The organism is Agromyces sp. Marseille-P2726 (assembly GCF_902809835.1).
Classification (GTDB): Bacteria; Actinomycetota; Actinomycetes; order Actinomycetales; family Microbacteriaceae; genus Agromyces.
On record NZ_CADDWM010000015.1, the window covers coordinates 340,292 to 455,634 of the forward strand.

The 115,343-nt window shown below is 69.4% G+C and carries 104 protein-coding genes, 1 tRNA gene and 1 pseudogene (2 of these 106 running past the window's edge); 23 read left to right on the plus strand and 83 right to left on the minus strand.

Annotation, left to right across the window (positions count from 1 at the left end):
• Both sufD and sufB read right to left on the minus strand, forming a co-directional pair.
• On the minus strand, positions 1 to 399 hold the 5' end (the start) of the coding sequence (gene sufD, locus HUS56_RS14245) for a Fe-S cluster assembly protein SufD (protein WP_254431473.1). 774 nt of this gene lie to the left of the window's left edge; the window shows 399 of its 1,173 coding nt (coding positions 1-399); its start codon is at positions 397 to 399; its stop codon lies off the left edge, out of view.
• Positions 400 to 413: 14 nt separating this feature from the next.
• A complete protein-coding gene (gene sufB, locus HUS56_RS14250) occupies positions 414 to 1,832 on the minus strand; it encodes a Fe-S cluster assembly protein SufB (RefSeq protein WP_173924082.1) in 1,419 nt (472 codons plus the stop codon).
• A 247-nt stretch (positions 1,833 to 2,079) separates the two neighbouring features.
• Here sufB and HUS56_RS14255 point away from each other — a divergent pair, with 247 nt between their 5' ends.
• Positions 2,080 to 2,985: a heme A synthase gene (locus HUS56_RS14255; protein ID WP_254431474.1), complete on the plus strand. Its 906-nt coding sequence runs from the start codon at positions 2,080 to 2,082 to the stop codon at positions 2,983 to 2,985.
• Positions 2,986 to 2,997: 12 nt separating this feature from the next.
• Here the strand turns inward: HUS56_RS14255 and HUS56_RS14260 are convergent, their stop codons facing one another.
• A complete protein-coding gene (locus HUS56_RS14260) occupies positions 2,998 to 5,892 on the minus strand; it encodes a LuxR family transcriptional regulator (RefSeq protein WP_173924083.1) in 2,895 nt (964 codons plus the stop codon).
• 132 nt (positions 5,893 to 6,024) lie between these two features.
• On the opposite strand from HUS56_RS14260, the gene HUS56_RS14265 reads away from it, so the two are divergent.
• On the plus strand, positions 6,025 to 6,258 hold the full coding sequence (locus HUS56_RS14265) for a hypothetical protein (RefSeq protein ID WP_173923801.1): 234 nt from the start codon (positions 6,025 to 6,027) through the stop codon (positions 6,256 to 6,258).
• A 42-nt stretch (positions 6,259 to 6,300) separates the two neighbouring features.
• On the opposite strand, the gene HUS56_RS14270 is transcribed toward HUS56_RS14265, so the two are convergent.
• The gene (locus HUS56_RS14270) at positions 6,301 to 7,221 is read right to left on the minus strand and encodes a heme o synthase (protein WP_173924084.1); all 921 of its coding nucleotides are present in this window, start codon (positions 7,219 to 7,221) and stop codon (positions 6,301 to 6,303) included.
• Between the two features lie 316 nt (positions 7,222 to 7,537).
• Here HUS56_RS14270 and tkt point away from each other — a divergent pair, with 316 nt between their 5' ends.
• The 6 genes from tkt to pgl are packed head-to-tail and all read left to right on the plus strand — an operon-like array spanning position 7,538 to position 15,656.
• Complete coding sequence (gene tkt, locus HUS56_RS14275; RefSeq protein ID WP_173924085.1) at positions 7,538 to 9,631, plus strand: transketolase; 2,094 nt, start codon at positions 7,538 to 7,540, stop codon at positions 9,629 to 9,631.
• 25 nt (positions 9,632 to 9,656) lie between these two features.
• Positions 9,657 to 10,769, plus strand: a complete 1,113-nt coding sequence (tal, locus tag HUS56_RS14280; protein WP_173924086.1) for a transaldolase — start codon at positions 9,657 to 9,659, stop codon at positions 10,767 to 10,769.
• Positions 10,766 to 12,370 carry a glucose-6-phosphate isomerase gene (locus HUS56_RS14285; protein WP_173924087.1) on the plus strand — a complete coding sequence of 535 codons (1,605 nt, stop codon included), beginning with the start codon at positions 10,766 to 10,768 and terminating at the stop codon, positions 12,368 to 12,370. The genes tal and HUS56_RS14285 overlap by 4 nt, the downstream gene beginning before the upstream one ends.
• Before the next feature lie 18 nt (positions 12,371 to 12,388).
• Positions 12,389 to 13,930: a glucose-6-phosphate dehydrogenase gene (zwf, locus tag HUS56_RS14290; RefSeq protein WP_173924088.1), complete on the plus strand. Its 1,542-nt coding sequence runs from the start codon at positions 12,389 to 12,391 to the stop codon at positions 13,928 to 13,930.
• Positions 13,927 to 14,889 (plus strand): glucose-6-phosphate dehydrogenase assembly protein OpcA, encoded by a 963-nt coding sequence (locus HUS56_RS14295; protein ID WP_173924089.1) that lies wholly within the window; start codon positions 13,927 to 13,929, stop codon positions 14,887 to 14,889. The genes zwf and HUS56_RS14295 overlap by 4 nt, the downstream gene beginning before the upstream one ends.
• Positions 14,886 to 15,656, plus strand: coding sequence for a 6-phosphogluconolactonase (gene pgl, locus HUS56_RS14300; protein WP_173924090.1), 771 nt, complete (start codon positions 14,886 to 14,888; stop codon positions 15,654 to 15,656). The genes HUS56_RS14295 and pgl overlap by 4 nt, the downstream gene beginning before the upstream one ends.
• Positions 15,657 to 15,752: 96 nt before the next feature.
• Here pgl and HUS56_RS14305 read toward each other — a convergent pair whose 3' ends face one another.
• The 12 genes from HUS56_RS14305 to coaE all read right to left on the minus strand — a co-directional run bounded on the left by HUS56_RS14305 (position 15,753) and on the right by coaE (position 29,900).
• Positions 15,753 to 16,121, minus strand: a complete 369-nt coding sequence (locus HUS56_RS14305) for an RNA polymerase-binding protein RbpA (protein ID WP_173924091.1) — start codon at positions 16,119 to 16,121, stop codon at positions 15,753 to 15,755.
• A gap of 13 nt (positions 16,122 to 16,134) precedes the next feature.
• On the minus strand, positions 16,135 to 16,386 hold the full coding sequence (gene secG / locus HUS56_RS14310; RefSeq protein ID WP_173924092.1) for a preprotein translocase subunit SecG: 252 nt from the start codon (positions 16,384 to 16,386) through the stop codon (positions 16,135 to 16,137).
• Positions 16,387 to 16,466: 80 nt separating this feature from the next.
• Positions 16,467 to 17,255: a triose-phosphate isomerase gene (gene tpiA / locus HUS56_RS14315; protein WP_173924093.1), complete on the minus strand. Its 789-nt coding sequence runs from the start codon at positions 17,253 to 17,255 to the stop codon at positions 16,467 to 16,469.
• Positions 17,246 to 18,460, minus strand: a complete 1,215-nt coding sequence (gene pgk, locus HUS56_RS14320) for a phosphoglycerate kinase (protein ID WP_173924094.1) — start codon at positions 18,458 to 18,460, stop codon at positions 17,246 to 17,248. The genes tpiA and pgk overlap by 10 nt, the downstream gene beginning before the upstream one ends.
• An 8-nt stretch (positions 18,461 to 18,468) precedes the next feature.
• Positions 18,469 to 19,473: a type I glyceraldehyde-3-phosphate dehydrogenase gene (gene gap / locus HUS56_RS14325; RefSeq protein ID WP_173924095.1), complete on the minus strand. Its 1,005-nt coding sequence runs from the start codon at positions 19,471 to 19,473 to the stop codon at positions 18,469 to 18,471.
• A gap of 92 nt (positions 19,474 to 19,565) precedes the next feature.
• On the minus strand, positions 19,566 to 20,192 hold the full coding sequence (locus HUS56_RS14330; protein ID WP_173924096.1) for a superoxide dismutase: 627 nt from the start codon (positions 20,190 to 20,192) through the stop codon (positions 19,566 to 19,568).
• Between the two features lie 106 nt (positions 20,193 to 20,298).
• Entirely contained in the window at positions 20,299 to 21,279 is a 981-nt protein-coding gene (whiA, locus tag HUS56_RS14335) for a DNA-binding protein WhiA (RefSeq protein ID WP_173924097.1), read from the minus strand.
• A 37-nt stretch (positions 21,280 to 21,316) separates the two neighbouring features.
• Positions 21,317 to 22,192, minus strand: a complete 876-nt coding sequence (gene rapZ / locus HUS56_RS14340) for an RNase adapter RapZ (protein ID WP_173924098.1) — start codon at positions 22,190 to 22,192, stop codon at positions 21,317 to 21,319.
• 36 nt (positions 22,193 to 22,228) lie between these two features.
• Complete coding sequence (uvrC, locus tag HUS56_RS14345) at positions 22,229 to 24,220, minus strand: excinuclease ABC subunit UvrC (RefSeq protein WP_173924099.1); 1,992 nt, start codon at positions 24,218 to 24,220, stop codon at positions 22,229 to 22,231.
• A gap of 4 nt (positions 24,221 to 24,224) precedes the next feature.
• On the minus strand, positions 24,225 to 27,116 hold the full coding sequence (gene uvrA / locus HUS56_RS14350) for an excinuclease ABC subunit UvrA (protein ID WP_173924100.1): 2,892 nt from the start codon (positions 27,114 to 27,116) through the stop codon (positions 24,225 to 24,227).
• 76 nt (positions 27,117 to 27,192) lie between these two features.
• Positions 27,193 to 29,259, minus strand: coding sequence for an excinuclease ABC subunit UvrB (gene uvrB, locus HUS56_RS14355; protein WP_173924101.1), 2,067 nt, complete (start codon positions 29,257 to 29,259; stop codon positions 27,193 to 27,195).
• Positions 29,260 to 29,288: 29 nt separating this feature from the next.
• The gene (gene coaE, locus HUS56_RS14360; protein ID WP_173924102.1) at positions 29,289 to 29,900 is read right to left on the minus strand and encodes a dephospho-CoA kinase; all 612 of its coding nucleotides are present in this window, start codon (positions 29,898 to 29,900) and stop codon (positions 29,289 to 29,291) included.
• 50 nt (positions 29,901 to 29,950) lie between these two features.
• Here coaE and HUS56_RS14365 point away from each other — a divergent pair.
• Positions 29,951 to 30,565, plus strand: a pseudogene (locus tag HUS56_RS14365) (DUF4126 domain-containing protein).
• A gap of 72 nt (positions 30,566 to 30,637) precedes the next feature.
• Here the strand turns inward: HUS56_RS14365 and rpsA are convergent.
• The 6 genes from rpsA to HUS56_RS14395 form a co-directional block, all read right to left on the minus strand.
• Positions 30,638 to 32,086 carry a 30S ribosomal protein S1 gene (gene rpsA / locus HUS56_RS14370; protein ID WP_173924103.1) on the minus strand — a complete coding sequence of 483 codons (1,449 nt, stop codon included), beginning with the start codon at positions 32,084 to 32,086 and terminating at the stop codon, positions 30,638 to 30,640.
• A 157-nt stretch (positions 32,087 to 32,243) separates the two neighbouring features.
• Positions 32,244 to 34,589 carry a metallophosphoesterase gene (locus tag HUS56_RS14375; protein WP_173924104.1) on the minus strand — a complete coding sequence of 782 codons (2,346 nt, stop codon included), beginning with the start codon at positions 34,587 to 34,589 and terminating at the stop codon, positions 32,244 to 32,246.
• A 134-nt stretch (positions 34,590 to 34,723) separates the two neighbouring features.
• Complete coding sequence (locus HUS56_RS14380; RefSeq protein WP_173924105.1) at positions 34,724 to 36,409, minus strand: DUF885 domain-containing protein; 1,686 nt, start codon at positions 36,407 to 36,409, stop codon at positions 34,724 to 34,726.
• Between the two features lie 61 nt (positions 36,410 to 36,470).
• A complete protein-coding gene (locus HUS56_RS14385; RefSeq protein ID WP_173924106.1) occupies positions 36,471 to 36,701 on the minus strand; it encodes a hypothetical protein in 231 nt (76 codons plus the stop codon).
• Positions 36,698 to 37,327, minus strand: coding sequence for an RNA polymerase sigma factor (locus HUS56_RS14390; RefSeq protein WP_173924107.1), 630 nt, complete (start codon positions 37,325 to 37,327; stop codon positions 36,698 to 36,700). Before HUS56_RS14390 ends, HUS56_RS14385 begins: the two co-directional genes overlap by 4 nt.
• 29 nt (positions 37,328 to 37,356) lie before the next feature.
• Positions 37,357 to 37,608, minus strand: coding sequence for a hypothetical protein (locus tag HUS56_RS14395; protein WP_173924108.1), 252 nt, complete (start codon positions 37,606 to 37,608; stop codon positions 37,357 to 37,359).
• Between the two features lie 171 nt (positions 37,609 to 37,779).
• Here HUS56_RS14395 and HUS56_RS14400 point away from each other — a divergent pair, with 171 nt between their 5' ends.
• Positions 37,780 to 38,487: a hypothetical protein gene (locus HUS56_RS14400; RefSeq protein WP_173924109.1), complete on the plus strand. Its 708-nt coding sequence runs from the start codon at positions 37,780 to 37,782 to the stop codon at positions 38,485 to 38,487.
• Positions 38,488 to 38,532: 45 nt separating this feature from the next.
• Here the strand turns inward: HUS56_RS14400 and polA are convergent, their stop codons facing one another.
• Complete coding sequence (gene polA / locus HUS56_RS14405; RefSeq protein ID WP_173924110.1) at positions 38,533 to 41,223, minus strand: DNA polymerase I; 2,691 nt, start codon at positions 41,221 to 41,223, stop codon at positions 38,533 to 38,535.
• Between the two features lie 106 nt (positions 41,224 to 41,329).
• On the minus strand, positions 41,330 to 41,935 hold the full coding sequence (locus HUS56_RS14410) for an ANTAR domain-containing response regulator (RefSeq protein ID WP_173924111.1): 606 nt from the start codon (positions 41,933 to 41,935) through the stop codon (positions 41,330 to 41,332).
• Between the two features lie 36 nt (positions 41,936 to 41,971).
• On the opposite strand from HUS56_RS14410, the gene HUS56_RS14415 reads away from it, so the two are divergent.
• Positions 41,972 to 42,057: transfer RNA gene (locus HUS56_RS14415), tRNA-Leu, on the plus strand.
• A gap of 8 nt (positions 42,058 to 42,065) precedes the next feature.
• Here HUS56_RS14415 and pyk read toward each other — a convergent pair.
• From pyk to pyrR, 29 genes are all read right to left on the minus strand, one after another.
• Positions 42,066 to 43,481 carry a pyruvate kinase gene (gene pyk / locus HUS56_RS14420; protein ID WP_173924112.1) on the minus strand — a complete coding sequence of 472 codons (1,416 nt, stop codon included), beginning with the start codon at positions 43,479 to 43,481 and terminating at the stop codon, positions 42,066 to 42,068.
• A gap of 67 nt (positions 43,482 to 43,548) precedes the next feature.
• Positions 43,549 to 45,006 carry a glutamate synthase subunit beta gene (locus HUS56_RS14425; RefSeq protein WP_173924113.1) on the minus strand — a complete coding sequence of 486 codons (1,458 nt, stop codon included), beginning with the start codon at positions 45,004 to 45,006 and terminating at the stop codon, positions 43,549 to 43,551.
• Complete coding sequence (gltB, locus tag HUS56_RS14430; protein ID WP_173924114.1) at positions 44,999 to 49,591, minus strand: glutamate synthase large subunit; 4,593 nt, start codon at positions 49,589 to 49,591, stop codon at positions 44,999 to 45,001. The genes HUS56_RS14425 and gltB overlap by 8 nt, the downstream gene beginning before the upstream one ends.
• An 88-nt stretch (positions 49,592 to 49,679) precedes the next feature.
• Complete coding sequence (gene lgt, locus HUS56_RS14435) at positions 49,680 to 50,666, minus strand: prolipoprotein diacylglyceryl transferase (protein ID WP_371808315.1); 987 nt, start codon at positions 50,664 to 50,666, stop codon at positions 49,680 to 49,682.
• A 59-nt stretch (positions 50,667 to 50,725) separates the two neighbouring features.
• On the minus strand, positions 50,726 to 51,520 hold the full coding sequence (trpA, locus tag HUS56_RS14440; RefSeq protein WP_173924115.1) for a tryptophan synthase subunit alpha: 795 nt from the start codon (positions 51,518 to 51,520) through the stop codon (positions 50,726 to 50,728).
• Positions 51,517 to 52,728 (minus strand): tryptophan synthase subunit beta, encoded by a 1,212-nt coding sequence (gene trpB, locus HUS56_RS14445; protein ID WP_173924116.1) that lies wholly within the window; start codon positions 52,726 to 52,728, stop codon positions 51,517 to 51,519. Before trpB ends, trpA begins: the two co-directional genes overlap by 4 nt.
• 1 nt (position 52,729) lies before the next feature.
• Positions 52,730 to 53,500, minus strand: coding sequence for an indole-3-glycerol phosphate synthase TrpC (trpC, locus tag HUS56_RS14450; protein WP_173924117.1), 771 nt, complete (start codon positions 53,498 to 53,500; stop codon positions 52,730 to 52,732).
• A gap of 3 nt (positions 53,501 to 53,503) precedes the next feature.
• Complete coding sequence (locus HUS56_RS14455) at positions 53,504 to 53,734, minus strand: DUF6704 family protein (RefSeq protein ID WP_173924118.1); 231 nt, start codon at positions 53,732 to 53,734, stop codon at positions 53,504 to 53,506.
• A gap of 34 nt (positions 53,735 to 53,768) precedes the next feature.
• Positions 53,769 to 54,452, minus strand: coding sequence for a Trp biosynthesis-associated membrane protein (locus tag HUS56_RS14460; protein ID WP_173924119.1), 684 nt, complete (start codon positions 54,450 to 54,452; stop codon positions 53,769 to 53,771).
• A gap of 11 nt (positions 54,453 to 54,463) precedes the next feature.
• Entirely contained in the window at positions 54,464 to 55,984 is a 1,521-nt protein-coding gene (locus HUS56_RS14465; protein WP_173924120.1) for an anthranilate synthase component I, read from the minus strand.
• A gap of 26 nt (positions 55,985 to 56,010) precedes the next feature.
• Positions 56,011 to 56,418 (minus strand): phosphoribosyl-AMP cyclohydrolase, encoded by a 408-nt coding sequence (hisI, locus tag HUS56_RS14470; RefSeq protein ID WP_173924121.1) that lies wholly within the window; start codon positions 56,416 to 56,418, stop codon positions 56,011 to 56,013.
• Positions 56,415 to 57,176, minus strand: a complete 762-nt coding sequence (hisF, locus tag HUS56_RS14475) for an imidazole glycerol phosphate synthase subunit HisF (RefSeq protein ID WP_173924122.1) — start codon at positions 57,174 to 57,176, stop codon at positions 56,415 to 56,417. The genes hisI and hisF overlap by 4 nt, the downstream gene beginning before the upstream one ends.
• Before the next feature lie 7 nt (positions 57,177 to 57,183).
• Entirely contained in the window at positions 57,184 to 58,023 is an 840-nt protein-coding gene (gene hisG, locus HUS56_RS14480; protein WP_173924613.1) for an ATP phosphoribosyltransferase, read from the minus strand.
• Positions 58,024 to 58,075: 52 nt separating this feature from the next.
• A complete protein-coding gene (locus tag HUS56_RS14485; protein WP_173924123.1) occupies positions 58,076 to 58,339 on the minus strand; it encodes a phosphoribosyl-ATP diphosphatase in 264 nt (87 codons plus the stop codon).
• Between the two features lie 9 nt (positions 58,340 to 58,348).
• Positions 58,349 to 59,023, minus strand: coding sequence for a ribulose-phosphate 3-epimerase (gene rpe, locus HUS56_RS14490; protein WP_173924124.1), 675 nt, complete (start codon positions 59,021 to 59,023; stop codon positions 58,349 to 58,351).
• Positions 59,024 to 59,033: 10 nt separating this feature from the next.
• Positions 59,034 to 60,488, minus strand: a complete 1,455-nt coding sequence (locus HUS56_RS14495) for an RsmB/NOP family class I SAM-dependent RNA methyltransferase (protein ID WP_173924125.1) — start codon at positions 60,486 to 60,488, stop codon at positions 59,034 to 59,036.
• Positions 60,485 to 61,414, minus strand: coding sequence for a methionyl-tRNA formyltransferase (fmt, locus tag HUS56_RS14500; protein ID WP_173924126.1), 930 nt, complete (start codon positions 61,412 to 61,414; stop codon positions 60,485 to 60,487). Before fmt ends, HUS56_RS14495 begins: the two co-directional genes overlap by 4 nt.
• Positions 61,415 to 61,451: 37 nt before the next feature.
• A complete protein-coding gene (locus HUS56_RS14505) occupies positions 61,452 to 63,407 on the minus strand; it encodes a primosomal protein N' (protein WP_254431475.1) in 1,956 nt (651 codons plus the stop codon).
• A 1-nt stretch (position 63,408) separates the two neighbouring features.
• Positions 63,409 to 64,602, minus strand: coding sequence for a methionine adenosyltransferase (metK, locus tag HUS56_RS14510; RefSeq protein WP_173924128.1), 1,194 nt, complete (start codon positions 64,600 to 64,602; stop codon positions 63,409 to 63,411).
• Positions 64,599 to 65,852: a bifunctional phosphopantothenoylcysteine decarboxylase/phosphopantothenate--cysteine ligase CoaBC gene (gene coaBC, locus HUS56_RS14515; RefSeq protein WP_173924129.1), complete on the minus strand. Its 1,254-nt coding sequence runs from the start codon at positions 65,850 to 65,852 to the stop codon at positions 64,599 to 64,601. Before coaBC ends, metK begins: the two co-directional genes overlap by 4 nt.
• Positions 65,853 to 65,863: 11 nt before the next feature.
• Entirely contained in the window at positions 65,864 to 66,121 is a 258-nt protein-coding gene (rpoZ, locus tag HUS56_RS14520) for a DNA-directed RNA polymerase subunit omega (protein WP_173924130.1), read from the minus strand.
• Positions 66,122 to 66,183: 62 nt separating this feature from the next.
• Entirely contained in the window at positions 66,184 to 67,128 is a 945-nt protein-coding gene (gene gmk, locus HUS56_RS14525; protein ID WP_173924131.1) for a guanylate kinase, read from the minus strand.
• Entirely contained in the window at positions 67,121 to 67,999 is an 879-nt protein-coding gene (gene pyrF, locus HUS56_RS14530) for an orotidine-5'-phosphate decarboxylase (RefSeq protein WP_173924132.1), read from the minus strand. The genes gmk and pyrF overlap by 8 nt, the downstream gene beginning before the upstream one ends.
• The gene (gene carB / locus HUS56_RS14535; protein ID WP_173924133.1) at positions 67,996 to 71,286 is read right to left on the minus strand and encodes a carbamoyl-phosphate synthase large subunit; all 3,291 of its coding nucleotides are present in this window, start codon (positions 71,284 to 71,286) and stop codon (positions 67,996 to 67,998) included. The genes pyrF and carB overlap by 4 nt, the downstream gene beginning before the upstream one ends.
• Complete coding sequence (gene carA, locus HUS56_RS14540; protein WP_173924134.1) at positions 71,286 to 72,509, minus strand: glutamine-hydrolyzing carbamoyl-phosphate synthase small subunit; 1,224 nt, start codon at positions 72,507 to 72,509, stop codon at positions 71,286 to 71,288. Before carA ends, carB begins: the two co-directional genes overlap by 1 nt.
• Positions 72,502 to 73,062 (minus strand): hypothetical protein, encoded by a 561-nt coding sequence (locus HUS56_RS14545; protein WP_173924135.1) that lies wholly within the window; start codon positions 73,060 to 73,062, stop codon positions 72,502 to 72,504. The genes carA and HUS56_RS14545 overlap by 8 nt, the downstream gene beginning before the upstream one ends.
• Positions 73,055 to 74,398, minus strand: coding sequence for a dihydroorotase (locus HUS56_RS14550; protein ID WP_173924136.1), 1,344 nt, complete (start codon positions 74,396 to 74,398; stop codon positions 73,055 to 73,057). The genes HUS56_RS14545 and HUS56_RS14550 overlap by 8 nt, the downstream gene beginning before the upstream one ends.
• Complete coding sequence (locus HUS56_RS14555; RefSeq protein WP_173924137.1) at positions 74,395 to 75,348, minus strand: aspartate carbamoyltransferase catalytic subunit; 954 nt, start codon at positions 75,346 to 75,348, stop codon at positions 74,395 to 74,397. Before HUS56_RS14555 ends, HUS56_RS14550 begins: the two co-directional genes overlap by 4 nt.
• Positions 75,345 to 75,887, minus strand: a complete 543-nt coding sequence (gene pyrR / locus HUS56_RS14560; RefSeq protein WP_173924138.1) for a bifunctional pyr operon transcriptional regulator/uracil phosphoribosyltransferase PyrR — start codon at positions 75,885 to 75,887, stop codon at positions 75,345 to 75,347. The genes HUS56_RS14555 and pyrR overlap by 4 nt, the downstream gene beginning before the upstream one ends.
• A 148-nt stretch (positions 75,888 to 76,035) precedes the next feature.
• On the opposite strand from pyrR, the gene HUS56_RS14565 reads away from it, so the two are divergent.
• Positions 76,036 to 76,251, plus strand: a complete 216-nt coding sequence (locus HUS56_RS14565) for a DUF6855 family protein (protein ID WP_371808316.1) — start codon at positions 76,036 to 76,038, stop codon at positions 76,249 to 76,251.
• 58 nt (positions 76,252 to 76,309) lie between these two features.
• Positions 76,310 to 76,954 (plus strand): hypothetical protein, encoded by a 645-nt coding sequence (locus HUS56_RS14570; RefSeq protein WP_173924139.1) that lies wholly within the window; start codon positions 76,310 to 76,312, stop codon positions 76,952 to 76,954.
• Between the two features lie 71 nt (positions 76,955 to 77,025).
• Here the strand turns inward: HUS56_RS14570 and HUS56_RS14575 are convergent, their stop codons facing one another.
• The 14 genes from HUS56_RS14575 to HUS56_RS14640 all read right to left on the minus strand — a co-directional run bounded on the left by HUS56_RS14575 (position 77,026) and on the right by HUS56_RS14640 (position 90,201).
• The gene (locus HUS56_RS14575) at positions 77,026 to 77,559 is read right to left on the minus strand and encodes a DoxX family protein (protein ID WP_173924140.1); all 534 of its coding nucleotides are present in this window, start codon (positions 77,557 to 77,559) and stop codon (positions 77,026 to 77,028) included.
• A gap of 198 nt (positions 77,560 to 77,757) precedes the next feature.
• On the minus strand, positions 77,758 to 78,171 hold the full coding sequence (gene nusB / locus HUS56_RS14580; RefSeq protein ID WP_173924141.1) for a transcription antitermination factor NusB: 414 nt from the start codon (positions 78,169 to 78,171) through the stop codon (positions 77,758 to 77,760).
• Positions 78,171 to 78,734, minus strand: coding sequence for an elongation factor P (gene efp / locus HUS56_RS14585; protein WP_173924142.1), 564 nt, complete (start codon positions 78,732 to 78,734; stop codon positions 78,171 to 78,173). The genes nusB and efp overlap by 1 nt, the downstream gene beginning before the upstream one ends.
• A 75-nt stretch (positions 78,735 to 78,809) precedes the next feature.
• Positions 78,810 to 79,250 (minus strand): type II 3-dehydroquinate dehydratase, encoded by a 441-nt coding sequence (aroQ, locus tag HUS56_RS14590; RefSeq protein ID WP_173924143.1) that lies wholly within the window; start codon positions 79,248 to 79,250, stop codon positions 78,810 to 78,812.
• Between the two features lie 79 nt (positions 79,251 to 79,329).
• Positions 79,330 to 80,427, minus strand: coding sequence for a 3-dehydroquinate synthase (aroB, locus tag HUS56_RS14595; RefSeq protein ID WP_173924144.1), 1,098 nt, complete (start codon positions 80,425 to 80,427; stop codon positions 79,330 to 79,332).
• Positions 80,424 to 80,942, minus strand: a complete 519-nt coding sequence (locus tag HUS56_RS14600) for a shikimate kinase (RefSeq protein WP_254431476.1) — start codon at positions 80,940 to 80,942, stop codon at positions 80,424 to 80,426. The genes aroB and HUS56_RS14600 overlap by 4 nt, the downstream gene beginning before the upstream one ends.
• A complete protein-coding gene (gene aroC / locus HUS56_RS14605; RefSeq protein ID WP_173924145.1) occupies positions 80,935 to 82,152 on the minus strand; it encodes a chorismate synthase in 1,218 nt (405 codons plus the stop codon). Before aroC ends, HUS56_RS14600 begins: the two co-directional genes overlap by 8 nt.
• A 23-nt stretch (positions 82,153 to 82,175) precedes the next feature.
• Positions 82,176 to 83,006 (minus strand): shikimate dehydrogenase, encoded by an 831-nt coding sequence (locus HUS56_RS14610; RefSeq protein ID WP_173924146.1) that lies wholly within the window; start codon positions 83,004 to 83,006, stop codon positions 82,176 to 82,178.
• A complete protein-coding gene (gene mltG, locus HUS56_RS14615) occupies positions 82,996 to 84,249 on the minus strand; it encodes an endolytic transglycosylase MltG (protein WP_217424029.1) in 1,254 nt (417 codons plus the stop codon). The genes HUS56_RS14610 and mltG overlap by 11 nt, the downstream gene beginning before the upstream one ends.
• Before the next feature lie 158 nt (positions 84,250 to 84,407).
• On the minus strand, positions 84,408 to 84,884 hold the full coding sequence (ruvX, locus tag HUS56_RS14620) for a Holliday junction resolvase RuvX (RefSeq protein ID WP_173924147.1): 477 nt from the start codon (positions 84,882 to 84,884) through the stop codon (positions 84,408 to 84,410).
• A gap of 5 nt (positions 84,885 to 84,889) precedes the next feature.
• Positions 84,890 to 87,547, minus strand: a complete 2,658-nt coding sequence (gene alaS / locus HUS56_RS14625; RefSeq protein WP_173924148.1) for an alanine--tRNA ligase — start codon at positions 87,545 to 87,547, stop codon at positions 84,890 to 84,892.
• 52 nt (positions 87,548 to 87,599) lie between these two features.
• Positions 87,600 to 87,803 carry a hypothetical protein gene (locus tag HUS56_RS14630; RefSeq protein WP_173924149.1) on the minus strand — a complete coding sequence of 68 codons (204 nt, stop codon included), beginning with the start codon at positions 87,801 to 87,803 and terminating at the stop codon, positions 87,600 to 87,602.
• 140 nt (positions 87,804 to 87,943) lie between these two features.
• Entirely contained in the window at positions 87,944 to 88,567 is a 624-nt protein-coding gene (rpsD, locus tag HUS56_RS14635) for a 30S ribosomal protein S4 (protein ID WP_173924150.1), read from the minus strand.
• A gap of 218 nt (positions 88,568 to 88,785) precedes the next feature.
• Positions 88,786 to 90,201, minus strand: a complete 1,416-nt coding sequence (locus tag HUS56_RS14640) for a replication-associated recombination protein A (RefSeq protein ID WP_173924151.1) — start codon at positions 90,199 to 90,201, stop codon at positions 88,786 to 88,788.
• Between the two features lie 135 nt (positions 90,202 to 90,336).
• Here HUS56_RS14640 and HUS56_RS14645 point away from each other — a divergent pair, with 135 nt between their 5' ends.
• The 3 genes from HUS56_RS14645 (at position 90,337) to HUS56_RS14655 (ending at position 93,158) form a co-directional block, all read left to right on the plus strand.
• Positions 90,337 to 91,128, plus strand: a complete 792-nt coding sequence (locus HUS56_RS14645) for a peptidylprolyl isomerase (RefSeq protein WP_173924152.1) — start codon at positions 90,337 to 90,339, stop codon at positions 91,126 to 91,128.
• Between the two features lie 85 nt (positions 91,129 to 91,213).
• Positions 91,214 to 92,446 (plus strand): DUF349 domain-containing protein, encoded by a 1,233-nt coding sequence (locus tag HUS56_RS14650; protein WP_173924153.1) that lies wholly within the window; start codon positions 91,214 to 91,216, stop codon positions 92,444 to 92,446.
• A gap of 100 nt (positions 92,447 to 92,546) precedes the next feature.
• A complete protein-coding gene (locus HUS56_RS14655) occupies positions 92,547 to 93,158 on the plus strand; it encodes a hypothetical protein (protein ID WP_173924154.1) in 612 nt (203 codons plus the stop codon).
• Here the strand turns inward: HUS56_RS14655 and HUS56_RS14660 are convergent.
• The 13 genes from HUS56_RS14660 to pdxS form a co-directional block, all read right to left on the minus strand.
• A complete protein-coding gene (locus HUS56_RS14660; RefSeq protein ID WP_173924155.1) occupies positions 93,134 to 95,389 on the minus strand; it encodes a bifunctional (p)ppGpp synthetase/guanosine-3',5'-bis(diphosphate) 3'-pyrophosphohydrolase in 2,256 nt (751 codons plus the stop codon). The two genes, HUS56_RS14655 and HUS56_RS14660, sit on opposite strands and share 25 nt — an antisense overlap.
• A gap of 71 nt (positions 95,390 to 95,460) precedes the next feature.
• Positions 95,461 to 96,480, minus strand: coding sequence for a protein translocase subunit SecF (gene secF, locus HUS56_RS14665; protein ID WP_173924156.1), 1,020 nt, complete (start codon positions 96,478 to 96,480; stop codon positions 95,461 to 95,463).
• Positions 96,480 to 98,219, minus strand: coding sequence for a protein translocase subunit SecD (secD, locus tag HUS56_RS14670; RefSeq protein WP_217424030.1), 1,740 nt, complete (start codon positions 98,217 to 98,219; stop codon positions 96,480 to 96,482). Before secD ends, secF begins: the two co-directional genes overlap by 1 nt.
• 65 nt (positions 98,220 to 98,284) lie before the next feature.
• Complete coding sequence (yajC, locus tag HUS56_RS14675) at positions 98,285 to 98,644, minus strand: preprotein translocase subunit YajC (protein ID WP_254431477.1); 360 nt, start codon at positions 98,642 to 98,644, stop codon at positions 98,285 to 98,287.
• Positions 98,645 to 98,743: 99 nt separating this feature from the next.
• Complete coding sequence (gene ruvB, locus HUS56_RS14680; protein ID WP_173924158.1) at positions 98,744 to 99,796, minus strand: Holliday junction branch migration DNA helicase RuvB; 1,053 nt, start codon at positions 99,794 to 99,796, stop codon at positions 98,744 to 98,746.
• On the minus strand, positions 99,793 to 100,416 hold the full coding sequence (ruvA, locus tag HUS56_RS14685; protein ID WP_173924159.1) for a Holliday junction branch migration protein RuvA: 624 nt from the start codon (positions 100,414 to 100,416) through the stop codon (positions 99,793 to 99,795). The genes ruvB and ruvA overlap by 4 nt, the downstream gene beginning before the upstream one ends.
• Entirely contained in the window at positions 100,413 to 101,021 is a 609-nt protein-coding gene (gene ruvC, locus HUS56_RS14690; RefSeq protein WP_173924160.1) for a crossover junction endodeoxyribonuclease RuvC, read from the minus strand. Before ruvC ends, ruvA begins: the two co-directional genes overlap by 4 nt.
• A gap of 9 nt (positions 101,022 to 101,030) precedes the next feature.
• A complete protein-coding gene (locus HUS56_RS14695; RefSeq protein WP_173924161.1) occupies positions 101,031 to 101,789 on the minus strand; it encodes a YebC/PmpR family DNA-binding transcriptional regulator in 759 nt (252 codons plus the stop codon).
• 107 nt (positions 101,790 to 101,896) lie between these two features.
• Complete coding sequence (locus tag HUS56_RS14700) at positions 101,897 to 102,421, minus strand: DUF1697 domain-containing protein (RefSeq protein WP_173924162.1); 525 nt, start codon at positions 102,419 to 102,421, stop codon at positions 101,897 to 101,899.
• Between the two features lie 75 nt (positions 102,422 to 102,496).
• Positions 102,497 to 103,225: a hemerythrin domain-containing protein gene (locus tag HUS56_RS14705; protein ID WP_173924163.1), complete on the minus strand. Its 729-nt coding sequence runs from the start codon at positions 103,223 to 103,225 to the stop codon at positions 102,497 to 102,499.
• A 126-nt stretch (positions 103,226 to 103,351) separates the two neighbouring features.
• A complete protein-coding gene (locus HUS56_RS14710) occupies positions 103,352 to 104,089 on the minus strand; it encodes a hemerythrin domain-containing protein (RefSeq protein WP_217424031.1) in 738 nt (245 codons plus the stop codon).
• Between the two features lie 175 nt (positions 104,090 to 104,264).
• Positions 104,265 to 104,909 (minus strand): pyridoxal 5'-phosphate synthase glutaminase subunit PdxT, encoded by a 645-nt coding sequence (gene pdxT / locus HUS56_RS14715; RefSeq protein WP_173924165.1) that lies wholly within the window; start codon positions 104,907 to 104,909, stop codon positions 104,265 to 104,267.
• Positions 104,906 to 105,796: a pyridoxal 5'-phosphate synthase lyase subunit PdxS gene (pdxS, locus tag HUS56_RS14720; protein ID WP_173924166.1), complete on the minus strand. Its 891-nt coding sequence runs from the start codon at positions 105,794 to 105,796 to the stop codon at positions 104,906 to 104,908. The genes pdxT and pdxS overlap by 4 nt, the downstream gene beginning before the upstream one ends.
• Before the next feature lie 109 nt (positions 105,797 to 105,905).
• Here pdxS and HUS56_RS14725 point away from each other — a divergent pair, with 109 nt between their 5' ends.
• Both HUS56_RS14725 and pdxY read left to right on the plus strand, forming a co-directional pair.
• Entirely contained in the window at positions 105,906 to 107,258 is a 1,353-nt protein-coding gene (locus HUS56_RS14725) for an aminotransferase class I/II-fold pyridoxal phosphate-dependent enzyme (protein WP_173924167.1), read from the plus strand.
• 7 nt (positions 107,259 to 107,265) lie between these two features.
• Positions 107,266 to 108,117 (plus strand): pyridoxal kinase PdxY, encoded by an 852-nt coding sequence (gene pdxY, locus HUS56_RS14730; RefSeq protein WP_173924168.1) that lies wholly within the window; start codon positions 107,266 to 107,268, stop codon positions 108,115 to 108,117.
• 225 nt (positions 108,118 to 108,342) lie between these two features.
• Here pdxY and HUS56_RS14735 read toward each other — a convergent pair whose 3' ends face one another.
• Positions 108,343 to 108,906, minus strand: a complete 564-nt coding sequence (locus HUS56_RS14735; protein WP_173924169.1) for an HIT domain-containing protein — start codon at positions 108,904 to 108,906, stop codon at positions 108,343 to 108,345.
• The gene (gene thrS, locus HUS56_RS14740; RefSeq protein WP_217424050.1) at positions 108,903 to 110,849 is read right to left on the minus strand and encodes a threonine--tRNA ligase; all 1,947 of its coding nucleotides are present in this window, start codon (positions 110,847 to 110,849) and stop codon (positions 108,903 to 108,905) included. Before thrS ends, HUS56_RS14735 begins: the two co-directional genes overlap by 4 nt.
• 170 nt (positions 110,850 to 111,019) lie before the next feature.
• Between thrS and HUS56_RS14745 the strand changes: the two genes are divergently transcribed.
• From HUS56_RS14745 to HUS56_RS14755, 3 genes are all read left to right on the plus strand, one after another.
• Positions 111,020 to 111,610 carry a hypothetical protein gene (locus HUS56_RS14745; protein WP_173924171.1) on the plus strand — a complete coding sequence of 197 codons (591 nt, stop codon included), beginning with the start codon at positions 111,020 to 111,022 and terminating at the stop codon, positions 111,608 to 111,610.
• Between the two features lie 125 nt (positions 111,611 to 111,735).
• Entirely contained in the window at positions 111,736 to 111,921 is a 186-nt protein-coding gene (locus HUS56_RS14750) for a DUF2795 domain-containing protein (protein WP_173924172.1), read from the plus strand.
• A gap of 269 nt (positions 111,922 to 112,190) precedes the next feature.
• Positions 112,191 to 112,943 (plus strand): sigma-70 family RNA polymerase sigma factor, encoded by a 753-nt coding sequence (locus HUS56_RS14755; protein WP_173924173.1) that lies wholly within the window; start codon positions 112,191 to 112,193, stop codon positions 112,941 to 112,943.
• A gap of 11 nt (positions 112,944 to 112,954) precedes the next feature.
• Here the strand turns inward: HUS56_RS14755 and HUS56_RS14760 are convergent, their stop codons facing one another.
• Complete coding sequence (locus HUS56_RS14760; RefSeq protein WP_173924174.1) at positions 112,955 to 113,920, minus strand: glycosyltransferase family 9 protein; 966 nt, start codon at positions 113,918 to 113,920, stop codon at positions 112,955 to 112,957.
• Positions 113,921 to 114,007: 87 nt separating this feature from the next.
• Here HUS56_RS14760 and HUS56_RS14765 point away from each other — a divergent pair, with 87 nt between their 5' ends.
• The gene (locus tag HUS56_RS14765; RefSeq protein WP_173924175.1) at positions 114,008 to 114,544 is read left to right on the plus strand and encodes an HAD-IIIA family hydrolase; all 537 of its coding nucleotides are present in this window, start codon (positions 114,008 to 114,010) and stop codon (positions 114,542 to 114,544) included.
• Positions 114,541 to 115,343 carry the 5' portion of a glycosyltransferase family 9 protein gene (locus HUS56_RS14770; protein WP_173924176.1) on the plus strand. Its footprint extends 289 nt past the window's final position, so 803 of the gene's 1,092 nt are visible here — the first part of the coding sequence; it begins with the start codon at positions 114,541 to 114,543; its stop codon lies off the right edge, out of view. Before HUS56_RS14765 ends, HUS56_RS14770 begins: the two co-directional genes overlap by 4 nt.

The window sequence follows — 115,343 nt, forward strand, 5'->3', positions numbered from 1 at the left end:
GTGCCGCGTGATGACCGCGGTCTTCTCGTCTTCGCCCGAGACGCTGACCAGGAGGGCCTCGCCGAAGCTCGACCAGGCGTTCGCGGAGGCGCGCTCCTCGGGGACGCCGCCGGTGCTGCCGATGCGGACGTCGTGGCGGGCGATCCAGGATGCCTCGATGCCGGCGACCTCGTCGGCCTCCACCTCGATGCGCGAGCCGTCGAGCTCGCCCGAGGTGAGGTCGGCGAACGCGGCGACGGGCGAGTACTTCCACTCGTGCTCGCGCCCCGAGATGGGCTCGAAGTCGTCGACGTTCGTCGAGCGGAACCGCTCCGAGCGGGTCTGGACGGGCACGAATGCGCCGTCGGAGTGCGCGACGAGTCCGTGCTGGCCGGCGGTGGGCATGGCTGTGCTGGTCATCTGTGCGGTCATCCCTATCCGACCGACCCTTCCATGCCCATTTCGATGAGCTTGTTGAGTTCCATCGCGTACTCCATGGGAAGCTCGCGCGCGATGGGCTCGATGAAGCCGCGCACGATCATGGCCATCGCCTCGTCTTCGGGGATGCCGCGCGACATGAGGTAGAAGAGCTGCTCCTCGCTCACCTTCGACACCGTCGCCTCATGGCCGAGCACGACGTCGTCGATCCGGATGTCGATCGCGGGATAGGTGTCGGAGCGGGAGATCGTGTCGACGAGCAGCGCATCGCAGCGCACCGTGTTCGCCGCGTGGTGCGCGTTGGCGTCGACGCGGACCTCGCCACGGTACCCGGCGCGACCGCCGCCCCGTGCGATCGACTTGGAGATGATCGACGACTGCGTGTAGGGCGCCATGTGGATCATCTTCGCGCCGGCGTCTTGGTGCTGGCCGGGACCGGCGAACGCCACCGACAGGGTCTCGCCCTTCGCGTGCTCACCCATGAGGTAGATCGACGGGTACTTCATGGTGACCTTCGAGCCGATGTTGCCGTCGACCCACTCCATGGTGGCGCCCTCGGCCGCGGTGGCCCGCTTGGTGACCAGGTTGTAGACGTTGTTCGACCAGTTCTGGATGGTCGTGTAGCGAACCCGCGCGTTCTTCTTGACGACGATCTCGACGACGGCCGAGTGCAGCGAGTCGGACTTGTAGATGGGTGCCGTGCAGCCCTCGATGTAGTGCACGTACGAGCCCTCGTCGGCGATGATCAGGGTGCGCTCGAACTGGCCCATGTTCTCGGTGTTGATGCGGAAGTAGGCCTGGAGCGGGATCTCGACGTGCACGCCCTTGGGAACGTACACGAACGAACCGCCCGACCACACCGCGGTGTTCAGCGCTGCGAACTTGTTGTCACCGGCCGGGATGACCGTGCCGAAGTACTCCTCGAAGAACTCGGGGTGCTCACGCAGCGCGGTGTCGGTGTCCATGAAGATGACGCCCTGGCGCTCGAGCTCGTCGTTGATCTGGTGGTAGACCACCTCGGACTCGTACTGGGCGGCGACGCCGGCAACGAGTCGCTGACGCTCGGCCTCGGGGATGCCGAGGCGCTCGTAGGTGTTCTTGATGTCCTCGGGAAGGTCTTCCCAGGTCTGGGCCTGCTTCTCGGTGGAGCGGACGAAGTACTTGATGTTGTCGAAGTCGATCTCGGAGAGGTCGGCACCCCACGTCGGCATCGGCTTGCGCTCGAACAGCTGCAGCGCGCGCTGGCGGCGCTGCAGCATCCACTCGGGCTCGTCCTTCAACCGCGAGATGTCGGCGACCACCTCCGGCGAGATGCCGCGGCGGGCGGATGCGCCCGCGGCGTCGGAGTCGGCCCAGCCGAACTCGTAGACGCCGAGTCCTTCGAGTTCCGGTCGGTCGATCAGTACGTCCGTCATGCTCTCCCTCTTCTCCTCCCGTGCAACCGGATATCAGTCCGGCTCATTCCCCTCGCGAGTCGAGGTGCTCGGTGAGTGGTGATGATGTGCGGGTGGCGTCAGTGCGAACCTAAGATGGCTGGGAACCCGCATCTCGCGTTCGCGCGCGCCTCGCGGGAAACTCCAGCCCTTCGAGTCTACAGGGTTGCCGTGTCGCCGGGCCTGAACCCAGCACCTGCACAGGCCGCCCGGATCAGGATCAACGCGCGTGACCCGCACCCTTCGCATCTTCGCCTGGGCGTCGTTCATCTCGCAGGTGACGATCATCGCGACCGGCGGCGCGGTCCGCCTGACCGGTTCCGGCCTCGGCTGCCCCACCTGGCCGACCTGCACGCCCGACTCGCTCGTGCCCACCGAGGAGCTGAGCTATCACTCGCTGATCGAGTTCGGCAACCGCCTCATGACGGGCGTCGTGGGCATCGTCGCGCTCATCGTCTTCCTGCTGATCTGGCGCATCCGTCGCGAGCGGCGCGACCTCTTCGCACTGTCCTTCATCGTCGGCGCGGGCGTCGTCGCGCAGGCGATCGTGGGGGGCATCACCGTCTGGACCGGCCTGAACCCGTTCATCGTGGGATTCCACTACGTGTCGTCGCTGCTCCTCGTCTGCGTCGCGGCGGCCTTCCTGGTTCGCATGGACGCGACCCCCGGCCCACGCGAGCTCGCCGTGCCCCGCTGGTACTCGGGTCTCACGCACGCGACCACCGCCGTGCTCGCGCTCACGATCGTGTTCGGCATCCTGACCACGGGCGCTGGGCCCCACTCGGGTGATGCTGCAGCGGGCCGCAACGGCTTCCAGGCCGAGCTGCTCGAGCACGTGCACGCGTGGCCCGGCTACGCCCTGCTCGCACTCGCGCTGGTGCTCCTCGTCGCCGCGTGGCGGCTCGGCCTGCCCACGCTGCGCTGGACGACCGTGCTCCTCGGGGTCGTGCTCGTGCAGATCGCGGTCGGCCTCGTCCAGGCGCGCAACGGCCTTCCCCCGCTGCTCGTGGGCATCCACATGGTGCTCGCCGCGCTCGCGGCCGCGGCGATGACCGTCGTGGTGCTGCGGCTGAAGCGGCCGGTCGCCGCGGCGCCGTCGGCCGAGCCGGCGTCGGCCGCGGCATCCGCTCATTGACGCTCGGAGCGCTCAGGCCTCGATACCGAGGCGGTGCACGCGGCGGGCGAGTTCGACGCGGCTGCTCGTGCCGGTCTTCGCCAGCAGGTGCGACACGTGCGTGCTCACCGTCTTCTCGCTGATCACGAGCGTGCGCGCGATCTCGCCGTACGTCCGCCCGACTGCGATCAGGTCGAGGATCTCGCGTCCACGAGCGGTCAGCCCGGGCAGCGGGCTCAGGGCATCGGATGCCGCTGACGGCGGCTCCTCGATCGAGACTCTCGCACGCCTCGCGAGGTCGACGAGCTCGTCCTCCACGGGTCGGGCACCCAGGTCGCGGGCCAGTGCGAGCCCGGAGCGCAGCATCTCGGCGCCCTGCTGCCGGCCGCGCCCCCGAGCGAGCAGCGCCTCCGCGGCACGCCATCGGGAGTAGGCCTCCTCCCAGGGGAAACCCGCCTCGGAGCACGCTCCGGCAGCATCCACCCACGCGGTGGCGTTGTTCTCGCTCCCCCTCGCCCGCGCCTGCTCAGCCGCGTACATCGCTTCGAACGCGACGATCTGCCGTTCCACGTGAGCGGATTGCTCGCCGACATCTCGGATCACGTGCGGGAAACGCTGCACGAGTGCGTCGAGCACGGCGAGTGTGTCTTCGACATCGCGGCCGGTGTCGCGGGCGGACTGGACGAGGTCGGCGAGGGCGCGAGCAGCGAGCGGCATGAGCCACTCGCACATGGTCGGTGCGGAACCGCCACCCGTCGCACCGGCGAGCGCTGCCTCGTACGCACCACGCGGGTCGCCCATCGCGAGCCGAACTTCGGCGCGGACGGCGTCGAACTCGAACGAGAGGAACGCCGATCCATCGGCGAACAGCTCCTCCGCGCGAAGCAGGTGACTCTGCGCCTCGACCGAGTTGCCGCGGAGCGCAGCGAATCGTGCCGCGGTCAGTCTCGCCAGAACGTCACCGAGCGGTCCGGCGTCGGATCCGAGTGCGACACGAAGCCGCTCCTCGCACTCCTGCGTGCGCCCCATGGCGAGCAGGGCCCCCGCTTCATTCGCAGAGACCCAGGCGATGTACGCCGGAGGGCCACCCCGAGCGATGAGCTCCAGCCGATGCTCACGCATGCGGTCGGCGAACCAGTCGGATGCCCAGGTCTCGACGGCATTGCCCTCCCAGAGGAGCGCATGCACGTAGGCGAACCAGTCGCGCGACGCCAGGGCCGCCTCGACGCCCTCTTCGCCGTAGGCACGTGCGAGCGCCCCGTCGCGCTCGTACGTCGCCGCCATGGATGCGGCCGCGAGGGCGTGCGAAAGCGCTCGAGCATCATCCGCTTCGCGTGCCACATCGATCGCCTCGCGCGCATGCGCGGCAGCACCCGGCGCTTCCGCCCACAACTCGGCGTGCGCAAGCTCTGCCAACGCCAGAGCGTACTGGGAGCTCTTCGGATCGGCCGAAGCGAGTCCGATGGCTTCCCGCATCTCGTCGAGCTCGATGAACGCATCGCCCGCCATGAACCGCAGGTGCATCCGTCGCACCATGAGCTCAGCAGCGGCGAGGGGTTCCGCCGAAGGGTCGAGGCGGGCGAGCAGCGCCTCGACCGCCTCGAGTTCATCGAACGTGGCGCCGGCATCCGCCGCCACGGCGCGCCGACGACGCAGGAGCGCGTCGAGCAGCGAATCGGCATCCGCAACGCCGGGGACATCGGGAAGGAGCTCGACGGCACGACGGAGGAGCCGCAGCTGCTCGGCGCGACCCTCGGCGCCGTCGATCGAATCCGCCCCCTTGATGGCCCACTCGAACGCAGCGCTGGTATCGCCCGAACGGTAGCGGTGGTCGGCGATGGCGATGACGGATGCCACGGCGGCCGGCTCTTCGATTCGAGCCTCGAGCAGATCCGCGAATCGTCGATGCCACTCGCGGCGCTCATCGTCGGCCAGGGCCGCAGCCAGCACCTCCGCGCTCATCGGGTGGTGGAACCAGAAGGAGCCGTCGTCGAGCCGGTCCAGGGTCCCGGAGTCCACCGCCTCGGCCAGCGCGGAACGAATCGCGACGACGTCGGCCTCTCCGACCACCTCAGCCAGGTCGTCGGCCCGAGACGCCGCACCGCCGACGGCCAGCACGGTCGCGAGCCGCCGCGTCTCCTCCGACAGGCGGAACCATGACTGCAGCACCGCCGAGCTGAGGTCGACCGGGAACGTCTCGGGCGCCACACGTGCGTCGGGCGTGAGGCCCGAGACCATCAGGCGGGTGAAGTAGGGATTGCCTCGACCTCGGCGCTGCACGTCATCGATCAGCGACTGATGCGGCGCTGCTCCGATCAACACCTCGATCTGCTCGGCCGTGCCCGCGCGGTCGAAGGGTTCGAGCCGGAGTTCGAACATTCGAGGGAGACGGCGGATGTCGGCGAGCCAGCGCTGGAGCGGGTGACCGAGACCGACCTCGCCTGCCCGAAGCGTGGCGATGACGGTGAGGCGACGTCGAGCGGGGCCGGCGATCACGTACATGAGCGCGTCGAGCGCGGAGCGGTCGGCCCATTGCACGTCGTCGACGACGAGGACGACGGGCTGGACGTGGCATCGACGCGCGAGCCAGTCGTCGAATCGGACGGTGACGTCGCGATCGTCGCCCTGGAGGTCGACGATGCCCGCCTCCTCGAGGCCTTCGTCGAGGTCGCGGAGGGCGGTCCGGATCGGCAGCAGCGGAATCGACATCGACGTGAGCGGAAGGCACGCGCCGAAGATGGTCATGGCCGTGTCGTCGTTGGAGCACGCTCGGGCGACGAGGGCGGTCTTGCCGATTCCGGCATCGCCCGAGACCACGAGCGTCTGCGCCTCCCCGGCGCGAGATCGGTCGAGGAGCCCCCTGATGGTCCCGAGTTCATGCTCCCGTCCGACGAAGATCGGCACGGACGGCACGGGTGACACGGCCACGAATCAAGTCTGGCACCACAGAGCGCGCGGATATCAGGACTTTTCGCGCCGATCTCAGGGTGGAGACCCGATCCGGCGTGCGTCGCAAGCGGGGATGGTGGTGCGCATCGATGTCAGGAAGGAAGGCGCGCCATGTCCAGTGCACGCACCCTCATCGCCTCCGGGCTCATCATGGCTGCCGGGACACTCCTCGCGACCGCCGTCGCCGGCCCCGCCTCAGCGCGCCCGGAGGCACCCCCCGAGCCGATCCGGGTGTCGGTGCACTACGGGGAGTGCCCGCTCACTCGCATCGACACCCAGTACGTGCGCTGCGACGACCTCACCGGTGCCGGTGTGCCCGCCCCGTCGTGGATTCCCGAGCAGTAGCGGCATCCGCCACCCGCCCGGCGGCCGAATGCCTCACCGAGCTCAGAACGGGAGCAGCGGGTCGATGCCGATCGCGAGGAAGAGCAGCGACAGGTACGCGATCGAGCCGTGGAACACGCGCATGGGCGAAACATGCTCGTGCCTGATGGCGAGGTTGTACAGGCGGTGCGTCTCGTAGACGAACCAGACTCCCGTGACGAGCGCGACGGCGGTGTAGACGAGGCCCATTCCGGCGACCGGGATGAGCAGCAGTGAGCACGCCACGGTCGCCCACGCGTAGAGGATGACCTGCAGGCCGACCTGCGCGCGGCCCCGGACGACCGCGAGCATGGGCACGCCCGCCGCGGCGTAGTCGTCTTTGTACTTCATCGACAGCGGCCAGTAATGCGGCGGCGTCCAGAGGAAGATGATGAGGAACAGGATGAACGGCGCCCACGTCAGGCTGCCGGTCACTGCGGCCCAGCCGATGAGCACGGGCATGCAGCCCGCGATTCCGCCCCAGACGATGTTCTGCGACGTGCGGCGCTTCAGGACGAGGCTGTAGAAGACGACGTAGAGCAGGATCGCGGCCAGCGACAGCGCTGCAGCCAGCCAGTTGGTGAAGATCCACAGCCACGCGATGGATGCCGCTCCGAGGCCGTAGGCGAACACCAGCGCCTCTCGGTCGGTGAGTTCGCCGGTGACGAGCGGGCGCCCCTGGGTGCGCTTCATGACGCGGTCGATGTCGCGGTCGATGTAGCAGTTGAACGCGCCCGCCGAGCCCGCGCTCATCGCACCGCCGATCAGGGTGGCGAGGAGGAGCCACAGGTTGGGCAGCCCGTTCTGGGCGAGGATCATCGTCGGAGCAGTGACGACGAGGAGCAGTTCGATCACCCGGGGCTTGGTGAGCGCGAGGTAGGCGGCGAGCTTGCGCCGAACCGTCGTCGCGGGTCGCACCTCGTGCGAGTGTACGGATGCCTGCATCGTTCCTCTTCCGGGCGCGGGCATGAGCAGCCACTCCGAGCGCGCCCCGCATCGAGTCTAGGCCATCGCCGCGGTGCGTCCTGAAGTCGCGCGACCGGGTGATGCGGCATCCGCTGCCATTCCCGGTCACACCCCGTCATCGCATCCCCGGTCCATATACTGAGGATTGCGTGCCCGGCTCCACGGGTTCGACGGCGCAGCCCACGAGCGGGCCCGCCGAACGAATCCACCGCCTGGCGGAGACCGCGCCAGAGCGTCCTCGGCGGGTCGGGCCGACGGGTCCCGACTCCGTCACGATCGGAAGGAACAGCACCCCGTGGCAACTCTGCAGTGGGAATCCATCGACGATCGCGCGGTCGACACGGCGCGCGTCCTCGCCGCCGACGCCGTCGAGAAGGTCGGCAACGGGCATCCCGGAACGGCGATGAGCCTCGCACCCGCCGCCTACCTCCTCTTCCAGAAGGTCATGCGACGGGATCCTGCCGACCACGAGTGGTTGGGGCGCGACCGATTCATCCTTTCGGCGGGGCACAGCTCGCTGACGCAGTACATCCAGCTCTACCTCGCGGGCGACGGCCTCGAGCTCGAGGACCTCGAGGCGCTGCGCACCTGGGGCTCGAAGACCCCCGGCCACCCCGAGTACGGCCACACCGACGGCGTCGAGATCACCACCGGCCCACTCGGCCAGGGCCTCGCCTCGGCGGTCGGCTTCGCCTACGCCTCCCGGTTCGAGCGGGGTCTCTTCGATCCTGACGCCGCGCCCGGCACCAGCCCCTTCGACCACTTCATCTACGTCATCGCGAGTGACGGCGACCTGCAGGAGGGCGTCACGAGCGAGGCATCCTCGCTGGCCGGGCACCAGCAGCTCGGCAACCTCGTCGTCATCTACGACTCGAACCAGATCTCCATCGAGGACGACACCGACATCGCCTTCACGGAAGACGTCGCCGCGCGCTACGAGGCGTACGGCTGGCACGTGCAGACCGTCGACTGGAAGAAGAGCGGCGAGTACGTCGAAGACGTCGCGGAACTGCATCGGGCGATCCAGGCGGCGAAGGGCGAGGCCTCGAAGCCGTCGATCATCATCCTCAAGACCATCATCGGGTGGCCGAGCCCCGGAAAGCAGAACACCGGGAAGATCCACGGCTCGGCGCTCGGCGCGGCCGAGCCCGCGGCCACGAAGGAGGTGCTCGGCTTCGACCCCGAGCAGTCCTTCGTCGTCGCAGACGACATCCTCGAGCACACCCGAGCCGCACTCGAGCGCGGGGCGGCAGCGCGCGCCGAGTGGCAGACGTCCTTCGACGCCTGGGCTGCGGCGAATCCCGAGCGAAAGGCGCTGCTCGACCGCCTGCAGGCCGGTGAGCTGCCCGACGGCCTCGAGTCGCTGCTCCCGGTCTTCGAAGGCGGCACCGAGCTCTCGACACGCGCGGCGTCGGGCAAGGTCATCAACGCCCTCGCCGCCGAGCTGCCCGAGTTCTGGGGCGGGTCGGCCGACCTCGCGGAATCCAACCTCACCACGATCAACGATGCCGCGTCGTTCATTCCCACCGAGTGGTCGACCCACGAGTTCGCTGGGAACCCCTACGGTCGCGTGCTGCACTTCGGCATCCGCGAGCACGCGATGGCGGCCATCGTGAACGGCATCGTGCTGCACGGGAAGACGCGCGCCTTCGGCGGGACGTTCCTGATCTTCAGCGACTACATGCGCCCCGCGGTGCGGCTGTCGGCGCTGATGCACATCCCCTCGATCTTCGTTTGGACGCACGACTCCGTCGCCCTCGGCGAAGACGGCCCCACCCACCAGCCCATCGAGCAGCTCGCGTCCCTCCGCGCCATCCCCGGCTTCACCATCGTGCGACCGGCCGACGCGAACGAGGTCGCGCACGCGTGGCTCGAGATCCTCAAGCGCCGCGGCGGCCCGGTCGGCCTCGCGCTGACCCGGCAGAACGTTCCCGTGTTCGAGCGTGGTGACGGCGAGGCATCCGGCGACACCCTCGCCTCCGCAGCCGGGGTGGCGAAGGGCGCGTACATCCTCGCCGAGGCACCGAGCGGGGAGCCCGACGTGATCCTCATCGCGACCGGCTCGGAGGTGCAGCTCGCCGTGGCCGCACGGGAGACGCTCGCCGGCGAGGGCATCCAGGCCCGGGTGGTCTCGGCTCCGAGCCTGGAGTGGTTCGAGGAGCAGGATGCCGCATACCGCGAGTCCGTGCTGCCGCCGGGGGTGACCGCCCGAGTCTCGGTCGAGGCCGGCGTGTCGCTCACCTGGCGGCCCTACGTCGGCGATCGCGGCCGAAGCGTGTCGATCGAGCACTTCGGGGCATCCGCCGACTACAAGACGCTGTTCCGCGAGTTCGGCATCACGACCGATGCCGTCGTCGCCGCGGCGAAGGAATCGCTTGCGTCGGCCTGACGCCAGCACGAAGGAGAGACACACCATGGCCACCACCTCCCCCACCGCCGCACTCTCCGAGGCCGGCGTCAGCATCTGGCTCGACGACCTGTCGCGCGAGCGCCTCGTCTCGGGCGGCCTCGAGCGGCTCATCGAGGAACGCGACGTCGTGGGCGTCACGACGAATCCGACGATCTTCGCCAACGCCCTCGCGAAGGGCGAGGGGTACACGGAGCACCTCCATGCCCTCGCCGTTGCCGGCACAGACCTCGAATCGGCCGTGTTCGAGATCATCACCGATGACGTGCGCACCGCCGCCGACGTCCTCCGTCCCACGTACGACGCGACCGGCGGCGTCGACGGACGCGTCTCCATCGAGGTCGCCCCCGGCATCGCGCACGACACGGCCGGCACCGTCGCCCAGGCCAAGCAGCTCTGGGCGACCGTCGACCGCCCGAACGTCATGATCAAGATCCCGGCGACCGTCGAAGGACTCGACGCCATCACCGCGGCCACCGCCGCCGGAATCAGCGTCAACGTCACGCTCATCTTCAGCCTCGACCGCTACCGCGGCGTCATCGAGGCCTACCTCGCCGGTCTCGAGCAGGCGAAGGACGCGGGCATCGACCTCAGCACGATCCGCTCGGTGGCGTCCTTCTTCGTGTCGCGAGTCGACACCGAGATCGACAAGCGCCTGGAGGCGATCGGCACCGAGGCGGCGCTCGCGCTGAAGGGCAAGGCCGGCCTCGCGAACGCCCGATTGGCCTACGAGCTGTACGAGGCGGAGTTCGCGTCCGAGCGCGCGACAGCCCTGCTCGCAGCGGGCGCCAATCGCCAGCGTCCGCTCTGGGCGTCGACCGGCGTCAAGGACCCGGCGCTGCCCGACACGCTCTACGTGACCGAGCTGGTCGCGCCGGGCGTCGTCAACACCATGCCCGAGAAGACCCTCGAGGCGGTCTACGACCACGGCGAGATCCGGGGCGACACCGTCACCGGCTCCTACGACGAGGCCGGCCGGGTGCTCGACTCGCTCGCCGAGGTCGGCGTGGACTACGACGACGTGACGGCCGTGCTCGAGCGGGAGGGCGTCGAGAAGTTCCCCGTCTCGTGGAACGAACTCCTCGACACCGTCCGGGTGGCCCTGGAGGCGGCGCGATGAGCTTCCGCATCTCGGTGAGCGGCGCCGCCGCCGACGCGGTCCGGCGCACCGTTCCGACCCTCGTCGCCGATCTGGTCGCGAGCGGCATCACCGCGCAGGACCCCGCACTCTGGGGACCCGACGCGGAGGCCGAGGCGTCCAAGCGACTCGGCTGGACGGAGGCGGTGGCCGTCTCGCGACCGCTCGTGGCTGAGATCGAGGCACTCCGCGAGCAGCTCCAGGCCGAGGGGGTCACCCAGATCGTCCTCGCGGGCATGGGCGGATCCTCGCTGGCTCCCGAGGTCATCACCCGCACGGCGAGGGTCGACCTCACCGTGCTCGACTCGACCGAGCCCGGGCAGGTCCGTGCCGCGCTGAGCGACCGCCTCGAAGCGACCGCCCTGGTCGTCTCATCGAAGTCGGGCTCCACGGTCGAGACCGACAGCGCCCGGCGTGCGTACGAACAGGCGTTCCGCGACGCCGGCATCGATCCGGCCAGCCGGATCATCGTCGTCACCGACCCGGGTTCTCCGCTGGATCGATCGGCGCGTGAAGCGGGCTACCGCGTGTTCAACGCCGACCCGAACGTCGGCGGCCGCTACTCGGCACTCACCGCGTTCGGTCTCGTCCCATCCGGACTCGCCGGCGTGGACATCGGCGAGATCCTCGACGAGGCCGAGACGATCGAGCTCTCGCTGGCGATCGACAGCCACGAGAACCCCGGCCTCGTGCTCGGTGCCGCCATCGCGGGCACCGAGCCCCTCCGCGACAAGTTGGCGATCGTCGCCGACGGCACCCACATCGTCGGCTTCGCCGACTGGGCCGAGCAACTCATCGCCGAATCGACGGGCAAGGAGGGCACCGGAATCCTCCCCGTGGTCGTCGACCGAGACGCGCCCGAACTGTCGGCCGGGCTCGCCGACGTGCAGGTGGTCCGGCTCGTCGACGATGCGGGTGACGAGATCTTCGCGCGCGGCTCCTCGGGCGACATCCGAGTGTCGGGCACGCTCGGTGCACAGCTGCTCGTCTGGGAGTACGCGACCGCGGTTGCCGGTCGCCTCCTCGGCATCAACCCGTTCGACCAACCCGACGTCGAGTCGGCGAAGGTCGCCGCACGGGGCCTGCTCGACGCGCGCCCCGAGCCCTCGCCGGCCGCGTTCGTGGCCGACGGCATCGAGGTCCGCGGAACGCCCGACGTGATCGGGGCCGCGAGCGACCTCTCGTCGGCGATCGACGTGCTGCTCGAGGAGATCCCCCCGAACGGCTACCTCTCGGTGCAGGCGTATATCGATCGCGTCGCGCATCCCGGGCTCGCGCGTATCCGCGACGCCCTCGCCGCGCGCGCAGGGCGTCCGGTCACGTTCGGCTGGGGTCCACGATTCCTGCACTCGACGGGGCAATTCCACAAGGGAGGGCCGGCTGTCGGAGTGTTCCTCCAGATCACCGAGGTGCCGCCGGTCGACCTCGAGATCCCTGGCCTGCCGTTCACGTTCGGCCAGCTCATCGCCGCGCAGGCGTCGGGCGACGCCAGCGTCCTCGCCGAGCACGGCCGCCCGGTCCTGACGCTGACGCTGACGGATGCCGCAGCGAACCTCCCGACACTCATCGACGCCATCGGCTGACCACGGAGGAAGGATCCGATGCCTCCCGCACCGATCTCGGCGCAGCACAATCCGCTGCGCTCCCCGAAGGACTTCCGCCTCAACCGCATCGCCGGGCCGTCGAGCCTCATCATCTTCGGCGTCACCGGCGACCTGTCGCGCAAGAAGCTCATGCCCGCGGTCTACGACCTCGCCAACCGCGGCCTGCTCCCGCCGGGATTCGCACTCGTCGGCTTCGCTCGTCGCGACTGGAACGACGAGGACTTCGAGAAGGTCGTGCACGACGCGGTGAAGCAGTACGCCCGCACCGATTTCCACGAGGACGTCTGGAAGCAGCTCGCCCGCGGCATCCGCTTCGTGCAGGGTGACTTCGACGACGACGCGGCGTTCGATCGCCTGCGCACCGTGGTGTCCGACCTCGACCGGGAGCGCGGAACGATGGGCAACCACGCGTTCTACCTCTCGATCCCGCCGAAGTCGTTTCCCCTCGTCACCGAGCAGCTGAAGCGATCCGGCCTCACCGAGCAGAACGGCGACCAGTGGCGGCGAGTGGTCATCGAGAAGCCGTTCGGATCCGACCTGAAGTCCGCCCGGGAGCTGAACGATGTAGTCGCGTCGGTGTTCCCACCCGATGCCGTGTTCCGCATCGACCACTACCTCGGCAAGGAGACGGTGCAGAACATCCTCGCCCTGCGGTTCGCGAACCAGTTGTACGAACCGATCTGGAACGCCAACTACGTCGATCACGTGCAGATCACCATGGCCGAGGACATCGGCGTCGGCGGACGGGCCGGGTACTACGACGGGATCGGCGCGGCGCGCGATGTCATCCAGAACCACCTCCTGCAGCTGCTGGCGCTGACGGCCATGGAGGAGCCCATCTCCTTCGAGGCCGGAGACCTCCGGGCCGAGAAGGAGAAGATCCTGGCCGCCGTGCGCCTCCCCGACGACCTCGCGACCGGCACGGCCCGTGGGCAGTACTCGGGCGGTTGGCAGGGTGGCGAGAAGGTGGTGGGCTTCCTCGAGGAAGACGGCATGAACCCACAGTCGACCACAGAGACGTATGCGGCGATGAAGCTCTCGATCGGCACGCGCCGCTGGGCCGGTGTGCCGTTCTACCTCCGCGCCGGAAAACGCCTCGGTCGGCGGGTGACCGAGATCGCGGTGGTCTTCAAGCGGGCGCCGCAGCAGGTGTTCGCCGACAGCCAGACCTCGGAGCTCGGCCAGAACGCCCTGGTGATCCGGGTGCAGCCCGACGAGGGGGTCACCATCCGCTTCGGCTCGAAAGTGCCTGGCGCGGGGATGCAGGTTCGTGACGTGACGATGGACTTCGGGTACGGTCACGCATTCACCGAGGCCAGCCCCGAAGCGTACGAGCGACTCATCCTCGATGTCCTGCTCGGCGATCCGCCGCTGTTCCCCCGCCAGGAGGAGGTGGAACTGTCCTGGAAGATCCTCGACCCCATCGAGGAGTTCTGGGCGACGCAGGGGCGGCCTGAGCAGTACTCCCCCGGATCCTGGGGCCCGGCCTCGGCTGACGAGCTTCTCGCACGCGACGGACGAACCTGGAGGCGCCCATGATCGTCGACCTTCCCGACACCACGACGAGCCAGATCTCGAAGACGCTGGTCAAGATCCGCGAGGAGGGCGGCGTCGTCGCGCTCGGCCGAGTACTCACGCTCGTCATCGCGACAGCGCCCGACGGCGCTGAGGAAGCCATCGAGGCGGCGAACGACGCGTCCCGGGAGCATCCGATGCGGGTGATCGCCGTGTCGCGAGATCCCGAGGAATCCTCCGGCGTTCCGGCTCGGCTCGATGCGGAGATCCGCGTCGGCGGCGACGCCGGCGCGAGCGAGGTCATCGTGCTGCGTGCGCGCGGCGAGGCCGCCCGCAACGAAGAGAGCCTCGTCATGGGCCTGCTCCTGTCGGACGCACCCGTCGTCGTCTGGTGGCCCGGCCCCGCGCCCGCTGTGCCCGGCGAATCACCTCTCGGCCGCATCGCGCAGCGGAGGATCACGGATGCCTCGACCCAGCCCGACCCGCAGGCCGCCCTCCGCGCGCTCGCGACGAGCTACCGCCCGGGCGATGCGGACTTCGCGTGGACTCGACTCACCCTCTGGCGGGCCCAGCTGGCCGCCGTGCTCGATCAGCCCCCGTACACGCCGATCACGGGAGTGCGGGTCACGGGAGCGATCGACTCCCCGTCGACGACCCCGCTCGCGGCGTGGGTGCGCCTGCAGCTCGATGCCCCGAGCACGTGCGTACTGACCGGCGCCGATTCGGGATCGCACGGCGGCATCCACGGCGTGGAACTCGAACGCGACGGCGGCACGATCGAACTGGTGCGCGAAGTCCCGGGGATCGCCACCCTCCGCCAGCCCGGCCAGCCCGTACACGACGTGGCCCTGCCACGACGCAACCTGCGCGACTGCCTCGCTGACGAACTCCGGCGCCTCGACCCCGATGAGTTGTACGGTGAGGTGATCACGAGCGGCCTCGCGGTGCTCGGAGACGTCCAGGCCGAAGGAGTCCATGCATGACGAACGAACGGCGCGTCCTGGTCCATCCAGACAAGGGGTCACTGGCCGGTTCCGTCGCCGCCCGGTTCATCACGAAGACGCTCGACATCCTCGACGAACAGGCGGTCGCGCACATCGTGCTCACGGGTGGGTCGATGGGGTCCGCCGTGCTCGAGGCGGTCGCGGCTTCCCCCGCCCGCACCAGCATCGACTGGGCGCGAGTCCACTTCTGGTGGGGAGACGAGCGCTGGGTGCCCGAGAATGACGCCGACCGCAACGACCGCCAGGCCCGTGAGGCGCTCCTCGATGACCTCGACCTCGCCGAGGAGAACGTCCACCCGTTCCCCGCGGCCGACTCCGGGATGGACCTGGACGAGGCGGCGGCCGCATACGCGGCGGAGCTGTCGAAGCACGGCGTCGACGGTCTGCCGCACCCGCTCTTCGACATCACCTTCCTCGGCGTCGGCCCTGATGGGCACATCGCGTCGCTCTTCCCGCATCGTTCGGGAATCCAGGTCGCCGACCGCACGGTCATTCCGGTGCGTAACTCGCCGAAGCCGCCACCCGAGCGCCTGAGCCTCACGCGACCGGTGCTCAATTCCTCGCAACGGATCTGGCTGGTGCTGGCCGGCGCCGACAAGGCGTCGGCGCTGGGGCTCGCGCTCGCGGGCGCGAGCCGCGATGAGGTTCCGGTGGCCGGAATCAAGGGCCGCCGGCGCACGGTCTTCTTCGTCGATTCGGATGCCGCGGCCGAGGTTCCCGAGTCGCTCATCACACGCGACATCTGACCGATTCCAGCCGCTCCAACCGTCGCAGGCCGCGCGGGGGGTCAGCCGTTCGGCCCGACGCTCACCTCGACCCGCGTCATCGGCACGCGTGTGTCGTCAGTCGTCGGGACTGATCTGACCGCGACGGATGCGAAGTTGCGTCAACGCCTCTTCGAGCAGAGCGGCGGCCTCTTCGTCGGTGCGACGCTCCTTCACGTAGGCGAGGTGCGTCTTGTACGGCTCGAGCTTCGACACCGAGGGTGGATTGTCTTTGTCGCGTCCGGCCGGAAGGCCGGTCGACGGACTGTCGATGACGTCTGGGATCTCGTCTTCGGGCAGGTTCGCCGCGAAGTAGCGCACGGTCTCGTTGCCCTGAGCGTCCCAGTAGCTCACCGCGATGCGGTCGGCGTGGAAGCCGCGGTCCTGCTCGCCCATCGGGCCCGCACCGACGCGCGAGCCGCGGATGGCGCTGTTGCCTGATGCCATGAGGCCTCCCTCGTCAGATTCCGGCTTCGAACTTCGTGATGAGGCCCAGCACGACGATGCATGCGACCCACACGAGTCCCAGGATGACCGTGATCCGGTTGAGGTTTCGCTCGGCCACGCCGGACGCGCCGAGGCTCGACGTGACGCCGCCGCCGAACATGTCGGACAGACCGCCGCCGCGGCCCTTGTGCAGGAGGATGAGCAGCGTCAGCAGGAGACTCGTGAGACCGAGCAACACCTGCAGGACGACCTGGAGAATCTCCACGGTGAACCTTTCCGGGCACGACGACTGGGGGTCGTTGCCGCATACGAGTATAGCGGGACGCTCGACGGCGACCGCGAAGGCTAGGCGCCGACGTGCTTCTTGAAGCGGACGATGCTCGTGAACTCGTCGATGTCGAGGCTCGCACCACCCACGAGGGCGCCGTCGACGTTCGGCTCCCGCAGGAACGAGGCGATGTTCGTGGCCTTGACCGATCCCCCGTACAGGATGCGCGTCGCGTCGGCGACCTGATCGCCGAGCAGCTCGGCGATCACCTCGCGCAATGCCGCAGCGACCTTCTCGGCCTGCTCGGGCGTCGCCGCCTGACCGGAACCGATCGCCCACACCGGCTCGTAGGCGACCACCAGGCCCTTCGATCCGTCGACTCCTTCGAGCGCCGATCGCAGCTGCTTCACGGGCACCGCACTGGCGCCGTGCCGCTCGAGATCCTCGGCGGTCTCGCCGACGCACACCACGGGGACGATCCCGTGGCGGTGCGCAGCCTGGACCTTCGCATTGACCGTCGCATCCGTCTCGTGGTGGTAGGTGCGCCGCTCGGAGTGCCCGATGATCGTGTAGCTGCAGTCGAGCGCGGCGAGGAACGCCCCCGAGACCTCCCCGGTGTAGGCGCCCGAGTCATGCGCCGAGACGTCCTGCGCGCCGTAGGCGATGGGGAGGGAGTCGGCGGCGACGAGGGTCTGCACCGAGCGGAGGTCGGTGAACGGCGGGAAGACGGCGACCTCGGCGTCGGCGAAGTCGTGCCTCGCGTCGGCGAGCGACCAGGCGAGCTTCTGCACGAACGCGATCGCCTGCAGGTGGTCGAGATTCATCTTCCAGTTGCCTGCGATGAACGGGGTTCGCGTCACTGCCATCCGAGGACCTCCAGTCCGGGGAGCTTCTTGCCCTCGAGGAACTCGAGGCTCGCGCCTCCGCCCGTCGAGATGTGGTCGAATCGGTCGTCGCCGAACCCGAGTTGCCGCACGGCCGCGGCGGAGTCGCCACCCCCGACCACGCTCAGTCCGTCGACTTCGGTGAGCGCCTCCGCGACGGCACGTGTGCCGGCCGCGAACGGCGCGAGTTCGAACACGCCCATCGGCCCGTTCCAGAACACGGTGCGCGAGTTCCGGATGCGCTCCGCGAACGCTGCAGCAGTGTCGGGTCCGATGTCGAGCCCGAGGCCGGATGCCGCGAACGGAGTCTCCTCGATGGCATCGGCCGCGGTCACGACGTGATCGGCGTCGGCGGAGAACGAGGCGGCGACGACCACGTCGGTGGGAAGCAGGATGTCGACGCCGCGCTGCCTCGCGTCGGCCAGGTAGCCGTTCACCGTGTCGATCTGGTCGGCCTCGAGCAGGCTCGAACCGACTCTGTGTCCCTGCGCGGCCAGGAAGGTGAAGAGCATGCCGCCGCCGATCAGGAGCGCGTCGACGCGCGGCAGGAGGTGCTCGATGACGCCGAGCTTGTCGGAGACCTTCGAACCGCCGAGCACGACGGTGTAGGGGCGCTCGGGCGATTCGGTGAGCCGGTCGAGCACGTCCACCTCGGCGGCGATGAGCAGGCCGGCCGCGCTCGGCCGGAGCTGCTCGAGTTCGTACACGCTGGCCTGCTTGCGGTGGACCACGCCGAAGCCGTCGGAGACCACGGCGTCGGCGAACGCCGCGAGCTCGCCGGCGAACGCCGTGCGCTCGGCCTCGTTCTTGGAGGTCTCCCCGGGGTTGAAGCGCAGGTTCTCGAGCACGAGCACCTCGCCGTCGGCGAGTGCCTCGACCTTCGCCGCGGCATCCGTGCCCACCGTGTCGGTCGCGAATGCCACGGGACGCTCGATGAGCTCATCGAGGCGTGCCGCAACCGGAGCGAGGCTGTACTTCGGGTCGGGAGCGCCATCGGGGCGACCGAGATGAGAGATGACGATGACGCGAGCTCCCTGACCGGTGAGCGCTTCGAGCGTGGGCGCTGACGCCCGCACGCGGCCGTCGTCCGTGATGACCCCGTCCTGCAGGGGGACGTTGAGGTCGCATCGGACGACGACGCGCTTGCCGGCGAGTGGACCGAGGCTTTCGATCGTTCGCAGGGTCACGGCGGCCCTCAGAGACGTTCGGCGACGTACTCGGTGAGGTCGACCAAGCGGCTCGAGTAGCCCCACTCGTTGTCGTACCATCCCGACAGCTTCACCTGGTCGCCGATGACGCGGGTCAGGCCGGCGTCGAAGATGCAGGAGTACGGGTCGGACACGATGTCGCTCGAGACGATCTCGTCTTCGGTGTACTTCAGGATGCCCTTGAGCGGACCTTCGGCGGCCGCCTTGTAGGCAGCCTTGACCTCGTCGACCGTGACCGGCCGCGAGGCCGTGACCGTGAGATCGGTGATCGAGCCGGTGGGCACCGGAACGCGCAGCGCGAAGCCGTCGAGCTTGCCGACGAGCTCGGGCAGCACGAGGCCGATCGCCTTCGCCGCCCCGGTGGAGGTGGGCACGATGTTGATCGCCGCGGCCCGGGCGCGTCGCAGGTCCTTGTGGGGGCCGTCCTGCAGGTTCTGGTCGGCGGTGTACGCGTGCACCGTCGTCATGAGGCCCCGCTCGATGCCGAACGCATCGTTGAACACCTTGGCGAGCGGCGCAAGGCAGTTGGTGGTGCAGGATGCGTTCGAGATGATGTTGTGCTTCTCGGGATCGTACGAGTCCTCGTTCACTCCCATCACGAACGTCGCGTCCTCGTCGGTCGCAGGGGCCGAGATGAGCACCTTCTTGGCGCCGGCTTCGAGGTGCTTGCGCGCGTCGGCCGCCTTGGTGAAGAACCCGGTCGACTCGATGACGATGTCGACGCCGAGTTCACCCCAGGGGAGGTTGGCCGGGTCGCGCTCGGCGAATGCCTTGATGGCCTTGCCGTCGACGATGATGTGATCATCGTCGTACTCCACCGTGGCATCGAGGGGGCCTGCGACCGAGTCGAACTTGAGCAGGTGGGCGAGCGTCTTGTTGTCGGTGAGGTCGTTCACCGCGACGATGTCGAGGTCGGCGCCCTGGGCGAGGGCGGCGCGGAAGTAGTTGCGGCCGATGCGGCCGAAGCCGTTGATGCCGATCTTTACAGACACGGAGGTCTCCTGTTCAACGGTGCGCGAACGCGCGATGGCACGGAGTGTGATCGGACGGGGGTGTCCCCGGACAGAACCGGGGACACCATCCGCTACGACAGTAGCAGCAGGCCCGAGGTCCGCTCGCGGGCAGCGGCGAGACGCTGCTGGGCGTTCTCCCAGTTCGCGATGTTCCAGAACGCCTTCACGTAGTCGGCACGCACGTTCTTGTAGTCGAGGTAGTAGGCGTGCTCCCAGACGTCGAGCATGAGGAGCGGCACGAGACCCGCGGGGAGGTTGCCCTGCTGGTCGAAGAACTGCGCGATGATCGGCCGCTGGCCGATGGAGTCCCAGCCGAGCACCGCCCATCCTGAACCCTGCACGCCCAGCGCGGTGGCCGTGAAGTGCGCCTGGAACTTGTCGAAGGACCCGAATGCGTCATCGATCGCGGCGGCGAGCTCGCCGGTCGGCTTGTCGCCCCCGTCGGGCGACATGTTGGTCCAGAAGACCGAGTGGTTGACGTGGCCGCCGAGGTTGAACGCCAGGTCCTTCTCGAGCTTGTTGACATTGGCGAGATTGTCGGAGTCGCGCGCCTCGGCGAGTTGTGCGAGCGCCGTGTTCGCGCCGGTCACGTAGGCCTGGTGGTGCTTCGAGTGGTGCAGCTCCATGATCGTGCCGCTGATCGACGGTTCGAGTGCCGAGTAGTCGTACGGGAGATCGGGAAGGGTGTAGTCAGCCATTGCTTCTCCTTGTCAGATGCCGGGGTGCCGAGCGTCTGCCCGGCGCGGCCGCGGCATTTCCTAGCCTATGCCTGGGGGCAGCGGGCTCGTGCAGGCCTTGACGCCATCAGACGTCGTCGAGGTCGGCGGGCAGGTTCGCCTCGGTTCCGGGCACGCCGAGCTCCACGGCCTTCTTGTCGGCCATCGCGAGCAGTCGACGGATGCGGCCGGCGACGGCGTCTTTCGTCATCGGAGGCTCGGCGTGATGACCGAGCTCGTCGAGACTCGCCTCACGGTGCGCGAGCCGCAGCTCCCCCGCATACCGGAGGTGGTCGGGGATGTCGTCGCCGAGCAGTTCCATCGCGCGTTCGACGCGGGCGCAGGCGGCGACGGCGGCCTGTGCCGATCGGCGGAGGTTGGCGTCGTCGAAGTTCACGAGTCTGTTCGCCGTCGCGCGGACCTCGCGACGCTGACGAAGTTCCTCCCAGTTGCGCACCGTGGCGGTCGCGCCCATCAGCGACAGCATCGCGCTGATGGCCTCGCCGTCGCGGATCACCACGCGGTGCACTCCGCGCACCTCCCTCGCCTTCGCCGAGATGCCGAGCCTGCCCGCGGCGCCGACGAGGGCCATCGCCGTCTCGTTGCCGGGACAGGTGACCTCGAGCGCGGCCGAGCGTCCGGGATCGGTCAGGCTTCCGCGAGCGAGGAACGCCCCGCGCCACACCGCGGCGACATCGTCGCGAGAGCCGGTCGTGAGCTTGTTGGGAAGGCCGCGCACCGGCCGGCGCCGCGCATCGAGCAATCCGGTCTGGCGTGCCAGGGTCTCTCCCCCATCGAGCACCCGCACGAGGTACTGGTTCGAACGTCGGATACCCGACGGGGAGATCACCGAGACATCCGGTCGCACACCGTAGAGCTCCGCGAGGTCGCGGGTCAACCGGCGAGCGATGGTCGGCGAATCGAGCTCGGCCTCGATGGCGATCCGTCCGGAGATGATATGCAGGCCGCCGGCGAATCGGAGCACCGCCGCGAGCTCTGCCGCGCGGACGCTGGTCCTCGAGACCTCGACGCGCGCGAGCTCCTCCTTCACGTCCGCCGTCAACGCCACGTCATAGTCCTCTCCATCGTTGCTCCTCCACGACCGGTCACTCGCGGCCCATATCGCGGTCCTTCACGTTCACGACGACCCCGGGAAGGCGCTCCAGGCGCTCGGCGAGCTCGCGCACGATCGCCACCGAGCGATGCTTGCCCCCGGTGCATCCGATCGCGATGGTCGCGTGTCGCTTGTTCTCACGCTGGTATCCGGCCAGCACCGGTTCCAGGGCCGTCGCATAGGCATCGATGAACTCGTGGGCTCCGGGCTGCTGCAGCACGAAGTCGCTCACGGAGGGATCTTCGCCCGTCAGGTGGCGGAGCTCGGGGACCCAGAACGGGTTCGGCAGGAACCGGCAATCGGCCACGAGGTCGGCGTCGGCCGGGAGCCCGTACTTGAATCCGAAGCTCAGCATCGTGATGCGGAGGCCGGCGTGCCCCTCCTCCGCGAACGTCTCGGTGATGAGCGTCGCCAGTTGGTGGATGTTGAGGTCGGAGGTGTCGATCACGATGTCGCTGGCCTCGCGAAGCTCGGCGAGTCGTGCGCGCTCGGCGCCGATGCCGTCGAGGAGGGTGCCGTTGCCCTGCAGCGGATGTGGGCGGCGTACCGATTCGAAGCGGCGCACGAGGACCGCGTCGGTCGCGTCGAGGAAGACGACGCGCACGTTGAGCCCGGTACGGAGGGCCTGGATGATGTCGCGAAGCTCTGAGAAGAAGTCGCCACCGCGCACGTCGACCACGGCGGCGATCCGCGGAAGCGACGCTCCGGCTCGCTCGACGAGTTCGACGAGCGGGCGGAGCATCTGTGGGGGCAGGTTGTCGACGACGTACCAGCCGAGGTCTTCGAGGGCGTTGGCGACCGTGGTGCGCCCGGCCCCGGACATCCCGGTGACGATGAGCATCTCCTGCTGTTCAGCTTCGGCCGCCATCGTCTCGCACCCCCTTCCGCACGTCGACTTCCCAGCCTACCGGGGCGCCGACACGCCGTCGGCGTGGAGGTGGGTGTGCACCGTGGCCGCGAGGGTGGGGCCGATGCCCTTCACTTCGGCGATATCGGACAGGCTGGCGGCTCGCAGCCGCCTCACCGAGCCGAAGTGCCTCAGCAGCTCTTTCACCCGCGCCGGCCCGAGTCCGGGGACCTCGGACAGCACGGTGCCGATGTCGCGCTTTCGGCGCTGCCGCTGGTGGGTGATCGCGAACCGATGCGCCTCATCGCGGATGCGCTGGAAGAGGAACAGTGCGTCGCTGTTGCGGGGAAGGATGACCGGGAAGTCGGCGTCGGGGGTCCAGATCTCCTCGAGCCGCTTCGCGATGCCGCACAGGTAGATGCCCTGCACGCCGGATTCTTCGAGGGCGCGCGCCGCCGCGGCGACCTGCGGCCGGCCGCCGTCGACGACGAGCAGATTGGGGCGATACGCGAACTTGCGCCGCCGCTCGGGGGTCACCGCGGCATCGGGCACCTCGCTGCTACCGCCGACCGGCACCTCGCTGTCACCGCCGACCGGCGCCTCGTCATCACCGCCGGTTCGCAGGTCGCCGGATGTCGCGTCGACCTCGGGACGGGCAAGGTACGCCAGCCGGCGGGTCAGCACCTGGCGGATGGAGTCGGTGTCGTCGGTCGAGCTCGGGATGGTGAAGCGCCGGTATTCGTCTTTGCGCGCCAGTCCGTCTTCGAAGACCACCATGGAGGCGACGATGTTCGTGCCGCTGAGATGGGAGACGTCGAAGCACTCGATCCGCAAGGGCGCCTCCGCCATGCCGAGCGCCTCCTGGATGTCTTCCAGCGCCTGGGACCGCGTGGTGAAGTCGGCGCTGCGACGGGTCTTGTAGAGCATGAGCGCTTGCTTGGCGTTCTGTGTCGCGGTGGCGAGCAGTTGCGCCTTGGCCCCGCGCTGCGCGACGCGGACGCGGACGTTGCGGCCCGCGAGACCGCCGAGCCACGTCTCGAGTGCTTCGGCATCGTCGGGCAGCTCGGGCACGACCACCTCGCGGGCCGACGTCAGGTCGTCGCCGTAGGCGTTCTCGACCACGAAGCCGATCAGCTCGCCGAGCGGCACGTCGAGCTCCTTGTCGACCGTCCAGGATCGTTCGCCTCGGATTCGGCCGCCGCGAACCATGAACAGGTGCACCGCAGCGGCGAGCTCGTCATGCTCGATGCCGAACACGTCGAGGTCGACGCGATCGCCGAGCACCACGGCGCTCTTCTCGAAGAACGCGGTGGCAGCCTGCAACTGGTCGCGCTTGCGGGCGGCCGTCTCATAGTCCTGCACCTCGGCGGCACCGCGCATCTCCCGTTCGAGGTCGCGCATGATCCGCGGGTCCTGGTTCTGCATGAACGCGACGAACCGATCGACGTTCGCCCGGTGCCCCTCGATCGTGACCTTGCCCGAGCACGGTCCGAAGCAGCGGCCGATCTGGCCGGCGAAGCACGGCTTTCCTGTGGCCATCGCACGCCGGTAGTCGCTGTCTTTGCAGGTGCGGATCGGGAAGAGCTTGATCAGGATCTCGAGCATGTCGGTCACGGCCCACATCTTGGGATACGGCCCGAAGTAGCGGGCGCCGGGGATGCCCCGCTTGCGGGACACCATCGCTCGCGGCGCCTCGTCGGCGAGCGTCACGACGAGGTACGGATACGACTTGTCATCCTTGAAGCGCACGTTGAACGGCGGCTTCAGCTCATTGATCCAGGTGATCTCGAGGTTGAGCGCCTCGACGTCGCTCGCGACGACGGTCCACTCGACGGATGCCGCGCTGAGCACCATTCGGCGGGTGCGCTCGTGCAGGCTGGAAAGCGGCGCGAAGTAGTTCGACAGCCGCGCCCTGAGGTTCTTCGCCTTGCCGACGTAGAGCACGCGCCCATCGGCGTCGAGGAACCGGTAGACGCCGGGGGCGGTGGGGATCTCGCCGGCCTTCGGGCGGTACGGGACGCCCTCGTTCTTCGACAGCGCGGTGCTCATCTGGTCAGCTGGCGACCTCGGCGCGCACCGAGGTCGCCTCGAGGAACTCCCGGAGGAAATACCCGGTGTGGCTGCCCGAGACACGCGCGACCTGCTCGGGCGTGCCGGCCGCGACCACCTGGCCGCCTCCGGACCCGCCCTCGGGGCCGAGGTCGATGACCCAGTCGGCCGACTTGATGACGTCGAGGTTGTGCTCGATGACGATGACGGTGTTGCCCTTCTCGACGAGCTTGTCGAGCACCTTCAGCAGCTTTCGGACGTCTTCGTAGTGCAGGCCCGTGGTCGGCTCGTCGAGCACGTAGACGCTGCGGCCGCTGGAGCGGCGCTGCAGCTCGGTTGCGAGCTTCACGCGCTGGGCCTCGCCTCCTGAGAGGGTCGTCGCGCTCTGGCCGAGCTGCACGTAGCCGAGTCCGACATCGACCAGCGTCTTCAGGTACCGATGGATCGCGGAGATCGGCTCGAAGAACTCGGCGGCCTCGCTGATCGGCATCTCGAGCACCTCGGCGATGTTCTTGCCCTTGTAGTGCACCTGCAGCGTCTCGTGGTTGTATCGCTTGCCGCCGCACACCTCGCAGGCCACATACACGTCGGGAAGGAAGTTCATCTCGATCTTGATGGTGCCGTCACCGGAGCATGCCTCGCATCGACCGCCCTTGACGTTGAAGCTGAATCGTCCGGGAAGGTAGCCGCGCGCCTTCGCCTCGGTCGTCTCGGAGAAGAGGGTGCGGATGCGGTCGAAGACCCCCGTGTACGTGGCGGGGTTCGATCGCGGGGTGCGACCGATCGGAGCCTGGTCGACGTGCACGACCTTGTCGAGCTCGTCGGTGCCGGTGACCCGACGATGCCGGCCGGCCACCTTGCGGGCGCCGTTCAGGCGATTCGCCAGCACGCGATAGAGGATGTCGTTCACGAGCGACGACTTGCCCGATCCGCTCACACCGGTCACGGCGGTGAAGGTGCCGAGCGGAAAGTCGACATCGATGGCCCGGAGGTTGTTCGCCTCGGCTCCCTGGACGGAGATCACCCGTCGAGGATCGACGGGCCGTCGCCGCGACGGCATCGTGATCTCTTTGCGACCCGACAGGTAGTCACCCGTCAGCGAACGGGTGTTCTTCAGCAGATCTGCGTACACGCCCGAGTGGACGACCGTGCCGCCGTTCACACCCGCGCCCGGCCCGATATCGACGATCCAGTCCGCCGTGCGGATGGTATCCTCGTCGTGCTCCACCACGATCAGCGTGTTGCCGAGGTCGCGAAGGGCGAGGAGCGTGTCGATGAGCCGACGATTGTCGCGCTGGTGAAGACCGATGCTCGGCTCGTCGAGCACGTAGAGCACCCCGGTCAGGCCCGACCCGATCTGCGTGGCCAGCCGGATGCGCTGCGCCTCACCGCCGGAGAGGGTCGCCGCGGCGCGCGACAGGTCGAGGTAGCTGAGGCCCACTCGGATGAGGAAGTCGAGCCTGACCTTGATCTCTCGGAGGACCTGGGCCGCGATGGCCTGCTCGCGGTCGGTGAGCTCGAGCCGGTCCATGAAGGCCCGGGCCTCGGTGAGGCTGAGCAGCCCGACGTCGGCGATGCTGTGGTCGTGGATGAGCACCGAGAGCACCTCGGGCTTCAGCCGCTTGCCGTCGCACACCGGGCAGGGTACCTCGCGCAGGTATTCCGCCCAGCGGGCGCGCTGCACGTCGGTCTCGGCCTGGACGTACTGCCGCTCGATGTAGGGCACGACACCCTCGAAGCCCGAGGTGTAGCTCATCTCACGGCCGTAACGGTTGCGCCAGCGAACCTTGACCTCGAAGTTGTCGCCGCGAAGCACCGCGTTGCGGGCGACGGCATCGAGTTCGTGCCAGGGGGTGTCGAGCGAGAAGCCGAGATCACGGGCAAGGCCGTCGAGCAGCTTCTCGTAGTAGTTGTACAGGCTCTTGCCCTGCGACGTCCACGGCAGGATGACGCCCTCGGAGATGCTCAGCGACGGATCGCCCAGCAGCAGCGACTCGTCGACCGACATGCGCGTGCCGAGGCCGGAGCACTCGGGGCACGCACCGAACGGCGCATTGAACGAGAAGGTGCGCGGCTCGATCTCGGAGAGCTGGATGGGGTGCTGGTTGGGGCACGACAGTTTCTCGGAGAACGTCGCCCACGCGTCGGGCCCGGCCTCGTCGACGAAGTTCACCTGCACGAGACCATCGGTGAGTCGGAGCGCCGTCTCGAGCGAGTCGGTGAGCCGGCCGAGCAGGTCGGGACCGGCGACGAGCCGGTCGATGACGACCGAGATGTCGTGCTTGACCTGCTTCTTCAGGACCGGCGGCTCATCGAGCCGGATGACCTCGCCGTCGACGACCGCACGCGAGTACCCGCCGGCAGCGAGCTCGCGGAACAGGTCGACGAACTCGCCCTTCTTCTTGGAGACGACCGGGCTGAGCACCTGGTACCGGGTGCCCTCGGGCAGCTCCATGAGCTGGTCGGCGATCTGCTGCACGGTCTGACGCTGGATGCGCTCGCCGCACACCGGGCAGTGCGGAACGCCGATGCGCGCCCAGAGCAGCCGCATGTAGTCGTAGATCTCGGTGATCGTGCCGACCGTCGATCGAGGGTTGCGGTTGGTCGACTTCTGGTCGATCGAGACGGCCGGGCTCAGGCCCTCGATGAAGTCGACATCGGGTCGATCGACCTGGCCGAGGAACTGCCGTGCGTAGGCGGACAGGGATTCGACGTAGCGCCGCTGGCCTTCGGCGAAGATCGTGTCGAATGCCAGTGAGGACTTTCCGGAGCCGGAAAGGCCGGTGAACACGACGAGCGCGTCGCGCGGGATCTCGACATCGACGTTGTGCAGATTGTGCACGCGAGCGCCGCGGACGCTCAGGCGCGGGTGGGTATCGAGACGTGAAACTGGCACCCTACGAGTCTAGGGACCGCCACCGACACCGCGGCTGGGATCAGACGCGCTCACAGCGAACATACGTTCGAAGCGCTCAGGTGAGATGCCCCGCCCGCTCCATCTGCCGAAGCTCGCGCTTCAGGTCGGCGACCTCGTCGCGCAGTCGCGCCGCCAACTCGAACTTGAGTTCACCCGCCGCCTCGAGCATCTGCTCGTTCAGGTCGCGAATGAGTTCCTCGAGGTCGTTCGCACCGGCGGCCGCGATTCCCTCACGCCGAAGGTTCGGGACGGGGGCCTTCTTCGGCCCGTCACGACCGGCGAGCAGAGCGGCGGTGTCGGCCTCCTCCCGTGCGAGCACCTCGGTGATGTCGGCGATGCGCTTGCGCAGCGGCTGCGGATCGATGCCGTTGGCCTGGTTGTATTCGATCTGCTTCGCCCGCCGACGCGTGGTCTCTTCGATCGCCGCCTGCATCGATTCGGTGAGCACGTCGGCGTACATGTGCACTTCGCCCGAGACGTTTCGCGCTGCGCGCCCGATCGTCTGGATGAGCGAGGTCGACGAGCGCAGGAACCCCTCTTTGTCGGCGTCGAGGATCGCGACGAGCGAGACCTCGGGAAGGTCGAGGCCCTCGCGCAGCAGGTTGATGCCGACGAGCACGTCGTAGACGCCCGACCGGAGTTCGGTGAGCAGTTCGACCCGTCGCAGGGTGTCGACGTCGGAGTGGAGATATCGGACGCGCACTCCGGCTTCGGTGAGGAAGTCGGTGAGCTCCTCGGCCATTCGCTTCGTGAGCGTGGTGACGAGGACCCGCTCGTCACGCTCGGTGCGTCGGTGGATCTCATCGAGCAGGTCGTCGATCTGGCCCTTCGAGGGCTTCACGACGATCTGCGGATCGACGAGGCCCGTCGGTCGGATGATCTGCTCGACGACGCCGTCGGCGATCGACATCTCGTAGCGGCCCGGAGTCGCGGAGAGGTAGACGGTCTGGCCGACCCGGTCCTTGAACTCGTCCCACTTGAGCGGTCGGTTGTCGAGCGCGCTCGGCAACCGGAACCCGTGCTCGACCAGGGTGCGCTTGCGCGACGAGTCTCCTTCGTACATCGCGCCGATCTGCGGAACGGTGACGTGCGACTCGTCGATGACCACCAGGTAGTCGTCGGGGAAGTAGTCGAGGAGGCAGTGCGGGGGCTCTCCTTCGGCTCGCCCGTCGATGTGCCGGGAGTAGTTCTCGATGCCCGAGCAGAAGCCGATCTGCTCCATCATCTCGAGGTCGAATGTGGTGCGCATGCGGAGCCGCTGCGCCTCGAGCAGCTTGCCCTCTCGCTCGAGCTCGGCGAGGCGCTCGTCGAGCTCGTCGCGAATGGTGCCGATCGCGCGCTGCATCACGTCGGTGCTGGCGACGTAGTGGGAGCCGGGGAACACCGGGATCGCGTCGAGTTTCGCGACGACCTGACCGGTGAGCGGGTGCAGGCTGTAGAGCGCCTCGATCTCGTCGCCGAACATCTCGATGCGGATCGCGAGCTCTTCGTACACGGGAATGATCTCGATCGTGTCGCCGCGGACACGGAACGTTCCCCGGGAGAACGCGAGGTCGTTGCGCTGGTACTGCATCGACACGAACTTGCGGATGAGCCAGTCGCGGTCGACGCGCTGGCCCACCTGCAGGGGCATCATCGCCCCGAGGTACTCTTCGGGGGTGCCCAATCCGTAGATGCACGAGACCGTGGAGACCACGACGACGTCGCGCCGACTGAGCAACGAGTTGGTGGTCGAGTGACGCAGCCGTTCGACCTCGGCGTTGATCGACGAGTCCTTCTCGATGAAGGTGTCGGTCTGCGGCACATAGGCCTCGGGCTGGTAGTAGTCGTAGTACGAGACGAAGTACTCCACCGCGTTGTTGGGCATCAGTTCGCGGAACTCGTTGGCGAGCTGCGCGGCGAGCGTCTTGTTGTGCGCGAGCACGAGGGTCGGCCGCTGGACCTGCTCGATGAGCCAGGCCGTGGTGGCCGACTTTCCGGTACCGGTGGCACCGAGGAGCACGACGTCGGTCTCGCCCGCGTTGACGCGAGCGGCGAGCTCGGCGATCGCCTGGGGCTGATCACCGCTCGGTTCGTACTCGCTCACGACCTCGAACGGTCGCACGGAACGCGTCGCTTGCATGACTTCCAGTCTAGAAGCGACCACCGACACTACTTCCGGGCTCGCTCCCGGACGATTCGGTGCCAGAGCGCATCGGTCTGGCTCATCGTGTGGGCCATCGATCCGTCGGTGTCGATGACGACGTCGGCGACCGCACGCCGCTCCGCGTCGTCGACCTGGGCGTCGACGCGTGCCTCGGCGTGGCCGGGATCGAACCCTCGCTCCTCCACGAGTCGCTTCACCTGCGTGCGGCGAGGTGCACTCGTCACCACGATGAGGTCGAAGGGGTGATCCACGGATGCCTCGACGAGCAGCGGCACGTCGTAGACCACCACCGCATCGCGGTCTTCCCGCTGCGCCTTCTCGAAGAGCTTGGCGGAGAACTCCCGCACCGCGGGATGCACGATCGCGTTGAGCTTCTCGCGCGCGTCGGCATCGTTGAACACCAGCTCGCCGAGCTTCGGACGGTCGAGCGTGCCGTCGCGTCGGACGACACCCGGGCCGAACTCCTCGACGATCGCCGTGTACGCCGGCTTCCCTGGTTCCACCACCCGTCGAGCGAGCTCGTCGGCATCGATGTGCACCGCTCCATGTTCGACGAGGCGACGGGCGACGGTCGATTTGCCGGAGGCGATGCCACCGGTGAGGCCGATCAGATACACGCCGTCCACTCTATCCGTGCGACACTCGAGCGGACGGCCATGGAGGTGCGATGCTCGAACTGCTGACCGGCACCGGGCTCGCGCTCGCGGCGGGATTGAACGCGTGGATTCCGCTCCTGGTCGTCGGCGCACTCGACCGGTTCACCGGACTCATCGAGCTCCCATCCTCGTGGGCGTGACTCGCGAACGAGTGGGTCCTGCTCATCCTCCTCGTGCTCCTCGTGCTGGAGTTCATCGCCGACAAGATTCCCGGCGTCGACACGGTGAACGATCTCGTCCAGACGGTGGTACGGCCGACGTCGGGCGGACTGGTGTTCACGTCGGGCGTGGGCGCGACGACCGCTGCGGTGACGGACCCCGAGACGTTCTTCACCTCGCACCAGTGGGTGCCGGTGACGATCGGCGTGGGCCTCGCTCTCGTCGTTCACCTCTTGAAGGCGGCAGCCCGACCGATCCTCAACGCTGCGACCGGCGGGGTCGGTGCACCGGTCGCCAGCGCGGCAGAGGATGCCGGCAGCTTCGCCCTGGCTTTCGCCGCAATCCTCGCTCCGGTGCTCGTGCTCGTCGGGATCGCGGCCCTCGCCGTCCTCATCGTGGTATTAGTGCGTCGGCGTCAGGCGAGACGTGCGCGGCCCACGCATCCACCGGACTCGGCCCGAGGCTGACCCCGATCCCCGGTGCCGCACCGACGAAAGGCCGGCCCCGAGAGGCCGGCCTTTCGTGTGGTGGTGTCGCGATCAGTTGCTCGAGAGCTTCTCGCGCAGTGCCGCGAGCGACGCATCGTCGGCGAGCGTGCCGGTACCGGCCGACTCGCTCGAGAACGAGGACGCGCCCGACCCGAACGAGTCGTCGGCGGCCGCAGCCGCATTCGCCTGGGCGACCTGCTTCTTGTGCGCCTCCCAACGAGCCTGGGCGGCAGCATAGTCCTGCTCCCACTTCTCGCGCTGGGCCTCGAAGCCCTCGCGCCACTCGTTCGTCTCGGGGTCGAAGCCCTCGGGGTACTTGTAGTTGCCCTGCTCGTCGTACTCGGTGAGCATGCCGTAGAGCGCCGGGTCGAACTCGGTCCCCTCGGGGTCGACGCCCTCGTTCGCCTGCTTGAGCGACAGCGAGATGCGGCGACGCTCGAGGTCGATGTCGATGACCTTGACGAAGACCTCTTCGCCCACCGACACGACCTGCTCTGCGAGCTCGACGTGCTTGCCCGAGAGCTCGGAGATGTGCACGAGGCCCTCGATGCCGTCGGCGACGCGCACGAACGCGCCGAACGGAACGAGCTTCGTGACCTTGCCCGGCGCGACCTGGCCGATCGCGTGCGTGCGGGCGAAGACCTGCCATGGGTCCTCCTGCGTCGCCTTCAGCGACAGGGAGACGCGCTCGCGGTCGAGCTCGACGGAGAGCACCTCGACGGTGACCTCCTGGCCGACCTCGACGACCTCGCTGGCGTGCTCGATGTGCTTCCACGAGAGCTCGGAGACGTGGACGAGACCGTCGACGCCACCGAGGTCGACGAACGCACCGAAGTTGACGATCGACGAGATGACGCCCTTGCGGATCTGGCCCGGGTGGAGGTTGGCGAGGAACGTCGAACGCGACTCGGACTGCGTCTGCTCGAGCAGGGCGCGACGCGAGAGCACGACGTTGTTGCGGTTCTTGTCGAGCTCGAGGATCTTCGCCTCGATCTCCTGGCCGAGGTACGGCGTGAGGTCGCGAACGCGGCGGAGTTCGATGAGCGATGCGGGGAGGAAGCCACGAAGGCCGATGTCGACGATCAGGCCGCCCTTGACGACCTCGATGACCGTACCGGTCACGACGCCGTCGGCCTCCTTGATCTTCTCGACGTCACCCCAGGCGCGCTCGTACTGGGCGCGCTTCTTCGACAGGATGAGCCGGCCTTCCTTGTCCTCCTTCTGGAGAACGAGGGCCTCGACGGTGTCACCGACGCCGACGACCTCGCTGGGGTCGACATCGTGCTTGATGGAGAGCTCGCGGGAGGGGATCACACCCTCGGTCTTGTAACCGACGTCGAGGAGGACCTCGTCGCGGTCGATCTTCACCACGGTGCCCTCGATCAGGTCGCCGTCGTTGAAGAACTTCAGGGTCTTCTCGACCGCGGCGAGGAAATCGTCAGCAGATCCGATGTCGTTGATCGCGACCTGCTTGGGCGCCTTGGTCGTTGCGGTTGTCATGTAGTGGATGCTCCGTAAAGGACAGAATCGAGCCCGTCGCGAGGTAGAGCGAGTGTTGTTCCGCGACGGGCATGCGGACAGGGATGTCACACGCGTGACGCTCCATCCTATCCGCAGCCAGGTGCCTGCCGCAATCCGAGCAACGCTGGTGCCGGCGTCATCCGGGCGGCGCCAGCGCATCGATCCGCGCGTCGAAGGTCATGTCCCGCGTCGCACGATAGTTCAGGTGAACCGATGCCGCGACGGTGTTGGCGCCGTCGCGCAGTGCTGAACTCGGGATCGCCACGGTGACCTGCGGCGCGACCGCGGTCCGCGGCGCGGCCGTGGCGTACGATCCGGCGCTCAAGGTACCGCTGGGCATGTTCCGGCGCGCGATCTCGACGCCGTTGACGTAGACGACGATGCCGTCGTCCGCTCGCGTCGTGAGCGTGATGCCCGACAGTGCGTCGGCGTCACCCACCGTGAACGTGTGCCGGAACTGTGCACTCAGCGGGCGGTTCGAAGTGGGCGGGGGCACGTCGACGACCGTGATGATGCCGGTCGCGCCGAAGCCGAAGAGGGCTCTGCCGGTGTTCCAGCCGGGATCGTCGAACGTCGGTGTGGTCCACCCCGTCGGCCACGGGCCGCTGCGGTACTGCCAGCGCCACTGGCTTCCGTTCTCGAGCAGGACGACGGGCACCGGCTCGGAGGGGGTCGGATCGGTCGTCACCTCGACCGTCGCCTCCGTGGATGCGAGTCCGGTCGAACCGACCGCCGTGAGGCCGTACGTGTACGTCGTCGCCGGCGAGACGTCGTCGTCGGTCGTCGCCGTCGTCGCGCCGGGCAGCGTCGCCACGGTGTCCCCGTCGCGCGTGAGGATCCAGCTCTCCACCGGAGTCGCGTCACCCGGTTGCCAGGCGAGAGCGACTTCGTCGTGCGTGCTGTCCGCGGTCAGCGTCGGCGTTGCCGGAGCGGCGGGCTCCGTCTCGCCGACGCGCGTTCCGACGAGCACCAGCTCGAACGAGGCATCCGTCGTGGCCCGGTAGTTCAGGTGGGTGGACGCGGCGATGGTATTGACTCCGTCGTGGAGGAGCCCGGGGGGCACGCTGAACTCCGTCGGAGTCGCGGTGGCAGCCGAGGTCCTGGGTGCCGCGGTGGCGTAGGTGCCGGGCCCGACGGTGCCCGCCGGCATGTTGGACCGGCCGACCTCGACGCCGTTGACATGCACCACCACGCCGTCGTCCGCGCGCGTTACCACCTTGGCGTCGACGAGTTCGGCTGCATCCCCCACGTCGATGCGATGTCGGAACAGCATGCTCAGGGGGCGGTTGGAGGTGGGAGCCGGCTTGTCGATGACCGTGACGATGCCGGTCGAACCTCGTCCGAGCGGTGCGGTTCCCTCGGACCACGACGTGTCGTCGAAGGTCTCGCCGTTCCAGCCGACGGGCCAGGCGCCGCTCTCGTAACGCCAACTCCACGATGAACCCCCGGGAAGGAGCACCACCGGTTCGCCGCCGGGGGGCGAGTGCATGTCATAGGAGAGGGTGAAGCGGCTGCTCGCGTCGTTCTCCATCTGCTGGAGGAACGGCGAATACGTGTAGGCCTCGATGGTGTCGGTCGACGGATGGAACGTGTAGTAGCGCACCCCCCCGTCCCCGCCGTTGGCGCGGTCCTGGTAGTCGCTGAGGATCTGGTGCACCGGCTGCCCACAGGCGTTCGGGTCGGTGCGTCGCGCCTCGCCCAGGTCGCCGTCATGCCAGTGGCCGTTCACCACCATGAAGATGTTGCAGTTGCGGTAGACGAGTTCGTTCCAGACGTCGTTGGCCGACTTGGGAACGGTGTCCGTGCGGATCACGGTGTTCGAGCGGTTCCCCGAGGTCGTGATGAATCCGTGCGTCGCGAGGATGACGCGGCGATCGGGATGCGCGTCGATCACGCGCTGGGCCCACGCCAGGGAGTACGCGGGTGACTCGAATTCGAGGTTCAGGATCAGCAGCTCGAGCCCGCCGACGTCGAGCAGGGCGTAGTTGTCCTTGTTCTTGCGGTCGATGCCGTCCGGGCCGAACTGGTTCTGTCCCAGGTAACCGCCGTAGCGCACGGTGGCCGAGTTCCAGGAGGCGCCGGAGTACCGGCTGGGCGGGAAGTACGTGTCGTAGGTGCTCGACGCCCCGGTCGTGATGTCGAGGTCGTGATTTCCGGGGAGCACCGAGCTCGGGATGCCTGCCGCGTCGAGGATCGCCATCGATGTGCTTGCGCGGTTCCAGTGGTTGACGTTCGGCCAGGACTCGACGAGATCGCCAACGTGGATCGCGAATCGAAGGTCGAGGTCATCGGCCTGGTCGACGAGCCACTGGGCCTGCTGGTCGAAGATCGCCGGATTGCCACCGGTCATCGTGTATCCCTGCGTGTCAGGGATGACGGCGACGGTGAAGTCCTCCTCCGCGGCCGCCACAGGGTCGACCGGAAGCAGCATGAGCGCGGCGATCGAGGCGGTCAGGGCGATCGACGCCGACGCCATTCGCATCGCTCGAGTGTCGGTTCTCACTCGGATCATCGGAACTGCCAGGGCGAGCCGCGGGCCGGCTCGACACCGCTAGGTCTACGCCCGATCGATCCTCGCCGCCACTCCCCGAACGGGGGCGGTTGCGGCGCGCGGTGTCAACCGAGGAGCGCGTTGCGGAGCGTGTCGAGCCCGACCCCGCCGAGGTCGAGGGCGCGACGATGGAACTCGCGGATGCTGAACGCGTCGCCCTCCCGTCGCGCGGTCTCGTCGCGGAGCTGCTCCCAGATGCGCTGACCGACCTTGTACGACGGCGCCTGGCCGGGCCATCCGAGGTAGCGATTCACTTCGAACCGCACGAAGCCCTCGTTCATGTTCACGTTCTGCCCGAGGAACTCCAATGCATACTCGCCGGTCCAGCGACCCCCGCCGTCGGGTCGTTGCTTGCCGAGGTGAACGCCGATGTCGAGCACGACACGTGCAGCGCGCATGCGCTGGCCGTCGAGCATGCCCAGCCGGTCTGCGGGATCGTCGAGGTAGCCGAGGCCTTGCATGAGGCGCTCGGCATACAGGGCCCAGCCCTCCGCGTGCCCCGAGGTGCCGGCGAGTTGCCGGCGCCAGGTGTTCAGCTTCGCCCGGTTCACAACGGCCTGGCCGATCTGGAGGTGATGCCCCGGCACGCCCTCGTGATACACGGTCGTGAGCTCGCGCCAGGTGTCGAACTCGGTGACACCGGGAGGCACCGACCACCACATGCGACCGGGACGAGTGAAGTCGTCGCTCGGGCCCGTGTAGTAGATACCGCCCTCCTGGGTGGGCGCGATGAGGCACTCGAGTGTGCGGATCTCATCGGGGATGTCGAACTGGGTGCCCGCGAGTTCGGCGACGGCACGATCGCTGGTCTCCTGCATCCATCGCTGCAGCGCATCGGTGCCGTGCAGCTTGCGCGCGGGATCCTCGTCGAGGAAGGCGATCGCCTCGGCGACGACGTCGCCTGCACCCGTGGCAGGTGCCCCACGGAGGATCTCGCGAGCGATGGACTCCTGTTCGGCGACCATGCGCTCGAGCTCTTCGATACCCCACTCGTACGTCTCGTCGAGGTCGATGACGGCGCCGAGGAAGCGGCGGGACTGGAGCGCATAGAGGTCGCGACCCACCGCGTCGGCCTCCCCCGCAGCCGGGAGCAACTCGTTCTCGAGGAAGGCGGCGAGCCGAGCGTACGCGGCGCCGGCGTGCGAGGCTCGACGGGCGAGGTCGCTTCGCAGGGCGTCGGGTACGTCAGCGGGGGCTCCGTTCACGAACTCGGTGAAGAAACCGTCGTCGCGCTCGAGCTTGTGCGCCTGTGCTGCGACTTCACGTACCTGTCGTTTCGCGGGCACGATGTCGCGTTCGATTCCGAGTCGCAGCGTCTCGATGTACCCGTCGATGGCGGCGGGCACCGCGGCGAGGCGTGTCGAGATGGTGGCCCAGTCGTCGACGTCAGCGGTGGCCATCAGGTCGAAGATCTCACGGATCTCTTGCGCGGGACTGGCGATCACGTTGAGGTCGCGAAGCGGCAGGCCCGCCTCGTCCGCTTCGAGCGCGAGCGCCAACTCGCTGCGCAGATCGGCGACGGTCACGCCGTCGATCTCGTCGACGGGGGTCGCGGCGTCGAGCCGGGCGATCGTGTCGCGCATGGCCTCGGCCCTGCGTTCGAGCCCCTCGGGCGAGTAATCACCCAGCTTGGCATCGGCCTCGGCGCGGCCGATGTAGGTGCCGACGGTCGGATCGAGCTCGACGAGGGTGTCGACCCAATCCTCCGCGATGCGGTCGACGTCGGTCGGGTTGCGCGCACTCGAAGACATACGTGCGAGCCTAGGCCAGGCCGACGACCGGGCGCGAGGCGTGACGAGTCGCTCGCCCCGGTCAGCGGATCACCGCTCCGACCAGCGCGGCCAGCGATCGCGCCTCTTCGTCGCAGGCCGGGCAGGTCATCAGGTGGACTCGGAACGCGTCGGGCAGCGGGAGGTTCGAACGCGTCAGCCCATCGATGATGACGTCGAGCTGCTCGAAGCAGTCGTCGCAGGAGAGCCACGGCTCGGTGTTCGCCGTCAGCCGGTCGATCGCCTCGGGAGTCAGTCGTACTCGCTCGTTCATGGATTCACCTCCGTGCTGGTCTCCGCGGGCAGGTAGCCGTGGGCCCGCAAGTGCGCCCGCAGCCGCTTCCGAGCGTCGTGCAGCGTCTTGTACAGCGCGCCGCGGTTCGTTCCGAGCCGTTCGGCGAGCACATCGATGGGTACCTCGTCGACGAGCACGGCGACCGCGACACGCCGTTGGTGGGGGGTCAGCGCCTCGGCCATACCGACCCGCACGGCGTTCGCCAGGTCTCGTCCCTCGGCGAAGGCCTCAGGGGCCGACGTCCTCGTCTCGCTCGGCTCGGGCACGTCATCGAGACGGATCTCGCGGTTGCTCCACGCGGCGCGCCGCACCTCGACACCCGCGTGGAGGATCGCGAACTTGTAGGCCCAGGTCGTGAAACGGCTCCGGCCCTCGAAGGTTCCGAGCCGCGAGAGGACCGACACCGTCGCCTCGTCCGCGGCCGACTGCACGATCTCCTCCCGTCGAGCGGCCCCGAGCGCGCCGGCTTCGGGCATGCGCCCGACCTGGTGGCGCGCCGCGCGGAGCATCAACGCGTGAAGTCGAGCGATGGCGTCATCGCGTACTCGGCCGGCCACCGAGAGGCGGGCGACCCAGTCGTCGGCGGCCGATTCAGCGTCAACCATGAGCTGGGGCGAAGCCGTGCTCCGAACCGTCAACCCGTCCATGTCGCGACCCATGGTGTGACCGACCCCTCCGCGCGACCGCGCCCGGCGTGGGAAGGATGCTGCTCCTTCTCGACGATCATCGCATGGATGTCGACGGTGGCGTCCGTCGCCAGTCGCTGAGCCGAGAGCTCGTCATAGCCGGCCGCCACGAGCTGGTCACGGCGCCATTTCAGCGACCGACCCTTCGGCTGCATACGCGCGGGCGACGGGATGCCGCGCGTCGCGTCAGAACTGTTCATATCTCGTGAGTGTCGCCGACGGGCCCGGGTCTTACCGGGATCCGCGAACTTCTCGTCCGTCGGTAAGACTCCGATCCCGGTGGTCCACTCACGACAGAAACCGGTTCCGGATCGGCCAGGGCGGCGAGAGCTCGGGCGATCGGAACGAATGAGATCCGAGAGGGGTCCATCATGTCCATTCGACGCACGCCGAGGTCTCGAACATCCGTGGTGTCGCTCATCGTGGCGGTGACCGTTGCGCTGTCGGGCGGCGGCCTCCTGACGGCATACGCCGCCGAGGGCGGTTCCGGGCCCGTCACCAGCACTTCGATGCACAACGGGCATGCGGATCCGGCCGTCGACGTGTCGGCCCAGACCGCCCTGCACCGGGCCATGCGGACACTGTGGATCCAGCACATGGAGTGGACCTACGCGACCGTGGTCGCGTTCGCCGACGAATCGCCCGCACTGCAGCCGACCATCGAGCGCCTGCTCCGCAACCAGGTCGACATCGGCGACGCCGTCGCCCCGTTCTATGGCGAGCGGGCGGCAGCGCAGCTCACGGAACTGCTCACGACGCACATCGAGCAGGCGGTGCCCGTGTTGACGGCGGCGAAGGCCGGCGACGACGACGCGCTGCGGAAGGCCGTGAAGGCCTGGTATCGGAATGCCGACGACATCGCCGACTTCCTTGCGAAGGCGAACCCGGCGTGGCCGAAGCGCGATATGCGAGACATGATGGAAGCGCACATCACCACGACGATCGGCTATGCGGGCGATGTCCTCTCCCATGACCACGCCGGTGCCATCGCCAAGTACGACGAGGCCGAGGCGCACATGGTCGAGATGGCCGACATGCTCAGCCAGGGCCTGATCGCGCAGTTCCCTGACCGGTTCTGACGCCTGACGAAGGACGCCCCGACGACGGGACGCGCCGCCACGAAGTCAGTGCGCGGCGTCGTCCCAGTCGGCCCCACGACCGACCTGCACGTCGAGCGGCACCAGCAGGTCGGCGGCGTGGGACATCCTGTCTTTGACGATCGCCTCGAGCGCTTCGGACTCGCCCGGTGCGATCTCGAAGACGAGCTCGTCGTGCACCTGCAGGAGCATGCGGCTCTCGAGCCCGCGAGCCGTGATATCGGCTTCGACACGTGACATGGCGATCTTGATGATGTCGGCCGCCGAGCCCTGGATCGGCGAGTTGAGCGCGGCTCGCTCGGCGTTCTCCCGGCGAATGCGGTTGGGGCTCGCCAGGTCGGGGAACGGGCGACGACGACCGAAGATGGTCTCGGTGTACCCGTCGATCTTGGCCTGCTCGACGACACCCCTCAGGTAGTCGCGCACGGCGCCGAAACGCTCGAAGTACTCCCGCATGAGCTGCGTCGCCTCGGCGCGATCGATGCGGAGTTGCTTCGAGAGGCCGAACGCGCTGAGTCCGTACGCCAGGCCGTACGACATCGCCTTCACCTTGGTGCGCATGAGCGGCGTGACGTCGGCCGGATCGACGGAGAAGACCCTGGCGCCGACGAAGCGATGCAGGTCTTCGCCGGCGTTGAACGCCTCGATGAGTCCTGGATCTCGGGAGAGATGCGCCATGATCCGCATCTCGATCTGCGAGTAGTCGGCGGTCAGCAGCTCGGCGAACTCGGGTCCGTGTCGGAATGCCTTGCGGATGCGTCGCCCCTCCGCCGTGCGGATGGGGATGTTCTGCAGGTTGGGATCGTTCGACGACATGCGCCCGGTGGCCGCGCCGATCTGCCAATAGGTGGTGCGGATGCGCCCGTCGGCGGCGATCGCCTTGTCGAGGGATTCGACGATCTGGCGCAGCTTCGTGGCATCCCGGTGCTCGAGCAGGTACCCCAGGAACGGATGCGGGTTCGACTCCTGCAGGTCGGCCAGTGCGCTCGCGTCGGTCGTGTACCCGGTCTTCGTCGCCCGCGTCTTCGGCATGCCGAGTTGGTCGAAGAGGACCTCCTGCAACTGCTTGGGAGAACCGAGGTTGACCTCGCGCCCGATCTCGGCGAAGGCCGACTGAGCGAGACTCGCCGCGCGTTCGCCGAGGTCGCTGGAAAGCTGGGCGAGCTCGGCGTGGTCGACCGTCACGCCGCGGCGCTCCATCGCCGCGAGCACCGGCACGAGCGGCATCTCGATTTCGGCGAGCAGGCGACGGGATTGCTCGGAGAGCGCACGCAGCACCACGGGCGCGAGGCGTACCGAGTACCATGCGTACTCGGGTGCGCCGGCCTCGCGGCCCTCTTCGGGCAGGAGCTGCGTCGGGTCGGGCTGCGGCACCGTTTCGCCCAGGTAATACGTGACGAGGTCGGCGAGGGACTTCTCTTCGAGGCCCGGACGCAGGAGCCAGCCGGCGATCAGCGTGTCGACCACGAGGCCGTCGAATGCGAGACCCGAACGCGCGAGCGCCTTCAGCTGCGGCTTCGCATCGGTCATGACCTTCGGGGAGTCGCTCGCCAGCCACGCTTCGAACGGTGCGTAGTCGGCGCGCCCCGGTTGCCACGGCAGCCGGATGGATTCGTCGGATGTCGCCACCCCGGCACCGACGACGAGGCCGTCGACCACATCGATGCTGAGCCCGAGCCCGGCCGGCTCGGCCCGCACCGCACGCTCCAGCCAACCTGCCAGCTCCTCGTCGAGCAGGAGGCGCGACTCGGGAGCCGTCGGCGCCTCGACCGCTTCGGCAGCCTGCACGGGCGCCGCGGGTGCTGCTCGGCCGTTGCCGTTCGCCTCGCCAGCGGCGAGCTTCGTGACGCGCTCCATCAGCGTGCGGAACTCGAGGCGTTCGAAGATCGGGCGAACGCCCTCGACGTCGATGGGCTTGGCCTCCAGTTCGTGGAGCTCGATATCGAGCTCCACGTCGCTCACGAGCTGGTTCAGGCGGCGATTGCGGATCGCGTTCTCTTTCTCGTCGCGGAGGTTCTGGCCCACCACGCCCTTGATCTCGTCGGCGTGCGCGAGGATGCCGTCGAGGTCGCCGTACATGCCGAGCCACTTCACCGCGGTCTTCTCGCCGACCTTGGTGATGCCGCTGAGGTTGTCGCTCGTCTCGCCCACGAGGGCGGCGACGTCGGGGTACTGCTCGGGCCGGATGCCGTAGCGTTCCATGACTGCGGCGGTGTCGTAGCGCTTCAGCTGCGAGACGCCCTGCGTGTTCGGGTAGAGCAGGGTGACGTCGTCGTTGACGAGCTGGATCGTGTCGCGGTCGCCCGAGACGAGCAGCACGCGGTAGCCCTCGGCCCGGCCCCGCACCGCGAGGGTCGCGAGGATGTCGTCGGCCTCGTAGTCCTCCTTCTCGAGGATTCGGACGCCCATCGCCTTCAGCGCGTCTTGCAGCAGGGGAACCTGCCCCTTGAACTCGGGCGGAGTCTCGCTGCGCGTGCCCTTGTACTCGGAGTACTCGCGGTTGCGGAAGGAGAACCGCGACACGTCGAACGCCACGGCGAGGTGCGTCGGCTTCTCGTTCTGGAGGAGCAGCAGCAGCATCGACAGGAACCCGTGGATGGCGTTCGTGTGCTGCCCGTCGCGTGTCGAGAAGCTGTCGACGGGAAGGGCGTAGAACGCACGGAAGGCCAGGGAATGGCCGTCGATCACGAGGAGGGTGGGCTTGTCTTCGTCCGGCACCCGACAAGCCTACAAGCGCCCCATGACATCGACCGGTCGCCGCTGAAGACGACGGATGCCGCGACGAGTCGGTCGTCGCGGCATCCGATCGGACGCGTGGCGGTCCCTACTTCTTCGGCGCCAACTGCTCGATGATCGCCTGCGAGACGTCTTTCATCGTGAGACGGCGGTCCATCGACGCCTTCTGGATCCAGCGGAACGCCTCGGGCTCGGTGAGGCCCATCTTCTCGTTCAGCAGTCCCTTGGCGCGGTCGACGAGCTTTCGCGTCTCGAACCGCTCGACGAGGTCGCCGACCTCGGCCTCGAGCGTGATGATCTGGGCGTGCCGGGCCAGCGCGATCTCGATCGAGGGGAGCAGGTCGTTCGGGGTGAACGGCTTCACGACATAGGCGAGCGCGCCCGCCTCGCTCGCACGCTCCACGAGCTCCTTCTGGCTGAACGCGGTCAGCAGCACCACCGGTGCGATGTGGCCCTTCGAAAGGCGCTCGGCCGCGGAGATCCCGTCGAGCTGGGGCATCTTGACGTCCATGATGACGAGGTCGGGGCGGAGTTCGGTGGCGAGCGCCACCGCAGTCTCGCCGTCGCCTGCCTCTCCGACGACCTCGAAGCCGTTGTCACGGAGGATCTCGACGATGTCGAGGCGGATGAGCGACTCATCCTCGGCGACGACCACTCGGCGCGGCGCAGGCTGGGTCTCTTCGCTGTCTGTCACGCAGGAAAGCCTACGGTATTCTGGGCGAGGCCTCTGGCCGGTGTGGCGGAATGGCAGACGCGGAGCACTCAAAATGCTTTGCCCGAAAGGGCGTGTGGGTTCGACCCCCACCACCGGCACCAGGCATCCGTCACAGCACGTCGCCGACCACGTGCACCCGCACGTCGTTCGTGGTACCCGGGATGCCCGGAGGCGATCCCGAGATGATGACGACCTTCTCGCCGATCGCGGCCTTGCCCGTCTTGGCGAGCACCTCGTCGACCTGCCCGACCATCTGGTCGGTGTGGGTCACGCGGTCGACGACGAACGACTCGACGCCCCAGTTCAGCGCCATACGACGCCGGATGGCGGGGTCGGGCGTGAACGCGAGAATCGGGATGACCGATCGGATGCGGGTCATCCGCCGGACCGACTCGCCGGTCTCGGTGAACACGCAGAGGTACTTCGCCTCGACGAAGTCGGCCACCTCGACGGCGGCCAGCGTGATGGCGCCGGCCTGCGTGCGGGGCTTCGTACCGAGCGGCGGGATGCGGTCGAGGCCGTGCTGCTCGGTCGACTCGACGATACGCGCCATCGTCTTGACGGTGATCACGGGATATTCGCCGACACTCGTCTCGCCCGACAGCATGACCGCGTCGGCACCGTCGAGAATCGCGTTGGCGACGTCCGAGGTCTCTGCGCGGGTGGGCACCGGGCTGTGGATCATCGACTCGAGCATCTGCGTCGCCACGATGACGGGCTTCGCGAGGCGGCGAGCGAGCTCGATCGCGCGCTTCTGCACGATCGGCACCGCTTCGAGCGGCAGCTCGACGCCGAGGTCGCCACGGGCGACCATGATGGCGTCGAACGCCTCGACGATCTCCTCGAGCGCGTCGACGGCCTGCGGCTTCTCGATCTTCGCGACCACGGGCACCCGGCGCCCGATCTCGTCCATGATCTCGTGCACGCGGTCGATGTCGGCGGCGCTGCGTACGAACGAGAGCGCGATCAGGTCGGCGCCGAGCTCGAGGGCCCACCGCAGGTCGGCCTCGTCCTTCTCCGACAGGGCGGGCACGCTGACGGCGACGCCCGGAAGGTTGATCCCCTTGTTGTTCGAGACGGGCCCCGCCACGACCACGCGGGTCGTGACGACGGTACCGTCGGTCTCGACGACCGCGACGCGGACCTTGCCGTCGTCGATGAGGAGTTCGTCCCCAGGGCGCACATCCTTCGGCAGGCCCTTGTACGTGGTGCTCACGAGGTCCTTCGTGCCGACGACCTCCTCTGTGGTGATCTTGAGGACGTCGCCCTTCTCGAGTTCATGCGGCCCGTCGGCGAACTTGCCCAGACGGATCTTCGGCCCCTGCAGGTCGACGAGCACTGCGACGGCGCGGCCCGAGTCGTTCGCCGCCTTGCGGACGTTCTGGTAGACGCCCTCGTGCACGTCGTACGTGCCGTGGCTGAGATTCATCCTCGCCACATCGATGCCCGCGTCGACGATCGCGCGGATCTGCTCATAGCTCGAGGTCGCCGGACCGAGGGTCGCGACGATCTTGGCCCGTCTCATGTCGTGTGCTCCCGGTGTTCTGCCGACTGCGCGGCGTAGTGGGTGGTCGGCGCGGCCTGCGCGCGGGTCAGATTGCGAAGGCGCGTGCCGTCGCGGGGATCGGACTCGGCAATTGCGTATCGCCTTCAAGGTACCGGTCGACGGCGGATGCCGCAGCGCGGCCCTCGGCGATCGCCCACACGATGAGCGACTGCCCCCGCCCGGCATCGCCGGCGACGAACACGCCGGGTTGTGCGGTGGCGTAGTCCTCGTCGCGGGCGATGTTGCCGCGCTCGGTGACCTGGAGCTGCAACTGCTCGTCGAGCTCCCGCGTCTCGGGGCCGGTGAATCCGAGGGCCAGCAGCACGAGGTCGGCGGGGATCTCCCGCTCCGTCCCGGCCTTGGGCACGCGACGCCCGTCGAGGTACTCGGTCTCGGCGACCCGGATGGCGCGCACCTCGCCCGCTTCGTCGGCGAGGAACTCGACCGTCGACGCGAGGTACTGGCGGTTCCCGCCCTCCTCGTGCGCACTCTGGACCTCGAAGATGGTCGGATGCATCGGCCAGGGCTGTTCGGCGGGTCGGGTCGCGCTCGGTTCCCTGCCGATGGCGAGATTCGTGACCGAGAGCGCACCCTGCCGGTGCGCGGTTCCGATGCAGTCCGCACCCGTGTCGCCGCCGCCGAGGACGACGACGTGCTTGCCCTCGGCGGTGATCTGGTCGAACACCTGATCGCCTGCGAGGGGGCGGTTCGATTGGGTGAGGTACTCCATCGCGAAATGCACGCCGGGCAGGTCTCGGCCGGGGATGGGCAGGTCGCGGGGCCCCAGGGCGCCCGTCGCGATCACGACGGCGTCGTATCGCTCGCGAAGCTGCTCCCAGGTCAGGTCGACGCCGATGTTGACCCCCGCGCGGAAGCGGGTTCCCTCGGCGGTCATCTGCGCGAGACGCTGGTCGAGGTGCTTCTTCTCCATCTTGAAGTCGGGGATGCCGTAGCGCAGGAGCCCGCCGATGCGGTCGTCGCGCTCGAACACGGCCACCGTGTGACCCGCGCGTGTGAGCTGTTGGGCCGCCGCCAGGCCCGCGGGACCCGATCCCACCACGGCGACCGTCTTGCCGGTCAGGCGCCCGGGCGGGTGGGGCTGCACCCAGCCGTTGCCGAACGCCTGGTCGATGATCGACACCTCCACCTGCTTGATGGTCACCGCGGGCTGGTTGATGCCGAGCACGCACGCCGATTCGCACGGCGCCGGGCAGAGGCGACCGGTGAACTCGGGGAAGTTGTTCGTCGCGTGCAGCCGTTCGATGGCCGCCCGCCCCTCACCTCGGTACATGAGGTCGTTCCACTCGGGAATCAGGTTGCCGAGCGGGCATCCCTGGTGGCAGAACGGGATGCCGCAGTCCATGCAGCGGCCGGCCTGTCGCCGAAGCTGCGCGGAGTCTCCGGGCTCGTAGACCTCTTTCCAGTCCATGATGCGAACCGGAACGGGACGCCGCTTGGGCAGCTCGCGCTCGGTCACCTTGAGAAAGCCCTTGGGGTCAGCCACCCGTCACCTCCAGAATCCTGTTCCAGACCACGTCGCCGTCGGGATCGAGCCCCTCGTCGACCGCAGACTGGCGCGTGCGAAGCACCGCGGCGTAATCGCGGGGCAGCACCTTCGTGAAGCGTTCGAACGCGGCGTCGCCCTCGGCCAGGAGTCGCGCGGCGACTGCGGAGTCGGTCGAGGCGAGGTGCTGTTCGAGCAGGTCGCGCACGATCTCTCGATCCGCGCTGCCGAGCGGCAGCAGCTCGAGCTCGCCGCCGGTCAGCGACTCGCGGTTCACTCGGTCCTGGTGCAGTTCGAGGATGTAGGCGGTTCCACCCGACATGCCGGCACCGAGATTGCGGCCCGTTTCGCCGAGGATGAGGGCCAGCCCACCGGTCATGTACTCGAGCGCGTGGTCGCCGACGCCCTCGACCACCGCCGTGGCACCGGAGTTCCGCACGAGGAATCGCTCGCCGACGATGCCGCGGATGAACATGCTGCCGCGGGTCGCGCCGTACCCGATGACGTTCCCGGCGATCACGTTGTCTTCGGCGGCGAAGGCACTGTCGCGTGGCGGCCGAAGGACGATCTGGCCGCCCGAAAGCCCCTTGCCGACGTAGTCGTTGGAGTCTCCCTCGAGTCGCAGGGTGATGCCGCTCGGCAGGAATGCACCGAGGGACTGTCCGGCGGAACCCGACAGGGTGACGTCGATCGTGCCGGGTGGGAGGCCGTGCTCGCCGCGGCGAACCGTGACCTCGTGGCCGAGCATGGTACCGACCGCGCGTTCGGTGTTCCTGATCGGCATTTCGATCTCGATCGAACCGCCCTCGTCGAGCACGATGCGGCTGCGGCGGATGAGCTCGTTGTCGAAGTGCTGGTCGAGCTCGTGGTCCTGGGGACGGAGATTGCGTCGCGGCTCCGCCTCGGAGAAGTCGGGACCGACCAGCACCGGGGTGAGGTCGAGGCCCGAGGTCTTCCAGTGCTCGATCGCCCGGTCGACGTCGAGCAGGTCGCGGCGTCCGACGATCTCGTCGATCGAGCGGTAGCCGAGCGCCGCCAGGTACTCGCGCACCTCCTGGGCGATGAACTCGAAGAAGTTCACGACGAACTCGGGCTTCCCGGTGAATCGGCGGCGCAGCTCGGGGTTCTGGGTCGCCACGCCGACCGGACAGGTGTCGAGATGGCACACCCGCATCATCACGCACCCCTGGACGACGAGCGGAGCGGTCGCGAAGCCGAACTCCTCCGCGCCGAGCAGAGCGCCGATCACGACATCACGGCCGGTCTTGAGTTGGCCGTCGACCTGCACCACCACGCGGTCGCGCATGCCGTTGAGCATGAGCGTCTGCTGCGTCTCGGCCAGGCCGAGCTCCCAGGGCGTGCCCGCGTGCTTCAGCGAGTTCAGCGGGCTGGCGCCGGTGCCGCCGTCGTGCCCGGACACGAGGATCACGTCGGCGAGGGCCTTCGCCGTGCCCGCCGCGACCGCACCGATCCCCGACTGGCTCACGAGCTTCACGTGCACGCGGGCCTTGGGGTTCGCCCGCTTCAGGTCGAAGATGAGCTGCTTGAGGTCTTCGATGGAGTAGATGTCGTGGTGCGGGGGCGGCGAGATGAGGCCGACCCCGGCGGTCGCATGACGCGTGCGGGCCACCCACGGGTACACCTTCGTCGGCGGGAGCTGGCCGCCCTCGCCGGGCTTCGCGCCCTGGGCGAGCTTGATCTGGATGTCGTCGGCATGCGTGAGGTACATGCTGGTCACGCCGAAACGACCCGACGCGACCTGCTTGATCGCACTGCGTCGCTCGGGGTCGAGCAGGCGTTCGAGGTCTTCGCCGCCCTCCCCCGTGTTGGACTTCGCGCCGAGCCGGTTCATCGCGATCGCGAGCGACTCGTGGGCCTCCTTCGAGATCGAGCCGTAGCTCATCGCTCCGGTGGAGAACCGCTTCACGATCGACTCCACCGGCTCGACCTCGTCGATCGGCACCGGTGCTCGCACCCCGGTGCGCAGCGCGAACATGCCGCGAAGGGTCATGAGCTCTTCAGCCTGCGAGTCGACGAGGGAGGTGTACTCGCGGAAGATGTCGTAGCGACGGTTCCGAGTGGAGTGCTGCAGCCGGAACACCGTCTCGGGATTGAACAGGTGCGGCGATCCGTCGCGGCGCCACTGGTATTCACCACCCGTCGCCAGACGCTCATGCGCCCGGACGGCCGCGTCCTCGGGGTAGGCGGAGGTGTGACGGTGCAGGTTCTCGGCGGCGATGACCTCCAGTCCGACACCCCCGAGCTTCGAGGTCGTTCCGGTGAAGTACTCGTCGATGAAGTCCTGCGACAGGCCGATCGCCTCGAACGCCTGGGCTCCGCCGTACGACGAGATGGTCGAGATGCCCATCTTGGACATGATCTTCAGCACGCCCTTGCCCAACGCCCTGATGACGTTCCGCACGGCCTCCTCGGGCGTCACGCCGGCGATGACGCCCGAACGAACGAGGTCTTCGCACGATTCCATGGCGAGGTACGGGTTCACCGCCGACGCGCCGTATCCGACCAGGAGGGCGACATGGTGCACCTCGCGCACATCCCCGGCTTCCACCACGAGGCCCACCTTCATGCGGTTCTCGGAACGGATGAGGTGGTGGTGCACCGTCGAGACCAGGAGGAGGGACGGGATCGGCGCGAGATCCTTGTTGGAATCGCGGTCGCTCAGCACGATGAACTCGGCACCCGACGCGATCGCCTCGTCGACCTCGCCGCAGATCGCCGCGAGACGGTCGCGCAGCGCGTTCGGTCCCTCGTCGAAGCGGTAGAGGCCGCGGATGGTCACCGTCGTGCGGCTGCCAGGCGCCGGGTCGATGTGCACGATCTTAGCGAGCTCGTCGTTGTCGATCACGGGGAACGCCAATGAGACCTGCCCGGCGTGTTCGGGTCCTGCACTGAGGAGGTTGCGCTCGGGACCGATCGACGTGCCGAGGGAGGTGACGACGGCCTCGCGGATGGAGTCGAGCGGCGGATTCGTGACCTGCGCGAACTGCTGCGTGAAGTAGTCGAAGAGCAGGCGCGGACGCTTCGACAGCACCGCGATCGGCGTGTCGGACCCCATCGCGCCGAGCGGCTCCTGACCGGTCTTCGCCATCGGCGCGAGGAGGATGCGGACCTCCTCCTCGGTGTAGCCGAAGGTTCGCTGGCGCCGGGTCACCGACGCCGGCGGGTGCACGATGTGCTCGCGCTCGGGCAGGTCCGAGAGGCGGATCCGCCCGCTCTCGAGCCACTCCCCCCATGGCTCGGATGCCGCGAGCTCGGCCTTGATCTCGTCATCCTCGATGAGGCGGCCCGCATCCGTATCGACGAGGAACATGCGTCCGGGCTGAAGCCGGCCTTTGCGCACGATGCGGCGCTGATCGATGTCGAGCACGCCGATCTCGCTCGCCAGCACCACGAGACCGTCATCCGTCACGACGTACCGTCCGGGCCGCAGGCCGTTGCGGTCGAGCGTCGCCCCGACCAGGGCACCGTCGGTGAACACGATGGCGGCAGGGCCGTCCCACGGTTCCATGAGCATCGAGTGGTACTCGTAGAACGCCCGACGCGTCGGGTCGATGTCGGTCTGGTTCTCCCAGGCCTCGGGGACCATCATCATGATCGCGTGCGGGAGGCTGCGCCCCGAGAGCGTGAGGAGCTCGACGACCTCGTCGAACGATGCCGAGTCGCTCGCGCCCGGGGTCACGATGGGCAGGAGCGGTTCCAGGTCGCCGAGCAGTTCGGACTCGAGTTGCGACTGCCGGGCGCGCATCCAGTTCCGGTTGCCCTGGATCGTGTTGATCTCGCCGTTGTGCGCGATCATGCGGAACGGTTGGGCGAGCGGCCACGACGGGAACGTGTTCGTCGAGTACCGGGAATGCACCAGGGCCAGCTTCGAGGCGAAGCGCTCGTCGGAGAGGTCGGGGTAGAACGGCTCCAGTTGCAGCGTGGTCACCATGCCCTTGTACACGATCGTGCGACTCGACAGGGAGGCGAAGTAGAGCTCCAGCTCCCGCTCGGCACGCTTGCGCAGTCGGAAGGCGAGTCGATCGAGTGCGATCCCCGTGAGCCGGTCGCCGTCGGAGTTCGTCGCGGCCGACTGCACGTACAGCTGCTGCACGACGGGCATCGCGGCGCGAGCGAGCGTGCCGAGCTCTTCAGGACGAACGGGAACCTCGCGCCAACCGAGCACCTCGAGGCCCTCGGATGCCGCGAGCTGAGCCACTCGGCGCTTCACGCTGCTGCGCACGGTCGGGTCGACGGGCAGGAAGGCGTTGCCCGCTGCGTACGAGCCCGCCGACGGGAGATCGAAGGGGACCACCGCGCGGAGGAAGCCGTCGGGCACCTGGGTGATGATGCCCGCGCCATCGCCCGTGCCGGCATCGGACCCGACGGCGCCGCGGTGCTCGAGGTGGCGCAGCGCGTCGAGCGCGGCCGTGATGATGTCGTGCCCGGCGGTGCCACGCAGTGTCGCAACCATGGCAAGGCCGCACGCGTCTCGCTCGGCGGCGGGGTCGTACATTCCTTGGGCAGGGGGAACGAGACCGAACCGCGAGAAGGGAGGGGTGAGGGACACGTGGACCGTCCTCATCAAGTCTGAAACAGCGGGGGACGTCGTCGGCCCATCGGAGGGAGGCCACGACGCGCGGTGCGGCGTCGTGTCGGAGAACGTCTGGATCCTACGGGGCGGGAGACCGGCTCGAGCTTGTGGCTGCCGTCTCGTCCGTGGTGTTCTCGCCCTCGACGCCATTGTCGAGCGAGTCGGAGTCGGACTCGGGCTCCGATTCTACCTCAGCGTCGGGCCCGGCCCATTCACGGCCCGCAACGTACGGACTCGGCTCGTCGCCGGTGTGCCGGCGGCGCTGCACGAGGTAGATCACGATGCCGAGGATCACCGCCGCCCAGGACGCCCAGACGTTGACCCGGATGCCGAGGAACAGTTCACTCGGGTCGACGCGGATCGCCTCGAAGAACGACCGGCCCAGGCCGTACCAGATCAGGTAGACGGCGAACGCATTGCCCCAGCGGAGGTTGATCCGGCGCTCGAGCAGGATGATGAGCGCGGCACCGGCGAGGTTCCAGACGATCTCGTAGAGGAATGTGGGGTGGAACAGCGTGCCCTCGGCGAGTCCGGCGGGGAAGGCGGGGTTGTCGGCCGAAATCTCGAGACCCCAGGGCAGGTCGGTGGGGGGGCCGAACAACTCGTGGTTGAACCAGTTGCCGAGTCGGCCCGCCGCCTGTGCGACGAGCAGGCCGGGCGCAAGGGCGTCGGCGAACGACCAGAACCGGATCCCGGTGATGCGGCATCCGATGAGCACGCCGATGGCACCGCCGATGAGCGAGCCGTAGATGGCGTTGCCGCCCTCCCAGATGGCGAAGACCCGCCACAACTCCTGGCCCGCGAAGTAGTCGTTGGGGTGGGTGAGCACATGGTAGATGCGCGCACCGATGATGCCCAGCGGCACCGCCCACAGCGAGATGTCGAGCACGACGCCCGGCTCGGCGCCGCGCTTCGTGAGGCGTCGAGACGTGATGATGACGGCGAGGAGGATGCCGAGGAGGATGCACAGCGCGTACGTGTGGATGTTCAGCTGCCAGCCGAACAGGTTGAGCTCCCAGACCTGCCACTCGGGATCGGGGCTCGGGATGCTGAACGGTGCGATCACTCGGACTGCTGCCTTTCGTCGGGAATCCGTCGGCCGCGATGGGCCTCAGTCAGCGTACTTCACTCGACGCGCGTACCGCGTGCGAGATCGGCGGCGAGGGTGCTCGCGGCCTCGACCCCGCCATCGGCGAGCGCCTTGACCAGCGCCGAACCCACGATCGCCCCGTCGGCGTACTCGAGGACCTCGGCCACCTGCGCACCCGTGGAGATGCCGAGGCCGACGCAGCTCGCAGGCGCACCGGCGTGGGACAGCCGGGTGACGAGCGTGCGTGCGGCCTGGTCGACGTCGCTGCGGGCCCCGGTGATGCCCATCGTGGAGACGGCGTAGACGAAGCCGCGGCTCGCCTCGACGGCCTGGCGGATGCGGGCGTCGGTCGAGGTGGGTGCGGCGAGGAAGACGCGGTCGAGGCCGGTGCGGTCGGATGCCGCGACCCACTCGGCCGCCTCGTCGGGGATGAGGTCGGGCGTGATGAGTCCCGCTCCCCCGGCGGCCGCGAGGTCGTCGGCGAAACGGTCGACGCCGTACTGCACGACGGGATTCCAGTAGGTCATGATCAGGACCGGGGCATCCGTGCGCTCGGTGATGCGGCGAACCGCGTCGAAGCCGTCGGCGACCCGGAACCCGTTCGCGAGCGCCTGCTGCGTTGCGGCCTGGATGACGGGGCCGTCCATGACGGGGTCGGAGTACGGCAGCCCCAGCTCGAGCACGTCGACGCCGTTCTCGACGAGGGCGACGGCCGCCTCGACGCTCTCGTCGAGCGTCGGGAAGCCGACGGGCAGGTAGGCGATGAGCGCGCCGCGCGCCTCGTCGTTGCGGCGCCGGATGACGGGACCGACCGTGCGAACCGGATTCACTTCGTCTCTCCGGTCGCGTCGTACAGGTCGAAGTACGTGGCCGCCGTGTCCATGTCTTTGTCTCCACGACCCGACAGGCTCACGAGGATGGTGGCATCGCGACCCACTTCGCGCCCGAGCTCGAGGGTGCCGGCCAGCGCGTGCGCCGACTCGATCGCGGGAATGATGCCCTCGGTGCGGGTGAGCAGGCGCAGCGCCTCCATGGCGGCGGCGTCGGTCACGGGACGGTACTCGGCGCGGCCGATGGCCGCGAGCCAGGAGTGCTCGGGCCCGACACCGGGATAGTCGAGTCCGGCCGAGATCGAGTGCGACTCGATGGTCTGGCCGTCGTCGTCTTGCAGCAGGTAGCTGCGGGCGCCATGCAGCACGCCCGGACGCCCCTTGGAGATCGTGGCGGCGTGGCGTTCGGTCTCGACGCCCTCGCCCCCCGCCTCGTAGCCGATGAGCCGGACGTCGGTGTCGTCGAGGAACGCGTGGAAGATGCCGATGGCGTTGGAGCCGCCGCCCACGCACGCCGTGACCGCGGTGGGAAGCGATCCCGTGAGATCGAGCACCTGCTGCCGTGCCTCCTCGCCGATGATCTTCTGGAAGTCGCGCACCATCTCGGGGAACGGGTGCGGCCCGGCGACGGTGCCGAAGATGTAGTTGGTCGTGGCGACGTTCGTGACCCAGTCGCGCATGGCCTCGTTGATCGCGTCCTTCAGCGTGCGCGACCCCGCCTTCACGGCCACGACCTCGGCGCCCAGGAGCCGCATGCGCGCGACGTTCAGCGCCTGGCGCTCGGTGTCGACCTCGCCCATGTAGATCGTGCACTCGAGTCCGAACAGGGCCGCGGCCGTGGCGGTCGCGACGCCGTGCTGGCCGGCGCCGGTCTCGGCGATGACTCGCCGCTTGCCGATGCGCCTCGTGAGCAGCGCCTGCCCGAGCACGTTGTTGATCTTGTGCGAACCGGTGTGGTTGAGGTCTTCGCGCTTGAGGATGATGCGAGCACCACCCGCGTGCTCGGCGAAGCGCGGCACCTCGGTGATGATCGACGGGCGACCGGTGTAACTGCGGCCGAGCTCGAGCAGCTCGTCGCCGAACGCGGGGTCGAGCTTCGCGAGGTCGTACGCCTCGCCGAGCTCGTCGAGGGCGGCGATCAGGGATTCGGGAACGAACCGGCCGCCGAAGTCGCCGAAGTAGGGGCCGGTCTGCGTTCGAAGGGCCATGTCACACCGCCAGGAAGGCTCGAAGGTTGTCGATCGGGTCGCCGGTCACGAGCGCCTCTCCGACGAGGACGACGTCGGCGCCGGCCGCACGGTAGCGCGCGACGTCGTCTGCGGAGAGCACCGCCGACTCCGCGACGCGGATCGCGCCGTCGGGGAAGCGATCGGCCAGACGGCCGAAGAGGTCTCGGTCGAGGTCGAACGTGGAGAGGTCGCGAGCATTCACGCCGATCAGGCGTGCGCCGAGCGCGGCGGCGCGTTCGAGCTCTTCGGCCGAGTGGGTCTCGACGAGCGCCGTCATGCCGAGGTCGGTCGTGAGCTCGTACAGGTCGCGAAGCGTGGGGTCGTCGAGCGCGGCGACGATCAGGAGCACGAGATCGGCGCCCGCGGCCCGCGCCTCCAGCACCTGGTACGGGGTGGCGATGAAGTCCTTGCGAAGCACCGGCAGAGCCACCGCAGCGCGGACCTCTTCGAGGTCGGCGAGCGAGCCGCCGAACTTGCGCTCCTCGGTCAGCACGCTGATGGCGCTGGCACCGCCGAGCTCGTACCTGCGTGCGAGGGCGGCCGGGTCGTCGATCGTCGCCAGACGACCGCGTGACGGACTCGACCGCTTGATCTCGGCGATGATCTTCACATGCGACGCGGGTGCGAGCACCTCGAGGGCGTCGAGCGCGGGTGACCGCTCGATCGCCGCTCGCTCGACGTCTTCAAGCGGCCGTCGCTCACGGCGTGCGAGTGAATCGGCGACGGCGTTCGCCGTCAGTTCGGAGAGCACGCGTCAGTGCGCCTTTTCGGCGACCTTCGAGCCTCCGACGCCGTACCCGGCGCGGGCCAGCACCCAGCCGACGATCAGCCCGAGCACGAGGAGTCCGGCCGATGCCCACACGAGCCATGGCACGTCGAGGAAGAACGCGACCGTGCCGATCACGATCGCGATGAGCATGATGGTGACGGCGGTCCATGCCGCGGGCGAGTGTCCGTGACCCGGATCGACGTGCTCAGTGCTCATGATGCTCCTTCGTTGCGGGGGTTCGGGTGAGAGTCTACCGGTTCGGGCTCGACGTTCCCTCGCCGGGCGCGGGGTCGTCACCACCTGCTCCGGCCGTCTCGTCGGCCTGCTCGGTGGGGTCGTCGCCACGGCTCAGGTCGTCCCAGTCGTCGATGGCGCGATCGGATGCCGCACGGTCGGCGCCTGCGGCATCGGCGGCGTCGTCGGCATCGGCGAGTCGCGCGCCGCGGTATCGCCGAGCGGACGCCGGCCACCGCATCCCGGTGACGAGCACGGCGACGCCGGCGAGGACGACGAGCGCGCCGCCCACGAGGGCCGCCCCGGGCCACGCGGTGGCGTCGGCGGCGGCGACCAGCTCCGCGGTCGGGACGGAGCCCGACACGCCCGTGGCCTCCGTCACCGCCGGGGAGACCGCACCGACCGGGTTGCCGAGCGACATGGATGCCGCCAGGAGGATGCACCCGCCGAGCACCACCTCGAGGATGCCGAGCATCAGCCGGATCCCGGGACCCGCGATTGCGAGGGCAGCGACGAGGGCGAACCCCGCGAGGGCGAGCGCGGCGAGCGCCGGGGAGGCGATGCTGCCGGGCACGGCGATCGTCTCGCCGGCGCCATGGGCTGCGGCATCCGTCAGCTCGAGGTCGAACCAGGTCTGGCTCCAGGACAGCAGCACGAGCGCCGACCCGACGACCGAGACGAGGATGACGGGAAGCTTCATGCGGGCCCGGTTCATCGAACTCGCTTCAGGGCGTTGGCGACGGCGACGGCGCGCAGCGGGGCGGCCGCCTTGTTCTGCGACTCCTGGAACTCGGACTCGGGGACCGAGTCGGCGACCAGTCCTCCGCCCGCCTGCACTCGCGCGATGCCACCCGAGATCGTGGCGGTGCGGATCGCGATCGCGAGATCGGCGTCGCCGCCGAATCCGAAGTAGCCCACGACGCCTCCGTAGAGGCCGCGCTGCGCGGGCTCGAGCTCGTCGATGATCTCGAGGGCCCGAGGCTTGGGCGCCCCCGAGAGGGTACCGGCCGGGAAGGTCGCGCGGAACACGTCGACCGCGTCGGCACCGGGCGCGAGGTCGCCCTCGACCGAGGAGACGAGATGCATGATGTGGCTGAACCGCTCGACGCGCATGAACTCCGTGACCTCGACCGAGCCCGCCACGCAGACCTTCGCGAGGTCGTTGCGGGCGAGGTCGACGAGCATGAGGTGTTCCGCCTGCTCCTTGGGGTCGGCGATGAGCTCGGCCTCGAGGTCGGCGTCGGCCTCGGGAGTAGCGCCACGCGGCTTCGAGCCCGCGATCGGGTGCGTGAACACCCGTCCGCCCTGCACCTTGACGAGGGCCTCGGGCGACGACCCGACGATCCAGTACGGCTCGCCTGCCGCGTCGTCGAGATGCAGGAGGTACATGTACGGGCTCGGGTTGAGGCTGCGCAGGACCCGGTACACGTCGATCGGGTCCGCCGTGGCCTCGTGCTCGAACCGCTGCGAGATGACCACCTGGAACACGTCGCCGTCGTGGATGTACTGCTTCGAGCGGTCGACCGCTGCGAGGAAGTCCGCTTTCTCGGTGCGGTGCCGGGGCGCGGATGCCGCTTGCAGGTCGATCTCGGCCAGCCAGGCCTCCGACGGCTCGGCGAGCGCTCGCTGCATGCGATCGAGGCGGCGCTGCGCATCGCTCCAGAGGGCCTCGGCGTGCTCGCTGCCGTCATTGAGCACCGAGGCGATGAGCTGGACCGTCCCGGTGCGGTGATCGATGACGACGAGTTCGGCGACGAAGGAGAACGCCTGTGCGGGCATCTCGAAGTCCGCCGGCGGACGGTTCGGAAGTCGCTCGATCTGCCGGATCGCCTCCCAGCCGATGAAGCCGACCAGGCCGCCGGTGAGCGGCGGGGCTCCGGGCACGTCCTCGGTGCGCCACCGCTCGAACAGGGCCTTCAACGTCGCGAGGGGCTCGAGGTCACCGGTGTCGCCGAGCGCTCGTTCGGCGGACAGCCCGTAGTCCTGCCACTCCACCCGGCCGTCGCGCTCGGTGAGCACGCCGAACGAGGACGCCCCCACGAACGAGTACCGCGACCAGATGCCGCCCTGCTCCGCCGACTCCAGCAGGAACGTGCCCGGGCGCCCCTCGGCGAGCTTGCGGTAGATGCCCACCGGGGTCTCTCCGTCGGCGAAGAGCTCGCGCGTCACGGGGACGACCCTGCGCCCGGCGAGCAGCGCGGTGAACTCGTCGAAGGTGGTGGTCGCGGGCACTCGGGCCTCCTCGTGCGTCGGGGTCGTCAGCGGTCGGATGCCGCGGTCGGGGCGACCTGCAGCTGGTCGCCGTCGAAACAGGTGCGCGTGCCGGTGTGGCAGGCCGCTCCGACCTGCTCGACCGTCACCAGCAGGGTGTCGCCGTCGCAGTCGAGCGCCGCGCCTCGAACGTGCTGGACGTGGCCCGACGTGTCGCCCTTGCGCCAGTACTCACGGCGTGACCTCGACCAGAACGTCACGCGCCCCTCACTCAGCGTGCGACGCATCGCCTCACGGTCCATCCAGCCCAGCATGAGCACCTCGCCCGTGCCGTCCTGCTGGATGATCGCCGGCAGCAGACCGTCGGCGTTGAACACGGCACGGTCGAGCGGGGAGCCATCGGGCGTCCACGCCTCCTCGTCGCGCTCCAGCTCCTCATCGCCGGGTTCGCTCATCGCACGATCCTTCCATCGGCCGCCAGGGCCGCCTTGACCTCGGCGATCGTCAGCTCGCCGTTGTGGAACACGGATGCCGCGAGCACCGCGTCGGCGCCCGCCGCGATCGCCGGGGCGAAGTGGCCGACCGCTCCGGCGCCACCCGACGCGATCACGGGCACCCCCGACAGCTCGTGCATGAGCGCCGTCAGCTCGAGGTCGAAGCCCTGCTTCGTGCCGTCGGCATCGATCGAGTTCACGAGCAGTTCGCCGGCTCCGAGCTCGATGGCGCGCCCGGCCCAGTCGAGCGCATCGAGATCGGTCTCGCTGCGGCCGCCATGGGTCGTCACGACGAATCCCGACTCCGTGCGGTCGGATCGCTTCACGTCGAGCGAGAGCACGAGCACCTGCGCGCCGAACCGGTCGGCGATCTCGGCGATCAGCGGGGGGCGCGCGATCGCAGCGCTGTTCACGCCGATCTTGTCGGCGCCATGGCCGAGCAGTCGTGCCACGTCGTCGGCGGAGCGCACGCCGCCGCCGACGGTGAGGGGGATGAAGACCTGCTCCGCCACCCGCTGCACCATGTCGTACGTGGTCGAACGGTCATCGACGGTCGCGGTGACGTCGAGGAACGTGAGCTCATCGGCGCCCTGCTCGGAATAGCGCGCCGCCAGCTCCACCGGGTCGCCGGCGTCGCGCAGGTTCTTGAAGTTGACGCCCTTGACGACGCGGCCCGCGGCCACGTCGAGGCAGGGGATCACTCGGGCGGCGAGGGACATGCGCGCCTCACAACCGCGCCGCGTGGATGGCGCTGACGAGGATGGCCCGGGCCCCGAGCGAGTACAGCTCGTCCATGACCTGGTTCATGTCGACCCGCGGGATCATGACCCGCACCGCCACCCACTCGGGGTCGTGCAGCGGCGAGACCGTCGGCGACTCGAAGCCGGGCGCGACCTCGGTGGCCCGCTCGAGGTGCGCGACCGGCATGTCGTAGTCGAGCAGTACGTACTGGCGAGCGACGAGGACCCCCTGGAGCCGGCGCAGGAGTGTCGCCGCCCCGGGTCGTTCGATGCCGGATCCGATGAGCACCGCCTCGGATTCGAGGATGACCGGACCGAAGATCTCGAGGCCGGCCTTGCGGAGCGTCGATCCGGTCGACACGACGTCGGCCACGGCGTCGGCGACCCCGAGCCGCACGGCGGATTCGACGGCGCCGTCGAGCTTCACGAGATCGGCGGTCACGCCGTGCGCGGTCAGGAATCCCTCGACGAGTCCGGGGTAGCTGGTGGCCACGCGCACGCCTTCGAGGTCGGCGAGCTCGGTGAAGGTGCCGTTCGGGGCGGCGAACCGGAAGGTCGACTCGCCGAATCCGAGCGGCGCGATCTCGGTGGCATCCGACCCGGAATCGAGCAGGAGGTCTCGACCGGTGATGCCGACGTCGAGCGCACCCGAGCCGACGTAGGTGGCGATGTCGCGCGGACGGAGGTAGAAGAACTCGACCCCGTTGCGGGGGTCGGCGACGATGAGCTCCCGCGGGTCGCGGCGACCGGTGTACCCGGCCTCGTAGAGCATCTGCCCTGCGATCTCGGCGAGCGAGCCCTTGTTGGGCACGGCGATTCGGAGCATTCCCTGGCTTTCGTGTCGAACGATCTGATCGGTCATGGAGGTCATGGCGCGATCAGAGATGTCGGTACACGTCGGCGAGCGTCAGGCCCTTCGCGAGCATGAGCACCTGCAGGTGGTAGAGGAGCTGCGAGATCTCCTCGGCCGTGGCCTGGTCGCCCTGGTGTTCGGCGGCCATCCAGACCTCGGCGGCCTCCTCGACGATCTTCTTGCCGATGGCGTGCACTCCGGCGTCGAGCTCGCGCACGGTACCGGAACCCTCGGGGCGGGGGCGGGCTTTCTCGCTGAGCTCGACGAAGAGGTCGTCGAAGGTCTTCACCCGTCTAGGTTATCGGTGCGAATGCGGGTGCGCGGCCACGGCGTCTCGCAGGGCCGCGATGCGCCCGGCGGGGGCGCCGGCGCCGTTGAACACCGCCGAGCCCGCGACGAACGTGTTCGCTCCGGCCTCGGCCGCGATGCCGATGGTGTCCTCCGTGATGCCGCCGTCGACCTGCAGCCAGACGTCGAGCCCCGCGTCCTGCACGGCGTCGGCGACGCGCGCGAGCTTCGGCATCGTCTCGGGAATGAAGGCCTGTCCGCCGAATCCCGGCTCGACGGTCATCACGAGCACCTGGTCGAACTCGGGCAGGAGGTCGAGGTAGGGCGTGGCATCCGTGCCGGGCTTCAGGGCGATGCCCGCCCGAGCACCGAGGTCGCGCAGCCGGCGGGCGAGCGACACGGGTTCGCCGGCGGCCTCGGCATGGAACGTCACCGAGAACGCGCCGGCCTCGGCGTACGCGGGCGCCCAGCGGTCGGGGTCGTCGATCATGAGGTGCACGTCGAGCGGGATCGGCGAGACCTCCTGCAGGCGCTGCACCATCTGGAGGCCGAACGTGAGGTTCGGCACGAAGTGGTTGTCCATGACGTCGACGTGCACCAGATCGGCCGTCGCGATGCGACCGAGCTCGCGCTCGAGGTTCGCGAAGTCGGCGGAGAGGATGCTCGGGTTGATCCGCGTCGTCATGCGAGTCAGCCTATCGATCGGCGTGCGTGGGCCCCGTCGGGTCTGCGTCGACCTTGCGGACGAGCGCGATGAACATGGCGTCGGTGCCGTGCCGGTGGGGCCAGAGCTGCACGGGCTCTGCGTCGCCGGCGAGGTCGAGCGGATGCCGCGACAGCCCCTGGACCGCGGCCCGGGTGTCGACGGGCTCGATGACGCCGTCCCACCGATGCATGGCAGCGGTGAGCGAGCCGTACGTCTCAGCGGTGTGCGGCGAGCAGGTGACGTAGGCGAGGATGCCGCCGGGCGCCAGGGCCCGCGCGGCGGCGTCGAACAACTCGCCCTGCAGGCGCGTCAACTCTGCGACATCCGAGGGTGCCTTGCGCCAGCGTGCCTCGGGACGGCGGCGCAGCGCGCCGAGTCCCGTGCACGGCGCATCGAGGAGGATCCGATCGAAGCCGTCGGGCGCGCCGAGCGCTGCGGCATCGAGCTCGCGGCCGTCGCCGACGTGCACCTCCACGTCGAGCGGCACCGCGGCGATCGCGTCCCGCACGAGTCGGGCGCGCTGGGGCACGAGCTCGTTCGCGACGAGGTGCGCACCGCCGACGAGCGCCTCGGCCGCGAGCACGGCCGTCTTGCCGCCGGGGCCGGCGCAGAGGTCGAGCCACCGCTCCCCCGGCCGCACGGGTGCAACACGGGTGAGGGCGAGCGCGGCGAGCTGGGAGCCTTCGTCCTGCACGCGGATTGCGCCCCCCGACGCTTCGGCGGCCGCGATCGGGTCGTCGGCGACGCCGCCGATCGGCGAGAAGCGGTCGGGTCCGAATCCGTCGATCGCGTCGGTGTCGATGCCGAGGCCTGGCAGCACGGCGAGGTTCACTCGCGGCGACGCGTTGTCAGCGGCGAGCGCATCGTCGAGCTCGTTCCCACGCGACTCGTGCTCGAGGGCGGTGCGGAGGGCGCGCACGATCCAGGCCGGGTGGCTCGTGAGTCGGGCGAGCCGTTCGTCGCCCTGGGCCCCTTCGGCGACCAGTTCGCGCCATCGCTCGGGCGACGTGCGCGAGATCGTGCGCAGCACCGCGTTGGCGAACCCGGCGGCCCTGGGTGCCACGCGCCGCGAGAGCGCGACCTGTTCGTACACCGCGGCATGCGTCGGCACCCGGGTTGCGAGGAGCTGGTGCACGCCGAGGCGGAGGACGTCGAGCACGGCGGGGTCGATGTCGGCGGCGGGCCGGTCGGCGGCGAGCTCGATGACCCGGTCGTAGAAGCCCTGCATCCGAAGCGTGCCGTAGGTCAGCTCGGTCGCGAAGGCGGCATCCGCCCGGTCGAGCCGGGACCGACGGATGCGCGTGGGCAGGAGCAGGTTCGCGTAGGCCTCGTCGTTGCGCACCGCCTCGAGCACGTCGAACGCGACGAGCCGTGCGGGCGAGACCCGGTCGTCACGACGCGAGCCGCCGCGCCGACCGCACTGCCCCCTCGGTCGCCGGCTCATCGCGCGACCGCCCCCGCGCGACCCGACCCGCGCCACCAGTCCGCGGCCGACATCGCGGTGCGGCCCGCGGGCTGCACGCGACGCAGTTCCAGTGCGCCGGTGCCGGTGCCGACGAGCAGGCGACGACCGACGAGTTCGAGTGCGCCCGGCGCGAGCCCGGCGGCATCCGTCGCCGCATCGTCGAGGTCGAGCACCTTCACGCGCTGGTCGTCGATGGTGGTCCAGGCGCCGGGCTCGGGCGTGACCCCGCGGAAGCGGGCGCGCACGACCTCGGCGGGAGCGGCCCAATCGAGGCGCGCGTCGTCGATGCCCAGCTTCGGGGCGAAGGTCGGCTCCCCCGACTGCGGTGTCGGCGTCGCCGAGCCGTCGGCGATGCCGTCGACGACCTGGGCCAGCAGGTCGGCACCGTCGTGCGCGAGCGCGTCGAGCAGCGTGCCCGCGGTGTCGTGGTCGCCGACGGCACGTGAACGCATGGCGAAGACATCGCCCGCGTCGAGTTCGGGCACCAGCCGGAACACGGATGCCCCGGTCTCGGCGTCGCCCGCGATGAGCGCGTGCTGCACGGGCGCCGCGCCGCGCCAGGCGGGCAGCAGCGAGAAGTGCAGGTTGATCCAGCCGTGTCGCGGAGCCGACAGCAGCGGCTCGCGCACGAGTCCGCCGTACGCCACGATGACACCGAGTTCGGGCTCGAGGTCGACGATGCGTTGCGTCGCCACCTCATCGAGACGGGCCGCTTCGATGACGGTGAGACCCAGCCGCTCGGCGGCGGCGGCCACCGGCGAGGGCGTCAGCACACGCTTGCGGCCGAGCGGTGCCGCGGGACGTGTGACCACGGCGACGACCTCGTGCCCGCTCGCGGCGAGTCGTTCGAGCGAGGGGACGGCGGCGGACGGCGTGCCGGCGAACGCGAGGCGGAGCTTCTGCACACTCCATTGTGGCCGAACGCGCGAGTGAAGGCTCCGCTCAGGGCACCTCGGGGTCGTCGAAGCGCACCCGCAGGACGGGAGGGCGCCGCACCGGGCGGCCCGCGACAGGGCGCCGTCGAGCCGTCGCCACGCGGATCATCTCGGCGCGGAACTCCCGGGCGACGGCCGCGCCGACCGCGTAGTCGAACCGCGCGATGGCACGTTCCATCCCGTCGTCGACGGGAACCGGACCGAGGACGTCGATGCCCTCGACGGTGCGCGCCGCCTCGAGCGCCGACGCGACGGCCGACGCGGGCCCGGTGACGCTCGCGACCCGCACGGCGGGAGGGAACCGGAGTGCCCGCCGCGCGGCGAGTTCGGCGCCGGCCCACTCGGCCTGCCGCCACGTCGCGAACGCCGTCGCCACGGCTCCGGCGACACCGACGAGGAACACGGGCGCGCCCGGCGCGGCGAGCGCGGCGGCGTTCGACCACCACCGCAGGCAATCCTCGGCGACGCGGAGCGACTCGCGCAGCAGCATCCGTTCGCCGTCGAGGAGCAGCACCGCGCGATACCCGCCGTCGGCGAGCGGCTCGGCACCGCGAGTGGCGACGACGAGCGCCGGCGCAGCGGGGACCCGCAGCACGGGACGCTCGCCGTCGGAGAGGATCACCCGCGTGCCGGGGAACGCGCGGCCGAGCTCGTCAGCGGTCCGACTCGCTCCCACGGTGACGACGCGCAGCTTCGTGCCCTCGCAGACCGGGCAACGCCACGGATTCGCGCTCGTGCCGCAGAGCACGCATCGCGCCTCGCCGCCCGATCGTGGGACGGCGAGCACACCCCCGCACGCCGCGCACCGCGCCGGTTCGCGACAGCGGTCGCACGCCAGCAGCGGCGCGTTGCCGGGCCGAGCGACCTGCACGAGCACCGGCCCTGTGCGCGCGGCCTCCTGCGCCTCGCGCCACGCGGTCGACGGAATGCGCGCCGACCCGGGGTCTGGCGACGCCTGCTGTTCCGTCAGGATCACCCGGGGCCGAACCTGCCGTGCCGTCGGCAGCGGAGCGACCCACCCGATCTCGACGAGCCGCTCGACCTCGACGCTGCGGGTGTGCGCGAGGAACAGCAGCGCGGCGCCCGCCTGCTCCTGCCGGATGAGCGCCGCATCGCGCGGGTGCACGCCCGGGGCGAGCGGCTCGACGAGCAGCGGATCGCCGTCGTCCCACAGCGCGATGAGCCCGAGGCGCGCGGCGGGGGCGTACACGGTCGAGCGGTTGCCGATGATGATCCTCGCGTCATCGCCCGTCGCCTCGAGGAACGCCCGATACCGCTCGCCCCCCGACTGCCGTGCGTCGGTGCGTACGATTCGCCGGGGGTCGACGGATGCCGCGAGCGCGGCGTACACCTGCTCCTGGTCCCGGTAATCGGGCACGACGACGAGCGCCGATCGGTCGGCGGCAAGCGTGTGCGCCGCAGCGAGGGCGAGGGTGGCCGCCCATGCGCCGACCCACTCGCCCGACGGGAGCCGTACGGGACGGGGATCGGCAGCGAGCGACATCCGCTCGCCACGTGCGATCCCGGTCTCCAGGCGGCCCGGCTCGGCACTCGGGATGGGTGGAAGGTCGGCCGGGAGCGGACCCGGGTCGGCCGCTGCAGCGCGCCAGGAGCGCTCCACCCGCACGTACCGGCTCGGAATCGCGAGGCGCAGGATGTCGCTGGCGTTGCCGGCGGCCCGGTCGGCGGCGGCTCGCGCGAGCGCCCACACCTCGGGAGTGAGCACCGGCACGTCGGAGACGACGTCGTCGAGCTCGCTCAGCGCGCCCCGGTAGTCGCTTCGGTCGACGACCTCGATGAGCCAGCCGTTCGCGATGCGGCCGCCCGTGCGCAGCGGCACCCGCACGCGCACACCGGCGATCGCCGACGCGCGCAGCCGCTCGGGAATCGCGTAGTCGAAGAGCTGGTCGAGCTGGGGCAGGGGTGAGTCGACGAGCACCCTGGCGACGGCGCCGCCCGGCACGTCAGAGCCCGGCGGCGCTGCGGAGGTCGTCGACGCGGTCGGTGCGCTCCCAGGTGAAGTCGGGCAGCTCGCGACCGAAGTGACCGTAGCTCGCGGTCTTCGCATAGATCGGGCGCAGCAGGTCGAGGTCGCGGATGATCGCGGCCGGTCGCAGGTCGAACACCTCGCGGATGGCCCCGATGATGCGCTCATCGGGCACGTGGGACGTGCCGAACGACTCCACGTAGAGGCCGACCGGCGCAGCCTTGCCGATCGCGTAGGCGACCTGCAGCTCGAGCCGGTCGGCGAGGCCGGCGGCGACCGCGTTCTTCGCGACCCAGCGCATCGCGTACGCCGCCGAACGGTCGACCTTCGACGGGTCTTTGCCGCTGAATGCGCCACCGCCATGCCGGCTGGCCCCGCCGTAGGTGTCGATGATGATCTTGCGCCCGGTGAGGCCTGCGTCACCCTGCGGGCCGCCGATCTCGAATCGCCCGGTCGGGTTGATGAGCACCGCGAGGTCGGGCCGCGAGAGCTCGACGGTCTCGAGCACGGGGTGGATCACGAGCTCCTCGACCTCGGCACGCAGCTGCTCGGTCGAGATGGCGGGCGAGTGCTGCGTCGACAGCACCACGGTCTCGATGGTGCGGGGCACCTGCCCCTCGTAGCCGATCGTGACCTGCGTCTTGCCGTCGGGCCGGAGGTAGTCGAGCTCACCCTGCTTGCGCACCTCGGACAGCCGCTCGGCGAGCCGGTGCGCCAGCCAGATCGGCACGGGCATGAGCTCGGGCGTCTCACGCGTGGCGTAGCCGAACATGATGCCCTGGTCGCCCGCCCCCTGCATGTCGAGCGCGTCTTCGCTGGCGCGCTCACGTGCTTCGTAGGCGTGGTCGACGCCCTGGGCGATGTCGGGCGACTGCCCGCCGATCGACACGGACACGCCGCACGACCGGCCGTCGAACCACACGTCGGACGAGTTGTAGCCGATCGACGTCACCCGATCGCGCACGATCGCCGGGATCTCGACGTACCCCTTCGTCGTCACCTCGCCTGCCACGTGCACGAGGCCGGTCGTGACCAGCGTCTCGACCGCGACCCTGCTGTTCGGGTCGACGGTCAGCAGGGCATCGAGAATCGAGTCCGACACCTGGTCGCAGATCTTGTCGGGATGACCTTCGGTGACGGACTCGGACGTGAAGAGGCGAAGTGCGCTCATGTGGACTCGACTTCCTTCGGGTGGTCGGCGGCGGCCGCCGCGCTGGTCGTCTCCGAGACAACCACGTCGAGGATGCCGTGCGCCACCGACATCTTCGTTCCGTGGACACGTGTGACGATCTCGCCGCTGCGGCCGATGACGACCACCGCATTCTCGTCGCTCGCGAACCCCTCGGTCCATCCGACGCGGTTGATGGCGAGCAGGTCGGCGCCCTTCGCCTCGCGCTTCGCGCGGCCCAGCTCGAGCAGTCGTTGCTCGTCGGCTTCGGTCTCGGCCGCGAATCCCACCAGGAGGGTGCCGTCGTGCGGAGCATGGCCGAGGCCGGCGAGGATGTCGGGGTTTCGCACGAGCTCGAGCGTGAGCCCGTCGTCGCCGCCGTCCTTCTTGATCTTCGTCTCGCTCACGTCGGCCGGACGATAGTCGGCGACCGCGGCGGCCATGACGACGACGTCGGCGCCCTTCGCGGCATCCGTCACCGCCTGCTGCAGCTCGAGCACACTCGAGACGTGCCGGATGTCGCACCCGTCGGGCTCGGGAACCTCGAGGTTGGCGGCGATGAGCGTGACCTCGGCGCCGCGGGCCCGGGCCGCTTCGGCGATCGCGACCCCCTGCTTGCCGCTGGACCGATTGCCCAGGAACCGGACCGGATCGAGCGGCTCGCGCGTTCCCCCAGCCGTCACGACGACCCGACGACCCGCCAGGTCGCGTCGGGCGGATGCCGCGGCGACCCCGAGTGCGGCTGCGACGATGGTCTCGGGCTCCTCCATGCGACCGGGGCCGCTGTCGGCGCCCGTCAGCTGCCCGACCCCTGGACCGACGACGGTCACGCCGCGGGCCTGGAGTGTCGCGATGTTGGCCTGGGTCGCGGGATGCCGCCACATCTCGGTGTGCATCGCCGGCGCGATGACCACGGGCGCCTCGCTCGCGAGCACGGTGTTGCCGAGCAGGTCGTCGGCGATGCCGGTGGCGAGCTTCGCGATCGTGCTGGCCGTCGCCGGTGCGATGACGATGAGGTCAGCGGCCTGGCCGATGGCGACGTGCCGGACCTCGGCGACGCCCTCGTACAGGTCGGTGTGCACCGGGTTGCGCGAGATCGCCTCGAGCGTCGGCCGGCCGACGAAGCGGAGCGCCGCCTCGGTCGGGACGACGTGCACGTCGTGCCCGGCGAGCACGAGCGCTCGAACGACCCCGACGGCCTTGTACGCCGCGATGCCGCCGGTGATGCCGACGACGACGTTGAGCGGCGACATCCGTACGGTGCTCAGTCGCCGACGGGGCGGAGGCGGAGCTTGTCCTCGTTGATCTCGTGAAGCGCCACCGAGAGCGGCTTGTCGTCGATCGAGGAGTCGACCAGCGGTCCGACGTTGTCGAACAGGCTGCCCTCATGCAGGTCCGCGTAGTAGTCGTTGATCTGGCGCGCGCGCTTCGACGCGAAGATCACGAGCTGGTACTTCGAGTCGACCTTCGCGAGCAGGTCGTCGATGGGCGGATCGATGATGCCGGACAGCTTCTCAGCCATGGAGGAACTCCTTCAGGTGGAACGGGCGCACGTGTTGCGCTGAAACTCGCGGCCCGGGCAGCTCAACGCCGCCCTCGGCGGGGCCTCATCAAGTCTACGACCTTTTGCGCGGCGTCAGCGACGTCGTGGTTCACCACCTGGTGGTCGAACTCCTCGACGGCCGACAGCTCGACCCTGGCCGTCTCGAGCCGGCGCTGCTGCTCGGCCGGGCTCTCAGTACCGCGCCCGACGAGCCGGCGCACGAGTTCGTCCCACGTGGGCGGCAGCAGGAAGACGAGCGTCGCCTCGGGCATCGCTCGGCGCACCGAGCGGGCCCCCTGGATGTCGATCTCGAGGAGCACGCTGTTGCCCGCGGCGATCGCGTCCTCGACCGGGCGGCGGGGCGTGCCGTACCGGTAGGCGTTGTGCACCGTCGCCCACTCGAGGAGTTCGCCGGCCTCGACCATGCGATCGAACTCGGCGTCGTCGACGAAGTAGTAATGCTCGCCCTCGACCTCGCCGGGCCGGGGCGGACGCGTCGTCGCCGAGACGGAGAGGCGCACGTCGGGGTGGTGGCGGCGGATGTGCGACGCGACCGTGCCCTTGCCGACCGCCGTGGGTCCGGCGAGGACCACGAGCCGATCACCGGTTCCACCATGCGAGGCGATCCAGTCGGCGACGAACTCCCTCAGGCGACGACGCTGCAGCCGGCCGAGGCCGCCGAGTCGCTTGGACGGCGAGATGCCGAGCTCCTGCATGATGCGCGCGGTCTTCGTCGCACCGATCGCGGGGATCGAGGTCAGGAACTCCGTGACCCGGATCCGACCCTCGACGCCCTCGGGCTCCTCGTACGCGGTGCGGAGCACGTCGAGGGGGCTTCGCGCGCCGGTCGCGATGGCCGACTTGACGGCCGCACGGGCGCGGCGAGCTGCGACAGCGGCACGGGATGCCGCGACGCGGTCGACCTCGGGCGGCGACGAGGGGCGCGCGGCGTCGGTTCGGTGCTGGGGCTTCGTGGCGTCAGACAACGGCGGCTCCGTACTGATCGACGCGACGCGCGATGGCGTCGGCGAGGCCCTCGGGCCCCGCTCCCAGGAGCGACCGCGACTCGTTGGCGATCACTCCGCCGGAGAGCGATCCGAACCGCAGGCGGAGGTCGCCCGGCTCGGCGCCCTGGTGTCCGAATCCTGGGGCGAGCACGGGCAGGCCCGGACGAGGCGGCTCGGCGTCGATGTCGATGCCGGCGAGCGCGAGGTCGGTGGTCGCCCCGAACACGGTTCCGATCGAGCCGAACGCTCGGCTCGCGGCATCCGCTCGGCCCTGGTTCCACCCGATGACGCCCTGGGTGATGGCCTGGGCCACGGTCGAGCCCGCGCGACTGGACTGCTGCAGCACAGCGCGCTGGATGGCGGCGGCCTCAGGGTTGGAGGTGGCCGCGAGCACGAACAGGCCCTTGCCCGCCTCGTCGGCGGCGACCATGACCTGCTCGATCGAACCGAGCCCCTGGTAGGCGCTGATCGTCATGGCGTCGGATTCGAGCGGTGAACCACGTCGAAGCCACGCCTCGCCATAGGCCTCGACCGTCGTGCCGATGTCGCCCCGCTTCACATCGGCGATCACCAGGAGGCCCGCATCGCGCGCCTCGCGGATGACCCGCTCGAGCGCGGAATAACCGGCCGCCCCGTGGCGCTCGAAGAACGCCACCTGCGGCTTCACGATCCCCAGCCGGTCGACGGCGATGTCGACGACGCGTAGGCCGAACTCCCGAAGGCCCGCCGCCGTGTCGGGTTGCCCCCACGCGTCGAGGATGGAGCCGTGCGGGTCGATGCCGAGGCAGAGGTGACCGTACGCCGCGAAGACGGTGTCGAGACGCTCGCCGAACGTCAGCTCGCCGTTCACGCCGGCACCTCCGCCCGTCGTTCGGCGTACTCCTGCAGGCTGGTCACGTCGTAGCCGCCGGCGACCGCATCGAGTGAGGCGACGGCGGCGGACAACTCGGCGATGGTCGTGAACAGGGGGATGTCGGCCGCGACCGCTGCCGCCCGGATCTCGTACCCGTCGGCACGGGCCGACCGCCCGCTGGGGGTGTTCACGACGACGCCGACCTCGCCGCGGTGGATGAGCTCGACGACGGATGCCGCGTCGGGCGACGTCTTCTCGCTGAACTTCAGCACGTGACGCGCCTCGATGCCGTTGCGCCGGAGCACCTCCGCGGTGCCCTCCGTCGCGATGATGTCGTACCCCAGCTGCTGCAGACGGAGAACCGGATACGTGATGGCCCGCTTGTCGCGGTCGGACACGGAGACGAACACCGTGCCCGACGCCGGGATCCCGCCGTAGGCGGCGAGCTGGCTCTTGGCGAACGCCGTCGGGAAGTCGCGGTCGATGCCCATGACCTCGCCGGTCGAACGCATCTCGGGGCCCAGCACGGAGTCGACCATACCGCCCTCGGGAGTGCGGAAGCGATGGAACGGGAGCACGGCCTCCTTGACGGCGACGGGCGCGTCGAGCGGCACGCGCGATCCGTCGGACTCGGGCAGCATGCCCTCGTCGACGAGCTCGCGGATCGACGCGCCCACCATGATGCGGGACGCGGCCTTCGCGAGCGGGATGCCGAGCGCCTTCGACACGAACGGCACCGTGCGGCTGGCCCGCGGGTTCGCCTCGAGCACGTAGAGCACGCCGGCCCCGATCGCGAACTGCACGTTCAGCAGGCCCTTGACGCCGATGCCCTCGGCGATGGCGCGGGTCGCCTCGCGCACCCGGTCGACCTCGGCGCGACCGAGCGTCACGGGCGGCAGCGTGCAGCTCGAGTCGCCGGAGTGGATGCCCGCCTCCTCGATGTGCTCCATGACGCCGCCGATGTAGAGCTCCGTTCCGTCGTACAGCGCGTCGACGTCGATCTCGATCGCGTCGTCGAGGAACCGGTCGACGAGCAGCGGATGGCTCGGGCCGACGATGCCCTGGCCCTCGATGCGCGAGAAGTAGTCGGCGAGCGAGGCCGAGTCGTAGACGATCTCCATGCCGCGACCGCCGAGCACGAAGCTGGGACGCACGAGCACGGGATAGCCGATGCCCTCGGCCACGTGCACGGCGCCGGCCAGGTCGATCGCGGTGCCGTTGCGAGGTGCCAGGAGCCCGGCGCGGTCGAGGATGCCCGAGAACAGGCCGCGTTCCTCGGCCAGGTCGATCGCCTCGGGGCTGGTGCCGAGGATCGGCACGCCGGCGGCCTCGAGCCCCTTCGCGAGGCCGAGCGCGGTCTGTCCGCCCAGCTGCACGATGACGCCCACGAGCTCGCCCGACTGCGACTCGGCATGGATCACCTCGAGCACGTCCTCGAGGGTGAGCGGCTCGAAGTACAGCCGGTCGCTCGTGTCGTAGTCGGTCGACACCGTCTCGGGGTTGCAGTTGATCATGATCGTCTCGAAACCGGCCGCCGAGAGGGCGAACGACGCGTGCACGCACGAGTAGTCGAACTCGACGCCCTGGCCGATGCGGTTCGGGCCCGACCCGAGGATCACGACCTTCCTGCGGTGCGACGGCTCGACCTCGGTCTCGAGGTCGTAGCTCGAGTAATGGTACGGCGTGAGCGCGGGGAACTCGCCGGCACAGGTGTCGACGGTCTTGTAGACCGGGCGGATGTCGAGGATGTGCCGGACCTCGCGGGCGTCGGCCTCGCCGAACCCGCGGAGCTGCCCGATCTGCGCGTCGGAGAATCCGTGGTCCTTCGCGAGCAGCAGGGTGTCGTGGTCGAGCGCCTCGGCGTTCGCGACCGCCTCGGCGACCTCGTTGACGAGCACGATCTGGTCGAGGAACCAGGGGTCGATCCCAGTGGCCTCGAACAGCTGCTCGACGCTGGCGCCCTTGCGAAGGGCCTGTTGCACGAGCACGATGCGACCGTCGGTCGGGATGCGGCTGGCCTCGACGAGGTCGTCGGCGGTGCGCTCGTCGTCGCCCCAGTGGAAGCTCGAGCCTCGCTTCTCGAGCGAGCGGAGCGCCTTCTGCAGGGCGGTCGTGAAGTTGCGGCCGATCGCCATGGCCTCACCGACCGATTTCATCGTCGTCGTGAGCGTCGGGTCGGCGACCGGGAACTTCTCGAACGCGAAGCGCGGCACCTTCACGACCACGTAGTCGAGGGTCGGCTCGAAGCTCGCCGGCGTCACCCTCGTGATGTCGTTGGGGATCTCGTCGAGGCGATAGCCGATTGCGAGCTTCGCCGCGATCTTGGCGATCGGGAAGCCCGTCGCCTTCGACGCCAGCGCCGACGAGCGCGACACGCGCGGATTCATCTCGATGACGATCACGCGACCGTCGGCCGGGTCGACCGCGAACTGGATGTTGCAGCCACCGGTGTCGACCCCGACGGCGCGGATGATGTCGATGCCGATGTCGCGGAGCCGCTGGTACTCGCGGTCGGTGAGCGTGAGCGCGGGCGCGACCGTGATCGAGTCGCCGGTGTGCACGCCGACGGGGTCGACGTTCTCGATGGAGCACACGACGACCGTGTTGCCGGCCGTGTCGCGCATGAGCTCCAGCTCGTACTCCTTCCAGCCCAGGATGGACTCTTCGAGGAGCACCTCGGTCGTCGGCGAGTCGTGGAGGCCCTGCGTCACGATTCGGACGAGCTCCGGCTCGGTGTACGCGAAGCCCGAGCCCAGCCCGCCCATGGTGAACGACGGGCGCACCACGAGGGGGTAGCCGAGGTCGAGCGCGAACTCCTTCGCCTCGTCGACCGTCTTCGCCACATGGGAGCGCGCGACATCCGCCCCCGCGGCGAGCACCAGGTCCTTGAAGAGCTGGCGGTCCTCGCCCTTGCGGATGGCGTCGACCTTCGCGCCGATGAGCTCGACGCCGTGCTTCTCGAGGATCCCCGCGTCGTGCAGGGCGATCGCGGCGTTGAGGGCGGTCTGGCCGCCCAGCGTCGGTAGGACCGCGTCGGGCTGCTCCTTGATGATGATCGACTCGATGATCTCGGGGGTGATCGGCTCGACGTAGGTCGCATCGGCGAAGTCGGGGTCGGTCATGATGGTCGCGGGGTTCGGGTTCACCAGGATGACCCGGACGCCTTCGGCGCGCAGCACCCGGCACGCCTGGGTGCCCGAGTAGTCGAACTCGGCCGCCTGGCCGATGACGATCGGACCCGATCCGATGACGAGCACGCTCGTGATGTCGTCGCGCTTGGGCATCAGTCGTTCTTCTCCTTGGTGGCGGCGTCGTCGGTCGTCGCTGGGTCTGGATGCGCGGCTTCGCCGCTCCTCGATCCGCCTCGGTGCCGGCGCACCATCTCAGCGAACCGGTCGAACAGGTAGTTGGCGTCGTGCGGTCCTGCGGCCGACTCGGGGTGGTACTGCACCGAGAACGCGGGGATGTCGAGGCAGTTCAATCCCTCGACGACGTTGTCGTTGAGGTCGTAGTGACTGACCTCGACGCGCCCGAATCCCTCGGTGGACTCGCTCACCCGGTCGATCGGCGCGTCGACCGCGAAGCCGTGGTTGTGCGCGGTGATCTCGACACGGCCCGTGGCCTGGTCGAGCACCGGCTGATTGATGCCTCGATGTCCGAACGGCAGCTTGTACGTGCCGAATCCCAGCGCGCGTCCGAGCAGCTGGTTGCCGAAGCAGATGCCGAAGTACGGCAGTCCCTCACGCAGCGTGGCGCGCAGCAGGTCGACATGGTGATCGGATGCCTCGGGGTCGCCCGGCCCGTTCGAGAAGAAGAGCGCATCGGGCGCGAGCTCGAGCACCTCCTCGGCGGTGATCGACTGCGGCACGACGTGCACGTCGAAGCCGCGCTCGGCGAGGTACTTCAGCGTCGACGTCTTCACGCCGAGATCGAGCACGGCGACGGAGCCCACCCGCTCACCCTCGGCGGGCAGCGTGTAGCGCTCGGTCGTCGACACGGCGCCCGAGAGGTTGCGCCCGGCCATCTGCTCACCGCCGAGTACCAGCTCGAGCTGCTCGCCGTGGGTGAGGTTCCAGGCGTCGCCCGAGAAGATTCCGGCTCGCATGGCGCCGGCCGAGCGGATATGCCGGGTGACCGCACGGGTGTCGATGCCGCTGATGCCGACGATGCCCTCGGCCTCGAGGTCGTCGTCGAGCGGACGCTGCGAGCGGAAGTTCGAGACGACCCTGGACGGGTCGCGCACCACGAAGCCCGCGACCCAGATCTTCGACGACTCCATGTCCTCGTCGTTCATGCCCGTGTTGCCGATGTGCGGCGCGGTCATCATGACGATCTGGCCGGCGTACGAGGGATCGGTGAGGGTCTCCTGGTATCCCGTCATGCCCGTCGCGAAGACGAGCTCGCCGAGGGTGGCGCCGGTCGCGCCGTAGGCGCGCCCGTCGTAGCGGCGGCCGTCCTCCAGGACGAGCACCGCCGGCGCGTGCGTGATGGTGGGGGTCTCAGTCATCCGAGGCCTCGCTCTCGTGCTTCTGCCGCGGCGCGACGGGCGCGGCGGCGATGTCTTCGACGGCCGCGATGATGCGCGCCGAGTCGCCCGGATACCGGGCCCTGAGGTAGCTGTCCACCCGGGGCCCGGCGGCAGCGGCGTCGGGGTCGTCGGTGTTCGCGATCCAGGTGATGGCCACGAGACCCTCGGGCTCCACGGCGCGATCGAGGGCGAAGCTCGCCACGCCCGCCCCCTCGATGCGGTCGGCGGGAAGGAGGGTCGGGGTCTCCCCCGCGATGCGGAGGACGACGCCCTCGGGCAGGCCCTCGATGCGAGCCGACCCCCGGAACGCCGGCCCGTGCACGGCGAGCCGTTCGAGCGGCTCCGAGGCGGGCGTGGTCGCGACGTACAGCGCCTCGGCCGCAAGCCTCGGCTCCCCGTGCGACGCGGGCACGGCGTACGCCGACATCGCCTCGTCGCGCCGAGTGCGACGCCGCCATGAACGCACCATGAGCCACGCCGCCACGGCGATGATCACGGCTGCGACGACGGCGCCGATCCAGAGCCTATCCACGAGCCGCCTCCAGCCGCCGGGCAGCGAGGCGCGCAACCTCGTCGGCCGGTCGCACCGTGCCGTCGAGGACGGTGGCGTATCCGCCGTGGAAGGTCGCGACGACTCGACCCGGCAGCGTGCGTCCGAGGTACGGCGAGTTGCTGCTGCGGCCGGCCAGTCGGTCGACGTCGAACACGGATGCCGCGGACGGGTCGTAGAGCGTGAGCTCGGCGACCGCGCCGACGGCGACACCCTCGCTGCGGCCGGGCAGCCGGCCGATGCGTGCGGGCTCGCTCGAGAGCACTCGCGCGACATCCGCCCAGTCGAGCAGGCCGGTCTCGACGACCGCCGCGTGCACGACGGGGAGGGCGGACTCGAGTCCGACCATGCCGTTGGCCGCGGCATCCCACTCGCTCTCCTTCGCCTCGACCGGGTGCGGAGCGTGGTCGGTCGCCACGATGTCGATGGTGCCGTCGGCGAGTCCGGCGCGGAGCGCCTCGGTGTCTTCGGCGCGGCGGAGCGGCGGATTCACCTTGTAGCGCGGGTCGTAGCTCGTCACGAGCTCCTCCGTGAGGAGGAGGTGGTGCGGAGTGACCTCGGCGGTCACGTCGATTCCTCGGGCCTTCGCCCAGCGGATGACCTCGACGGAACCCGCGGTCGACACGTGGCACACGTGCAGGCGGCTGCCGACGTGCTCGGCGAGGAGGACGTCGCGGGCGATGATCGACTCCTCCGCGACCGCGGGCCATCCGGTGAGTCCGAGCTCGCCCGATAGGGCGCCCTCGTTCATCTGCGCGCCCTCGGTGAGGCGCGGCTCCTGCGCGTGCTGCGCGATCACGCCGTCGAACGCCTTGACGTACTCGAGGGCACGGCGCATGAGGAGCGGGTCGGCGACGCAGAACCCGTCGTCGGAGAAGACGCGCACGTTCGCGCGCGACCGGGCCATCGCGCCGAGCTCGGCGAGCTGCTCGCCCTTGAGCCCCACCGTGACGGCCCCGATCGGCTGCACCGAGGCGTAGCCCGCGGTTCGACCGAGGGTCGCCTCCTGCTCGACGACCCCGGCCGTGTCGGCGACCGGGAAGGTGTTCGCCATCGCGAAGACGGCGGTGAAGCCTCCGGCGGCGGCGGCCTGCGTTCCGGTGAGCACGGTTTCGCTCTGCTCGAAGCCCGGCTCGCGCAGGTGCGTGTGCAGGTCGACGAGACCGGGAAGGGCGATCAACCCGTCGGCGTCGATGACCGTTGCGCCCGCGGCATCCGTGATGCGTCCGATCTCGGCGATGGCGTCGCCCTCGAGCAGGATGTCGGCGTGCTCGCCCGTGGGCAGCGTGGCACCGGTGATGAGGAAGCGCTCGGTCAAGACAGCCCGCCTCGATCCCCGGACAGCAGCAGGTAGAGGGCGGCCATTCTCACTGATACTCCGTTCGCGACCTGCTCGCGCACCGTGGACTGCGCCGAATCGGCTGCTCGGGCGGCGATCTCGAGCCCTCGGTTCATCGGGCCCGGGTGCATGACCATCGTACTTGGGGGCAACCGGTGGAACCGCGCGTCGTCGAGACCCCACGTGCGGGAGTACTCGCGGGTGTTCGGGAAGAAGGCGGCGTGCATGCGCTCGGCCTGGATGCGGAGCATCATCACGACGTCGGGCGCGTTGGCGAGCGCGGCGTCGAGATCGTACGTGGCACGCGCGGGCCAGGCACTGAGCTCGACCGGCACCAGGGTGGGCGGGGCCACGAGTTCGACCTCGGCGCCGAGGGTCGACAGCAGCCACACGTTCGAGCGTGCGACACGGGAGTGCAGCACGTCGCCGACGATGACCACCCGGATGCCGTCGAGGTCGCGACCGCGCGAATCGGCACCGTGGAGCCGCCGTCTGATGGTGAAGGCGTCGAGGAGCGCCTGCGTGGGGTGCTCGTGCGTGCCGTCGCCGGCGTTCACGACCCCGGCATCGATCCACCCGCTCGTCGCCAGAGTCTGCGGCGCGCCTGATGCCTGGTGGCGGATCACGACCCCGTCGGCGCCCATCGCCTGCAGGGTCTGCGCGGTGTCCTTCAGGCTCTCGCCCTTCGACACGCTGGACCCCTTCGCGCTGAAGGTGATGACGTCGGCGGAGAGGCGCTTGGCCGCGGCCTCGAACGAGATGCGGGTGCGAGTGGAGTCTTCGAAGAAGAGGTTCACGACGGTCTTGCCACGGAGGGTCGGGAGCTTCTTGACCTCCCGCTCCTGCACGGCGGCCATGTCCTCCGCGATGTCGAGGAGCGCGATGGCCGCATCGCGGGGAAGACCACGGGTGCCGAGGAGATGCTTCACGCGTCGCCTCCCTCGATCGTCACCGCATCCTCGCCATCGATCTCACTGAGGAGCACGTTGACGCGTTCCCGGGCCGAGCTCGGCAGGTTCTTGCCCACGAAGTCGGCGCGGATCGGGAACTCCCGGTGGCCACGGTCGACGAGCACGGCCAGGCGCACGGCCTTGGCACGACCGAGGTCGGCGAGGGCGTCGAAGGCGGCGCGGATGGTGCGGCCCGAGTAGAGCACGTCGTCGACCAGGACGACCGTCCTGCCGTCGATGCCGCCGGGCGGCAGCTGCGTCGGCGAGGGAGTGCGCGTGCGCGTGCGGCCGAGGTCGTCGCGGTACATCGTCACGTCGAGCGCCCCGGCGAGGTCGGCCAGGGCATCGGGCTCGATGCGGGCGATGGTCTCGGCGATGCGCCGGGCGAGGAACACGCCCCGGGTCGGGATGCCGAGGATGACGAGATCGGAGGCCCCTCTGTTGGACTCGAGGATCTCGTGCGAGATGCGAGTCAGCGCTCGCGAGATGTCAGCCTGGCTGAGGACGGCGCGTGCCAAGGACCGACTCCCTTCTCCGCCTCACCGGACGGCCTTAAAGGTTGTCTTCTCCGCACGAGTCTACCGGGAACCCTTGGCACGGATTTCGCGGGCTGAGAGTACCATCTGCCCATGCGGTCGCATCCCGAGTGGCCCGAGGAGGTCTCCGATGTCCGGCGCAGGCACCGCGGATGAGCAGGAGCCCGCCGCCGACGGCACGGTGGAAGCGTGGGGTCGTTCCGAATCCAATCCCGTCGGCGGCTGGTACGGCCTACGGAAGGGCTACCGAGGAAGGTTCGGGATGTACCTCCCGCCGCTGCTCGAGGAACTCGGGCTCGCGGAGCTCACGCACGACGCCCGCAACAACCGAGTGCGCGCCGTCTGACCTCGTGTCCCACGAGTGAGGGGTGCCGCTCGATTGCGCGCGGCGATACCGTGCGAAGATGCGCAACCATCCGTCTCGGTCCGTGAGCGTGGCGGCGGCGTTCGCAGCGTCACTGTGGGCGTTCCTGCTCCTGCCGCCTCAGCAGGCGGCGTGGTCGGGTGCTGACGTCCCGCCCTGGCTCGGTGCTCTCGACCGGATGCCGCTCTACGACGGCATCCGGCTGTGGCTGCAGGCGATCGGACAGCAGGACTTCTACCTGGCGTTCGGTGCTGCGTCATCCGTCTCGTTCGTCTTGGTGTGGTTCGCCACCGGCCCGATCCTCGCGGAGTTCGGCCGGCTCGGGCGGGTGCTCGGCGCGCTCGTGCTCCTCACGGCGCCGATCACCGCGCTGAGCTACCTGAACCACTCGCCGGATGCCCCGCTGCACGGCCTGTGGGGCGCGGAGGCGTTCATGCTGATCTTCATCGGAGTCCTGGCGCTCGTCGTCGCGCTCTTCGCCGGACGAGGCACGGTGCCGATCTGGGAGCGGGTGCTGCTCGGCCTGACCCTGCCCATCCTCGTCGCTTCCACGTTCCTGTTCACCTACTGGCCGCACGGGACGCTGGTCGGGTTCGGGCTCCAGGCCGCGGCCCTCGCCGCCTGGGGCAAGCGCGCCCCTGCGGCCGAACCGAGCCCGGCGGCCGCCACCCTGCGGGCGGCCTGAGGGCCGGCGAGCAGACGGGAGGGGCGGGGCGCCGATCGCCCCGCCCCTCCGTCCGAGTCCGGACACGATGGTCATCGCACCGATCGCGGTCCGCGCAGCACGCGCGACGCGACCACCAGGGCGGCGGCGACGAGCACCACGTTCTTCAGTACGTACTGGCCGAGCAGCGTCGGGCCGGATGCGGCGAAGAGCTCGCCAGGGAAGAACACGAGCGGCGAGAAGATGCCGACGAAGGCGACCGCGAGCACGACGAGACCGAACCGGGCGAAGACGCCCGAGATGAGTGCGAGGCCGGCGACCGTCTCGATCACGGCGGTGAGGATGAGTGCGAGCTGACCGCCGACGAGGCCGAAGGTGAGCACGCCCCATGTCGCTTCGACGAGCGATTCGACCGGGCTCACCCCGGGGAAGAACTTCAGGACGCCGAACGCGACGAACACCGCACCCAGAGCGACGCGAAGCGCCGGGATGCTCCATCGCTGGAGCAGTTCCTTCAGGCCGGCCTCGAGCGATGCGAGGCGATCGAGGACATCGATCCGGGCGACGGGAACGGGACGTGGGCCGACGGGCTGGAGACCGGGAGTCGGGGCGGAGATGCTGGACATGGCGATGGTGCTCCTTCCAGAGCGATCGGTGAGTGATGGTGGTCGATGTGCCGCAATGCAGCACCTCACCAAGTGAACCGGCCACGCCCCCGCCGCAGATCCGGGCCTGCGCCGGATTCCGCCGAGGGAATCCACGCGGCTCGGGCCGGGGTTAACACTGGGAATGTCGCGGCATGCCCAGCCGCGGCAGGCCGGGTGTCAGGCCTTCGCGTGCGAGATGGCCGCGAGCAGGCCGTTCACGAACCCCGCCGAGTCGTCGGTCGAGAGCACCGTCGCCGCCTCGACGGCCTCGGAGATCGCAACGGGGTCGGGCACGCCGTCGTTGTACACGATCTCCCACACGCCGATGCGCAGCAGGGCGCGATCGATCGCGGGCATGCGCTCCAGGGTCCATCCTCGCGAGTGGGTCGTGATGAGCTCGTCGATCTCGTCGCGATGGTCGACGATGCCGTCGATGATCTCGCGGGCGTAGAGCCACGACGCCTGTCGCTCGGGCTCCGAGACGGCTCGCTCGGCCTCGACGGCGAGCACCTGCTCGACCGGCACCTGGCGCATGTCGGCCGAATAGAGCATGTCGAGGGCGCGCTTGCGCGCCTTCGTGCGGGCGCTCACTAGTCGTTCACGCGGCCGAGGTACTCGCCGGTGCGGGTGTCGACCTTGACCTTGGTGCCCGTCTCGAGGAACAGCGGAACCTGGATCTCGTAGCCGGTCTCGACCGTGGCCGGCTTGGTTCCACCGGTCGAGCGGTCGCCCTGGAGGCCCGGCTCGGTGTAGGTGATCTCGAGCACGACCGACGCGGGCAGGTCGATGTAGAGCGGGTTGCCGTTGTTCAGCGCGATGGTGACGGGCTGGTTCTCGAGCATGAAGTTCTTCGCGTCGCCGACGATGGAGGCGGGCACGGTGAGCTGGTCGTAATCGGTGGCGTCCATGAAGACGAAGCCGTCGCCGTCGCTGTAGAGGTAGGTGAAGTCGCGGCGGTCGACGTTCTCGATGTCGACCTTGGCCCCCGCGTTGTAGGTCTTGTCGACGGTCTTGCCGGTGACGACGTTCTTCAGCTTGGTGCGCACGAACGCCCCGCCCTTTCCGGGCTTGACGTGCTGGAACTCGACGACGCTCCAGAGCTGGCCGTCGATGTTGAGGACGACGCCGTTCTTGATGTCAGCGGTGCTTGCCATGCGGAGTGTTTCCGATCGATCGAGGGAAGTCTGAGGGCGCGCGTGATCGCGTGCGACTGATCGAGTGTAGTCGACTCATCCCTGCGATCGCAGAACCCAGTCGACCGCCAGTCTGTAGGAATCGGAACCGAACCCCGCGATCACTCCGGTGGCGACGCCCGAGATCACGCTCGTGTGGCGGAATGCCTCCCGCGAATGCGGGTTCGAGAGGTGCACCTCGACGAGCGGGACTCCCGCCTGCTGCAGCTGTGCAGCGGCATCCCGCAATGCATAGCTGTAATGCGTGAACGCGGCAGGGTTGAGCACCACGGGCAGTCGCCGATCGACCGCCTCGTGGATCCAGCCGATGAGCTCGGCCTCATCGTCGGTCTGGCGCACGTCGATCTCGACCCCTTCGGGTGCGGATGCCGCGAGGTCGGCCTCGATGTCGGCGAGTGTCTCGCTGCCGTACACCTCGGGCTCGCGGGTGCCGAGCCGGCCGAGGTTCGGCCCGTTCAACACGAGGATCGTCGTCATGCTCGAAGCCTAGCCAGCCCGCTGGTCGAGGAGCGCGCGAAGCACGCGTCCCGAGACCGACCGGCCGGCCGCCCCGCACTCACGAGCCGATCTCCTGGTACGCGGCGAAGAGCAGGGACTGGTCGGGTGCGTGCATCACGGTGGGCTTCGCGAGGTCGTCAAGCACGATGAAGCGCAATTGCCCCGCCCGCGCCTTCTTGTCGCGCTGCATGGTTGCGAGGAGGGTGTTCCAGCGACCCACCGGGTAGGTCGTCGGCAGCCCCAACAGGTCGAGCACGCGCTTGTGCCGGTCGGCGACCTCGTCGGAGAGCCGCCCGGACAGCCGACCGAGCTCGGCGGCGAACGCCATGCCGACGGAGACCGCCGCGCCGTGCCGCCACTGGTAGCGCTCGGCGTGCTCGACCGCGTGGCCGAGCGTGTGTCCGTAGTTCAGGATCTCGCGGAGCCCCTGTTCGGTGAAGTCCTCGGAGACGACGTCGGCCTTCATCCGGATCGCGAGTTCGACCACTCGGCGGAACGCGGGCGTCGACGGGTCGGTCGCGATCTCGGGGTCGGCCTCGATGATGTCGAGGATCTCGGGGTAACGGATGAACCCGGCCTTCACGATCTCGGCGAAGCCCGCGAGGATCTCGTTGCGAGGCAGCGTGTCGAGGAGGCCGAGGTCGCAGAGCACCGCGGCCGGCGCGTGGAAGACTCCGACGAGGTTCTTGCCCTCGTTCGTGTTGATGCCGGTCTTGCCGCCGATCGCGGCATCGACCATGCCGAGCACCGTCGTCGGCACCTGCACGACCCGAACCCCACGGAGCCATGCCGCCGCCACGACCCCGGCGGGGTCGGTGACCGCGCCCCCGCCGAGGCCGACGATCGCGTCGCTGCGAGTGAAGTCGGCCTGCCCGAGGATCTGCCAGCAGAACGCCGCCACCTCGACGCGCTTGCCGGCCTCGGCGTCTGGAACCTCGGCGAGCAGCACGTCGAATCGGCCCTGCAGCTCCTCGCGTATCGCTGCTGCACGTGCGCCGAGCGTCGGGGGGTGCACGATGAGCCCCTTGCGCGGCGCCTGGCCGAGGGCGTCGCCGAGTTCGGCGCCCACGCCGCGACCGACGATGACGTCGTATCCCGCCTCGCCGCCCACGCGGATGCTCGAGCGGGCGTCGTCGGCTGGCCGGCCGTCGGTCATCGTGTTCCTCCGAACCGCTCGGTGATGTCCTCGACGATTCGCGCGACCGAGCGGCGCGACGTGTCGATGTCGTAGTCGGCGAGCGCCTCGTAGACGGGCGCTCGCTCCGCGAGGATCGCCGTCCAGGCGGCCATCCCGCCCGTCGCGAGCAGTGGCCGGGTGCCGCCCCTGAGCCGCGGTGCCACGGCTTCAGGCGAGACGCGCAACCACACCACGGGCAGGTCGGCGAGGTCGTCTCGCGTGTCGGGATGCAGCACGGCTCCGCCCCCGAGCGAGATCACCGCCTCTTCGCGCAGGGCGTCGGCCACCACGCCCCGCTCGAGTGTGCGGAACCCTGCTTCGCCTTCGCGCTCGAAGATCGCGTCGATCGGCCCGTGTCGTTCGACGATGCGCCCATCGGTGTCGATGAACGGCGCGCCGACGGATGCCGCGATCCGCTGCCCCACCCGCGATTTGCCCGAGCCCATCGCGCCGATGAGCACGAAGGGCAGCGGCAGGCGTGCCCGTTCAGACATGATCGGTGGCGCGACCCCCGGCGACCTCCGTACGCAGGGACTCGGGGATGGACGCGAGGTACGACTCGAGATTGCGGCGCGTCTCGGCCACCGCGTCACCGCCGAACTTCTCGAGCACCGCATTCGCGAGGGTGAGCGCGACCATCGCCTCGGCGACGACGCCGGCCGCGGGCACCGCGCAGACATCCGACCGCTGATGATGGGCGGGCGCCGCCTCGCCGGTCGCGACGTCGATCGTCGGCAGCGCGTGCGGCACGGTCGCAATGGGCTTCATGCCGGCCCGGACGCGGAGCACCGTGCCGGTCGACATGCCGCCCTCGGTGCCGCCCGCGCGGTCGCTCGCGCGGACGATGCGGCCGTCGGTGAGGTGCAGCTCGTCGTGGGCGGCCGACCCGCGCCGCGTGCTGGTGACGAAGCCGTCGCCCACCTCGACGCCCTTGATCGCCTGGATGCCCATGAGGGCGGCCGCCAGCTGCGCGTCGAGGCGGCGGTCCCAGTGCACGTACGAGCCGAGTCCGGGCGGAACCCCGTATGCGAGCACTTCCACGACCCCACCGAGGGTGTCGCCGTCTTTATGGGCGGCGTCGACCTCGGCCACCATGCGTGTCGATGTGTCGGGGTCGGCGCAGCGGAGCGGGTCTGCGTCGAGCCGGTCGACCTCGTCGGGCAGCGGCAGGGGACGATTCTCGGGCACGCGCACCGGACCGATCGCAATGGTGTGCGAGACGAGTCGGATACCGAGCTCGGCGAGGAAGGCGCGCGCGACCGCGCCGAGTGCCACCCGCGCCGCGGTCTCGCGAGCGCTGGCTCGTTCGAGCACCGGCCGCGCCTCGTCGAAGCCGTACTTCTGCATGCCGACGAGGTCGGCGTGCCCGGGCCGGGGACGCGTGAGCGGTGCGCCGCGCCCACGGCCCAGGCTCGCGGGATCGACGGGCTCGGGGCTCATGACCTCCTGCCACTTCGGCCACTCGGTGTTGCCGATCCGCAGCGCGATGGGGCTGCCGAGAGTCTCGCCATGTCGCACGCCGCCGGAGATCACCAGCTCGTCCTGTTCGAACTTCATCCGTGCGCCGCGCCCGTAGCCGAGCTTGCGGCGGGCGAGATCGGCGCGAATGGCGTCGAGCGAGACGGGGATACCGGCGGGAAGACCCTCGAGGATCGCGACGAGCTCAGGGCCGTGCGACTCTCCGGCAGTGAGCCAACGGAGCATTCCCCCATCCTTCCACAGGCGTGTCAGAGGGCTTCGCGCATGGCGGCGAGCACCGCCCGCTCGTTCGGCAGGGGTGCCTGGGGGTCGCCCGCCACGAAGATGCGCACCTGCAGCAATGCCTGGTGCAGCAGCATCCCGAGCCCGTCGACGACCGCGCCGCCGGCCTCGAGCCACTGCGCCGCGAGTGCGGTCGGCCACGGATCGTAGGCGACGTCGAACAGGAGCGCGCGCCGCATGAGATCGACGGATGCCGCGGTGCCGAGCTCCGCGCGACCCGGGACGGTGCTGGCGACGAGCTCGACGTCGTCGACGGACGCGAAGTCGCGCAGCGGCGCCACATCGACCTGCAGGCCCAGGCGGCCTCCGAGTTCGACGAGGGCGCCGGACGCCTCGGGTCGCCGCAGCAGCACGCGGACCTCGCGCGCTCCGAGCTCGGCCATCGCCGCGAGTGCGGATGCCGCGGTCGCTCCCCCGCCGATGAGCGCCCCGCGTCGCATACGGTCGAATCCGGCAACGCCGAGCGCGCGCACGATGCCGCCGACGTCGGTGTTGAAACCGCGGCGACGGCCGGCGTCGAAGAGCACGGTGTTCGCCGCGCCGGTGAGGTCCACGAGTTCCTCGACCTCGTCGAGGAGCGGGATGACCTCCTGCTTCAAGGGCATGGTGAGCGAGAGCCCGAGCCAGGATTCGTCGCGCGAGTCGATGAAGGCCGCGAGCCCCGACCCATCGACCTCTTCCGACGAGTACTGCCAGTCGAGTCCGAGCGCGCGGTATGCGGCGCGGTGCAGGGCAGGGCTCTTCGAGTGGGCGATCGGCGAGCCCAGCACCGCGAGGCGGCGGGGGTCACTGGCCATAGTCGGGGTGGTCCTCGAGCCATTGGTAGAACCGCTCAGCGGCCGCCTCGTGCTCTTCGAGCGTCGCACTGAACACCGTCTCGCCGGTCTCGGGATCGACCGTCACGAAGTACAGCCAGGGCCCGTCGGCGGGGTTGAGTGCTGCCGCGATCGCGTCCGCGCCCGGGTTGCCGATCGGACCCGGCGGCAGGCCCGGATGCACGTACGTGTTGTACAGGTTGCCGGCATCGGCGCGTTCCGCGTCGGTCGTGGTCACGACCGAGTTGTCGCCGGTGCCGTAGTGCACGGTCGAGTCGAACTGCAGCAGCATTCCCTGCTCGAGCCGGTTCTGGATCACTCGGGAGACCTTCGTGAAGTCCTGCGGCAGGCCCTCGCGTTCGATCAGCGAGGCGATGGTGGCCACGCGATACCGGTCCTCGGGCGGCACCCCCGCGGCGTCGAAGGCCGCCAGGCTCTCGCCGACCATGGTCTGCACGACCTCCTCGGCCGTGACGCCGGGATCGAACGTGTACGTCGCGGGGAACAGGAAGCCCTCGAGGCTGGTCGCCTCGGCGGGAAGGCCGAGGGCCTGCGGATCCGCCGCTGCCGCCTGCAACTCCTCGAGCGGGATCTGCAGCACGGCGGATGCCTCGGCGAGGGCCTCGCCGGCCCACGTGCCCTCGGTGATGAGCAGCGTGTTCTCGAGCTTGTTCGCGGGGTCGAGCAGCGCGTCGAGTGCAGCCTGGGCGCTCATCTGCTCGGCGAGCGTGTACGCACCCGGGTGGAACTCGGGTTCGGGAGCCTGGGCGAGCAGCAGGTCGTAGAAGGCGTCGTACGACGCCGTGACCCCCTCATCGACGAGGTTCTCGGCGATGTCCGAACCGGTGTCGCCCGTGTGGATCACGAAGATGACCTCGCCGGTGCCCGCGCCGGAGTAGTCGGCGGCCGGTGTGAACCGCTCGATGAGCGAATTGACGGGACCCTGCAGGAAGAAGAACGCACCCGCCGCGAGCGCGGCGACCACGACGAGGCCGATGAGGCACCCCAAGGCGCCCCGACCCCGTCGGCGTTCGGGCGCATCGTGGTCGTGGTCGTACGCCGCCGCGGCACGTCGGTCGGCCCGCGACGGCCTCGGGGTCTTGAAGACGTCCGGCTCGGGCTCCACCTCGACCTCGGGCTCCACCTCGACCTCGGGCTCCACCTCGACCTCGGGCTCGGCCACCGCCAACCGACGCTCCAGCTCACGGGCCTCGCGCCGGGTCATGGGCTGTTGCGATCCATCCCCTGCCGCGCCCCTCGCCCGGTTCAGGGGAACGTCGTCGCCCATTCGGGGTCGCGACGGGACGTCGCCGGCCAGCAGCGCGTTCCAGTCCTCGGACGAGCGATCTGAGGACGATCCGCCCGGATCAGGTGGAAGGTGGGTCACTGGGGGGAAGACCCTTCGTCGGTGGTGAGCAGGTGCCCGGGTTCGACGCCCGAGGCCCGCTCGGTGTCGATGGCGTGTTGCAGAATGATAACGGCTGCGACTTGGTCGACGATGGGACGCTGACTGCGACTCGACCTGCCCGAGGCTCGAAGCGCCTGCTGGGCGCTCACGGTCGACAGCCGCTCGTCGACGAGGCGCACGCGCGCGCCCGTGGCGGCGAGGCGTTCGGCGAAGTCGACGGCGTCGTCGGTCGACGCCGTCGAACCGCCCGAGAGCGAGAGCGGGTTGCCGACGACGAGTTCGATCGCGCCGAATTCCTCGGCGAGATCGAGCACACGACGCACGTCGTCGTCACCGTCGGCGTGGCGGGGCACGGTCTCGACGGGGACGGCGAGCACGGCCCCGGCGTCGCACCGGGCGACGCCGATGCGCGCTCGTCCGACGTCGATGCCGAGCCGAACTCCCGGTCGCATGATCGCTACCGGCCGAGTTCGCGTCGCACGGCGTCGAGTGCGGCGGGGATCGCCGTCACGTCGTTGCCGCCACCCTGCGCGAGGTCGGGCTTTCCGCCGCCGCCGCCGCCCAGCACCTGCGCCATCGTCTTCGCGAGTGCTCCAGCGTTCGCGCCCGCCTCGCGAGCGGCAGGCGAGGTCGCCACGATCGCGATGGGCTTGCCGCCCACCTCGGCCGTGAGGGCGACGACGGATGCCGCATCGGCGAGCCTTCCGCGCACGGCCAGTGCGAGCGAACGCGCCTCGTCGGCCGAGCCGAGCGTGCCGAGCGACTCCGCGACGAGCAGCACATCGCCCGTGCGCACGGCCTTCTCGGCGAGCGACGGGGCGCGGTCTGCGAGTGCCTTGGCTTCGTACGCCTGGATCTTCTTCTCGGCCGCCTTGAGGCTCGCGACCAGGTCGCCGACCCGGTCGACGAGCTGCTCGGGGCGAGTCTTGAGCGTCGAGGTCAGCTCGGACACGAGGGCGCGCTCGGCCGCGAACCGCCGGAACGCCTCGAGGCCGACGAGCGATTCGACGCGGCGGTTGGACGCGCCGACGGATGACTCCCCCACGATGTTGATCATGCCGATCTCCGCACTCGTCGAGACGTGCGTTCCGGCACAGAGTTCGCGCGACCAGGGCCCGCCGATGTCGACGACCCTCACCACGTCGCCGTACTTCTCGCCGAACAGGGCCATCGCACCGAGGGCCTTCGCCTCGTCGAGCGGCATCTCGCGGGCGACGACCTGCAGGTTGTCGCGGATGGCGCTGTTCGAGATCTCCTCGATCTCGCTGCGGGTCTCGGGTGAGAGGGCCGAGTTCCATCCGTAGTCGAGGCGGAGGTAGCCCGCCTTGTTGAACGAGCCCGACTGCTGGGCGTTGGGCCCGAGCACCTGTCGAAGCGCCGCGTGCACGATGTGCGTGCCCGAGTGCGCCTGCGTCGCCCCACGGCGGTATTCCTCGTCGACGAGCGTCGTCGCGGCCTCGCCGACGCCGATCTCGCCCGACACCACCTTCGCGGTGTGGCTGACGAGGCCCTTCACGGGCTTCTGCACGTCGAGCACCTCGAGCTCGAATCCGTCGCCGACGATCTTGCCCTGGTCGGGCGCCTGACCGCCCGACTCCGCATAGAGCGACGTCTCGGCGAGGATGACCTCGGTCGTCTGCCCGGTGGTCGCCACCGGGACGGATCGCCCGTCGACGAGCAGCCCGAGCACGGTCGACTGCGTCGCGAGGTCGGTGTATCCCGTGAAGATCGTCTCGCCCATCGCACGGAAGTCGCTGTAGACCGAGAGATCGGCGAGCACCTTCTTCTTCGACTTGGCGTCGGCCTTCGCGCGCGTGCGCTGGGCGGTCATGAGCTCGTCGAACGCCCCTCGATCGACGGCCAGCCCCGCCTCCTCCGCCATCTCGAGGGTGAGCTCGATCGGGAACCCGTAGGTGTCGTGCAGGAGGAACGCCGTGTCGCCCGCGAGCTCGGACCTACCCGCCTCCTTCGTCGCTGCGACGGCGACGTCGAGGATCGACGTGCCGGCGGAGAGCGTGCGCAGGAACGTCTCCTCCTCACCGATCGCGAGTTGCTCGATGTGCGGGTAGTCGTGCGCGACCTCGGGATACGCGGCCTTCATGGCGTCACGGGATGCCGCGAACAGCTCCCGGAACGTCGGCCCATCGACCCCCAGCAGTCGCATCGCCCGGATGGTCCGGCGCAGCAGGCGCCGCAGGATGTAGCCGCGGCCCTCGTTGGACGGGCTGACCCCGTCGCTCATGAGCATGAGCGACGAGCGGACGTGGTCGGCGATGACGCGCATCCGCACGTCGTCTTCGTGGTCTGCACCGTAGCGGCGCCCCGACAGCTGCGCCGCGCGGTCGAGCACCGGTCGCACCTGGTCGATCTCGTACATGTTGTCGACGCCCTGCTTGATGAAGGCGACGCGTTCGAGGCCCATGCCGGTGTCGATGTTCTTCCTCGGCAGCTCCTTCACGACGCGGAAGTCGGTCTTCGACCTCACGTCGTCGATGAGGTACTGCATGAACACCAGGTTCCAGATCTCGACGTACCGGTCGTCGTCGGTCGCCGGACCTCCGTCGGCACCGTACTCGGGCCCGCGGTCGAAGAAGATCTCGGAGCACGGGCCCGCCGGTCCGGGCTGGCCGGTGTGCCAGTAGTTGGTGTCCTTGCCGAGACCCTGGATGCGGTCGTCGGGGAAGCCGGTGACGCGCGACCAGATCTCGCGAGCCTCGTCGTCGTCCTCGTAGACGGTGACCCACAGGTCGTTCGGGTCGAAGCCGTATCCGCCCTCGGCCTCAGGCGTGGTGAGCAGTTCCCACGCGAGCGAGATCGCGCCCTCCTTGAAGTAGTCGCCGAACGAGAAGTTGCCGCACATCTGGAAGAACGTTCCGTGTCGGGGGGTCTTGCCGACCTCTTCGATGTCGTTCGTGCGGATGCACTTCTGCACGCTCGTCGCTCGCGGATAGGGCGCGGGGACGAGACCCGTCAGATACGGGACGAACGGGACCATGCCGGCCACCGTGAAGAGCAGCGTCGGATCGTCGGACACGAGCGAGGCTGAAGGCACCACCGTGTGACCGCGCGCGGCGAAGAAGTCCAGCCAGCGCTGGCGGATGTCTGCTGTCTGCATGATTCCGTTCTGTATTCGGCTGCCCGGTCGAGTCGGGCGGGTCTTGAAGGCGTCAGCGCTGGACGCCGGCGGCACCGACGTCGGCGCGGAGTTCGGCCTCGCGCTCGTGGTAGCCCTCGGCGACGGCCTTGCCGAACGCCCTCGCCTTCGCGTCGATCGAGGAGAAGAACTCCCTGCCCTGGTTGGTCTGATTGAGCTGGTGAGCGACGGCGAAGCCGGCTGCGATGCCCACGACGAACCACAGAATGCTCTTCACGAATCTGCTCCCTCTGACCGATCCCGCCGCGCGAGGACCGCCCGGCCGACGACATTCTTCAGTCTAGTGACGGCTGATGCCGCTGCAGACGGAACGGGGGCCGCGGAACCCCCGCGACCCCCGTTCGAGAACCGGCCGCGTCAGCGGGCGGCGTAGTACTCGACGACGAGCTGTACATCACAGGTGACGGGGACCTCGGCGCGCTTCGGACGGCGCACGAGCGTGGCCTGCAGCTTGTCGAGCTCGACCTCGAGGTACGCCGGCGTCTTGGGAAGCACGTCGACGTGGCCACCGGCGGCGGCGACCTGGAACGGCTCGGTGCCCTCGGAGCGCTGCTTGACGCCGATGAGCTGGCCCGGCTTCACCCGGAACGAGGGGCGGTCGACGATCTTGCCGTCGACGAGGATGTGGCGGTGCACCACGAACTGGCGAGCCTGCGTGATGGTGCGGGCGAAGCCCGCGCGGAGCACGAGGGCGTCGAGGCGCATCTCGAGCAGCTCGACGAGGTTCTCACCCGTCAGGCCCTCGGTACGCCGCGCCTCGTTGAACGCGATGCGAAGCTGCTTCTCACGGATGCCGTACTGGGCGCGCAGGCGCTGCTTCTCGCGAAGGCGCACCGCGTAGTCGGAGTCGGCCTTGCGCTTGGTGCGGCCGTGCTCGCCGGGTGCGTACGGACGCTTCTCCATGTACCGGGCCGCCTTCGGGGTGAGGGCGACGCCGAGCGCACGGGAGAGTCGGGTCTTGCTACGTGACTGGTTCGACACGAATGTCCTTTCGGAAGAATCTCAAGTGTGAATTCACGGCGCGCTCGCGCGCCGGAAGTCTGTGTCAGAGGGATTCACCAAGGGCGGACCGGCTACAGATCGCACCCATTCGCCGATGATCCCTTCGCAGCCGCGCTCGAGGATCTGGCTTCAGGCCGAGGGATATGCTATCACGCCGGTCTCTGGGGCCGCAGCGCGGCGCTCGCGTCCGACCGCCGTCAACGGCCGCCGCGCACGATGCGACGCAGCTTGGCCAGACGCGCCGACACCTCGCGCTCGTTGCCGTGCTCGGTGGGCTCGTAGTACACGGCACCGCGAAGCTCGTCGGGCAGGTACTCCTGGGCGACGACGCCGATCGGGTCGTCGTGCGGGTACGCGTATCCCTTGCCGTGCCCCAATCGCTTCGCGCCGGGATAGTGCGCGTCGCGCAGGTGCTTCGGCACGCGCCCGGCCCGGCCCTCGCGCACGTCGGCGATGGCGCGATCGATGCCGAGGTAGGCCGCGTTCGACTTCGGCGCCGTTGCGAGGTGCACGACCGCCTGCGCCAGGGGGATGCGGCCCTCGGGCATGCCGATGTACTGCACGGCGTCGGCGGCGGCGACGGCGACGCCGAGTGCTGCGGGATCGGCCATGCCGATGTCTTCGGAGGCGAGCACGATGATGCGGCGGGCGATGAATCTCGGATCTTCGCCCGCCTCGATCATGCGCGCCAGGGAGGGGAGGGCGGCGTCGACGTCGCTGCCGCGCCCGGGTTTGATGAAGGCGCTGATGACGTCGTAGTGCTCGTCGCCGTTGCGGTCGTACCGGAGGAGCGCACGGTCGACCGCGCGTGCCACGATCTCGGGTGTGATGACGGGCGTCGGGCGCTCCGCGGCATCCGAGTCACCGGCATCATCGGCTCGCTCGTCGGCCTGGTGTGCTACTTCGCGCTCGTCGTCGCTCTGCTCGTCGGGCGCCTGGCCGGCAGCGACGGATGCCGCCTCGAGTGCGGTCAGTGCGCGCCGGGCGTCGCCCGACGCGAGCCGGATGATCGCGGCCCGGGCCTCGGGCTCGAGCCTGACCGCATCGGCGAGTCCACGCGGATCGGACACCGCGCGGTCGACGAGGAGGCCGAGATCGTCGTCGGTCAGCAGTTCGAGGGCCAACAGGAGCGAACGCGAGAGCAACGGCGAGATCACCGAGAACGACGGATTCTCTGTCGTCGCCGCGACCAGGATGACCCAGCCGTTCTCGACGCCGGGAAGGAGGGCGTCTTGCTGCGCCTTCGTGAATCGATGGATCTCGTCGAGGAAGAGCACGGTGGACACGCCGTAGAGGTCGCGACTCGCGCGGGCCTCCTCCATCACCTGACGCACGTCGCGCACGCCGGCCGTGACCGCCGAGAGCTCGACGAACTTGCGGCCCGAGGATCGGGCGATGGCCTGGGCGAGGGTCGTCTTGCCCGTGCCGGGCGGGCCCCAGAGGATGACGGATACCGACCCCGATTCGCCGGTGCGGTCGCTCGCAAGCGCAACCAGCGGCGAGCCGGGTGTGAGGAGGTGTCGCTGGCCGGCGACCTCGTCGAGGCTGGTCGGGCGCATGCGCACAGCCAGCGGCGTCGCGCCGGAGCGCAGCCCCGGGCTGGAGTCCACCATGCGATCCAGCGTAGCCGCGGCATCCGACACGACCGCCCGGTGCCGGAAGTGGCCGTGACCGCCATCGCCGCGATTGGTGCCGAAGCCGCGGCCTTGCGTAGAGTCGGCTCGCAGGAATCCCGAGAAGGAGCACGCGTGGCCACGAACGACCGTCAGGCGCGAGAGGAGCGCGCACGCCTGCGCACCTATCAGGCACGCCAGGAGGTGCACCTTCGCAAGCGGCGTCGTCGCATCCGCGACAACGTGATCGCCGGCATCGCGCTCGTGGTGATCCTCACGCTCGCGACCGCCGCACAGCTGGTGTACTTCAATGGCGGGCCCGGTTCTCCCGAGGCGGCGCCCGAGGCGACGGCCACGCCCACACCGGGTCCGACGCCGCCGCCGGGCGAGAACGAGGGCGACGTGCCTCCGGCCGACCTCGCCGAGGGCCGAACCTGGACCGGCACGATGACGCTGAACGAGATCCCCGTCGCCTTCGAACTCGACGGTGCCGCGGCGCCGCAGGCGGTGGCCAGCGAGATCAGCCTCATCCAATCGGGCTTCTACACCGGCACGACGTGCCATCGGCTGACCCGGGACAGCATCTGGGTGCTGCAGTGCGGCGACCCCGCCGGCGACGGCACCGGCGGCCCGGGATACAGCTATGGACCCGTCGAGAACGCACCCGCCGACAACGTGTACCCCGCCGGCACCATCGCGATGGCCCGCCAGCAGCAGGACGCGTACAGCCAGGGCAGCCAGTTCTTCATCGTCTACGAGGACACCACTCTTCCGACCGACGAGGCCGGCGGGTACACCGTCATCGGCCGGGTCACGAGTGGCCTCGACGAGCTCAAGGCCGGAATCACCGATGCGGGTACGGCTGACGGCAGCACCGACGGGGCGCCCGCGGTGCCCGTGACCATCACGGCGGTCACGATCCAGTGACGATCTGCGCCGCGAGGGCGGTGCAATAGGCTTGATCCGTTCCACCCGCCCATGGGCGGTTTCGAGACCACGACGAGGGTGAGCCGTGACCGATTCAGAGCAGCAACCGTGGGGCCGCGTCGACGAGACGGGCACCGTCTTCGTGCGCACCGCCGACGGTGAGCGGGAGGTCGGCCAGTACCCCGATGCGACGCCCGAAGAGGCGCTCGCCTACTTCGAGCGCAAGTACGCCGACCTCGCCGGCCAGGTGAGCCTGCTCGAGCAGCGGGTGCGCCGCGGTGCGCCGGCGGCGGATGTCGCGAAGGCGGTCGCCACACTTCGGGACTCCGTCGCGAACGCGCACGCGGTCGGCGACCTCGACGCCCTCGCGCGACGACTCGAGGCGCTGTCGGGCACCACGAAGGAGCTCACGGAACAGCAGCAGGCGGAGGCCAGGGCCGCGTTGGCGGAGGCCATCGCCGAGCGCACTCGAATCGTGGAACAGGCAGAGGCCCTCGCTGCTCAAGACCCTGCGAAGACGCAGTGGAAGCAGGCGACGGCCGAGCTCGACGCGCTCTTCGCGAGCTGGCAGCAGCACCAGCAGAACGGTCCCCGGCTGCCCAAGAACGAGGCGAACGAGCTGTGGAAGCGGTTCCGCACCGCTCGATCCACCATCGAGCAGCACCGCAAGGCGTTCTTCGCCGAGCTCGACGCGACGCATCGCGACGTCCGTGCCCGCAAGCAGGCGCTCATCGAGCGCGCCGAGGCACTCGCCCCACGGGGCGCCGAGGCCGTCGGCGAGTACCGCAACCTGCTCGACGAGTGGAAGCAGGCCGGGCGCGCCGGCAAGAAGCTCGACGACGCGCTGTGGGCGAAGTTCAAGGCCGCCGGAGATGTGCTGTTCCAGGCGAAGGCCGAGGCCGATGCCAAAGAGGACGAGGCGTACCGCGCCAACCTCACCGAGAAGCTGGCGCTTCTCGAGCAAGCGGAGAAGCTCACCTCCGAGACCGATCCCAAGCAGGCACGCGCCGCCCTGAACCGCATCCAGCGCAGCTGGGACGACATCGGCAAGGTTCCGCGCGACCAGGTCCGAGCCGTCGAAGAGCGTCTCCGCAAGGTCGAGACGCACGTCCGCTCACTCGAAGACGAGCACTGGCAGCGCGAAGACCCGGAGAAGAAGGCGCGCTCCGAGGGCATGGTCGGCCAGCTGCAGGACGCCATCGCGAAGCTCGAGGCCGAGCTCGCGGCCGCCGAGGCCGGAGGCGACGCGCGGGCCGCGGCATCCGCCCGCGAGGCGCTCGATGCCCGCCGCGCGTGGCTCAAGGCCGTCGACGGCTGAGCAGCACCGACCCGTCCCACGCAGCGGGTGGATCCCCGGGCTTATCCACAGGCCCGGCCGAAGGCGGTCGAGGCGGTGACGGATGCCGCAGCATTGCGTCATGGCCCGCCTCCGATCCGTGCTCGACACCGACGACCTTCCCATCGCAGAGCTCTGTGCCGCGCGCCTCGACGGCGAGGTCGTGGCGATCGACCATGGATGGGTCCCCGTCGACGAACCCGACCACGCGGCGTCGAGGGCCGCGCTCGTCGCGCTCCAGGTGCCGCGGTCGCTCATCATCGAGCGGCTGTCGGCGGCATGGGTGCACGGGGCGATCGCATCGCCCCCCGTCGTCGCGCAGTTCTGCGTCCCGTACAGCGCTCGCATCGCCGTGCTGAATCACCGCCGGGTCAGCGTGCGCGAGGTGCGCATCGACGCCCGCGACATCGTCGAGGTCGGCGACCAGCCGTGCACCACCATCGACCGCACCGCGTTCGACGTGCTGCGGGATCACACGCTCGACGACCGGGTCGCCTGTGACGTGGTGGCTGCCCTGCATCACGTGCGGCCCGAGATCATCAACCTGGTTGAGCACCGGCTCGACGGTGCGGTGCGCATGCCGCACCGTTCGCTCGCCGTTTCACGCCTGCGCCGTACCGAGGCCGCACTGCGATCAGCCGGTCGGGCGGGGGCATCGCGGCTCGGCGATCATCCGCCGTCGCTCACGCGGTAGACGTCGTAGACGGCGTCGATCCGCCGAACCGCGTTCAGCACCCGGTCGAGGTGCGTCGTGTCGCCCATCTCGAACACGAACCGACTGATCGCCAGGCGGTCGGCTGACGTCGAGACGTTCGCCGACAGGATGTTCACGTGGTGCTCCGAGAGCACACGCGTGACGTCGGAGAGCAGGCCGGCGCGGTCGAGCGCCTCGATCTGGATCTGCACCAGGAACACGCTCTTCGAGCTCGGCGCCCATTCCACGTCGATCATCCGCTCGGGCTCGCGCATCAACGACTGCACGTTGTGGCAGGTCGCCTGGTGTACCGAGACCCCGGCGCCGCGGGTGATGAACCCGACGATCTCGTCGCCGGGCACGGGCGTGCAGCACCGTGCCAGCTTCACAAGGATGTCGGGCGCTCCGCGCACGAGCACCCCCGAGTCGGAATTGCGCGGGAGCGGCCGCGAACGCACCGGGATGGGCAGGTCGGGCTCGTCGCCCTCGTCGACGTCGCGGACGAGCGCGACCACCTTCTCGAGCACCGACTGGGTGGAGACGTGCCCTTCGCCGACCGCCGCGTACAGCGCCGACACGTCGTCGTAGCGCAGCTGAGCGGCGACCTCTGCGAAGGACTCCTGGCTCATGAGCTTCTGCAGCGGCAGGTTCTGCTTGCGCATGGCACGCGCGATGGAATCGCGACCCTGCTCGATCGCCTCGTCTCGTCGCTCCTTGGTGAACCACTGGCGGATCTTGTTGCGGGCCCGGGGGCTCTTCACGAACGTGAGCCAGTCCTGGCTCGGTCCGGAGTCGGGGTTCTTGGAGGTGAACACCTCGACGACGTCACCGCTCGTGAGTTCGCTCTCGAGGGGGACCAGGCGGCCGTTCACCTTCGCGCCCATGGTGCGATGGCCGACCTCCGTGTGCACCGCGTACGCGAAGTCGATCGGCGTCGCCCCGGCGGGCAGGCCGATGACCCGCCCCTTCGGTGTGAAGACGTAGACCTCCTTGGCGCCGATCTCGAACCGCAGCGAGTCCAGGAATTCGCCCGGATCGGCCGTCTCGGCCTGCCAGTCGGAGATGTGCGCGAGCCACGCCATGTCGGTCTCGCTCGCGGTCGATCGATCGGTGGAACGGCCGGTCGCCATCCGCTCCTTGTACTTCCAGTGCGCGGCGACACCGTACTCGGCCCGCTGGTGCATGTCGTGGGTGCGGATCTGGATCTCGACGGCGCGACCCTTCGGCCCGAGCACCGTCGTGTGCAGCGACTGGTACAGGTTGAACTTCGGGGTCGCGATGTAGTCCTTGAAGCGACCCGGCAACGGAGTCCACCGCGCGTGGATGGCGCCGAGCACGGCATAGCAGTCGCGAACCGAGTTGACGAGGACGCGGATGCCGACGAGGTCGTAGATCTCGTCGAAGTCGCGCCCGCGCACGATCATCTTCTGGTAGATCGAGTAGTACTGCTTGGGGCGGCCGACCACCTTGCCGCGGATCTTGGCGTTCTTCAGGTCTTCGCTCACGAGGTCGATGACCGTCTGCACGAACTCCTCGCGCTGCGGGGTGCGTTGCTTCACGAGACTCTCGATCTCGGCGTAGAGCTTCGGGTACAGCACCGCGAAGGAGAGATCCTCGAGCTCCCACTTGATGGCCTGGATGCCGAGGCGATGTGCCAGCGGCGCGTAGATCTCGAGCGTCTCGGTCGCCTTGCGAGACGCCGATTCGGCCGGCACGAAGCCCCACGTGCGCGCGTTGTGGAGCCGGTCGGCGAGCTTGATGATGAGCACTCGGATGTCTTTCGACATCGCGACGATCATCTTGCGCACGGTCTCGGCCTGCGTGGAGTCGCCGTACTTCACCTTGTCGAGCTTGGTGACACCGTCGACGAGCATCGCGATCTCGTCGCCGAAGTCGGCGCGCACCTGATCCAGCGTGTACGCGGTGTCTTCGACGGTGTCGTGCAGGAGTGCCGCGGCGACCGTCTTCGACCCGATACCGAGGTCGGCGAGGATCTGCGCAACGGCGACCGGGTGGGTGATGTACGGCTCACCGCTCTTGCGCTTCTGGCCCTCGTGCGCGCGTTCGGCGACCGTGTAGGCCCGCTCGATGAGGCTCAGGTCGGCCTTGGGGTGGTGCATCCGCACCGTGCGCATGAGCGTGTCGACCGCGCCCGACGGCTGCGCCTTCGAGAAGATCCGGGGTACGAGGCGGCGCAGCGAAGCGGTCGAGTTGATTCCCGCCTCGGTCATACGCGCACCTCCAGAACTCAATTATCGCTGCTCTGGACGGGGCACCGTGCCGCATTCGCCACGGGCGATCGTCACGCCGTGGGAACCGCCTCGACGGAGGCCGATCCGGTACCGGCACGCTCGCGCTCCTTCAGCACCTTCTGGTCGTGCTTGCGGATCGCCGGCTCCCCCTCGCGGAGCTGCGAGTACAACGGCGCCGCGAGGAACACGGTCGACCAGGTGCCGACGATGATGCCGATCAGCAGGGCGAGCGAGATGTCTCGCAGCGTGTCGGCCCCGAGCACGCCCGCGCCGATGAAGAGGATCGCGGCGACCGGGAGCGCGGCCACCACGCTCGTGTTGATCGAGCGCACGAGCGTCTGGTTCACGGCGAGGTTCACCGATTCCGCGAAAGTGCGTCGCGATTCATGACTCTCCTCGGCGGTGTTCTCCCGGATCTTGTCGAACACCACCACGGTGTCGTAGAGCGAGTACGCGAGGATGGTGAGGATTCCGATGGTCGCTGCGGGGCTGACCTCGAAGCCGACGGCCGCGTACACGCCGACCGTGACGATGAGGTCCGCGATGAGGGCGAGGATGGCCGCCAACGACATCTTCCATGTCCGGAAGTAGAGCGCCATGATGATGCCCGCCAGCAGGAGGAACGCGACGAGCCCCACGAGCGCCTGGCGCGTGACATCCGCACCCCAGCTCGGTCCGATGAATGACGAGGTGACCTCGCTCTCGGGCACGTCGTACGCCTCGGCGAGCGCGGAGGTGACGGCGCGCGAGTCCGCCTGCTCGAGCTGGTCGGTCTGCACACGCACACCGTCACCGCCGATGATGGTGACGTGAGCGGTGGCGTCGGGGACGACGGAGCTGACGGCATCGATGGCCGGCTGCGGCTCGGCGTTCTCGACGCCGAGGATCTGGAACTGCGAACCGCCCCGGAACTCGATGCTGAAGTTGATTCCACGGAAGACCGGGATGAGCACCGACAGCAGGAGCAGCACCGCGATGGCCGCGTACCACTTCCTGCGGCCACCGACGAAGTTGAACGAGCGCTTGCCCGTATAGAGGTCGTTGCCGAATGTCGTGAGCCGGTTGGCCATCAGGACTCCTTGCCTTCGCTCGTCCGGCCGCCGACGCCCGCAGTGGCCTTGCGCTCCGCGATGGTCTGACGCTTCTGCGCCTCCTTCGAGCTGGAGGCGACCTTGCTGGCCGGCACCGCGACGGGCTTGCGGAACTCAGCACGCCCACGGTAGACGGCACCGAGCGCATTGGGATCGAGACCCGACCACGGGTTGCCGCTCGAGAAGAACCTGGTCTGCGCGAGCAGCTGGAGCATGGGGTGCGTGAACAGGATCACGATGACCACGTCGATGATCGTGGTGAGTCCGAGGGTGTAGGCGAAGCCCTTCACGCTGCCCACGGCGAGGATGAACAGCACGATCGCCGCGAGCAGGTTGGTGGCCTTCGACGCGAGCACCGTGCGGAACGCCCGCTTCCATCCGGCCTCGACCGCGCCGACGAGGGGGCGGCCGTCGCGGAGCTCGTCACGGACGCGTTCGAAGTAGATGATGAACGAGTCGGCGGTGAATCCGATCGCGACGATGAGGCCCGCGATGCCGGCCAACGACAGGCGGTAGCCCTCGCGCCACGAGAGGATCGTGATGACGAGGTAGGTGATCACTCCCGCGATCACCAGCGAGGCGATCGTGACGGACGCCAGCGCGCGGTACTGGAAGATCGTGTAGCCCACGACGAGCAGCAGGCCGATGAGGCCGGCGATGAGGCCCGACTGCAACTGCGACGTGCCGAGGGTCGCGGAGATCGTGTCGGAGGACTGCACCGTGAAGCTGATCGGGAGCGCTCCGAACTTCAACTGGTCGGCCAGCGTCTTCGAGGACTCCTGCGTGAAGCTGCCGGTGATCTGCGGGCGTCCGTCGGTGATCGCCCCGTTCATCTGGGGTGCGGTGAGCACCGCACCGTCGAGGACGAACGCGAACTGGTCGCGAGGCGACGCTCCCTGGCCCTGCAGGCCGTACAGGCGCGTGCTCACCTTGGCGAAGTCTTCGGTGCCCTTGTCGTCGAACTGGATGTTCACCGCCCACTGACCGGTGTTCGCCCCGGTCTGGGTCGTCACCATTCCGTTGGTCGCGTCGACGATGTTGGCTCCGCTCGCCTCGACCGGGCCGAGCAGGTACTTCGCCATGCGGTCGATGTCGCAGGTGACGAGGGGCTCGTCGGCAGGCGCCACGTTCGTCTCGGCCTCGTCGAGCGCCGAGCAGTCGAAATTGTCGAACTCGTTCTGCAGCGCCGGCGTGACCCAGGCCAGGTCGCTGCCGTCGGTCGGCTCGGCCGTCGGCTCGGTCTCGAGCTCCTCGGCGGGCGCGGTCGGCTCGGGGCTCGCGCTGGGGTCGATCGCCTGGTTCGTCGCGGCACTGGCGAGGAGCACCGCGCGCAGCTCGAGCTTCGCGGATGATTCGATGCGGTCACGCGTCTGGTCGTCGAGCTCGCCGGGGATGCGGACGACGACGTTCGACCCCTCGGTGTTGATCTCGGACTCGGCGACGCCCGAGGCGTCGACACGCTGACGGATGATCGAGACCGCCTGATCGAGCTGCTCCTGCGAGACGGACTCGCCCGTCTCGACCTTCGGGGCGAGGATGATCTGCGTGCCGCCCTCGAGGTCGAGGGCCAGTTTCGGCGTCCAGGAGCCGCCGCCCCAGATCACTCCTGCGGCGTTGATGGCGAAGAGCGCCGCGATGATGACGCCGAGCCAGGTGAGTGATCGCCATGCCTTGCGCACTGGAGTCGGTCGGGACGACCGCTTGGATGGTGCAGCCACGTGTTCTGCTTTCTCTGCTGGAGCCCGCGCGACGTCGCGCGGGCCGAGCCTCGACGGTCGTGGGCTCAGTCGTCCGACTTCTTGGTGTCGGGCGTCTCGTCGGTGGGTGCGTCGTCGACGCGCTCGCCGAACTCGGGCTCGACGCCGGTGTCGGCCGACCCGACCTCGGTCACCGCCGGGACGGCGCTCGGCTCGACGACGCGGGCCACGGTCTGGCGGTGCACCGTCAGCACCGTGCCGGGAGACGTCTCGAGGAGGACCTGGTTCTCGTCGTCGTCGATCGAGAGGATGGTTCCGAAGACACCGAAGTTGGTCATGACCTTGGCGCCCGGCTGGACCTTCGCCTGCAGTTCACGAGCCTCTGCCTGCCGCTTGCGGGAGTTGCGGAACATGAAGAAGATCAGCACCGCCAGGACGGCGAGCATGATGATAGTGAACGGATCGAACGTCATGAGGGGGGTGAACCTTCCGGTGTGCGGGGAACCGCACGAAATCGACGGCGGCGAGGACGAAGCCTCATTGGATTATAGGTCATCGATCGGAAGGGTCGCTGCGCCCCGTGGAGCACCCTCGGACAACCCGAAATGCCGCCACGCTGAGGGGGTCGCCACGCGCCCGCGGGGGGTGCGCGTGAGCAGTCCGATGCGCACAAGGAAGGGCTCCACGACCGCCTCGATCGTCTCGGCCTCCTCACCGACCGACACGGCCAGGGTGTTGAGCCCGACGGGTCCGCCGCCGAAACGGGTGAGGATCGTCTGCATGACGGCACGGTCGAGTCGGTCGAGGCCGAGCGCGTCGACGTCGTAGAGGTCGAGCGCGGCCTTGACGGCATCGACGCTCGCTCCTCCGCCGTGGACGAGCGCGTAGTCGCGGACGCGCCGGAGCAGTCGATTCGCGATGCGCGGCGTGCCACGGCAGCGCCCCGCGATCTCGGCGATGGCCGGGCGGTCGATCTCGAGGCCCAGCATCGACGCGGCGCGGGCCAGGACCTGCTCGAGCTCGGCCTCGTCGTAGAACTCGAGATGGGCGGTGAACCCGAACCGATCACGCAGCGGATTCGGCAGCAGGCCTGCGCGGGTCGTCGCACCGACGAGGGTGAAGGGGGCCAGGTCGAGCGGCACTGACGTGGCGCCCGCACCCTTGCCCACCATGATGTCGATTCTGAAGTCCTCCATGGCGAGGTACAGCATCTCTTCGGCCGACCGCGCCATGCGATGGATCTCGTCGATGAAGAGCACCTCCCCCGGAACCAGCGAGCTGAGGACCGCGGCGAGGTCGCCGGCGTGCTGGATGGCGGGGCCGCTCGACATGCGAAGGGGGCGACCGCCCTCGTGCGCGACGATCATCGCGAGGGTCGTCTTGCCGAGCCCGGGCGGGCCCGCAAGCAGGATGTGGTCGGGCGTGCGCTGCTGCAGCGTCGCGGCCGTCAACAGGAGTTGCAGCTGCCCCCGTACACGGGTCTGCCCCACGAACTCGGCGAGAGTGCGAGGTCGGAGTGCGCCCTCGAATGCCAGCTCGGCCTCGGACGCGAGCGCCGGATCGGTGAGGTCGAGGTTCGGGTCGTCGACGCCGCTCACCGTACCCTCCCGGCCTGTTGCGCCGGCCCGAGTCGGGAGAGCGTGAGCCTGAGCACCGTGGGCACGGATGCCGCCTCGCTCTCAGTCGCGCCGGCCATGGTCTCTTCGAGGGCCTCAGCGGCCACACGCTCGGTCCAGCCCAGTCCGGTGAGGGCGGCCAGGACGCTCTCGGCGACGCCGCCCGTCGCCACCGCGGCGCCGGTCGCGGGAGGGGTCGACGCCGCGACGAGCTTGCCCGCGAGCGATACGGTGATGAGCTTCGCCGTCTTCGGGCCGATGCCGCTCACCTTGCGGAACACCGCGTCGTCGTCGGCCTGGACGGCCGCCGCGACCTGCTCTGGCGACAGTGCCGAGAGCACGCCGAGAGCGGACTTGGGCCCGACCCCGGTGACACCGATCAGCAGTTCGAACACGTCGAGTTCGGAGCGGGTGGCGAATCCGAAGAGGGTCAATGCGTCTTCGCGGACGATGAGGCTGGTGTGCACCGAGAGCTCGTCGCCCTCGCGGCTCGCCAGCGCGAGCGCCGGCGTGGTGTTCACCTGGAAGCCGACGCCGCCGACCTCGATGACGACCGAGCTGCCGGCCGCTGCGAGCACGCGGCCACGGAGAGAGGAGATCACTCCTTCACCCTACGGGCGGCCCCCGACGCGGCAGCGGAGCGCTCCGCGGCGAGCCATGCACGCTGAGCCGGCGTGAGCGCCGACCCGTCTGCCGACTGGTCGTCTGCGCCGAGCCGTGCCGCACCGGGCGCGCCTCCGCTGCGCCACGCGTGGCAGATGGCGAGAGCGAGCGCGTCCGCGGCATCCGCCGGCTTGGGCACCGCCTCGAGGCCGAGGATCCGGGCCACCATCGCCCCGACCTGCGCTTTGTCGGCTCGCCCGTACCCGGTGATCGCGGCCTTCACCTCGCTCGGGGTGTGCAGAGCCACGGGCAGCACGCGGCGCGCCGCGATCAGCATGGCGACCCCCGAGATCTGGGCCGTGCCCATGATGGTCGACACGTCGCTTCGCGCGAACACGCGCTCGAGGGCGACCGCGTGCGGCCGATGCTCGTCGATGATCGCCTCGAGACCTTCGGCGATCCGCACGAGCCGAGCAGGGGTGTCGAGGGCGGCCGACGACCGCAGCACCACGACGTCGACCAGCCGCGCGGAGCGGTCGGGCTCGACGTCGACCACGCCGACGCCGCACCGCGTCAGACCCGGGTCGATGCCGAGCACGCGCACGGCGATCGGCTACTCCTCGGCTTCGAGCTCGGCCTGCGCCTCGGGGCTCAAGTCGAAGTTGCTGTAGATGTTCTGCACGTCGTCGCTGTCTTCGAGCGCGTCGATGAGCTTGAACACCCGTCGGGCGGTCTCGGCGTCGATCTCGACCTTGAGGTTCGGCACGAACGCCGCATCTGCCGAGTCGTAGTCGATGCCCGCCTCCTGCAGTGCCGTGCGCGCCGCGACCATGTCGGATGCCTCGGTGATGACCTCCAAGGTGTCGCCCTCGTTGGTGACCTCCTCAGCGCCGGCATCGAGCACCGCGGCGAGCACATCGTCTTCGCTCGTGCCCTCGGCGGGAACGACGATGACGCCCTTTCGGGCGAAGTTGTACGCGACACTGCCGGGGTCGGCCATGGTGCCACCGTTGCGGGTCATGAGCGTGCGCACCTCGGCGGCGGCGCGGTTCTTGTTGTCGGTGAGGCACTCGATGAGGAGGGCCACCCCGCTCGGCCCGTATCCCTCGTACATGATCGTCGTGTAGTCGACCGATTCACCCGTGAGACCTGCCCCGCGCTTGATCGCGCGATCGATGTTGTCGTTCGGGACGGAGGTCTTCTTCGCCTTCTGCACGGCGTCGACGAGCGTGGGGTTGCCCGAGAGATCGGCGCCGCCGATCTTCGCGGCGACCTCGATGTTCTTGATCAGCTTGGCGAACGACTTGGCCCGGCGAGCGTCGATGACCGCCTTCTTGTGCTTGGTCGTGGCCCACTTGGAATGCCCTGACATGCGTCTCCTGGATAGCGTCTCGGCGGGTCGGCCCGCCGACAGACCATTCTAAGGCAGCGGCCTTCGGGCCATGGGATCGACGAGCGGATGCCTCGAAGCGGCGCTCCTCACAGGAGCTTCTGCAGCGTGCGGAGGTTTCGATTCGTGGTCACGGGCTTGTACTTCGCCTTCGCGAGGAGCTTCGCGAAGGGGGTGTCGACCGTGGTGCCCTTGACCGGGTTCCAGTACACGACCCCGTTGCCGCGCTGGATCGGATCGACCTCGACGTCGGTCTCCCCGGCGGACTCCAGCAGCTCATCGAGCGCGGCCGGCTCGGACGCGAACACGACCCATGGCTGGCGCGACGCGTCGGCGGCATCGAAGGGGAAGGCGTCGATGACCCGCTCGAGCTCGTCGCGCGTGACGAGCACGATCCACGCCTCGTAGCCGAAGCGCTCGCCCAGCGATCGCTCGATGTCGCGCTTCAGCCCGGCGGCATCCGTTCGGTCGCTGTCGAAGACGACGTTGCCGCTCGCGAGCACGGTGCGCACGTCATCGAACCCGAGGGATTCGAAGAGGTCTCGAAGGTCGGCCGACCTGATCGTGATGCCGCCGACGTTCACGCCGCGCAGCAGGGCGATGTACCTGGTCACGACCCCGACGTTACTCGTGAGGCGGATCGGCGCACCCCGCTCGTTCCCGGTGCCGCCATCGACCGCCACCGCACCTCAGGCCGTGGCGGCGACGGCAATGGGTGTCGCCTGCGGGCGGAGCCGTCGGATGGCGCGCTCGTACTGGCGTCGCCCGGCGAGCCGGTACGCCACGCGGATCGGCGCGGGCAGCTCCTTCTCGAACCAAGCATCCCGCTCGGACTGCGGGATGCTCTCCATCATGAGCCCCAGGAGGACGAAGATCGGCAGCGGCGGCTTGTGACGCTTGGCGTGCTTGTGGATGTCGTCCCACTCCGCGTCGGAGAGGATCGCATCGAGCACGGGGAACGCGTCGCGCTCCTCATCGGCGAGGTGCTCGACGAGCAGGCGGTCGACTTCGTCGAGCTCGGCCGCGAGACGTTCGGCGGTCGCGGCATCCGCTTCGCCCGCCCAACTGGTGGCGGGCTCATCCGCGAGGTCGAGCCGGTCGGACACCGCTCCGTGCTGGCGCCGCATCAGTGCGACATGGAGCCCGCAGGCGGGCGCGCGCTCGGTCATGCGGTCCCAGAAGTAGTCGTCCTCGGTGCGGTGGTGCACGTGGAGCAGGGCGATGATGCCGTGCAGGTGCTTCGCGACGTGCCCCGCGCGAGCGACGTCGCCGGGAGCCACGTCGCGCACGAGTGCGGGGGCCTCGGCGAACAGTCGCCGGAAGAGCCGGTGGATGACGACGACCTCGTCGCTGCGGCAGGTCGTGGCGGGTGCGGTGGCGGGTTCAGGCGCACCGGTGCTGGGAAGTCGAGTGGTCATGGCAGGCAAGCCAAGCGGATGCCGCACGCTGCCGGACCCGGGACCTCCCTCCGATCGCCCCCGGGAAGCCCCTGACCGCTGGATCCCCCACCGAATCCACCACGGGATGGCGCGGAAGTCACCCGATCACGGGATGGGTGGAACCGGGCGTCCGTCGTACAGTTCGTCCATCGCCCGCTCGTATCGTCGCTTTAGGAGGAGGGCGTAGAGCAACCGGATCGGGGCCGGCAGATTGTGCTTGATCCATTCCGGGCGCTCGTCGAGCGGCACGGTCGCGAGCATGAGGCCGAGCTGGATGGCCATCACGTCCCTCGGCATGTCCCCCTTCGACTGCTGGATGCCGGTGCGCGCATGCTCACCCATCTCGTCCCACTCGGACTGGGTCAGTACCGCACCGGCAACCGGTACGATCTCCTCCTCTTCGCGTCCGAGGTGCACGATGAGCGTGTCCCGGATGCGTTCGACGCCCGTGGCGAGCAGGTCGCGGCTCGCCGCATCCGCATTCGCCCGCCAGGGTTCGACGAGTGGCTCGACCTTCGCGAGCTCCGCGGCCACCTCGGCGTGCTGGGCCTTCATGAGCTCGACGTGCGGAACGCATCCCGGCGATCGATCGACCAGTCGGTCCCAGAGCACCAGGTCCTCGGTCTCGTGATGGAGGTGGAGACCGTAGAAGTCCATCGATGCGTAATCGGCGACGATGGCTGCGCGACTGACGTCGCCGTCGTCGACGCTTCGGATGAGCCCTGGGAGCTCACGATAGAGCCACCTGAAGATCCGGTGCACCTGGATGAGGTCGCTCGTATCGCAGCCGAGCGCCTCCCCATCCGGTCGAGGTTCCGATGAACTCGGCAGCTTCGTGACCACGCTGCACCTCGCTCCTGCACCGCCAAGGCCCATCCGCTGCGACTGGTGCGGCGCGCCCCCACGCAGCAGTACAGCCGGAGCCTAGACGTCGGCGACCGTGGCCGCACCCGTTCACGTACCCCGTAAACGGGTGGCAAGATCTCGTACGGAACCCGACGTCGACAGGTGCGCGGTGCTACTCGACGGCGGCGACGACCCGTGCGCGCACCTTACCGAGGAAGTACTCGTGGAAGCGCACGTCGCCCTGGATCTCGGGGTGGAAGCTCGTGCCGAGGAGGTTGCCCTGCTCGACCGCCACGACGCGCCCGTCGGCCAGGGAGGCGAGCGGCGTCGCATTCTCTCCCACCGACTCGACCACCGGCCCGCGGATGAACACCGCGTGCACCGGCTGGTCGCCGAGCGCGGGAACCTGGAGATCGGTCTCGAACGACTGGTTCTGCGACCCGAAGGCGTTGCGGCGTACGACGACATCGAGCCCGCCGAGGTTCTGCTGTCCCTCGATCGTGTCGAGCAGCGTGTCGGCGATCATGATGAGGCCGGCGCACGTGCCGTACACCGGCATTCCCGCGGCGATGCGCTGCTTGAGGGGCTCGGCGACGCCGAACGCCCGGGACAGCTTGTCCATCACGGTGGACTCGCCGCCGGGGATCACGATGCCTTCGATCCCGTCGAGATCTTCGGCACGCCGCACGAGCACGACCTCGGCTCCGAGCTCGCGGAGCACGCGCGCGTGCTCGCGGAAGTCGCCCTGCAGGGCGAGCACGCCGACCCTGGGGCCCGGGGCGCCGGGCGCCGCGAGGGAATCGTCGCGAAGGGTCACCAGCCGCGCTCGGCGAGGCGGTGGGGCGCCGCCAGATCGCCGACGTTGATGCCGACCATCGCCTCACCGAGACCCCGCGAGACCTCGGCGATGACCGACGGGTCGTCGTAGAAGGTGGTCGCCTTCACGATCGCGGCGGCGCGCTGCTCGGGGTTGCCCGACTTGAAGATGCCGGAGCCCACGAACACGCCGTCGGCGCCGAGTTGCATCATCATCGCGGCATCCGCCGGCGTGGCGACGCCACCCGCGGTGAAGAGCACCACGGGCAGCTTCCCGGACTCGGCGACCTCGAGCACGAGCTCGTACGGTGCCTGCAGCTCCTTCGCGGCGACGTAGAGCTCGTCGCGCGTCATCGACCTGAGCTGGTTGATCTCGCTCGTGATCTTGCGGATGTGCTTCGTGGCCTCGGAGACGTCGCCGGTGCCGGCCTCGCCCTTCGAGCGGATCATGGCTGCGCCTTCGTTGATGCGACGGAGCGCCTCACCGAGATTGGTGGCACCGCACACGAAGGGCGTATCGAACGCCCACTTGTCGATGTGATTCACGTAGTCGGCCGGCGAGAGCACCTCGGACTCGTCGATGTAGTCGACGTCGAGCGCCTGCAGCACCTGCGCCTCGACGAAGTGCCCGATGCGGGCCTTCGCCATGACCGGGATCGACACCTCGGCGATGATCGCGTCGATGAGATCGGGATCGCTCATGCGGGCGACGCCGCCCTGTGCGCGGATGTCGGCGGGCACACGTTCGAGGGCCATGACCGCGACCGCTCCGGCGTCTTCGGCGATGCGCGCCTGTTCGGCGGTGACGACATCCATGATGACACCGCCCTTCAGCATCTCGGCGAGGCCGCGCTTCACGCGGCTCGAGCCGGTCTCGGCAGTGCTCATCTGGGGTTCCCTTCGGTGGAGGACGCGCATGACGCAGACTCTCGGCCAATGCGATCGCTTGGCCTAGGCCAAACGGTAGCATGGACCGCGACCGACCACGGAGCAGCAAATGGATCATGAATCGACCCTCGAGATCTCCGGCCGAGCGGCCGCGGAGATCGCCGACAGCGTGCGCGCGCTCATCGAGCGCGGCGCGCTGCTGCCGGGCCAGCCGCTGCCCCCGGTTCGTACGCTGGCCGACACGCTCGGGGTGAACCGCAACACCGCCGTGGCGGCGTACCGGCAACTCACCCAGGCCGGCGTCGTGGTCACCCGCGGGCGGGGCGGCACCCACGTTGCCGACCGCTCCCCCGTGCCGCAGGAGGGATTCGCCGCCGACAACGTGCTTCGGGATGTCGCGACCGGCAACCCCGACCCCGAGCTCATCCCCGACCCGTCTCGGGCGCTCGCCCGGGTGACGGGAAAGCCCGTGCTCTACGGCGAGACCGTCATCGATCCCGGGCTCGAGGCCTGGGCTCAGGCCTGGATGCGATCCGACCTCGCGCCAGAGGACCTGCGCCTGACGATCACCAGCGGGGCGGCCGACGCCGTCGAACGTCTGCTCGCCCAGGCGCTGGTCCGTGATGACCCGGTGGCCCTCGAGGACCCGTGCTTCCTCACGAGCATCCACACGGTGCGCGTCGGCGGGTACCGCGCCGTTCCGGTCGCGGTCGACGACGAGGGCATGACCGTCGAGGGACTGCGGGCCGCGCTCGACCAGGGCGTACGTGCGATCGTGTGCACGCCGCGGGCACAGAATCCGACGGGCGTGAGCCTGACCGAGGGCCGCGCGGAAGAGCTGCGCGCCGTGCTCAGGGCCCATCCGTACGTCCTCGTGATCGAGGACGACCACTTCTCGATGCTGTCCCGCCAGCCGTTCCATTCGCTCATCGGACCCGACCACCGGCGCTGGGCCCTCGTGCGCTCGGTCTCGAAGTTCCTCGGACCCGACATGTGCCTCGCCGTCACGGCGTCCGACCCCGACACCGCCGAGCGTCTCGCCATGCGGCTCTCCCCGGGGACCACCTGGGTGAGCCACCTCCTGCAGCGCCTGACGCTCGCCCTCGTGACGGATCCCGAGGTCGTCGCCGGGATCGAGGCCGCGGGTGCGCACTACGCCGAGCGGAACCGCGCGTTCGCTGCTCGATTGACCTCGGTCGGCGTGCCTGCCTCGGCCGGCGACGGGCTCAACCTCTGGATCGCCCTCCCGGTACCCGCTCGCGACGTGTCCGAGCAGCTGATGCGACGCGGATGGCTCGCGCGGGCCGGCGACGCGTTCGTGCTCGCGGACGCGCCCGCGGCTCGTCGACTTCGACTCACGGTCCACGACCTCGACGACGACGACGCCGGGCTGCTCGCAGCCGACATCGCGGCCGCCGTCCGCGCGGCGGGTGGACGTCTCGTCCCCGCCGGGATGGCATGATCGACCGGTGAAGATCCTCTCCATCCAGTCCGCCGTCGCGTATGGACACGTCGGCAACTCGGCCGCCGTGTTCCCACTCCAGCGCATCGGCGTCGAGGTCATGCCGGTCTACACCGTCAACTTCTCCAATCACACGGGGTACGGCGCGTGGCGAGGCCCGATGATCAGTCCCGATGACGTGCGCGACGTCATCTCGGGCATCGAGGACCGCGGTGCGTTCCCGCAGATCGACGTGGTGCTCTCGGGCTACCAGGGCGGCGAGGGCATCGCCGACGTCATCCTCGACGCCGTCGCCCGCGTCAAGGCTGCGAACCCGTCCGCGATCTACGCCTGCGATCCGGTGATGGGCAATGCGAAGTCGGGATGCTTCGTGGCGCCCGCCATCCCGGTGCTGCTGCGCGACCGAGTCGTGCCGGCGGCCGACATCATCACGCCGAATCAGTTCGAGCTCGGCTTCCTGACCGGCACCGAGCCGACCACGCTGGAGTCGACCCTGGCGTCGGTCGACCTCGTGCGCGTCACCGGGCCGCGCACGGTGCTCGTGACGAGCGTCGAACGCCCCGACCGTGTTGAGGGCACGATCGAGATGCTCGCCGTCGACGATGCGGGCGCCTGGATCGTGCAGACCCCGCTGCTGCCGCTCAAGGCGAACGGCTCGGGTGATGTGACCGCTGCCCTGTTCACGGCGCACTACCGGGACACCGGGGATGCCGCGGACGCCCTTGCACGCACGACCTCGAGCATCTTCGACCTCCTCTCGATGACCCACGACGCGAGCGCCCGCGAGCTGCAGCTCATCGAGGCGCAGGACTTCTACGCGCACCCGCGCATGCAGTTCAACGTGCGTCAGGTGCGCTGAGCGCCGCGGGGACCGGCGCCGCATACAGACGCAACCCGCTCTCGGAGGCGGCGGCGTGGACGCCGCCGGACGCACGGAGCACCCGTGCCGACTGCGGTGCGCCGGGCGGGGACCGGCGCCGCCTGCAGACGCAACCCGCTCTCGGAGGCGGCGGCGTGAACGCCGCCGGACGCACGGAGCACCCGTGCCGACTGCGGTGCGCCGGGCGGGGACCGGCGCACAAGCTCACGCAGGCCAGGCGTCGGCGATCTCCTGGCGCACCTCGCCGAGGAGGCGAGGAAGTGCCTTGGTGCCCGCGATGATCGGGAAGAAGTTCGAGTCGAGCGCCCACCTCGGCACGATGTGCTGGTGCAGGTGCTCGGCGATGCCGGCTCCCGCGATCCGCCCCTGGTTCATGCCGATGTTGAACCCGTCGCATCGCGAGACCTGCTTCACGACCCGCATCGCCAACTGCGTCAGCTCGCCGATCTCCGCGACCTCATCGGGGCTCGCCTCATCGTAGGTGGCGATGTGGCGGTACGGGCAGACGAGCAGGTGCCCACTGTTGTACGGGTACAGGTTGAGCAGCACGTACGCGTGCTCACCGCGCGCGACGATGAGCGACTGCTCGTCGCTCAGCTCGGGCGCGCGGCAGAACGGGCAGGCGTGCTCGTCGGGCTGCTGGCCGTGCTGGATGTAGACCAGCCGGTGCGGGGTCCACAGTCGCTGGAACGCGTCGGGCACGCCCGCGAGGTCGGCCGCGGCATCCGTCGGCACTCCCTCGAACTCGTCGGGCTGGTAGGCCGTCATGCGAACAGGTCGTCTCTCGTGATCACCTGGCGTCGGTCGTCGATCGCCGCACGGATGCGTGCGATGGCGGCGTCGATCGGCACGCCGTTCTCCTGGCTGCCGTCGCGGAAGCGGAAGCTCACCGTCTGGCCCGCCCGGTCGTTCTCCCCGGCGATGAGCTGGAACGGCACCTTCTGAGTGGTGTGGGTGCGGATCTTCTTCTGCATGCGGTCGTCGCTGGTATCGAGCTCAGCGCGCACGCCCTCTTGGCGGAGTCGGTCGATGATGCCGCCGAGGTACTCGGCGTACTCGTCAGCTACGGGGATGCCGACGGCCTGCACGGGCGCGAGCCAGACGGGGAACGCACCCGCGTAGTGCTCGAGCAGGATGGCGAAGAAGCGCTCGATCGAACCGAACAGCGCCCGGTGGATCATGATGGGACGCTTCCGTTCTCCGTCGCGGTCGGTGAACTCCAGCTCGAAGCGCTCGGGGAGGTTCGGGTCGACCTGCACCGTCGACAACTGCCAGGTACGGCCGATCGCGTCGCGCGTCTTGAGGTCGATCTTCGGTCCGTAGAACGCGGCCTCGCCGGGCATCTCGGTGAGCTTCAGGCCACTCGCGCGGGCGACATTGCGGAGTGCGTCGGTCGAGTGATCCCAGAACTCGTCCGACCCGATCCACTTGTCGCCCTGGTCGTCGCGCATCGAGAGTTCGAGCTCGAAATCGTCGAGGCCGAAGTCGCGCAGCATCGAGATGACGAAGTGCAGGACCTTGGTCGCCTCCTCCTCGAGTTGGTCGGGGGTGACGAACAGGTGCGAGTCATCCTGCGTGAATCCCCGCACGCGCGTCAGGCCGTGGAGGGCACCCGAGAGCTCGTTCCGGTACACGGTGCCGTTCTCGGCGAGCCGCATCGGAAGGTCGCGGTAGCTGCGCGCCCGCTCCTTGTAGATCAGGATGTGCATCGGGCAGTTCATGGGCTTCAGGTAGTAGTCCTGGCCCGGCTTCGTGATGTTGCCCTCGGCATCGCGCTCCTCGTCCATGACGATCGGGGGGAACATCCCCTCCTTGTACGTGACGAGGTGGTTCGACTGCAGGAAGAGGTCTTCCTTCGAGATGTGCGGGGTGTAGACGTACGTGTAGCCGTCGGCGATGTGACGGCGTCGAGCGTGCTGTTCCATCTCCATGCGCACGACGCCACCGCGTGGGTGCCACACCGAGAGTCCGGAGCCGATCTCGTCGGGGAAGCTGAACAGGTCGAGCTCGCGGCCGAGCTTGCGATGATCACGCTTCGCGGCCTCCTCGAGCCGGTGCTGGTACGCCCGCAACTCGTCTTTCGTCGGCCAGGCGGTTCCGTAGATGCGCTGGAGTTGCGCATTCTTCTCGGATCCGCGCCAGTATGCGGCTGCGAGGCGCGTGAGCGCCCAGCCGTTGCCGATCATCCGCGTGTTCGGCAGGTGCGGCCCGCGGCAGAGGTCCTTCCAGGCCGTCTCGCCGCTCTTGGGGTCGACGTTGTCGTAGATGGTGAGTTCGCCCGCGCCCACCTCGACCGACTCATGGTCGTCGCCACTGCCCTCGCCGTGGCCTGCCGCACCCTTCAGCCCGATGAGCTCGAGCTTGTACGGTTCGTCGGCGAGCTCGGCGCGCGCCTCGTCGTCGGTCACCACACGGCGGACGAACCGCTGACCCTGCCGGATGATACGGGCCATCTCCTTGTCGATCGCCTTGAGGTCGTCGGGAGTGAAGGGCTCGGCCACGTCGAAGTCGTAATAGAAACCGTCGGACACGGGTGGCCCGATGCCGAGCTTCGCATCGGGGTTGATGCGCTGCACTGCCTGCGCGAGCACATGGGCGGTCGAGTGGCGCAGGATGTTCAACCCGTCGGGCGAGTCGATCGTGACGGGCTCGACGACGTCATCGTCGGCCACCGTCGTGGCCAGGTCCCTGAGCTCGCCGTTGACGCGCATCGCGACAACGGATCGGTCGGTGAAGAGCTCGAAACCGTCGGTCACTGTGATCCACTTCCTGAGAGTCGAAACGAACCCTTCAACTGTAGTGGCGCGCCGTCGTACTCCCGTTCGGGACTTCCGTGCGCGTCGTGCTGACGCGGCGTCGTGCGGGTTCTAGAGTTTGGCTCATGTTCAGTGCTGACACCAACGACGGCGACCGCATCGACGCGGCCGAGTCCGTCACGTTCGCCGATTTCGAGAGCGATCTCACCGCAGAGGACTGGATGACCAAGCGCCGGGCCGGCGAACTGGGTCCGGGTCCGATCTTCTGGGCGCCCATCGAGGTGCTCTCGCCGATCAAGACCGTGGGCAAGGGCCGCACGAATCTCACGGTCATCGCGCCGACGATCCTGCAGACGGACGCGACGGAACCATATGCGGGCTTCGACCTCCGAGAGTCACCGAACCGCAACCCGGTCGTCGCGGTGCACTTCAATCCCGGTGCCTACGGTGCGACGGGGCTGGGCACCTACGTCTTCACGTTCGCCGTCGAGGCCTACACGCGGTGCGGCTTCACGCCGAGCGGGTACGCCGGCAGCGGCACCGTCGATGCGCCGGGGTCGATCAGGTTCAGCGGGCGCCGGCTGATCACGATCATCCTGCGGAACGTGCAGCCGGGGCAGGACACCTGGACCTCCATCGAGCAGACTTCCGGTGAGAACTGGGCGTGGTTCAGCACGCGGATCAGTCATCCGCCGCTCGTCTTCGACCCGATCTAGGCGGGGGCGCACTCGGCGTAGCACCTCGTCATCGGTGTCGCAATCGGGTGGCGCGTCCAGGACGCCGGTGCTTGCCTCGTGAGGCGGATGGCGCACGGCCACCGTTTCCACGAGAGGAGCAGAGCATGGCGAATCTCCCGATCGAGATACAGAAGTACCTGGGCGGCATCGACTACCCGGCATCCCGCGATGAGATCGTTCGGACCGCCGAAGGATCGGGCGCCGATCGCGAGGTGCTCGACGCGCTGCGCGGGCTCCCGGACCGCCAGTACGACGGCCCGACGGCGGTGAGCGAGGCCGTCTCGGGGTGAGACGGATCGTTCCCACGACCGAGGTTCGCCGGGCGGGTATCCCGCCCGGCGAACGTCGCTGTCGGGCGGGCCGCGGCCGGGCGACTACTCCTACTTCTCCTACTTCGCAAGCACCTTACGACTCTCGGTGATCTCTGTTCTCCTTCGAGTACCAGAAGGTCTCGACTGGAGGGGAGGGTGCGATGCAGGCGACACGGGCCCGGAACGATGAACGGCGTCATGCCGAATGGCGAGTCCAGCAACGGTGGACCCAGGCCAGACTCGCAGAGTTGGCCGGTCTGAGCGGGCGGTCGCGGCGCACCCTCGAGGAAGCCATCGTGCTGCGCCACTTGGACGTGGTCGACGGTGTGGTGCGCCGCCTGGCGTCGGGGTACCGCGAGCAGGAGGACCTCCGGCAGGTCGGTCGCATCGGCCTGGTGCAGGCGGTGCGACGCTTCGATCTCGCTCGCGGAGACAGCTTCATCGCCTTCGCGATGCCGACGATCGCCGGTGAGATCAAGAGATACCTGCGCGATTGCGGATGGTTCGTCCGGCCGCCCCGCCCCGTCCAGGAACTGGCCGCCGAGGCGCAGTCCGCCGGCGAGGAGCTCGTGCAGCGGCTGGGTCGCCAACCGAGCACGAGGGAGATCGCAGAGCAGCTCAACCGGCCGCGAGCGCTGGTCGCCGAGGCGGTCGTGGCTCACGAGAACCTCAGGCCGGTGTCGCTGGATGTCGCCGGCGATGACGACGAGGCGTGGGTCTCGTCATTCGGCCGTCAGGATCCTCGGCTCGAGCGCGCGGACCTCCGATTGTCGCTCCGGCAGGCGCTGGCTCGCCTGCGGCCGCGCGAACGACGCATCGTGTTCCTCCGCTTCGTCGAGGAACGCACCCAACGCGAGATCGCCGCCGACATCGGTGTCACCCAGATGCAGGTCTCCCGGCTGCTCGCCGGCATCCTCGAGCGGCTGCGCCGGGAGCTCGAGGAGCCCGCGGCGGGCGCCCAGCCCGATCCGATGCACCCCACGCGGAGCATCGCGGCCTGATCGTGCGTGCCTCACAGGTGGTCGCCGACTCGGGACGAGGTCTCCAGGACCCGCTCGGCAGCCGCCAGCACCTCGGGAGGCCGGACGGCGAGCAATGCCGGATCGGGCTCGTCGGCGAAGATGTCTCCCCGACGACGCGCCTCATCGGTGAGCACGATGTGCGGGCCGGCCGGCGGGCCCCACTCCTCGGGCGGCGCAGGTCCGAACAGCACGACCGACGGCCGATGATAGGCCGACGCGAGATGCGCAGCGCCCGTGTCGCCCGACACGACGAGCGCGGCATCCGCGATGACGGCCGCCAGCCCGTGCAGGTCGAGGCGGCCGGCGAGCACCGACGTGTCGGGAAGGGCGGCATGGGACGCCACCGCCTCGGCGCGGTCGCGTTCCTCGGGGCCCGCAGTAACGACCACGTCGAGGCCACGGCGCCGCAGGCCGCTCGCGACCGTCCCGAACCGGGCGACGGGCCACCGGCGTGCCCCGTAGAACGCGCCGACGTGCACCACGGCCGCGCCCGGCGCGACGGAGCGCACCTCGGGCTTCGCGATGGCGAGGTCCGCGGCATCCGCGGGGATGCCCCACGCGCTGACGAGCCGCGCCCAGCGCTCGCGTTCGTTGATCCCGTCGACCCACTCGGGTCCCTCGGGCGCGTCGGGCGCGTGGGCGAGGAGGCGCCCGGGCGCGAGTTCGGTCAGCAGGCGGCCGCTCTCGGGGCCTCGGCCGTGCAGGTTCACGGCGACGTCGACGTCGCGCCCATCGAGGTCGAGCGAGGCATCAAGACCCTGTGCCGGCAGGAGTTCGTCGACGGCGTCGACAAGCTCGACGATCGGCGCGAGCCACCCGGTCGTCGCGAGCACGATCCGGTGCCGCGGGAAGCCCCTGCGCAGGGCACGCAACGCTGGCACGGCCACGAGCAGGTCGCCGAGCTTGAGCGCGCGAAGTGCGACCAGGATCGGCCGCGGGTCATCCCTGGCGGACATCCCGCCAGCATCGCAGGTCGCGTCGCACGTGCGGAAGCCCGGCCCTCGCGACGTTTGGGTGCCCGAGAAGTGGGTATCGAAACGAGTATGGCGACTCGCGTACCACGCGCCGTGCTGTTCGATCGCGACGGCACGCTGATCCGTGACGTGCCGTACAACGGCGACCCCGAGTACGTCGTGCCGATGCCCACCGTGGCCGATGCGCTCGGGGCACTTCGCCGCCGAGGCGTGCTCGTCGGGGTGGTGTCGAATCAGTCGGGGATCGCTCGCGGGCTGCTCACCCGGCGTGAGGTGGACGCCGTCAACGCGCGGGTCGACGGGTTGCGGGGTCCGTTCGATGTCTGGCGCATCTGCCCCCAGGGCGAGGACGACGGCTGCGCCTGCCGCAAGCCGGCGCCGGGAATGGTGGTCTCCGCGTGCCGGGCACTGGGTGTCGCCCCGTCGGAGACCGCGCTGATCGGCGACATCGCGGCGGACATGGGTGCCGCATCCGCGGCGGGCGTGCACGGCATCCTCGTGCCGAACACGACGACCCGGCGCGACGAGGTGCGAGGCGCGGCCGAGGTCGCCGCCACCGTGGGCGAGGCGGTCCGACGCCTGCTCGGGGAGGGCGGGAGCACATGACGCGGGAACGACGCCGTCGGGTGCTCGTGGCCCGGCTCGACAGCATGGGGGACGTGCTCCTCTGCGGGCCCGCCGTTCGCGCCGTGGCCGCGTGCGCCGAGGTCCACCTCCTGTGCGGGCCGCGAGGTGCGGCCGCCGGGCGGATGCTGCCGGGGGTGGCGGCGAAGCACGTGTGGGACGCGCCGTGGATCGCAGCGGAGCCGGCGCCGCCGGCCTCGCACGCCCACATCGCTGCCCTCGAGACGATCGTCGAGGAAGCGCGCCCGGACGCGGCCGTCATCCTCACGTCCTTCCACCAGAGCCCGCTGCCGTTGGCCCTCCTGCTCCGCATGAACGGGGTCGCGCACGTGACCGGCGCGTCGGTGGACTACGCGGGCTCCCTGCTCGACGTGCGCCTCCGACCCGGCGAGGACTTTCCCGAGGAGCAGTCCGAGGTGGCCCGAGCGCTCACGATCGCCCGAGCCGGCGGGTTCGAACTTCCTCCCGGAGACGACGGCCGGCTGGCGGTCGTCACCGCCCCGGGCCGTCCGCCCGGCCTCCCGAAGGATTACGTGGTCATCCACCCGGGCGCTGCCGTGGAGTCCCGCGCCTGGCCGGCCGAGCGGCACCGCGAACTCGTCGCACTCCTGCGCGCCGCCGCGATCGAGGTCGTCGTGACCGGCGGTCCCGACGAGCGGGAGCTCGTGTCTCGGGTCGCCGGCGGAGGGGCCACCGATCTCGGAGGACGCACACCGCTCCCCGACCTCGCGCGCGTGCTCCGCGCTGCCGACGTCGTCGTCGCCGGCAACACCGGCGCAGC

Excerpts from the sequence above, each read along its gene's own strand:
- HUS56_RS14385 (WP_173924106.1), bottom strand. The coding sequence starts at position 36,701 with ATGAACGAGCGAGTACGACTGACTCCCGAGGCGATCGACCGGCTGACG.
- aroB (WP_173924144.1), bottom strand. The coding sequence starts at position 80,427 with ATGACCGACGGCCGGCCAGCCGACGACGCCCGCTCGAGCATCCGCGTG.
- tpiA (WP_173924093.1), bottom strand. The coding sequence starts at position 17,255 with ATGGCAGTGACGCGAACCCCGTTCATCGCAGGCAACTGGAAGATGAAT.
- zwf (WP_173924088.1), top strand. The coding sequence starts at position 12,389 with ATGCCTCCCGCACCGATCTCGGCGCAGCACAATCCGCTGCGCTCCCCG.
- HUS56_RS14760 (WP_173924174.1), bottom strand. The coding sequence starts at position 113,920 with ATGTCCGCCAGGGATGACCCGCGGCCGATCCTGGTCGCACTTCGCGCG.
- HUS56_RS14380 (WP_173924105.1), bottom strand. The coding sequence starts at position 36,409 with ATGTCTTCGAGTGCGCGCAACCCGACCGACGTCGACCGCATCGCGGAG.
- HUS56_RS14400 (WP_173924109.1), top strand. The coding sequence starts at position 37,780 with ATGTCCATTCGACGCACGCCGAGGTCTCGAACATCCGTGGTGTCGCTC.
- pdxS (WP_173924166.1), bottom strand. The coding sequence starts at position 105,796 with ATGAGCACTGCCGAGACCGGCTCGAGCCGCGTGAAGCGCGGCCTCGCC.
- alaS (WP_173924148.1), bottom strand. The coding sequence starts at position 87,547 with ATGCAGACAGCAGACATCCGCCAGCGCTGGCTGGACTTCTTCGCCGCG.
- HUS56_RS14725 (WP_173924167.1), top strand. The coding sequence starts at position 105,906 with ATGGATCATGAATCGACCCTCGAGATCTCCGGCCGAGCGGCCGCGGAG.
- HUS56_RS14640 (WP_173924151.1), bottom strand. The coding sequence starts at position 90,201 with ATGGTGGACTCCAGCCCGGGGCTGCGCTCCGGCGCGACGCCGCTGGCT.
- HUS56_RS14295 (WP_173924089.1), top strand. The coding sequence starts at position 13,927 with ATGATCGTCGACCTTCCCGACACCACGACGAGCCAGATCTCGAAGACG.
- HUS56_RS14570 (WP_173924139.1), top strand. The coding sequence starts at position 76,310 with ATGCGCAACCATCCGTCTCGGTCCGTGAGCGTGGCGGCGGCGTTCGCA.
- coaBC (WP_173924129.1), bottom strand. The coding sequence starts at position 65,852 with ATGTCGCCGCTCAACGTCGTCGTCGGCATCACCGGCGGCATCGCGGCG.
- HUS56_RS14705 (WP_173924163.1), bottom strand. The coding sequence starts at position 103,225 with ATGACCACTCGACTTCCCAGCACCGGTGCGCCTGAACCCGCCACCGCA.
- tal (WP_173924086.1), top strand. The coding sequence starts at position 9,657 with ATGGCCACCACCTCCCCCACCGCCGCACTCTCCGAGGCCGGCGTCAGC.
- aroQ (WP_173924143.1), bottom strand. The coding sequence starts at position 79,250 with ATGACGACGATCCTCGTGTTGAACGGGCCGAACCTCGGCCGGCTCGGC.
- mltG (WP_217424029.1), bottom strand. The coding sequence starts at position 84,249 with ATGACCCGGCGCGAGGCCCGTGAGCTGGAGCGTCGGTTGGCGGTGGCC.
- HUS56_RS14745 (WP_173924171.1), top strand. The coding sequence starts at position 111,020 with ATGTTCAGTGCTGACACCAACGACGGCGACCGCATCGACGCGGCCGAG.
- HUS56_RS14285 (WP_173924087.1), top strand. The coding sequence starts at position 10,766 with ATGAGCTTCCGCATCTCGGTGAGCGGCGCCGCCGCCGACGCGGTCCGG.
- rpoZ (WP_173924130.1), bottom strand. The coding sequence starts at position 66,121 with ATGGCTGAGAAGCTGTCCGGCATCATCGATCCGCCCATCGACGACCTG.
- thrS (WP_217424050.1), bottom strand. The coding sequence starts at position 110,849 with ATGCGCGTCAACGGCGAGCTCAGGGACCTGGCCACGACGGTGGCCGAC.
- HUS56_RS14660 (WP_173924155.1), bottom strand. The coding sequence starts at position 95,389 with ATGACCGAGGCGGGAATCAACTCGACCGCTTCGCTGCGCCGCCTCGTA.
- HUS56_RS14655 (WP_173924154.1), top strand. The coding sequence starts at position 92,547 with ATGGCCCGCCTCCGATCCGTGCTCGACACCGACGACCTTCCCATCGCA.
- HUS56_RS14575 (WP_173924140.1), bottom strand. The coding sequence starts at position 77,559 with ATGTCCAGCATCTCCGCCCCGACTCCCGGTCTCCAGCCCGTCGGCCCA.
- HUS56_RS14455 (WP_173924118.1), bottom strand. The coding sequence starts at position 53,734 with ATGAGCACTGAGCACGTCGATCCGGGTCACGGACACTCGCCCGCGGCA.
- HUS56_RS14610 (WP_173924146.1), bottom strand. The coding sequence starts at position 83,006 with ATGGCCAGTGACCCCCGCCGCCTCGCGGTGCTGGGCTCGCCGATCGCC.
- uvrC (WP_173924099.1), bottom strand. The coding sequence starts at position 24,220 with ATGAGCACCGCGCTGTCGAAGAACGAGGGCGTCCCGTACCGCCCGAAG.
- hisI (WP_173924121.1), bottom strand. The coding sequence starts at position 56,418 with ATGAGCGAACCCGGCGATGAGGAGCTGGAGCGCGACGAGGAGGCGTGG.
- carB (WP_173924133.1), bottom strand. The coding sequence starts at position 71,286 with ATGCCCAAGCGCGACGACATCACGAGCGTGCTCGTCATCGGATCGGGT.
- gltB (WP_173924114.1), bottom strand. The coding sequence starts at position 49,591 with ATGAGGACGGTCCACGTGTCCCTCACCCCTCCCTTCTCGCGGTTCGGT.
- aroC (WP_173924145.1), bottom strand. The coding sequence starts at position 82,152 with ATGCTCCGTTGGCTCACTGCCGGAGAGTCGCACGGCCCTGAGCTCGTC.
- rpe (WP_173924124.1), bottom strand. The coding sequence starts at position 59,023 with ATGACGACGCGGATCAACCCGAGCATCCTCTCCGCCGACTTCGCGAAC.
- HUS56_RS14460 (WP_173924119.1), bottom strand. The coding sequence starts at position 54,452 with ATGAAGCTTCCCGTCATCCTCGTCTCGGTCGTCGGGTCGGCGCTCGTG.
- metK (WP_173924128.1), bottom strand. The coding sequence starts at position 64,602 with ATGAGCGCACTTCGCCTCTTCACGTCCGAGTCCGTCACCGAAGGTCAT.
- HUS56_RS14270 (WP_173924084.1), bottom strand. The coding sequence starts at position 7,221 with ATGCAGGCATCCGTACACTCGCACGAGGTGCGACCCGCGACGACGGTT.
- secF (WP_173924156.1), bottom strand. The coding sequence starts at position 96,480 with ATGGCCAACCGGCTCACGACATTCGGCAACGACCTCTATACGGGCAAG.
- HUS56_RS14600 (WP_254431476.1), bottom strand. The coding sequence starts at position 80,942 with ATGTCTGAACGGGCACGCCTGCCGCTGCCCTTCGTGCTCATCGGCGCG.
- uvrB (WP_173924101.1), bottom strand. The coding sequence starts at position 29,259 with ATGCAAGCGACGCGTTCCGTGCGACCGTTCGAGGTCGTGAGCGAGTAC.
- hisF (WP_173924122.1), bottom strand. The coding sequence starts at position 57,176 with ATGTCCCTCGCCGCCCGAGTGATCCCCTGCCTCGACGTGGCCGCGGGC.
- trpB (WP_173924116.1), bottom strand. The coding sequence starts at position 52,728 with ATGGCCCTTCGAACGCAGACCGGCCCCTACTTCGGCGACTTCGGCGGC.
- pyk (WP_173924112.1), bottom strand. The coding sequence starts at position 43,481 with ATGAGACGGGCCAAGATCGTCGCGACCCTCGGTCCGGCGACCTCGAGC.
- HUS56_RS14750 (WP_173924172.1), top strand. The coding sequence starts at position 111,736 with ATGGCGAATCTCCCGATCGAGATACAGAAGTACCTGGGCGGCATCGAC.
- yajC (WP_254431477.1), bottom strand. The coding sequence starts at position 98,644 with ATGCTCGCCGTCCTGGCGGTGCTGATCTTCTTCATGTTCCGCAACTCC.
- HUS56_RS14495 (WP_173924125.1), bottom strand. The coding sequence starts at position 60,488 with ATGAGCCGGCGACCGAGGGGGCAGTGCGGTCGGCGCGGCGGCTCGCGT.
- HUS56_RS14565 (WP_371808316.1), top strand. The coding sequence starts at position 76,036 with ATGTCCGGCGCAGGCACCGCGGATGAGCAGGAGCCCGCCGCCGACGGC.
- sufB (WP_173924082.1), bottom strand. The coding sequence starts at position 1,832 with ATGACGGACGTACTGATCGACCGACCGGAACTCGAAGGACTCGGCGTC.
- HUS56_RS14695 (WP_173924161.1), bottom strand. The coding sequence starts at position 101,789 with ATGTCAGGGCATTCCAAGTGGGCCACGACCAAGCACAAGAAGGCGGTC.
- rpsA (WP_173924103.1), bottom strand. The coding sequence starts at position 32,086 with ATGACAACCGCAACGACCAAGGCGCCCAAGCAGGTCGCGATCAACGAC.
- HUS56_RS14765 (WP_173924175.1), top strand. The coding sequence starts at position 114,008 with ATGGCGACTCGCGTACCACGCGCCGTGCTGTTCGATCGCGACGGCACG.
- HUS56_RS14265 (WP_173923801.1), top strand. The coding sequence starts at position 6,025 with ATGTCCAGTGCACGCACCCTCATCGCCTCCGGGCTCATCATGGCTGCC.
- pgl (WP_173924090.1), top strand. The coding sequence starts at position 14,886 with ATGACGAACGAACGGCGCGTCCTGGTCCATCCAGACAAGGGGTCACTG.
- HUS56_RS14305 (WP_173924091.1), bottom strand. The coding sequence starts at position 16,121 with ATGGCATCAGGCAACAGCGCCATCCGCGGCTCGCGCGTCGGTGCGGGC.
- efp (WP_173924142.1), bottom strand. The coding sequence starts at position 78,734 with ATGGCAAGCACCGCTGACATCAAGAACGGCGTCGTCCTCAACATCGAC.
- HUS56_RS14735 (WP_173924169.1), bottom strand. The coding sequence starts at position 108,906 with ATGACGGCCTACCAGCCCGACGAGTTCGAGGGAGTGCCGACGGATGCC.
- carA (WP_173924134.1), bottom strand. The coding sequence starts at position 72,509 with ATGACTGAGACCCCCACCATCACGCACGCGCCGGCGGTGCTCGTCCTG.
- hisG (WP_173924613.1), bottom strand. The coding sequence starts at position 58,023 with ATGCTCCGAATCGCCGTGCCCAACAAGGGCTCGCTCGCCGAGATCGCA.
- HUS56_RS14330 (WP_173924096.1), bottom strand. The coding sequence starts at position 20,192 with ATGGCTGACTACACCCTTCCCGATCTCCCGTACGACTACTCGGCACTC.
- rapZ (WP_173924098.1), bottom strand. The coding sequence starts at position 22,192 with ATGGCGGCCGAAGCTGAACAGCAGGAGATGCTCATCGTCACCGGGATG.
- ruvX (WP_173924147.1), bottom strand. The coding sequence starts at position 84,884 with ATGCGACCGGGAGTTCGGCTCGGCATCGACGTCGGACGAGCGCGCATC.
- HUS56_RS14395 (WP_173924108.1), bottom strand. The coding sequence starts at position 37,608 with ATGAACAGTTCTGACGCGACGCGCGGCATCCCGTCGCCCGCGCGTATG.
- HUS56_RS14390 (WP_173924107.1), bottom strand. The coding sequence starts at position 37,327 with ATGGTTGACGCTGAATCGGCCGCCGACGACTGGGTCGCCCGCCTCTCG.
- HUS56_RS14375 (WP_173924104.1), bottom strand. The coding sequence starts at position 34,589 with ATGCGAATGGCGTCGGCGTCGATCGCCCTGACCGCCTCGATCGCCGCG.